Annotated in this window: 108 protein-coding genes and 3 pseudogenes (1 of these 111 cut by a window edge); 81 read left to right on the forward strand and 30 right to left on the reverse strand. The window is 54.4% G+C overall.

Annotation, left to right across the window (positions count from 1 at the left end):
- A pseudogene (locus NQ012_RS05630) lies at positions 1-481 on the reverse strand (site-specific integrase); the annotation flags it as partial.
- A gap of 271 nt (positions 482-752) precedes the next feature.
- On the reverse strand, positions 753-1211 hold the full coding sequence (locus tag NQ012_RS05635; RefSeq protein ID WP_257066644.1) for a c-type cytochrome: 459 nt from the start codon (positions 1209-1211) through the stop codon (positions 753-755).
- A 225-nt stretch (positions 1212-1436) separates the two neighbouring features.
- Between NQ012_RS05635 and NQ012_RS05640 the strand changes: the two genes are divergently transcribed.
- Positions 1437-2267, forward strand: coding sequence for an SDR family oxidoreductase (locus tag NQ012_RS05640; protein WP_257066645.1), 831 nt, complete (start codon positions 1437-1439; stop codon positions 2265-2267).
- Positions 2268-2350: 83 nt separating this feature from the next.
- Here NQ012_RS05640 and NQ012_RS05645 read toward each other — a convergent pair whose 3' ends face one another.
- Both NQ012_RS05645 and bioH read right to left on the reverse strand, forming a co-directional pair.
- Entirely contained in the window at positions 2351-2782 is a 432-nt protein-coding gene (locus NQ012_RS05645) for an META domain-containing protein (protein WP_257066646.1), read from the reverse strand.
- A 327-nt stretch (positions 2783-3109) separates the two neighbouring features.
- Positions 3110-3853, reverse strand: a complete 744-nt coding sequence (gene bioH / locus NQ012_RS05650) for a pimeloyl-ACP methyl ester esterase BioH (RefSeq protein ID WP_257066647.1) — start codon at positions 3851-3853, stop codon at positions 3110-3112.
- On the opposite strand from bioH, the gene NQ012_RS05655 reads away from it, so the two are divergent.
- The 31 genes from NQ012_RS05655 to NQ012_RS05805 all read left to right on the forward strand — a co-directional run bounded on the left by NQ012_RS05655 (position 3852) and on the right by NQ012_RS05805 (position 33222).
- Positions 3852-4565, forward strand: a complete 714-nt coding sequence (locus tag NQ012_RS05655) for a ComF family protein (protein ID WP_257066648.1) — start codon at positions 3852-3854, stop codon at positions 4563-4565. The two genes, bioH and NQ012_RS05655, sit on opposite strands and share 2 nt — an antisense overlap.
- 64 nt (positions 4566-4629) lie before the next feature.
- Positions 4630-5094 carry a tRNA (uridine(34)/cytosine(34)/5-carboxymethylaminomethyluridine(34)-2'-O)-methyltransferase TrmL gene (gene trmL / locus NQ012_RS05660; RefSeq protein ID WP_085367182.1) on the forward strand — a complete coding sequence of 155 codons (465 nt, stop codon included), beginning with the start codon at positions 4630-4632 and terminating at the stop codon, positions 5092-5094.
- A gap of 104 nt (positions 5095-5198) precedes the next feature.
- Positions 5199-5915 carry a septal ring lytic transglycosylase RlpA family protein gene (locus NQ012_RS05665; protein WP_373566638.1) on the forward strand — a complete coding sequence of 239 codons (717 nt, stop codon included), beginning with the start codon at positions 5199-5201 and terminating at the stop codon, positions 5913-5915.
- A gap of 116 nt (positions 5916-6031) precedes the next feature.
- Complete coding sequence (ruvA, locus tag NQ012_RS05670; protein ID WP_257066649.1) at positions 6032-6616, forward strand: Holliday junction branch migration protein RuvA; 585 nt, start codon at positions 6032-6034, stop codon at positions 6614-6616.
- An 84-nt stretch (positions 6617-6700) separates the two neighbouring features.
- Complete coding sequence (locus tag NQ012_RS05675; protein WP_257066650.1) at positions 6701-8542, forward strand: ABC transporter ATP-binding protein; 1842 nt, start codon at positions 6701-6703, stop codon at positions 8540-8542.
- A 613-nt stretch (positions 8543-9155) separates the two neighbouring features.
- Positions 9156-9524 carry an NADH-quinone oxidoreductase subunit A gene (gene ndhC, locus NQ012_RS05680; protein ID WP_085365815.1) on the forward strand — a complete coding sequence of 123 codons (369 nt, stop codon included), beginning with the start codon at positions 9156-9158 and terminating at the stop codon, positions 9522-9524.
- Positions 9515-9994, forward strand: coding sequence for a NuoB/complex I 20 kDa subunit family protein (locus NQ012_RS05685; RefSeq protein WP_085365816.1), 480 nt, complete (start codon positions 9515-9517; stop codon positions 9992-9994). Before ndhC ends, NQ012_RS05685 begins: the two co-directional genes overlap by 10 nt.
- 9 nt (positions 9995-10003) lie before the next feature.
- A complete protein-coding gene (locus NQ012_RS05690; RefSeq protein WP_257066651.1) occupies positions 10004-10594 on the forward strand; it encodes an NADH-quinone oxidoreductase subunit C in 591 nt (196 codons plus the stop codon).
- The gene (gene nuoD / locus NQ012_RS05695; RefSeq protein WP_257066652.1) at positions 10587-11843 is read left to right on the forward strand and encodes an NADH dehydrogenase (quinone) subunit D; all 1257 of its coding nucleotides are present in this window, start codon (positions 10587-10589) and stop codon (positions 11841-11843) included. Before NQ012_RS05690 ends, nuoD begins: the two co-directional genes overlap by 8 nt.
- A 96-nt stretch (positions 11844-11939) precedes the next feature.
- Positions 11940-12704: an SDR family NAD(P)-dependent oxidoreductase gene (locus NQ012_RS05700; protein ID WP_257066653.1), complete on the forward strand. Its 765-nt coding sequence runs from the start codon at positions 11940-11942 to the stop codon at positions 12702-12704.
- A gap of 166 nt (positions 12705-12870) precedes the next feature.
- On the forward strand, positions 12871-13344 hold the full coding sequence (gene nuoE / locus NQ012_RS05705; RefSeq protein WP_257066654.1) for an NADH-quinone oxidoreductase subunit NuoE: 474 nt from the start codon (positions 12871-12873) through the stop codon (positions 13342-13344).
- Between the two features lie 214 nt (positions 13345-13558).
- Positions 13559-13780 carry a VOC family protein gene (locus tag NQ012_RS05710; protein WP_257066655.1) on the forward strand — a complete coding sequence of 74 codons (222 nt, stop codon included), beginning with the start codon at positions 13559-13561 and terminating at the stop codon, positions 13778-13780.
- Positions 13781-14076: 296 nt separating this feature from the next.
- The gene (locus NQ012_RS05715) at positions 14077-14427 is read left to right on the forward strand and encodes a DUF1801 domain-containing protein (RefSeq protein ID WP_085365821.1); all 351 of its coding nucleotides are present in this window, start codon (positions 14077-14079) and stop codon (positions 14425-14427) included.
- A 76-nt stretch (positions 14428-14503) separates the two neighbouring features.
- Positions 14504-14899: a GFA family protein gene (locus NQ012_RS05720; RefSeq protein WP_257066656.1), complete on the forward strand. Its 396-nt coding sequence runs from the start codon at positions 14504-14506 to the stop codon at positions 14897-14899.
- A gap of 237 nt (positions 14900-15136) precedes the next feature.
- Positions 15137-16432, forward strand: a complete 1296-nt coding sequence (gene nuoF, locus NQ012_RS05725; protein WP_257066657.1) for an NADH-quinone oxidoreductase subunit NuoF — start codon at positions 15137-15139, stop codon at positions 16430-16432.
- 95 nt (positions 16433-16527) lie between these two features.
- The gene (locus NQ012_RS05730; RefSeq protein WP_257066658.1) at positions 16528-17544 is read left to right on the forward strand and encodes a PD-(D/E)XK nuclease family protein; all 1017 of its coding nucleotides are present in this window, start codon (positions 16528-16530) and stop codon (positions 17542-17544) included.
- Between the two features lie 217 nt (positions 17545-17761).
- Positions 17762-20020 (forward strand): NADH-quinone oxidoreductase subunit NuoG, encoded by a 2259-nt coding sequence (nuoG, locus tag NQ012_RS05735; RefSeq protein WP_257066659.1) that lies wholly within the window; start codon positions 17762-17764, stop codon positions 20018-20020.
- Positions 20021-20022: 2 nt separating this feature from the next.
- Complete coding sequence (gene nuoH, locus NQ012_RS05740) at positions 20023-21099, forward strand: NADH-quinone oxidoreductase subunit NuoH (protein WP_085365826.1); 1077 nt, start codon at positions 20023-20025, stop codon at positions 21097-21099.
- 66 nt (positions 21100-21165) lie between these two features.
- Positions 21166-21645 (forward strand): NADH-quinone oxidoreductase subunit NuoI, encoded by a 480-nt coding sequence (gene nuoI / locus NQ012_RS05745; RefSeq protein WP_085365827.1) that lies wholly within the window; start codon positions 21166-21168, stop codon positions 21643-21645.
- A 79-nt stretch (positions 21646-21724) separates the two neighbouring features.
- A complete protein-coding gene (locus NQ012_RS05750) occupies positions 21725-22069 on the forward strand; it encodes a VOC family protein (protein ID WP_257066660.1) in 345 nt (114 codons plus the stop codon).
- Positions 22070-22148: 79 nt separating this feature from the next.
- Positions 22149-22805, forward strand: coding sequence for an NADH-quinone oxidoreductase subunit J (locus tag NQ012_RS05755; protein WP_085365829.1), 657 nt, complete (start codon positions 22149-22151; stop codon positions 22803-22805).
- Positions 22802-23107, forward strand: coding sequence for an NADH-quinone oxidoreductase subunit NuoK (nuoK, locus tag NQ012_RS05760; protein WP_085365830.1), 306 nt, complete (start codon positions 22802-22804; stop codon positions 23105-23107). Before NQ012_RS05755 ends, nuoK begins: the two co-directional genes overlap by 4 nt.
- 52 nt (positions 23108-23159) lie before the next feature.
- Positions 23160-23705, forward strand: a complete 546-nt coding sequence (gene fic / locus NQ012_RS05765) for a protein adenylyltransferase Fic (RefSeq protein ID WP_257066661.1) — start codon at positions 23160-23162, stop codon at positions 23703-23705.
- 93 nt (positions 23706-23798) lie between these two features.
- Positions 23799-25829 carry an NADH-quinone oxidoreductase subunit L gene (nuoL, locus tag NQ012_RS05770; protein ID WP_257066662.1) on the forward strand — a complete coding sequence of 677 codons (2031 nt, stop codon included), beginning with the start codon at positions 23799-23801 and terminating at the stop codon, positions 25827-25829.
- A gap of 25 nt (positions 25830-25854) precedes the next feature.
- Positions 25855-27060 carry an AAA family ATPase gene (locus tag NQ012_RS05775; protein ID WP_257066663.1) on the forward strand — a complete coding sequence of 402 codons (1206 nt, stop codon included), beginning with the start codon at positions 25855-25857 and terminating at the stop codon, positions 27058-27060.
- Entirely contained in the window at positions 27060-27518 is a 459-nt protein-coding gene (locus NQ012_RS05780; RefSeq protein ID WP_257066664.1) for a type II toxin-antitoxin system VapC family toxin, read from the forward strand. The genes NQ012_RS05775 and NQ012_RS05780 overlap by 1 nt, the downstream gene beginning before the upstream one ends.
- A gap of 60 nt (positions 27519-27578) precedes the next feature.
- Complete coding sequence (locus NQ012_RS05785; protein ID WP_257066665.1) at positions 27579-29078, forward strand: NADH-quinone oxidoreductase subunit M; 1500 nt, start codon at positions 27579-27581, stop codon at positions 29076-29078.
- Between the two features lie 9 nt (positions 29079-29087).
- Positions 29088-30530 carry an NADH-quinone oxidoreductase subunit NuoN gene (nuoN, locus tag NQ012_RS05790; RefSeq protein WP_257066666.1) on the forward strand — a complete coding sequence of 481 codons (1443 nt, stop codon included), beginning with the start codon at positions 29088-29090 and terminating at the stop codon, positions 30528-30530.
- Between the two features lie 377 nt (positions 30531-30907).
- A complete protein-coding gene (locus tag NQ012_RS05795) occupies positions 30908-31207 on the forward strand; it encodes a DUF2818 family protein (RefSeq protein WP_257066667.1) in 300 nt (99 codons plus the stop codon).
- Positions 31208-31423: 216 nt separating this feature from the next.
- A complete protein-coding gene (gene proB / locus NQ012_RS05800) occupies positions 31424-32548 on the forward strand; it encodes a glutamate 5-kinase (protein ID WP_257066668.1) in 1125 nt (374 codons plus the stop codon).
- 245 nt (positions 32549-32793) lie between these two features.
- The gene (locus tag NQ012_RS05805) at positions 32794-33222 is read left to right on the forward strand and encodes a hypothetical protein (protein ID WP_257066669.1); all 429 of its coding nucleotides are present in this window, start codon (positions 32794-32796) and stop codon (positions 33220-33222) included.
- 48 nt (positions 33223-33270) lie between these two features.
- Here the strand turns inward: NQ012_RS05805 and udk are convergent, their stop codons facing one another.
- Complete coding sequence (gene udk / locus NQ012_RS05810; RefSeq protein ID WP_257066670.1) at positions 33271-33900, reverse strand: uridine kinase; 630 nt, start codon at positions 33898-33900, stop codon at positions 33271-33273.
- Between the two features lie 137 nt (positions 33901-34037).
- Between udk and NQ012_RS05815 the strand changes: the two genes are divergently transcribed.
- From NQ012_RS05815 to leuS, 13 genes are all read left to right on the forward strand, one after another.
- Positions 34038-34898: a ParB/RepB/Spo0J family partition protein gene (locus NQ012_RS05815; RefSeq protein ID WP_257066671.1), complete on the forward strand. Its 861-nt coding sequence runs from the start codon at positions 34038-34040 to the stop codon at positions 34896-34898.
- Positions 34899-35195: 297 nt separating this feature from the next.
- Positions 35196-35549 carry an ATP synthase subunit I gene (locus tag NQ012_RS05820; protein ID WP_257066672.1) on the forward strand — a complete coding sequence of 118 codons (354 nt, stop codon included), beginning with the start codon at positions 35196-35198 and terminating at the stop codon, positions 35547-35549.
- On the forward strand, positions 35539-36405 hold the full coding sequence (atpB, locus tag NQ012_RS05825) for a F0F1 ATP synthase subunit A (RefSeq protein ID WP_257066673.1): 867 nt from the start codon (positions 35539-35541) through the stop codon (positions 36403-36405). Before NQ012_RS05820 ends, atpB begins: the two co-directional genes overlap by 11 nt.
- An 86-nt stretch (positions 36406-36491) precedes the next feature.
- Entirely contained in the window at positions 36492-36725 is a 234-nt protein-coding gene (atpE, locus tag NQ012_RS05830) for a F0F1 ATP synthase subunit C (protein ID WP_004284425.1), read from the forward strand.
- Between the two features lie 74 nt (positions 36726-36799).
- Positions 36800-37270: a F0F1 ATP synthase subunit B gene (locus NQ012_RS05835; protein WP_257066674.1), complete on the forward strand. Its 471-nt coding sequence runs from the start codon at positions 36800-36802 to the stop codon at positions 37268-37270.
- Between the two features lie 4 nt (positions 37271-37274).
- On the forward strand, positions 37275-37808 hold the full coding sequence (locus tag NQ012_RS05840) for a F0F1 ATP synthase subunit delta (RefSeq protein WP_085365846.1): 534 nt from the start codon (positions 37275-37277) through the stop codon (positions 37806-37808).
- 10 nt (positions 37809-37818) lie between these two features.
- Complete coding sequence (atpA, locus tag NQ012_RS05845; protein ID WP_257066675.1) at positions 37819-39363, forward strand: F0F1 ATP synthase subunit alpha; 1545 nt, start codon at positions 37819-37821, stop codon at positions 39361-39363.
- A gap of 32 nt (positions 39364-39395) precedes the next feature.
- Positions 39396-40271, forward strand: coding sequence for a F0F1 ATP synthase subunit gamma (atpG, locus tag NQ012_RS05850; protein ID WP_085365848.1), 876 nt, complete (start codon positions 39396-39398; stop codon positions 40269-40271).
- A gap of 36 nt (positions 40272-40307) precedes the next feature.
- Entirely contained in the window at positions 40308-41705 is a 1398-nt protein-coding gene (gene atpD, locus NQ012_RS05855; RefSeq protein WP_257066676.1) for a F0F1 ATP synthase subunit beta, read from the forward strand.
- 10 nt (positions 41706-41715) lie between these two features.
- Positions 41716-42141: a F0F1 ATP synthase subunit epsilon gene (locus NQ012_RS05860; RefSeq protein ID WP_257066677.1), complete on the forward strand. Its 426-nt coding sequence runs from the start codon at positions 41716-41718 to the stop codon at positions 42139-42141.
- Between the two features lie 144 nt (positions 42142-42285).
- Entirely contained in the window at positions 42286-43416 is a 1131-nt protein-coding gene (gene dnaJ, locus NQ012_RS05865; RefSeq protein ID WP_257066678.1) for a molecular chaperone DnaJ, read from the forward strand.
- A 134-nt stretch (positions 43417-43550) separates the two neighbouring features.
- The gene (locus NQ012_RS05870) at positions 43551-44039 is read left to right on the forward strand and encodes a dihydrofolate reductase (protein ID WP_257066679.1); all 489 of its coding nucleotides are present in this window, start codon (positions 43551-43553) and stop codon (positions 44037-44039) included.
- Positions 44040-44288: 249 nt separating this feature from the next.
- Entirely contained in the window at positions 44289-46919 is a 2631-nt protein-coding gene (gene leuS / locus NQ012_RS05875; RefSeq protein ID WP_257066680.1) for a leucine--tRNA ligase, read from the forward strand.
- A 213-nt stretch (positions 46920-47132) separates the two neighbouring features.
- On the opposite strand, the gene gluQRS is transcribed toward leuS, so the two are convergent.
- Together gluQRS and dxs are read right to left on the reverse strand one after the other, a co-directional pair.
- Entirely contained in the window at positions 47133-48050 is a 918-nt protein-coding gene (gene gluQRS, locus NQ012_RS05880) for a tRNA glutamyl-Q(34) synthetase GluQRS (RefSeq protein WP_257066681.1), read from the reverse strand.
- Positions 48051-48331: 281 nt separating this feature from the next.
- On the reverse strand, positions 48332-50233 hold the full coding sequence (dxs, locus tag NQ012_RS05885; RefSeq protein ID WP_257066682.1) for a 1-deoxy-D-xylulose-5-phosphate synthase: 1902 nt from the start codon (positions 50231-50233) through the stop codon (positions 48332-48334).
- 210 nt (positions 50234-50443) lie between these two features.
- Here dxs and NQ012_RS05890 point away from each other — a divergent pair, with 210 nt between their 5' ends.
- Complete coding sequence (locus NQ012_RS05890; protein ID WP_257066683.1) at positions 50444-50962, forward strand: MliC family protein; 519 nt, start codon at positions 50444-50446, stop codon at positions 50960-50962.
- Positions 50963-51091: 129 nt separating this feature from the next.
- Here NQ012_RS05890 and rpmE read toward each other — a convergent pair whose 3' ends face one another.
- The gene (gene rpmE / locus NQ012_RS05895; RefSeq protein ID WP_085365870.1) at positions 51092-51307 is read right to left on the reverse strand and encodes a 50S ribosomal protein L31; all 216 of its coding nucleotides are present in this window, start codon (positions 51305-51307) and stop codon (positions 51092-51094) included.
- Positions 51308-51483: 176 nt separating this feature from the next.
- Between rpmE and prmA the strand changes: the two genes are divergently transcribed.
- Positions 51484-52371 carry a 50S ribosomal protein L11 methyltransferase gene (gene prmA / locus NQ012_RS05900; RefSeq protein ID WP_257066684.1) on the forward strand — a complete coding sequence of 296 codons (888 nt, stop codon included), beginning with the start codon at positions 51484-51486 and terminating at the stop codon, positions 52369-52371.
- Between the two features lie 235 nt (positions 52372-52606).
- On the forward strand, positions 52607-54019 hold the full coding sequence (locus NQ012_RS05905; protein ID WP_257066685.1) for a tetratricopeptide repeat protein: 1413 nt from the start codon (positions 52607-52609) through the stop codon (positions 54017-54019).
- Positions 54020-54135: 116 nt separating this feature from the next.
- Here the strand turns inward: NQ012_RS05905 and nfsA are convergent, their stop codons facing one another.
- Together nfsA and wrbA are read right to left on the reverse strand one after the other, a co-directional pair.
- Complete coding sequence (nfsA, locus tag NQ012_RS05910; protein ID WP_257066686.1) at positions 54136-54867, reverse strand: oxygen-insensitive NADPH nitroreductase; 732 nt, start codon at positions 54865-54867, stop codon at positions 54136-54138.
- Positions 54868-54902: 35 nt separating this feature from the next.
- Positions 54903-55508, reverse strand: a complete 606-nt coding sequence (gene wrbA / locus NQ012_RS05915) for an NAD(P)H:quinone oxidoreductase (protein WP_257066687.1) — start codon at positions 55506-55508, stop codon at positions 54903-54905.
- Between the two features lie 101 nt (positions 55509-55609).
- Here wrbA and NQ012_RS05920 point away from each other — a divergent pair, with 101 nt between their 5' ends.
- The gene (locus NQ012_RS05920) at positions 55610-56836 is read left to right on the forward strand and encodes a YihY family inner membrane protein (protein ID WP_257066689.1); all 1227 of its coding nucleotides are present in this window, start codon (positions 55610-55612) and stop codon (positions 56834-56836) included.
- Positions 56837-57071: 235 nt separating this feature from the next.
- Entirely contained in the window at positions 57072-58934 is a 1863-nt protein-coding gene (locus tag NQ012_RS05925) for a ribonuclease catalytic domain-containing protein (protein WP_257066690.1), read from the forward strand.
- A gap of 74 nt (positions 58935-59008) precedes the next feature.
- On the opposite strand, the gene NQ012_RS05930 is transcribed toward NQ012_RS05925, so the two are convergent.
- Both NQ012_RS05930 and bioB read right to left on the reverse strand, forming a co-directional pair.
- Positions 59009-59677 carry an NYN domain-containing protein gene (locus NQ012_RS05930; protein ID WP_257066691.1) on the reverse strand — a complete coding sequence of 223 codons (669 nt, stop codon included), beginning with the start codon at positions 59675-59677 and terminating at the stop codon, positions 59009-59011.
- Between the two features lie 183 nt (positions 59678-59860).
- Positions 59861-60868 carry a biotin synthase BioB gene (bioB, locus tag NQ012_RS05935; protein ID WP_257066692.1) on the reverse strand — a complete coding sequence of 336 codons (1008 nt, stop codon included), beginning with the start codon at positions 60866-60868 and terminating at the stop codon, positions 59861-59863.
- 354 nt (positions 60869-61222) lie between these two features.
- Here bioB and NQ012_RS05940 point away from each other — a divergent pair, with 354 nt between their 5' ends.
- From NQ012_RS05940 to NQ012_RS05960, 5 genes and pseudogenes are all read left to right on the forward strand, one after another.
- The gene (locus NQ012_RS05940; RefSeq protein ID WP_257066693.1) at positions 61223-61459 is read left to right on the forward strand and encodes a hypothetical protein; all 237 of its coding nucleotides are present in this window, start codon (positions 61223-61225) and stop codon (positions 61457-61459) included.
- A gap of 17 nt (positions 61460-61476) precedes the next feature.
- Positions 61477-61857 (forward strand): DUF4298 domain-containing protein, encoded by a 381-nt coding sequence (locus NQ012_RS05945; RefSeq protein WP_257066694.1) that lies wholly within the window; start codon positions 61477-61479, stop codon positions 61855-61857.
- A gap of 69 nt (positions 61858-61926) precedes the next feature.
- On the forward strand, positions 61927-62448 hold the full coding sequence (locus tag NQ012_RS05950; RefSeq protein WP_257066695.1) for a GNAT family N-acetyltransferase: 522 nt from the start codon (positions 61927-61929) through the stop codon (positions 62446-62448).
- Between the two features lie 65 nt (positions 62449-62513).
- Positions 62514-62987 carry a hypothetical protein gene (locus NQ012_RS05955; protein WP_257066696.1) on the forward strand — a complete coding sequence of 158 codons (474 nt, stop codon included), beginning with the start codon at positions 62514-62516 and terminating at the stop codon, positions 62985-62987.
- Positions 62988-63095: 108 nt separating this feature from the next.
- Positions 63096-64506 (forward strand): annotated as a pseudogene (locus tag NQ012_RS05960) (ATP-binding cassette domain-containing protein); the annotation flags it as partial.
- A 339-nt stretch (positions 64507-64845) separates the two neighbouring features.
- Here the strand turns inward: NQ012_RS05960 and NQ012_RS05965 are convergent.
- The 3 genes and pseudogenes from NQ012_RS05965 to NQ012_RS13140 all read right to left on the reverse strand — a co-directional run bounded on the left by NQ012_RS05965 (position 64846) and on the right by NQ012_RS13140 (position 66100).
- A complete protein-coding gene (locus NQ012_RS05965) occupies positions 64846-65391 on the reverse strand; it encodes a DedA family protein (protein ID WP_257066697.1) in 546 nt (181 codons plus the stop codon).
- A gap of 5 nt (positions 65392-65396) precedes the next feature.
- Positions 65397-65915 (reverse strand): annotated as a pseudogene (locus tag NQ012_RS05970) (glycosyltransferase family 2 protein); the annotation flags it as partial.
- Positions 65804-66100 (reverse strand): glycosyltransferase family A protein, encoded by a 297-nt coding sequence (locus NQ012_RS13140; protein ID WP_373566639.1) that lies wholly within the window; start codon positions 66098-66100, stop codon positions 65804-65806. The gene NQ012_RS13140 and the pseudogene NQ012_RS05970, both read right to left, overlap by 112 nt.
- Positions 66101-66435: 335 nt before the next feature.
- On the opposite strand from NQ012_RS13140, the gene NQ012_RS05975 reads away from it, so the two are divergent.
- The gene (locus tag NQ012_RS05975; protein WP_257066698.1) at positions 66436-66609 is read left to right on the forward strand and encodes a hypothetical protein; all 174 of its coding nucleotides are present in this window, start codon (positions 66436-66438) and stop codon (positions 66607-66609) included.
- A gap of 374 nt (positions 66610-66983) precedes the next feature.
- The gene (locus NQ012_RS05980) at positions 66984-67850 is read left to right on the forward strand and encodes a mechanosensitive ion channel family protein (RefSeq protein ID WP_257066736.1); all 867 of its coding nucleotides are present in this window, start codon (positions 66984-66986) and stop codon (positions 67848-67850) included.
- 312 nt (positions 67851-68162) lie between these two features.
- On the opposite strand, the gene NQ012_RS05985 is transcribed toward NQ012_RS05980, so the two are convergent.
- Both NQ012_RS05985 and NQ012_RS05990 read right to left on the reverse strand, forming a co-directional pair.
- Positions 68163-69587, reverse strand: a complete 1425-nt coding sequence (locus NQ012_RS05985) for an alanine/glycine:cation symporter family protein (protein ID WP_257066699.1) — start codon at positions 69585-69587, stop codon at positions 68163-68165.
- A 272-nt stretch (positions 69588-69859) separates the two neighbouring features.
- Entirely contained in the window at positions 69860-70408 is a 549-nt protein-coding gene (locus NQ012_RS05990) for a gamma carbonic anhydrase family protein (protein WP_257066700.1), read from the reverse strand.
- 250 nt (positions 70409-70658) lie between these two features.
- Here NQ012_RS05990 and NQ012_RS05995 point away from each other — a divergent pair, with 250 nt between their 5' ends.
- The 14 genes from NQ012_RS05995 (at position 70659) to lpxA (ending at position 84509) form a co-directional block, all read left to right on the forward strand.
- Positions 70659-70859 carry a hypothetical protein gene (locus NQ012_RS05995; protein ID WP_257066701.1) on the forward strand — a complete coding sequence of 67 codons (201 nt, stop codon included), beginning with the start codon at positions 70659-70661 and terminating at the stop codon, positions 70857-70859.
- Between the two features lie 206 nt (positions 70860-71065).
- Positions 71066-71791: a 30S ribosomal protein S2 gene (rpsB, locus tag NQ012_RS06000; RefSeq protein ID WP_257066702.1), complete on the forward strand. Its 726-nt coding sequence runs from the start codon at positions 71066-71068 to the stop codon at positions 71789-71791.
- Positions 71792-71925: 134 nt separating this feature from the next.
- The gene (gene tsf, locus NQ012_RS06005; protein ID WP_257066703.1) at positions 71926-72780 is read left to right on the forward strand and encodes a translation elongation factor Ts; all 855 of its coding nucleotides are present in this window, start codon (positions 71926-71928) and stop codon (positions 72778-72780) included.
- Positions 72781-72982: 202 nt separating this feature from the next.
- Entirely contained in the window at positions 72983-73702 is a 720-nt protein-coding gene (gene pyrH / locus NQ012_RS06010; protein WP_054600429.1) for a UMP kinase, read from the forward strand.
- A gap of 234 nt (positions 73703-73936) precedes the next feature.
- A complete protein-coding gene (frr, locus tag NQ012_RS06015) occupies positions 73937-74494 on the forward strand; it encodes a ribosome recycling factor (RefSeq protein ID WP_085365453.1) in 558 nt (185 codons plus the stop codon).
- A 92-nt stretch (positions 74495-74586) separates the two neighbouring features.
- Complete coding sequence (locus tag NQ012_RS06020; protein WP_257066704.1) at positions 74587-75336, forward strand: isoprenyl transferase; 750 nt, start codon at positions 74587-74589, stop codon at positions 75334-75336.
- Positions 75336-76133 carry a phosphatidate cytidylyltransferase gene (locus NQ012_RS06025; protein WP_257066705.1) on the forward strand — a complete coding sequence of 266 codons (798 nt, stop codon included), beginning with the start codon at positions 75336-75338 and terminating at the stop codon, positions 76131-76133. The genes NQ012_RS06020 and NQ012_RS06025 overlap by 1 nt, the downstream gene beginning before the upstream one ends.
- Positions 76134-76264: 131 nt before the next feature.
- The gene (gene ispC / locus NQ012_RS06030; protein WP_257066706.1) at positions 76265-77452 is read left to right on the forward strand and encodes a 1-deoxy-D-xylulose-5-phosphate reductoisomerase; all 1188 of its coding nucleotides are present in this window, start codon (positions 76265-76267) and stop codon (positions 77450-77452) included.
- A 184-nt stretch (positions 77453-77636) separates the two neighbouring features.
- Positions 77637-78980 (forward strand): RIP metalloprotease RseP, encoded by a 1344-nt coding sequence (rseP, locus tag NQ012_RS06035; RefSeq protein ID WP_257066707.1) that lies wholly within the window; start codon positions 77637-77639, stop codon positions 78978-78980.
- A 4-nt stretch (positions 78981-78984) separates the two neighbouring features.
- On the forward strand, positions 78985-81384 hold the full coding sequence (gene bamA / locus NQ012_RS06040; protein ID WP_257066708.1) for an outer membrane protein assembly factor BamA: 2400 nt from the start codon (positions 78985-78987) through the stop codon (positions 81382-81384).
- Positions 81385-81458: 74 nt separating this feature from the next.
- Positions 81459-81968, forward strand: a complete 510-nt coding sequence (locus tag NQ012_RS06045; protein ID WP_257066709.1) for an OmpH family outer membrane protein — start codon at positions 81459-81461, stop codon at positions 81966-81968.
- Between the two features lie 183 nt (positions 81969-82151).
- A complete protein-coding gene (gene lpxD / locus NQ012_RS06050; protein ID WP_257066710.1) occupies positions 82152-83207 on the forward strand; it encodes a UDP-3-O-(3-hydroxymyristoyl)glucosamine N-acyltransferase in 1056 nt (351 codons plus the stop codon).
- 2 nt (positions 83208-83209) lie between these two features.
- Positions 83210-83665, forward strand: coding sequence for a 3-hydroxyacyl-ACP dehydratase FabZ (gene fabZ / locus NQ012_RS06055; protein WP_257066711.1), 456 nt, complete (start codon positions 83210-83212; stop codon positions 83663-83665).
- Between the two features lie 67 nt (positions 83666-83732).
- A complete protein-coding gene (gene lpxA / locus NQ012_RS06060; protein WP_257066712.1) occupies positions 83733-84509 on the forward strand; it encodes an acyl-ACP--UDP-N-acetylglucosamine O-acyltransferase in 777 nt (258 codons plus the stop codon).
- A 245-nt stretch (positions 84510-84754) separates the two neighbouring features.
- Here lpxA and NQ012_RS06065 read toward each other — a convergent pair whose 3' ends face one another.
- On the reverse strand, positions 84755-86236 hold the full coding sequence (locus tag NQ012_RS06065) for an aldehyde dehydrogenase family protein (protein ID WP_257066713.1): 1482 nt from the start codon (positions 86234-86236) through the stop codon (positions 84755-84757).
- Between the two features lie 292 nt (positions 86237-86528).
- Positions 86529-87518, reverse strand: coding sequence for an extracellular solute-binding protein (locus NQ012_RS06070; protein ID WP_373566642.1), 990 nt, complete (start codon positions 87516-87518; stop codon positions 86529-86531).
- 187 nt (positions 87519-87705) lie between these two features.
- On the opposite strand from NQ012_RS06070, the gene NQ012_RS06075 reads away from it, so the two are divergent.
- From NQ012_RS06075 to waaA, 3 genes are all read left to right on the forward strand, one after another.
- Positions 87706-89319, forward strand: coding sequence for an ABC transporter permease (locus NQ012_RS06075; RefSeq protein WP_257066715.1), 1614 nt, complete (start codon positions 87706-87708; stop codon positions 89317-89319).
- Positions 89316-90353, forward strand: coding sequence for an ABC transporter ATP-binding protein (locus tag NQ012_RS06080; RefSeq protein WP_257066716.1), 1038 nt, complete (start codon positions 89316-89318; stop codon positions 90351-90353). Before NQ012_RS06075 ends, NQ012_RS06080 begins: the two co-directional genes overlap by 4 nt.
- Before the next feature lie 361 nt (positions 90354-90714).
- Positions 90715-91983, forward strand: a complete 1269-nt coding sequence (gene waaA / locus NQ012_RS06085) for a lipid IV(A) 3-deoxy-D-manno-octulosonic acid transferase (RefSeq protein ID WP_257066717.1) — start codon at positions 90715-90717, stop codon at positions 91981-91983.
- 73 nt (positions 91984-92056) lie between these two features.
- Here waaA and NQ012_RS06090 read toward each other — a convergent pair whose 3' ends face one another.
- Positions 92057-95956: a translocation/assembly module TamB domain-containing protein gene (locus tag NQ012_RS06090; RefSeq protein ID WP_257066718.1), complete on the reverse strand. Its 3900-nt coding sequence runs from the start codon at positions 95954-95956 to the stop codon at positions 92057-92059.
- A gap of 103 nt (positions 95957-96059) precedes the next feature.
- Positions 96060-97886 carry an autotransporter assembly complex protein TamA gene (locus NQ012_RS06095; RefSeq protein ID WP_373566640.1) on the reverse strand — a complete coding sequence of 609 codons (1827 nt, stop codon included), beginning with the start codon at positions 97884-97886 and terminating at the stop codon, positions 96060-96062.
- Between the two features lie 337 nt (positions 97887-98223).
- Between NQ012_RS06095 and sstT the strand changes: the two genes are divergently transcribed.
- Both sstT and NQ012_RS06105 read left to right on the forward strand, forming a co-directional pair.
- The gene (gene sstT, locus NQ012_RS06100) at positions 98224-99450 is read left to right on the forward strand and encodes a serine/threonine transporter SstT (protein WP_257066719.1); all 1227 of its coding nucleotides are present in this window, start codon (positions 98224-98226) and stop codon (positions 99448-99450) included.
- Between the two features lie 300 nt (positions 99451-99750).
- Positions 99751-100119: a hypothetical protein gene (locus NQ012_RS06105; RefSeq protein WP_257066720.1), complete on the forward strand. Its 369-nt coding sequence runs from the start codon at positions 99751-99753 to the stop codon at positions 100117-100119.
- A 101-nt stretch (positions 100120-100220) separates the two neighbouring features.
- Here the strand turns inward: NQ012_RS06105 and NQ012_RS06110 are convergent, their stop codons facing one another.
- Positions 100221-100772, reverse strand: a complete 552-nt coding sequence (locus NQ012_RS06110) for a porin family protein (protein ID WP_257066721.1) — start codon at positions 100770-100772, stop codon at positions 100221-100223.
- A 449-nt stretch (positions 100773-101221) separates the two neighbouring features.
- On the opposite strand from NQ012_RS06110, the gene NQ012_RS06115 reads away from it, so the two are divergent.
- Complete coding sequence (locus NQ012_RS06115) at positions 101222-101551, forward strand: hypothetical protein (protein ID WP_257066722.1); 330 nt, start codon at positions 101222-101224, stop codon at positions 101549-101551.
- Positions 101552-101986: 435 nt separating this feature from the next.
- Here NQ012_RS06115 and NQ012_RS06120 read toward each other — a convergent pair whose 3' ends face one another.
- Positions 101987-102718, reverse strand: coding sequence for a dienelactone hydrolase family protein (locus NQ012_RS06120; protein ID WP_257066723.1), 732 nt, complete (start codon positions 102716-102718; stop codon positions 101987-101989).
- Positions 102719-102894: 176 nt separating this feature from the next.
- Positions 102895-103104, reverse strand: a complete 210-nt coding sequence (locus NQ012_RS06125; protein WP_257066724.1) for a glycine zipper 2TM domain-containing protein — start codon at positions 103102-103104, stop codon at positions 102895-102897.
- A 159-nt stretch (positions 103105-103263) separates the two neighbouring features.
- Here NQ012_RS06125 and NQ012_RS06130 point away from each other — a divergent pair, with 159 nt between their 5' ends.
- Both NQ012_RS06130 and metG read left to right on the forward strand, forming a co-directional pair.
- Positions 103264-103710: a CopD family copper resistance protein gene (locus NQ012_RS06130; RefSeq protein WP_257066725.1), complete on the forward strand. Its 447-nt coding sequence runs from the start codon at positions 103264-103266 to the stop codon at positions 103708-103710.
- A 195-nt stretch (positions 103711-103905) separates the two neighbouring features.
- Entirely contained in the window at positions 103906-105984 is a 2079-nt protein-coding gene (gene metG, locus NQ012_RS06135; RefSeq protein ID WP_257066726.1) for a methionine--tRNA ligase, read from the forward strand.
- Between the two features lie 505 nt (positions 105985-106489).
- On the opposite strand, the gene NQ012_RS06140 is transcribed toward metG, so the two are convergent.
- The 5 genes from NQ012_RS06140 to NQ012_RS06160 form a co-directional block, all read right to left on the reverse strand.
- Positions 106490-108262: a DUF262 domain-containing protein gene (locus NQ012_RS06140; RefSeq protein ID WP_257066727.1), complete on the reverse strand. Its 1773-nt coding sequence runs from the start codon at positions 108260-108262 to the stop codon at positions 106490-106492.
- Positions 108263-108521: 259 nt separating this feature from the next.
- Complete coding sequence (gene rnhB, locus NQ012_RS06145; RefSeq protein ID WP_257066728.1) at positions 108522-109112, reverse strand: ribonuclease HII; 591 nt, start codon at positions 109110-109112, stop codon at positions 108522-108524.
- A gap of 11 nt (positions 109113-109123) precedes the next feature.
- Positions 109124-110329, reverse strand: coding sequence for a lipid-A-disaccharide synthase (gene lpxB, locus NQ012_RS06150; RefSeq protein WP_257066729.1), 1206 nt, complete (start codon positions 110327-110329; stop codon positions 109124-109126).
- A gap of 247 nt (positions 110330-110576) precedes the next feature.
- The gene (locus NQ012_RS06155; RefSeq protein ID WP_257066730.1) at positions 110577-111368 is read right to left on the reverse strand and encodes a class I SAM-dependent methyltransferase; all 792 of its coding nucleotides are present in this window, start codon (positions 111366-111368) and stop codon (positions 110577-110579) included.
- Positions 111369-111514: 146 nt separating this feature from the next.
- Positions 111515-112120: a YdcF family protein gene (locus tag NQ012_RS06160; protein ID WP_257066731.1), complete on the reverse strand. Its 606-nt coding sequence runs from the start codon at positions 112118-112120 to the stop codon at positions 111515-111517.
- Positions 112121-112487: 367 nt separating this feature from the next.
- Between NQ012_RS06160 and pncC the strand changes: the two genes are divergently transcribed.
- Entirely contained in the window at positions 112488-112961 is a 474-nt protein-coding gene (gene pncC / locus NQ012_RS06165; RefSeq protein WP_257066732.1) for a nicotinamide-nucleotide amidase, read from the forward strand.
- Positions 112962-113497: 536 nt separating this feature from the next.
- Here pncC and NQ012_RS13145 read toward each other — a convergent pair.
- On the reverse strand, positions 113498-113680 hold the full coding sequence (locus NQ012_RS13145) for an IS3 family transposase (RefSeq protein WP_373566641.1): 183 nt from the start codon (positions 113678-113680) through the stop codon (positions 113498-113500).
- 173 nt (positions 113681-113853) lie between these two features.
- On the opposite strand from NQ012_RS13145, the gene NQ012_RS06170 reads away from it, so the two are divergent.
- Positions 113854-114580: the 5' end (the start) of a ShlB/FhaC/HecB family hemolysin secretion/activation protein gene (locus NQ012_RS06170; RefSeq protein ID WP_257066733.1), read on the forward strand. The gene runs 1031 nt beyond the window's last position; the window shows 727 of its 1758 coding nt (coding positions 1-727); the start codon lies at positions 113854-113856; its stop codon lies beyond the right edge, outside the window.

Consider the following 114580-nt stretch of genomic DNA (forward strand, 5'->3'; position numbering starts at 1 on the left):
TCTGCGTCAGCCAGCGGATACGCCGTTTGGCTTCGCGGTATAACGTGATTTTCGGCACGTTATCCAACCATTGCCACTCTTTTGCAGCTTTGTTCAATATGGCCCGAATCAACGCAAGATAACGGTTCTTGGTGCTGTCGGAGCAATTAAAGCCGCCAACGGTATCCATGATGAAGTCGCGACTCATATCATTCAGCAAAACTTCTCTGAAATGAGGAAGGCCGCGCAACCGGCTGATGTCGTCTTTGATACTTTTCTTTTTGCCTCCTTGCTCTTTAATCCATCGGACGGCTGCTTTCTCCCACAGCCGGTCGGGCTTCCGCTCCAAGTGTTGCTGCTGCCATAGCTCGTAAGCTAGTTTGTCATGCAGCTTTTGGGCTTCTTCCCTGATTTTGGTGCCGGCAGATTGTCTAATTCTGCGACCACCTGCCGTTGTGATGTCAACGTACCATATGCCATTGTTCCGTTTGTAAATCGGCATTTTTCTTCACTCCTGCTTTTGAGCGAAGTCTGCAACTGTGCATTTTCTTGTTCGGACAAGAATGCGTCAAGGGCAGACTGGGTTATACAGTATTTCCGCCCCGGTTTTGAGGCGTTCAGACGGCCCGAACAGATTTTATAAAGGCTTCAATTTATGTACCGTCATACTCGGGCTTGATCCGAGTATCTGCTATTTCTTTCAAAAACAATAAAATGCTCAGGATAGACCCGAGCATGGTGAAAAATAAACAAACAAAGCAAATGCTTGAAAATCACTTCGGCCGGCGGAAGGTGTCGTGGCAGGATTTGCAGCTCGCGCCCACTTTGTCATAAGCGGTTTTGATGGCATCGAGCTTGCCGGTTTGCGCCTGCGCGTTCAATTCGGCCACGGCGGCGTAGAATTTTTCTTGTTCGGCTTTAAAGGCATCGGGTTTTTCCCACGTTACCGGCAGCGTGTCGCCGTCGCCCTGTTCGTCTTTCTGAAAATATTCAAACGGTTTTTTGCTCTCTTCGGCAAACGTGGCGGCGGCGGCTTTGAATTTCTCAACGTCGTAAGCTTCGTCGCCTTTCACCATTTTGCCCATGCTGCTGAAATTGGGCATCATCGTTTTGAAAGCGGTGGTGCGCGCTTCGGATATCGGCCCTTTGGCCGCATCGGCGGGCGCACCGCCGCAGGCAGAGAGGGCAAATGCGGCGGCGGCCGCCCAAGCCGCAGTCAGTTTGGTTTTCATGCTGGTGTTTCCTTATGCTATAGTGGATTCAATTACTTCGGTACAAGGCAGCAAGCCGCAGACAGTACAAATAGTACGGCAAGGCGCAGCAACGCCGTAACGGAGTAAGTGGATTCACTATACTATGGTTGTTATGGTTCCGTTATCATACCCGAAACCGCGCGGCGGCGGGTGTTCCGCAAGCGGCGTGCATCAAACCGTTTGCATTTTATTGAGGAGAAGGATATGACGATTTTAATCACCGGCGCATCGGCCGGTTTCGGTGAAGCCATGTGCCGCAGCTTTGTGGCAGCGGGGTATAAAGTTATCGGTGCCGCGCGTCGGCTGCACAAGCTGGAAGCCTTGCAGGCAGAGTTGGGCGAAAATTTCCACCCGTTGGAAATGGATATGACCCGCACCGAATCGATCTATCATGCTTTGCAGAGCCTGCCGGAAAACTTCGCCGAAATCGACTGCCTGATCAACAACGCCGGTTTGGCGCTCGGCCTCGACGGGGCCGACAAAGCCGATTTCAACGATTGGGAAACCATGATCCAAACCAATATCATCGGTTTGAGCTATTTAACCCGCCAAGTGCTGCCGCAGATGGTGGCGCGCAAAAGCGGCTATATCATCAACCTCGGCTCGATTGCGGGCACTTATCCCTACCCGGGCGGCAATGTGTATGGCGCCACCAAAGCCTATGTGCGCCAGTTCAGCCTCAACCTGCGCGCCGATTTGGCGGGCACGGGCGTGCGCGTGAGCAACATCGAGCCGGGTTTGTGCGGCGATACCGAATTTTCCAACGTGCGTTTTAAGGGCGACGGCGAACGCGCGGCCAAGCTGTATGAAAACGTGCAGTTTATCCGCCCGCAGGATATCGCCGACACGGCTTTGTGGCTCTACCAGCGCCCCGCACATATGAATGTGAACAGCATCGAAATCATGCCGGTGGCGCAGAGCTTCGGCGCACTGCCCGTACACCGCGAAGCCCCGCCGCCCGCCGCGCAGCCGGACGACGGCTTTGAGAAACAAAGTATGTCGCTGTTTCAAAAAATCAAATCGTGGTTTAAATAATAGCGTTCAAAATGTTTTAAGGCCGTCTGAAACCGCATTGCGCTTGTTTTCAGACGGCCTGAGGTTTTTGCCGGAAGCCGATATTATTTAGCCGCCGCCCGTTTGCCGCGAATCACCATACGGCCTTGTTCGTCCAGCATTTCCAAACTGCCGCCGCTCAAACGGTATGTGCGCACCTGCGGCAGCGCGCGGCTTAACTGCTGCTCGGTTTCCATATCGGGGCAGGCTTTCAGGGTGGAGGCAACGGCGCTGAATTTCAGGGTTTTGTTCTTCACCGTGCTTTCATAGCCGCCGAACAGCCGGTTGCAGTTGGTGGAGACGCCGAATTGCAGTTTGTCGTCGTTGAAAGTAATCACCGTTTCCGGCGCAATTTTGCCCGCGCCTGCCGCTTCGGTGATTTGCCACGAGCCGGACAAGGGTTTCTCTAACCCGGCCGGAACGGGCACGGGCAGCGCAACCGGTACCACGCAGGCGCCGAGCAGCAAAGGGGCGAGTAAAACGGCATAGATTTTCATAAAAATTCCTTGTTTCAAATATAAAAAGCGTTGCGTGGAGGTTTTGTAAGTTATGCCGGTATTTTAAAGAGACCTTTGCAAAAATACCTTGAAGCCGTCTGAAATGCTTAGATTCCGTCATTCCCGCCTGCGCGGGAATCCAGCCTTAAAACTATCAAGTATTTTATTTCAATAACTTATAAAAAATGACTGGATTCCCGCCTGAGCGGGAATGACGATGGTTGAATATTTCAGACGGCCTAAACGAATTTTGCAAAGGTCTCGGCCTGCAATACGCTTGATCGACCGTGTTTGATATTACCGGCTGACGAATTGGTAACACAGTTGCTAATGCGTTTCGACGAAATCCGCCAACAGCCGAGCAAATTCACCGGCTTGAGTGAGAAACGGCGCGTGGGCGGCTTTTTCTATAATATGCAGCTCGCTTTGCGGCAGATGGCGGTGCAGGTATTCGCCCATACGGGGCGGGGTGATGGAATCTTTGGCGCCGAAAATCAGCAGGGCGGGGGCATGGATGTGCGGCAGAAAGGCGCGGGCGTCGGCACCGGCAACGGCATCGAGCGCGGCCTGCATGGCGGCGGGCGCGCCGTGTTTCACGATATCGGGCAGCACTTTTTCTAAAACCGGGTGTTGGTCTTTTGCATACAAAAATTGCAACTGGAGAAACTGTTTCATATATCTGTGATAATCTTGCTCAAACAAAACAATCATTTTCGCCAGCGCGGGGTTGCTCAAACCTTCGGGGTAGTCGGGCGCGGCCTGAAAGCGGGCGAAGCTGGCGGTCAGGCACAGTGCGCGCACTTTTTCAGGGTGGCGGTGTGCGAGATAAAGCGCCACCAGCCCGCCGAGCGACCAGCCGACCAAATAGGCGGGTTCGCTGATTTGTCCGGCGAAAGCGTCGGCTGCGGCGGCCACGTCGAAACCGCCGTCAAACGGCGCATCGCCGTGGCCGGGCAGGTTGAGGGCGCGAATATGCCAGTTTGCAGGCAGGCGCGGGGTTAAATCGTCGAAAATATGGCGGTTGGCCGCCCAGCCGTGTATCAGATAAACGTTTTTCGGGGAATGCGTCATGAATGTGCTTTCGTGGTGGCGGAAATGCCGGGGCAAAAAAGATTGCCTATTATGCCACGGCCCGGCGGTTTCAGACGGCCTGTGTGCAGGCTGTGCGGCCGATTTGTCGGCACTTTGCACCGATGCCGCCGCTGCCTGCCCGTGTTGCGGCCGCACGAGCTCCGGCGGCACGGTGTGCGGGCGCTGCCAGCAAACGCCGCCGCCGTTCGAGCGGTTGTGGGCTTCGGCATATTATGAAGCGCCCGTCAGCAATATGCTGTATGCTTTCAAGCACCGTGCCGACAGAAGTATGTTGCGGCCGTTGTGCGCCGTGATGCTGAACCACCCGCCGCCGTGGCTGGAAAGCGAGAGTGCCGACTGCGTGTTGGCCATGCCGCTGAGCAAGCGGCGGCGGCTGTTCCGCGGCTTCAATCAAAGCGACGGCTTGGCCGAAGCGGTGGGAAAACGCTACGGTTTGCCCGTGCTGCCGCACACGGCGGTTTTCAGACGGCATCATGCGCCGCAAAGCACGCTGAAACAGCACGAACGGCGCAAAAACGTAAGAAATGCTTTTGTATTAAATAATCAACGTGTTAAGAATCGTAAGATATTATTGGTTGACGATGTTACTACAACCGGCGCAACGTTTGAAGAATTGGCGCGAATGCTAAAACAGGCGGGCGCTTCAGCGGTTTTTTGCTGGGCGCTTGCACATACCCAATTGAAAAAATAACGAAATTTTTTTGACGCGCGCCGCCGCTTGCGGCATAGTGCGCAACTTGAGGCAAACAATCCATATGTTTACCGTAGTTTTATACCAGCCCGAAATTCCCCCCAACACGGGCAACATCATCCGCCTTTGCGCCAACACCGGAGCCGACCTGCACTTGGTGAAACCGCTTGGTTTCCCGCTGGATTCGAGCAAAATGAAGCGGGCAGGGCTGGATTACCACGAATTTGCCAAACTGGCCGTGCATGAAAACTTTGCAGACTGCCTGAAAGCCTTGGCGGGCCGGCGCATTTTCGCGCTCACCACCAAAGGCAGCACCCGCCCCGACGAGGCGGCGTTTCAGGAAGGAGATGTGTTTCTGTTCGGCCCCGAAACCCGCGGCCTGCCTGCGGAAATTTTGGCAAGCCTGCCGGCGGAGCAGAAACTGCGCCTGCCCATGCTGCCCGGCAGCAGAAGCATGAACCTTTCCAACACCGTTGCCGTGATGCTGTTTGAAGCGTGGCGGCAAAACGGTTATGCAGGCGGTGTTTAACCGTTCCATCAATATAAATTATTGTGTTTGTGTGAGTTTATATCGATGAAATGGTTCCGGCCGTCTGAAAAGTATTTTTATTCACTCAAGAACTGGAACCTGTTTTGACACAAGCCAAACGAAATTTCTTTACCGCCGCCTTCGCCGCCCTTGCGCTGGCCTTTGCCGCCGCGTCCGCCCAGGCCGACGCCGTAGTGAAAGCCGAAAAACTCAGCCCTTCGGCCAACCTGAGCTACAAAGTGGCCGGCAAGCGCTACAACCCTTTGAAAAAAGTTTCATCGTTCAGCCAAACCGGCAATGCTTCATGGTATGGCAGCCAATTCCACGGCCGCAAAACCGCCAGCGGCGAGCGCTACAATATGCACGCGATGACCGCTGCCCACAAAACCCTGCCGATTCCCAGCTATGCCCGCGTAACCAATTTGTCTAACGGCAAAAGCGTGGTGGTGCGCATCAACGACCGCGGTCCCTTCCACGGCAGCCGCGTGATGGACGTGTCGAAAGCCGCCGCTGCCAAGCTCGGCTTTATCAACAAAGGCACGGCCAAAGTGCGCGTCGAGCAAATCGTGCCGGGCAGCGAGCCTGTCGAGAGCCTGGCCCAAAACGAAGCCCGCAATATTTATGTGAACCTGAAAAGTTTCGACACCAAGGCCGAGGCGCAGCAATATCTGAAACGCACGGGCAATCACTTGAAGTCGTCCGATATCGACCAAAAAGTGTCTGTGGTGAAGCAAGACGGCAATTATGTGGTGAGAATGGGTCCGTTCCAACGTCAGGAACACGCCGATACGGTAAAAGGCCGTGTGCTGACTGCCATTTGATTAAAACCGTTCGGTTTGTTTCAGACGGCCTGCCTGTGCAGGCCGTTTTGTTTTGGGCGGGGAATGTGATGAAGGGTTATAATGCAGGCCGTCTGAAAAAATAACGAAAGAATGCCATGATTAGCAGGCTTAGCGGCAAACTGCTTGAAAAAGCCCCGCCGCAGATCGTGATTGATGTGAACGGTGTGGGGTATGAGGTGGACGTGTCGATGCAAACTTTTTACCTGCTGCCGCCGTTGGGCGAGGCTGTTCAGCTTTATACGCAGCTGGTGGTGCGCGAAGACGCGCATCTGCTGTTCGGCTTCGCCACCGCCGCCGAGCGTGCCACCTTCCGCCAGTTGGTGAAGGTGAGCGGTATCGGTGCCAAAACCGCGCTGGGCATTTTATCGGCCATGAACGCCGACGAATTGGCGCAGGCGGTGGCGCAGGAAGATGTGAAACGTCTCTCGTCCGCCCCGGGCATCGGCAAAAAAACCGCCGAGCGCATGGTGTTGGAGCTGCGCGGCAAACTGGTGCCGGAAAACACCGCTTCCGGCCTGTTTACGCCTGCCGCCGCCGCAGACGAAACCGACGATATCGTCAGCACGCTGCTGGCGCTGGGCTATAACGAACGCGAAGCCAAAGCGGCGGTAAAAGGCATTCCCGCCGGCACCGACGTGGGCGAGGGCGTGCGTTTGGCCTTAAAGAATTTGTTGAAATAAAAACGTTTCAGACGGCCTGCAAGCGTTTTGCAATAAATGAGGCCGTCTGAAATGCTTTGCAGCCGAAAATCAGAGTAAACCGATATGATCAACCGAATTTTCAACTGGTTTGAATCGCGCATCGAGCCGTATCCCGACGATGCCTCGAAAACGCCCGAAAAAGGGCTGTTCCGCTTTATTTGGAGCAATCTCGACGGCATGCGCGGCTGGATTGTGGCGCTGGCCGTGTTTACCGCCGGCATCGGCATCATGGAGGCGCTGGTGTTCCAGTTTATGGGCAAAATCGTCGATTGGCTGGGGCATTACACGCCCGCAACGCTGCTGGCCGAAAAAGGCTGGGCGCTCGCCGCCATGCTGGCGATGATGCTGTTTGCGGTATTGTGGCAGTTTGCCGCCTCGAATTTACGTCTGCAAACCCTGCAAGGCGTGTTCCCCATGCGCCTGCGCTGGAATTTCCACCGCCTGATGCTGGGGCAGAGCCTGGGGTTTTATCAAGACGAATTCGCCGGCCGCGTATCGGCCAAAGTGATGCAGACCGCACTGGCGGTGCGCGATGTGGTGATGACCATTGCCGATATGGTGGTGTATGTGGTGGTGTATTTCATTACCTCGGGCGTGATTCTGGTGGCGTTGGATTCTTGGCTGCTGTTGCCGTTTGTCGGTTGGATGATAGGTTTCGGCGCGGTGATGGCGCTGCTGATTCCTAAGCTTGGCAAAACCGCCCAGCGGCAGGCCGATGCCCGCAGCCTGATGACCGGCCGCATTACCGATGCCTATTCCAACATCACCACCGTCAAGCTGTTTTCCCACGGCGCGCGCGAAGCCCGCTATGCCAAGCAGTCGATGCAGGAATTTATGGTTACCGTGCACGCGCAGATGCGGCTGGCGACCTTGCTGCACACATGCAGTTTTTTCGTGAACACCTCGCTTACCGTTTCCACCACCGCCCTAGGAATTTGGCTGTGGCACAACGGCCAGGTAGGCGTGGGCGCGGTGGCCACCGCCACCGCCATGGCGCTGCGCGTGAACGGCCTGTCGCAATACATCATGTGGGAGTCGGCGCGCCTGTTTGAAAACATCGGCACGGTCAACGACGGCATGGTAACGCTGTCGAAACCGCACACCATCGTCGATAAACCCCAGGCGCTGCCGCTCAAGGTGGAAAAGGGCGACATCCGCTTCGAGCACATCGATTTTTCCTACGAAACCGGCAAACCGCTACTCAACGGCTTCAACCTTCACATCAAGCCCGGCGAAAAAGTCGGCCTGATCGGACGCAGCGGCGCGGGCAAATCCACCATCGTCAACCTGCTGCTGCGCTTTTACGAACCGCAGAGCGGCAAAATCCTGGTCGACGGCCAAAACATCAACGACGTTACCCAAGAAAGCCTGCGTGCCCAAATCGGCCTGGTTACGCAGGACACCAGCCTGCTGCACCGCTCGGTGCGCGACAACATTGTTTACGGCCGCCCCGACGCTACCGAAGAAGACATGATGAACGCCGCCGAACGCGCCGAAGCCGCAGGATTTATCCCCGATTTATACGACGCAAAAGGCCGCCGCGGCTACGATGCCCATGTGGGTGAGCGCGGCGTAAAACTTTCAGGCGGCCAGCGCCAGCGCATCGCCATCGCCCGCGTGATGCTGAAAGACGCGCCGATTCTGCTGCTCGACGAAGCCACCAGCGCGCTGGATTCCGAAGTGGAAGCCGCTATTCAGGAAAGCCTCGATAAAATGATGGCCGACAAAACCGTGATTGCCATCGCCCACCGTCTTTCCACCATCGCCGCGATGGACAGGCTGATTGTGCTCGACAAAGGCCGCATCGTTGAAGAAGGCAGCCATACCGAATTGCTGGAGAAAAACGGCCTGTATGCCAAACTGTGGGCGCACCAGAGCGGCGGTTTTTTAAACAGCGAAGCCTGACGGCGCGGCACAAGCAGGCTATGACCTTTGCAAAACTACCTTGAGGCCGTCTGAAATGCTTAAATTCCGTCATTCCCGCGTAGGCGGGAATCCAGCTTTCAAGCAATCAAATATTTTATTTCAATAACTTATAAAAAGCGATTGGATTCCCGCCTACGCGGGAATGACGATAATCAGATGTTTCAGACGGCCTAAATGAATTTTGCAAAGGTCTCAGGCTGTCTGAAATATTCAACCGTCGTTATTAGCTTCGCCAGTCCGCTGCGCTATCCCGCCTACGCGGAAATGACGAGATACAAACCTTTTCAGGGTTTGATTGGTTTTTTTGCAAAGATTTCGGCCGTCTGAAAACCGCTGTGGCATAAAATGTAGCCCAATGTAATATTTAAATATAAAGAATAAATTGCCGAGAGAAAATTCATTAATTATCTATATCAACAAAACAATGTTTTTGTAGAAATATTAATTAATGAGAATCGTTATCTAAAAATGATTGAAATTATTGGTTTTTTCTAGCATTTTTTTAGCAGGCTAACTTTAAAACGTGTCTTAAATTGGATACAATCATCGGATATTTACCGGTATTTTATGTTAACGAAACCAGGTGTAGCTCATGTTGGCAAACTACTTCCCCGTATTGGTGTTCATTCTTGTCGGCCTGATAGCAGGCATCGTATTCTTGGCGTTGGGCAACCTGCTCGGCCCCAAGCGCCACTATGCCGAGAAAGACGCGCCGTTCGAGTGCGGCTTCGAAGCCTTTGAAAACGCGCGCATGAAGTTCGACGTGCGTTATTATCTGGTGGCGATTCTGTTTATTCTGTTTGATTTGGAAGTGGCGTTTATGATTCCGTGGGCGGTGGTATTCAAAGACCTGACCGCCGCGCACGGGCAATATGCTTTCTGGTCGATGTTCGTGTTTATCGTGGTGCTCACGGTAGGCTTTATCTACGAATGGAAAAAAGGTGCGCTGGAATGGGAATAGATGGCGTTTTGAAAAAAGGTTTCGTAACCACCAGCGCAGACACTGTGCTCAACTATATGCGTACCGGCTCGTTGTGGCCGGTAACGTTCGGTTTGGCCTGTTGCGCGGTTGAAATGATGCAGGCCGGTGCTGCCCGCTACGATTTGGACCGCTTCGGCATTATTTTCCGCCCGTCGCCGCGCCAGTCGGATCTGATGATTGTGGCCGGCACGCTGTGCAACAAAATGGCACCTGCGCTGCGCCGCGTGTACGACCAGATGGCCGAGCCGCGCTGGGTACTTTCGATGGGTTCGTGCGCCAACGGCGGCGGCTATTACCATTATTCTTATTCGGTGGTGCGCGGTTGCGACCGCATCGTGCCGGTAGACGTTTATGTTCCCGGCTGCCCGCCCACCGCCGAAGCCCTGATTTACGGTTTGATTCAGCTTCAGCAGAAAATCAAACGCACTTCAACGATTGCACGGGATTAGGAGGGCGAGATGGCTGATGTGAAAACCCTGCATGAAACCGTTACCCGCGTGTTGGGCGGCAAAGCAAGCAAAGTGATTCTCGCATTGGGCGAAATCACTGTCGAATGCCTGCCTGAAAACTATTTGGAAATCATGACCACCCTGCGCGATCATGCCGATTTGCATTTCGAATCTTTAGTTGATTTGTGCGGCGTGGATTACAGCACCTATAAAAACGAACCGTGGGAAGGCAAGCGCTTTGCCGTGGTGAGCCAACTGGTTTCCGTGAAAAACAACCAGCGCATCCGTGTGCGCGTGTGGTGTCAGGACGACGATTTCCCTGTGGTAGATTCCGTAACCGAAATTTACAACAGTGCCGATTGGTACGAACGCGAAGCCTTCGATCTCTATGGCATCCTGTTCAACAACCACCCCGACCTGCGCCGCATCCTCACCGATTACGGCTTTGTCGGCCATCCTTTCCGCAAAGATTTCCCGATTTCCGGCTATGTCGAAATGCGTTACGACGAAGCCGAAAAACGCGTCATCTACCAACCCGTAACCATCGAGCCGCGCGAAATCACCCCGCGCATCGTCCGCGAGGAGAATTACGGTGGCTAACAAACTAAGAAACTACACCATCAACTTCGGCCCGCAGCACCCCGCCGCCCACGGCGTATTGCGCATGATTCTGGAATTGGACGGCGAAACCATCGTCCGCGCCGATCCGCATATCGGCCTCTTGCACCGCGGCACCGAAAAACTGGCCGAAACCCGCACTTATCTGCAAGCCCTGCCTTATATGGACCGCTTGGACTACGTTTCCATGATGGTGAACGAGCAGGCTTATTGCTTAGCGGTGGAAAAACTAACCGGCATCGAAGTACCCATCCGCGCCCAATATATCCGCGTGATGTTCGCCGAAGTTACCCGCATTCTGAACCACCTGATGGGCATCGGTTCGCACGCGCTCGATATCGGCGCGATGACCGTGTTCCTGTATGCCTTCCGTGAGCGCGAAGAGCTGATGGATTTATACGAAGCCGTATCCGGCGCCCGTATGCACGCGGCTTATTTCCGCCCCGGCGGCGTGTACCGCGATTTGCCCGACTTTATGCCCAAATACGAATCGAGCAAATTCCGCAACGCCAAAGTGCTGAAAAAACTGAACGAATCGCGCGAAGGCACCATGCTCGACTTTATCGAAGCCTTTACCGAACGCTTCCCCGGCTGTGTGGACGAATACGAAAGTCTGCTCACCGATAACCGCATCTGGAAACAGCGTACCGTCGGCATCGGCGTGGTTTCCCCCGAGCGCGCCCTGCAAAAAGGCTTTACCGGCGTGATGCTGCGCGGCTCCGGCGTGGAGTGGGATATCCGCAAAAAAGCCCCTTATGACGCTTATGCCAACGTAGATTTCGATATCCCCGTCGGCGTGAACGGCGACTGCTACGACCGCTATCTGTGCCGTATCAACGAAATGCGCGAATCCAACCGTATCATCAAACAATGCGTGCAATGGCTCAAAGCCAACCCCGGCCCCGTGATTGTCGACAACCACAAAGTCGCCCCGCCCAAACGCACCGAAATGAAAATGGGCATGGAAGACCTGATCCACCATTTCAAACTGTTTACCGAAGGCATGCACGTGCCCGAAGGCGAAACCTATACCGCCGTCGAACACCCCAAAGGCGAGTTCGGCATCTATATGATTTCAGACGGCGCCAACAAACCCTACCGCCTGAAAATCCGCGCCCCCGGCTTCGCCCACCTGCAAGGCATGGACGAAATGGCGCGCGGCCACATGCTCGCCGACGTGGTGGCCATCATCGGCACGCAGGATATTGTGTTTGGCGAAGTGGACAGATAGGCAGCCTGAAAAAAACGTAGGCCGGGCATTCATGCCCGACAAAAGCAGCTTGGCAAAACAAAACTGCTTTTTTAACCTTGTTATAAGGAGACTCTTATGACTTTGCGCAACAAAAACGCCGTCATCACAGGCGGTAGCGATGGCATCGGGCTTGGAATTACGCAAGCCTTTGCTGAACGCGGTGCAAACATCGTTTTAATCGGACGCAGCGCGGACAAACTCGCCCAAGCGCGACAGGTTTTGACGCAATACCCTGTATCATTGATTGAAGCCGATTTGTCCGACATGGCACAGCTCCGAAAAGCCGCCGAGCAAGTCATTGCCTTGTTGGGACGGATTGATACGCTGGTTAATAATGCAGGCTTGGGGCGGTTCGTACCGTTTGTCGACACGGACGAAGCCTTGTTTGATTCACACTTCAACTTGAACGTCAAAGCCCCATACTTTCTGACCCAAGTTCTGTTGCCGCAGCTTGTTGCAGCCAAAGGCAGCGTGATTAACATCTCGTCCTACTTCGCGCAGCGTATGCTGTCCGACCGCGCTAGTACCGCCTATTCCGCCACTAAGGGCGCGTTAAATTCACTGACCAAATCGCTGGCATTTGAGCTGGGTGCGCAAGGAGTGCGCGTGAATGCCATTGCACCGGGTAGCGTAGAGACGCCACAACTGCGACACAATCTGTCCGTTATGCCTACTGAAAAACAGCAGGTATTTCGCGATATGGTAAAACGCATCTATCCCATGCAACACATCGGTAGCCCTGCTGACATCGGTCAAGCGGCTGTATTTTTGGCAAGCGACGACGCGAAATGGATAACGGGTGCGATATTGAATGTGGACGGTGGATTGACGACTAATTAGCACATAGCTCGGGTCTAGACCCAACAAAAGCACAAAGCAGCCAGCACTTTTTCAGGCAGCCCCGTTTCGGAGATGAACATCGGTTGCTCAGACCAAAGATTCTGACCGATGCCGTCTGAAACCGCCGACCGATTATTTATTGAATAAAAAACAAGGATTGCAAACCATGTTATCCCCACAATCCCTGCAACAGATAGACACCGAGTTAGCCAAATACCCCGCCGACCAGCGCCGTTCCGCCATTATGGGCGCATTGCGCATCGCCCAAACCGAAAAAGGCTGGCTCAGCGCCGAAACCATCGAATATGTGGCCGATTATGTCGGCATCGCCCCCGCCGCCGCTTATGAAATCGCCACTTTCTACAATATGTACGACCTCGCGCCGGTGGGCAAATACAAACTCACCGTCTGCACCAACCTGCCGTGCGCCCTGCGCGGCGGCGTGAATGCAGCCGATTATCTGAAACAGAAACTCGGCATCGGCTTCGGCGAAACCACTTCAGACGGCCTCTATACGCTGGTGGAAGGCGAGTGCATGGGTGCCTGTGGTGATGCGCCGGTGGTGCTGGTGAACAACCATAAAATGTGCAGTTTCATGACCGAAGAGGCGATTGAAGCGAAACTGGCGGAGTTGAGATAAAGGCCGTCTGAAAAACGCGTAGGTCGGGCATTGATGCCCGACGATAATGGTTCAGGATATTTTGTCGGGCATCAATGCCCGACCTACAAGCTCCACTGTCCATTCAGGACAAACACCATGATTACCTTCAACATATATGGCCGGTTGAAACATCGCCGAGAGAATGAGTGAAGCATTTAATAAAAAGTATACTAAAGTATACTAAGGAGTAACCATGAATCAAAAAGTAAAAAATCCACTGAACATAAACAAATTAGCACCTGTTTTTGCGGTGGAAAATGTACAGAAAACCGCCGAATTTTATACCAAACATTTAGGTTTTCAGTTGGCTTTTGCCGTTCCTAATCACGATGCAGTGGAGGAAACCTTTGAAAATGGCAAAGAATATCGTTATGCGATGCTGAAATCTGGGAAATTAGAGATCGCATTTCAGTGATTAGATACTTTTCAAAACGACATTCATTTTGCTAAAAATCAACCCATTGGGGCTTCGGTCTCTTTTTACATGGATGTTGATAATATCGAAGATTTATACAATCGGTTAAAGTCTGAAAATTTGGAAATTACCGAACTGAAAACAGCTTGGTATGGAGTTCTCGAATTTTACCTAAAAGACCTAAACGGATACATCTTGGGATTTGCCCAACCGGCTTAAAATCGATCCAATGAATTTAGTTTATTGGTTAAATTTTAAGAACAGTTAACTTATGCAGAACTCATTAGGAGGAGACAATGAACCAAAAAGTAAAAAATCTGCTGGATGACTGGCAAATTGGTAATCCCTCCTTGTATGAAATTGCCAATAGTGTGCGCACGAGAATATTGCAACTAGCAGGTACAGTAGACGAAGAAGTGAAATATGGCGGTATTCTGTTTGCCGCACCTGAACCGTTTTGCGGCATTTTTGTTTATAAGCAACATGTATCTGTGGAATTTAGTCATGGCGCCGAGATAGTAGACCCACACGGTTTATTAGAAGGAAAAGGCAAAGGCCGTCGCCATTTGAAATTACATACGCTTGAAGATGTAGAAAATAAGCATTTAACGGATTACTTACGATTGGCGCAAAAAGCAGCAGAATAAAATGCCAGCGAGAGTAGGTTGGGTTGAAAACCCAACACAAATCCAGGCCGTCTGAAAACAAAGAAAGGAAGCAGCAATGGAAGCAAAATGCCTGTGCGGTGCCGTATCGCTGAAAGTTGAAGCCGAGCGCAAACTGCATGCCTGTCATTGCGGCAAATGCCGCACTTGGGGCGGCGGTGCGGGCTTTACCCTAACGGCCAAAACACCCGCAATCAGCGGCGGCGAGCACATCGGCCGTTACCGTTCGTCCGAATGGGCGGAACGCTGTTTCTGCAAGCAATGCGGTACACACCTGTTTGTGCAGGTGGGCGACGATTATTACATCAGCGCCGGATTGTTTGCCGACAATGCCGGTTTCGAGCTGGAAAGCCAAATTTTTATCGATTGCAAGGCACCTTATTACGAGTTGGCCAACGATACGCCCAAACTGACCGAAAGCGAATTTTTGGCGATGGTAGGTGGGCAAGAGTAGGTTGGGTTGAAACCCCAACACAAATGCAGGCCGTCTGAAATGTTGGGTTCAACAACCCAACTGCTTAGAAATAACACAAACAAGAAATAGCAAGGCCGTCTGAAAACAACAGTAGGTCCGGGCATTGATGCCCGACGAATGGTTAGAGATATTTTGCCAGGCATCAATGCCCGGCCTACGAAACCGAACAAAACCGAAATATAGATTGAAGCAAAAGTTAACCGACAGGGCACACAAATGGCTATTTACCAATCAGGCATCATTTTTGACCGAGTGGACACCCAAAACCCGAACTGCTGGACGCTGGAAGAATACGTGAAGCGCGGCGGCTATCAGGCCTTGCGCAAAATCCTCAGCGAAAAAATCTCGCAAGACGACGTAATTGCCGAAGTGAAAACGTCCGGCTTGCGCGGCCGCGGCGGCGCAGGCTTCCCCACCGGCCTGAAGTGGAGCTTTATGCCCCGTTCGTTCCCCGGCGCCAAATACGTTGTCTGCAACACCGACGAAGGCGAACCCGGCACATTCAAAGACCGCGACATCATCAACTTCAACCCGCACGCCCTGATCGAAGGCATGATTATCGCCGGCTACGCCATGGGCGCCGAAGCAGGTTACAACTATATCCACGGCGAAATCTTCGAAGGCTACCAACGCTTTGAAGCCGCGCTGGCCGAAGCGCGCCAAGCCGGCTATCTGGGCAAAAACATCATGGGCTTGGGCTTCGATTTCGAGCTGTTCGCCGCCCACGGCTACGGTGCCTACATCTGCGGCGAAGAAACCGCGCTGTTGGAAAGCTTGGAAGGCAAAAAAGGCCAGCCGCGCTTCAAACCGCCGTTCCCCGCTTCATACGGCCTCTACGGCAAACCCACCACCATCAACAACACCGAAACCTTCGCCTCCGTGCCGTTTATCATCCGCGACGGCGGCAAAACCTTTGCCGAACAAGGCATCGAAAACGCCGGCGGCACCAAACTGTTTTCCATTTCCGGCCACGTTAACCGCCCCGGCAACTACGAAGTGCCGCTGGGTACGCCGTTTGCCAAGCTGCTGGAAATGGCCGGCGGCATGAAAGACGGCAAAAAACTCAAAGCCGTGATTCCCGGCGGCTCGTCCGCCCCCGTGCTGCCCGCCGACATCATGATGAGCCTGAATATGGATTACGATTCCATCGCCAAAGCCGGCTCCATGCTCGGCTCCGGCGCGGTCATCGTGATGGACGAAGACGTGTGCATGGTGAAAGCGCTGGAACGCTTAAGCTATTTCTACCACGAAGAATCCTGCGGCCAATGCACCCCCTGCCGCGAAGGCACCGGCTGGCTCTACCGCATCGTGCACCGCATCGCCAGCGGCAAAGGCAAACCCGAAGATTTGGAACTGCTCGACTCCATCGGCAACAACATGGCCGGCCGCACGATTTGCGCTTTGGCGGACGCCGCCGTGTTCCCTGTGCGCAGTTTTACCAAACACTTCCGCCATGAGTTTGAGCACTATATCGAGCATGGCAAGCCGGCTAAAGAGCATAAGTGGTGCTGATGGTTCAGACGGCTTTGGGGTCGAATAGGCCGTCTGAAAAAGATAATAAATTAATTAAGATAAAATAATAATTTGCATCACAAGGACATTTAACGGTGGAAAGAAATAAGCCCAATATTTTTAATATTGCCACTAAAGAGCTTAGCCAAGACGCTTTTATTACTTGGTTGTTATTATTTGGTGATGAAGCGTGGGAAGAAGATTATCCTGAGCTTAATCAGTGTAGCTGTGAGTTTATTACTGCATTATTGCGCAAACATCATCCTGATTTTGACGGCATCATTACTTCCGTTGAAGCGAAACGGCAGCATGAGGGTATTGATATTTGGGTATTAGTTAATCAACATTACCGTTTGATTATTGAAGATAAAACCAATACAGCGCAACACAATAACCAGTTGAGACGCTACCGTGAAATTGCGGAAAAAGATTGCCTTAAGCATAACTATGCCAATCCGGTATGTATTTATCTGAAAACAGGCAATCAAAGTGCAGGCAGTTTGGAATATGTCAAACGAGATGGTTTCCATACATTTTTACGGCAAGACTTTTTAAAAATTTTAGAAAAATACCAACAGATTGAAAACGATATTTTTCAAGATTTTTTAGTACGTTTGCGTATGCTCGAAGGTAAAAATCAAGCATTTAAAGACAAAGAAATCGGTAAATGGAATAAGTATGATTGGCAAGGTTTTTTTGGTTTTTTAGAAAAAGAACAACTTAATGAAAACGAAAAAATTTTAAAAAGATGGGGTTATGCAGCCAATGCCGCAGGCGGATTATTGTGGGGGATTTTGGCAGAGCATCATTCGGTTTATTTTCAGATTGAAAGCAAAGATGCAAAATTGTGTTTCAAAATAAAAGATACAAACCAACAATCTAGCAAGGCTAAATCATATTTTAAATATTTATCGGAGAAAGCTCGAGAAAGTAATTTTTCTCTTCACAAGCCAAAAAGATTCGGCTCAGGTAAAACCATGACGGCTGCTGTTATTGCTTGCGAAGATTGGCTTGGAAATAAAGAAGATAAGTTAAATCCTGAAGATGTGGTGTTGAGGTTAAAGAAGGTTATTGCCTTTTTTGAACAAACTGCCCAACAATTCAGCGAGTAGCAAGAGTAGGTTGGGTTGAAAACCCAACGCAAGCAGGGCCGTCTGAAAAGTTGGGTTTAACCACCCAACCTACAACCCAACCTACAATAAGAATGAAGCAACGGAAACGATGCAGTAAACATCGGGCTACCTGAAAGTAACAAAATGCCTGTCTGAAAACTTTTTTCAGACGGCCTTAAGCAAAAACCTTTAAAAATCCGTAACTAGGAAACACACCATGTTACAAATCGAAATCGACGGTAAACAGATTGCAGTCAAGCAGGGCGCGACTGTGATGGAAGCGGCGCACGAATTGGGCACCTATATTCCGCACTTCTGCTACCACAAAAAATTGTCTATCGCCGCCAACTGCCGCATGTGTTTGGTGGAAGTGGAAAAAGCCCCCAAACCGCTGCCTGCCTGCGCCACGCCGGTAACCGACGGCATGGTGGTGCACACCCATTCGGCCAAGGCCAAACAGGCGCAGGCCGGCGTGATGGAGTTTCTGCTGATCAACCACCCGCTCGACTGCCCGATTTGCGACCAGGGCGGCGAATGCCAGTTGCAGGATTTGGCCGTGGGTTACGGCAATTCCGCCAGCCGCTACACCGAAGAGAAACGCTCGGTGGCCGGCAAAGATATGGGGCCGCTGGTTTCCGCCGCAGAAATGAGCCGCTGCATCCACTGCACCCGCTGCGTGCGTTTTACCGAAGAAATCGCCGGTATGCAGGAAATCGCCATGGCCAACCGCGGCGAGTTTTCCGAAATCATGCCGTTTATCGGCAAAGCGGTGGAAACCGAATTGTCGGGCAACGTGATTGATTTGTGCCCCGTCGGCGCGCTTACCAGCAAACCGTTCCGTTATGATGCGCGCTCGTGGGAGTTGAGCCGCCGCAAATCGATTTCCGCCCATGACGCGCTGGGCAGCAACCTGATCGTGCAAACCAAAGACCACACCGTGCGCCGCGTGCTACCGCTGGAAAACGAAGCCATCAACGAATGCTGGATTGCCGACCGCGACCGTTTCGCCTACGAGGGACTGTATCACGAAAGCCGTCTGAAAACGCCGAAAATCAAACACGGCGGCGAATGGCACGAAGTAGATTGGCAAACCGCGCTGGAATATGTGAAGAAAACGCTGGAGTGCATCGCCAAAGAAGACGGCCAAGACCAAATCGGCATCTGGGCCAACCCGGCGAACACCGTGGAAGAGCTGTATCTGGCGAAAAAACTGGCTGACGGCTTGGGCATCAAGCATTTCGACACCCGCCTGATGCAGCAGGACAACCGCCTTGCCGGCAGCCTGCAAGGCGCACAATGGCTGGGCCAGAGCATCGAAGATTTGGGTAATGCCGACGCCGTATTGGTGGTGGGCGCCAACCTGCGCAAAGAACAGCCGCTGCTAACCGCCCGTCTGCGCCGCGCCGCCAAGTCTTATATGGCCTTGAGCGTGATTGCCAGCAGCAGGGAAGAGCTGCATATGCCGCTGTTCGCGCACGAAGTATTGCACCCCAACGATTGGGCGGATTTCTTGAGCAAACTGGCGCAAGACACGCAAAGCGCCGTTTCAGACGGCCTCAAGCAGGCTGAAAAAGCCGCCGTGATATTGGGCGCGGAAGTGCAGAACCATCCCGACTACGCCGCGATTTACGCCGCCGCGCAACAACTGGCTGCCGCCACCGGCGCCGTGTTGGGCATCCTGCCACAGGCTGCCAACAGTGTGGGTGCAGATGTGTTGGGCGTGAACGGCGGCCAAACCGTGCAGGAAATGCTGGCACAGCCGAAAAAAGCCGTGCTGCTCTTGAACGTGGAGCCGGAAATCGACGTGGCGGGCGGCGCCAAAGCCGTGGCCGCGCTGAAACAGGCGCAAAGCGTGATGGCGTTTACCCCGTTTGAAAGCGAAACCTTGCGCGAAGTGTGCGACGTGATGCTGCCGGTTGCGCCGTTTACCGAAACTTCGGGCAGCTTTATCAATATGGAAGGCCGCCTGCAATCGTTCCACGGCGTGGTGAAAGGCTTGGCCGACAGCCGCCCCTTGTGGAAAGTATTGCGCGTGTTGGGCAATGTGTTCGGCTTGGACGGTTTTGAATACGACAGCAGCGAACAGGTGCTGAAAGAAGCCGTTGGGCAAGAAGGCCTGTCTGAAAAATTAAACAACCAAAGCACTTGGCAGGGCGCAAGCGTTCAGACGGCCTCCGGGCTGGTGCGCGTGGGCGGCGTCGGCATTTACCACACCGATGCGCTGGTGCGCCGTTCGGCACCGCTGCAAGCCACCAGCCATGCGCAAACCCCCGCCGCCCGTGTGCATCCGAACACGCTGGCTAAGCTCGGCCTGCAAGACGGCGAGCGTGCGCAGGCCGTGCAAGGCGGTGCGCGCGTTGACGTGAGCGTGGCGGCCGATGCGCACCTGCCCGAAAACGTGGTGTATCTGCCGCTGCATACCGCAAATGCCGCGCTGGGTGCGTTAATGAACCGCATTGAATTGGAAAGGGCATAATCATGCAAGAGTGGTTCCAAGCCTTGTTTGCCACGCAGCTCGGAATGGGCGCGCTGGGCAACGATGTCGGCCTGGTGGTGTCGATTATCGTAAAAATCGTGATTATCCTGATTCCGCTGATTCTCACCGTGGCCTACCTCACTTATTTCGAGCGCAAGGTAATCGGCTATATGCAGCTGCGCGTCGGCCCCAACGTAACCGGCCCGTTCGGCCTGATCCAGCCGTTTGCCGACGTGTTCAAACTGCTGTTTAAAGAAGTAACCCGCCCCAAGCTGTCGAACAAAGCCCTGTTCTATATCGGCCCGATGATGTCGCTTGCCCCTGCGTTTGCTGCGTGGGCGGTGATTCCGTTCAGCAGCGAATGGTGGCTCACCAACGTTAACGCCGGCCTGCTGTTTATTCTGATGATTACTTCGCTGTCGGTGTATGGTGTGATTATCGCCGGTTGGGCATCCAACTCGAAATATTCGTTTTTGGGTGCGATGCGTTCTTCGGCCCAAACCATTTCCTACGAAATCGCCATGGGTGCGGCTTTGGTGGGCGTGGTGATGGTGTCGGGCAGCCTGAACTTTATCGATATCGTAGAAGGGCAGAGCAAGGGCATTGCCGGCGGTTCGATTTTTTCTTGGAACTGGCTGCCGCTGTTTCCGCTGTTTATCGTTTACCTGATTTCCGCCGTGGCCGAAACCAACCGCGCCCCGTTCGACGTGGCCGAGGGCGAATCGGAAATCGTGGCCGGTTTCCACGTGGAATATTCCGGCTTCGCGTTTGCGCTCTTCTTTTTGGCGGAATATATTTTCATGATTCTGATTGCCGCGCTCACTTCGCTGATGTTTTTGGGCGGCTGGCTCTCGCCTTTTCCGCAAAGCTGGGGTTTTATCGGCACGCCGGGCGCATTCTGGATGTTTGTGAAAATGGCCTTTATTCTTTACGGCTATTTGTGGATACGCGCCACTTTCCCGCGCTACCGCTACGACCAAATCATGCGTTTGGGCTGGAAGGTGTTGATTCCCATCGGCTTTATCGGCATCGTGGTGCTCGGCTTGTGGATGATTTCGCCGCTGAGTTTGTGGAAGTAACAGGCCGTCTGAAACCCCGAACAAACAGTTAATAAACACAAACCCCTATCCAAAAGGGTAATCGATATGGCAAACCTAGTAAAAACCTTTCTGCTCGGCGAATTGGTAAAAGGCATGGGCGTAACGCTCAAAAACTTCTTCGCCCGCAAAGAAACGATTATGTTCCCCGAAGAGAAAACGCCGCAGTCGGTGCGTTTCCGCGGACTGCACGCGCAGCGTCGCTATCCCAACGGCGAAGAACGCTGCATCGCCTGCAAACTGTGCGAAGCGGTTTGCCCGGCGATGGCCATCAATATCGAATCGGAGCAGCGCGAAGACGGTACCCGCCGCACCACCCGCTACGACATCGACTTGACCAAGTGCATTTTCTGCGGCTTCTGCGAAGAAGCCTGCCCGGTGGACGCGATTGTGGAAACCCATATTCTCGAATACCACGGCGAAAAACGCGGCGATCTGTATTATACCAAACCCATGCTGCTGGCCATCGGCGATAAATACGAAAACGAAATCGCCAAACGCAAAGCGGCCGACGCGCCTTACCGATAAGGCCGTCTGAAAAATTGATGGGGTAGGCCGGACAATCTGTTCCACGGATTTTCTGCCCACGCGAAGAGGATTAATTGCGATGAAACTGTTTAAAACCGCCGGTTTGGTTTCCGTTGTCGGCGTATCCGATTTCCAAACCGCTTTGGCGTGGTACGGCAAATGGCTGGGCAAACCCGACGAAATGCCTGCGGAAAATATAGCCGAATGGCTGATTGCCGAATATGCTTGGCTGCAATTGGACGGCAGCAAAACCCCGGGTTCGGATGCCGTTGTGATTACCGTAGAAAATGTCGCCTCCTGCCGTGATGCCCTGATTGCGGCGGGAATCGAAGCAGGTGAAATAACCGATTGGGAAGTTGTGCTGACCTGCGATTTGAACGACCCCGACGGCAACAGGATTTCGCTGGCGCAGATTGTTGCATAAAGCCTTGTTTCAGACGGCATCAAGGCCGTTTGAAAGCTCCGGATAAAGATTAAAAAACCAACCGAGAAAGAGCAATTTTATGACCTTCTCCCTGATTATGTTTTACGTTTTGGCTGCCATGATACTCTTCGGCGCGCTGAAAACCGTAACCGTAAAAAACCCTGTGCATGCGGCGCTGTATCTGGTGCTCACTTTCTGCGTGAGCGCGCTGATGTGGATGCTGATGCAGGCCGAATTCTTGGGCATCACGCTGGTGTTGGTGTATGTGGGCGCGGTGATGGTGCTGTTCCTGTTTGTGGTGATGATGCTGAACATCGACATCGAAGAAATGCGCGCGGGCTTTTGGCGTCATGCGCCGGTAGCCGGTTTGGTGGGTGTGTTGATGTCGGTGGCGCTGATTCTGATTTTGGTGAATCCGAAAACCAATCTGGCCGCGTTCGGTGCGATGAAAGAGATTCCCGCCGATTACAGCAACGTGCGCGATTTGGGCAACCAGCTCTACACCACCTACCTGCTGCCGTTCGAGTTGGCGGGCGTGCTGCTGGTGTTGGGCATGGTGGCGGCGATTGCGCTGGTGCACCGCAAAACGTTTAACCCTAAAGCCATCAATCCTGCCGATCAGGTGAAAGTCAATGCCAAAGAAGGCCGTTTGCGTATGGTGAAAATGGAAGCCGTCAGGCCGTCTGAAACGGCAGGCGAAACGGATTCGGACGGCAAAGAGGAGGGCAAAGCATGATTACCTTAACGCATTATTTGGTTTTGGCCGCGCTTCTGTTCGGCATCAGCGCCATGGGCATTTTTATGAACCGCAAAAACGTGCTGATTCTGCTGATGTCAATCGAATTGATGCTGCTGGCGGTAAACTTCAACTTTATTGCGTTTTCGCAATATTTGGGCGACACGGCAGGGCAGATTTTCGTGTTTTTCATCTTAACCGTGGCCGCCGCAGAATCCGCCATCGGCTTGGCGATTATGGTGTTGGTGTTCCGCAACCGCAATACGATTAACGTGGCCGATTTGGATACCTTGAAAGGCTGACGGGCAGGGCAACCTAAACCAAGGCCGTCTGAAAACCCAAGCGGGATGAGAGATGAAATCCATCGACGAGCAAAGCCTGCAAAATACTTACCGCCTGTTTGAAAGCGGCGATATAAACCGAATTGAAGCCGGCACAACGGCAGGCTTGCAGCAGATTCACCGTTATCTCTTCGGCGGGCTGTATGAATTTGCCGGAGAAATCAGGGAAAACGATATTTCAAAAGGCGGTTTCCGTTTTGTCAACGTCCTTTACCTGAAAGAAGCGTTGGCCAAAATCGAGCAGATGCCGGAGCGGAATTTTGAAGAAATCATCGCCAAATATGTTGAAATGAACATTGCCCACCCGTTTTTGGAAGGCAACGGCAGAAGCACCCGCATTTGGCTGGATTTGGTGTTGAAGAAAAACCTGAAAAAAGTAGTGGATTGGCAAAACGTTGATAAAACCCTTTATTTGCAGGCGATGGAGCGCAGCCCCGTCAACGATTTGGAATTGCGCTTTTTATTGCAGAACAACCTGACCGATGATGTGGACAACCGCGAGATGATATTTAAAGGCATCGAGCAGTCGTATTATTATGAAGGGTATGAAAAGAGCTGAAAGGCCGTCTGAAAACAACCTGCAAATTGAAAACACAAGATTTAAAACAAACCGATTGAACCCTTAACCCCACCAAGCAGATAAGGTTAAAAAATGACTGATATGACTTTATATCTCGCCATCGCGTTGGCTCCCCTGGCAGGCTGCCTGCTGGCGGGCCTGTTCGGCAAGCAGATCGGCCGCGCGGGCGCGCACACGGTTACCATTTTGGGTGTGGCCGTTTCCACCGTGTTGTCGGCCTATGTGCTGTGGGGCTTTATCGACGGCTCGCGCGCCAAGTTCGACGAAAACGTTTATACCTGGCTTACCATGGGCGGCTTGGATTTCTCGGTCGGCTTTCTGGTTGACAGCCTAACCGCCATGATGATGGTGGTGGTAACGTTTGTGTCGCTGATGGTGCATATCTACACCATCGGCTATATGCACGATGAAAAAGTGGGCTACCAACGCTTCTTCAGCTATATCTCGCTGTTTACCTTCTCCATGCTGATGCTGGTGATGAGCAATAACTTCGTCCAGCTCTTCTTCGGTTGGGAAGCGGTGGGTTTGGTGTCTTACCTGCTTATCGGTTTCTATTTCAAACGCGAAAGTGCGATTTTCGCCAACTTAAAAGCCTTTTTGGTGAACCGTGTGGGCGATTTCGGTTTTATTTTGGGAATCGGTTTGATTTTGGCCTATTTCGGCGGCAGCCTGCGCTATGCAGATGTGTTCGCTTATCTGCCAAACGTACAAAACGCCACCATCAGCCTGTTCCCCGGTGTGGAATGGAGCCTGATTACCGTTACCTGCCTGTTGTTGTTTGTGGGCGCGATGGGTAAATCGGCACAGTTTCCGCTGCACGTTTGGCTGCCCGACTCTATGGAAGGCCCGACGCCGATTTCGGCTCTGATTCACGCGGCCACCATGGTAACCGCCGGCTTGTTTATGGTGTCGCGCATGTCGCCGATTTACGAGCTTTCCACCACCGCCTTGAGCGTGATTATGGTGGTGGGCGCGATTACCGCACTGTTTATGGGCTTTTTGGGCACCATTCAAAACGACATCAAACGCGTGGTGGCTTATTCCACCCTGTCGCAATTGGGCTATATGACCGTGGCTTTGGGCGTGTCGGCCTATTCGATTGCGATGTTCCATGTGATGACCCACGCCTTCTTCAAAGCCCTGCTGTTCTTGGCTGCGGGTAGCGCCATTATCGGTATGCACCACGATCAGGATATGCGCCATATGGGCAACCTGAAAAAATACATGCCGATTACTTGGCTGACCATGCTGCTTGGCAACTTGGCACTGATCGGCACGCCATTCTTCTCCGGTTTCTATTCCAAAGATTCCATTATCGAAGCCGTGCATTTCAGCGATTTGCCCGGCAGCGGTTTCGCCTATTTCGCCGTACTTGCCAGCGTGTTTGTTACCGCTTTCTATGCCTTCCGCCAATATTTCATGGTGTTCCACGGCAAAGAAAAATGGCGTGAATTGCCCGAACATCACGATGATCATCATGACGATGGACATCATCACGGTTTGGGCAAAAACGACAACCCGCACGAAAGCCCATGGGTGGTTACCCTGCCGCTGGTTTTGCTGGCCATTCCGTCGGTGGTTATCGGATATATCGCCATCGAACCCATGCTCTACGGCGATTTCTTTAAAGATGTGATTTATGTGAACCACGAAGCCCATCCCGTGATGGCGAAAATGGCCGAAGCCTTCCACGGCCCGCTGGCCATGGTTTCCCACAGCCTGCACACGCCCGTGCTCTATCTCGCCATCGCAGGCGTGGTAACGGCATGGCTGCTGTATGTGAAAGCTCCGAACCTGCCGGCCAAGATTGCCGCCGCCTCCAAGCCGGTTTACACCCTGCTCGACAACAAATACTACTTAGACGTGATTTACTTCAACGTATTTGCCAAAGGCAGCCGCGCATTGGGCAATTTCTTCTGGAAAGTGGGCGATACCGCCATTATCGACAACGGTATCGTCAACGGCTCGGCCAAAGCCGTCGGCGCGCTGGCCGCCCAAGTGCGCAAAATGCAAACCGGCTTTATCTACACCTACGCCGCCGCCATGGTGTTTGGTGTGCTGGTGCTGATTGTGGCGTTTTTCTGGGGGCTTTGGTTTCAATAAGGCCGTTTGAAAAAAAGGATTGTAAATGGCAAAAGAGATTTTTGATGGAATTGTCCGCTTTGAACAGGTAAAGGGTGTCGGTACCATGCAGGTTGATTTTCTGCCTAATCAGCGTGTTTATACGCTGATCGGGGAAAATGGTGTGGGAAAGACCAAGTGGTTGGAATGTTTGTTTACCTTTCTACTGTTAACTAGCCGGGTTGTCCGAGAAGTTCCTTCGTGGGTGCATCTAAATGCATTGCCGTTTAAAAAAATAATTTCACCAATAGGTGAGGAGAGTTTTACTTCTTCGGATGTAGAGGAGATGCCAGCAGATTTACCTTCTAACAGCATCGACATACCTCCAGATGCTTTGAATTTTCAATGGGAACATGACCGATTTTCTAAGTTTCAGCACAATTGGCCTATTGTTTATTTAGCTGCCCAAAATCGTGGCAATTTAAGGCATGTAGGCGACACCATAGAGTTGATGGGAAATTTCCAACAGCGATCAAAGCAATATTTCGGGCAGTTGTTTTCAGTTCTTTACCATAGAGCAGATGATATTAAATCTCTTAATATGGATACCAACATCGAAGAATGGATTATCCAACGCGCTCAGTCTGCAAACCCGTATCAGGTGAAAGAAGACAACCGTAAAATAGAAATTGATACCTTATTAGATTTGCTGAACCGTATCGACAAACGTATTGATAAAGATTTTTTGGAAATTTCAGGCAGCAACCGCGTATTTATCAAGGTGGAAGGCAAGAAGACAGAGTTATCTGACTTATCCAGCGGGTTTACCTCGATTTTGAAAATCATCCAATCGATTATTGCAGGATATAGCTACTTCACCAATGAAGTACAAATAGCAAATGTGCGGGGTGTGGTGCTGATTGATGAAATCGAAAGTCATCTACATAACGAATGGCAGGTTAAAATTGTTCCGTTGCTGAAAAAACTTTTTCCAAACACCACGTTTTTTATTACCACACATTCGTCTTTGATTATCAGCCAGTTGGAACAGGGGGAAGCCTACCGTTTGCAGCGCAGCAAGGAAGATGGTGTGGTATACGGCAAAGTGATTGATTATCCGAGCCAAGCGTCTTTCGTCGATTTGCTGAACGAAGCTTTTGGTGTGGATTTAAACAGCTTGAAAATTCAGCGGGCAAAAGAGCGCAGCCAAAAAGAGGCCAAACTGGCTTTGTTGGATTTAGTACAACGAGAATTGGGTCAACAGGGGGAATAATGTCGGATTATTTATTGGATACCAATTATCTGATTTATTTGGCAGATGCCGATTCCGATAAAGCCAAACGCCGTGAAATTTTGCAGGATTTTGCCGATAAGTTGGGGCAAGAGGAAAGTCGCTTCTTTTTAACACCGTTAATTCGCTACGAAGTATTACGCGGCGTAGGTTGGGAAGATAACGTAAAGCTGCAAGCATTATCCGATGTTTTGACACAATTCGAGTCTTTAGATATTACTCAGGGTGTAGCTGATTTGGCAGGGGAGTTATACAGGTTTGATAAATTTGAAGCCGAACGGACACAATCCGGTAAAAATCTAGAAAAGCGTAAATTCGATATGTTTCATTTTGCTATTGCAAAAGTGAGTCATTTAGAGATTTTATCGAAAGACAGCGACTTGGCAAGAATCGAAGCGTTACATACGCAGATGCAGGCAGAAAAGGCTAATGCCGTCTGAAACCTGCACCACATAAAAACACACAACAACTTTTGATTTACAAAACCACAGGAAAAAACCATGTTTTCCAACCACCTACTCAGCTTGGCAATATGGGTGCCGATTATCGCCGGCGTGCTGGTTCTGGCCACAGGCTCGGACCGCCGTGCGCCGTTGGCACGCATTCTTGCCTTTATCGGTTCGCTGGCGGGATTTTTGGTCACGCTGCCGCTGTTTACCCGTTTCGACCGTTTGAACGGCGGCTATCAGTTTGCCGAATTCCACCAGTGGATTCCCGCGCTGAATATCAATTACGCGCTGGGTGTGGACGGTATTTCGGTGCTGTTCGTCATTCTGAACGCCTTTATCACGCTGATGGTGGTGCTGGCGGGTTGGGAAGTGATTCAGAAACGCCCCGCGCAGTATATGGCGGCCTTTTTGATTATGTCCGGCCTGATTAACGGTGCGTTTGCCGCGCAGGATGCGATTCTGTTTTATGTGTTCTTCGAAGGTATGCTGATTCCGCTCTACCTGATTATCGGTATGTGGGGCGGCCCGCGCCGCGTGTATGCTTCGGTGAAGCTGTTTCTCTACACCCTGCTCGGTTCGCTGCTGATGCTGGTGGGTTTGGTTTATCTGTCTTACCAGGCCGGCGGCAGCTTTTCGATTGTGGATTTCCAAAACCTGAAGCAGATTCCGCTGGGTGTGCAGCAGTTGCTGTTTATCGCGTTTTTCCTGTCTTTCGCGGTGAAAGTGCCGATGTGGCCGGTGCACACCTGGCTGCCCGATGCCCACGTTGAAGCGCCGACGGGCGGTTCTATGGTGTTGGCGGCGATTACGCTGAAAGTGGGTGCCTACGGTTTCCTGCGTTTTATCCTGCCGATTCTGCCCGACGCGTCGCGCTATTTCGCGCCCGCAATTGTGGTGCTGAGCCTGATTGCGGTGATTTATATCGGCATGGTGGCGTTGGTGCAGACCGATATGAAAAAGCTAGTGGCTTATTCTTCTATCAGCCACATGGGTTTCGTTACTTTGGGTATGTTCCTGTTTGTTGACGGCCATCTGAACGACTGGGCGTTGAAAGGTGCGGTTATCCAGATGATTTCGCACGGTTTTGTTTCTGCCGCGATGTTTATGTGCATCGGCGTGATGTACGACCGCCTGCACAGCCGCAATATCGCCGATTACGGCGGCGTGGTAAACGTGATGCCGAAATTCGCCGCTTTTATGATGCTGTTCGGCATGGCCAATGCCGGTTTGCCCGCCACTTCGGGTTTTGTGGGCGAATTTATGGTGATTATGGGCGCGGTGGAAGTGAATTTCTGGGTGGGCGCACTAGCCGCGCTGACGCTGATTTACGGTGCTTCTTATACCTTGTGGATGTATAAGCGCGTGATTTTCGGTGAAATCACCAACCCCGAAGTGAAAGAAATGAAAGACATCAACTGCCGCGAGTTCGCTGTTTTGGCAGTTTTGGCGGTGGCGGTGTTGGGCATGGGCCTGTATCCCGTAGCGTTTATCGAAATCATCCACCAGGCTGCCAACGATTTGATCAGCCAAGTGGCGCAAAGCAAGATTTGAGGTGTGTGAATGAACTGGACCGATTTGAATTTAATCCCCGCCATGCCTGAAATCGTGTTGGCGTCGGCATTATTTATCGTGTTGCTGGCGGATTTGTGGGTGAAAGACGAAAACCGCTTCATCACCCATATCCTGAGCTTGCTTTCTTTGGCGGCGGTGGCGGTTACGCAATGGCTGGTGTGGACACCCGACAGTGTGTACACGTTCGGCGGCATGTATATTGCCGACGGTATGTCGCGCCTGTCGAAAATGGTGATGTATGCCGGCTTGTTTGCCTTGTTTGTGTACAGCAAGCCGTATAACCAGGCGCGCAACATTTTTAAAGGCGAGTTTTACACCTTGTCGCTGTTTGCCCTCATCGGCATGAGCGTGATGGTGAGCGCGGGGCATTTCCTAACCGCCTATATCGGTTTGGAGCTGTTGTCGCTTTCGCTTTATGCCATGATTGCCCTGCGCCGCGATTCGGCCAAAGCCGCCGAGGCCGCGCTGAAATATTTCGTGTTGGGCGCGCTCGCTTCGGGCTTGCTGCTGTACGGCATTTCCATGGTTTATGGCGCCACCGGTTCGCTGGAGTTCGCCACCGTGCTGGCAACGGCCTACGACGGCCAAGCGCAGGAATGGCTGCTGAAGCTCGGCGTGGTGTTTATCGTGGTGGCGGTGGCGTTCAAGCTGGGTGCGGTGCCGTTCCATATGTGGGTGCCCGATGTGTATCAGGGTGCGCCCACTTCGGTGGCCGCTTTTGTGGGCAGCGTGCCGAAAATCGCCGCCGTGGTGTTTGCTTTCCGCATTTTGGTAACGGGTTTGGGTACGGTTCAGCACGATTGGACGCAGATGCTGGCGATTCTCGCCGTGGCCTCGCTGTTGGTCAGCAATCTGGCGGCGATTATGCAAACCAATATCAAGCGTATGTTTGCCTATTCCACCATTTCCCATATGGGCTTTATCCTGCTGGCGTTTATGGCGGGTGCGCTGGGCTTTACCGCCGGTTTGTATTACGCCATCGCTTATGTGGTGATGGGCTTGGTGGGCTTCGGCGTGTTGATGCTGTTGTCTAACGAAGCCGTGGAATGCGAAGAAGTCAACGATTTGGCCGGTTTGAACCAGCGCAATGCCTGGTATGCCTTTCTGATGCTGCTGGCAATGTTTTCAATGGCCGGTATTCCGCCGCTGATGGGTTTTTATGCCAAGTTTGCCGTGATTAAGGCGTTGTTGTCGCAAGGTTATATCTGGCTGTCGGTGTTTGCCGTGGTGATGAGCCTGATTGGCGCGTTCTACTACCTGCGCGTGGTGAAAGTGATGTATTTCGACCCCGCTGCCAACGAGCAGCCCGTCGGCAGCAATGCGGCGGCGAAAGTGTTTTTATCGGTTAACGCCGCGCTGCTGCTGGTTTGGGGCGTGATGCCGCAAAGCGTGATGGACTGGTGTTTGAAAGCGCTGGAGAACACCCTGTAAGCCTTGCAGGCTTATGCAAACCGAACGGCAACCCCACGGGCGTTGCCGTTTTTGTTAATATGGCGGCCGTGCCGAAAATTTTTCAGACGGCTTTAAGGGCGGCAGGATATTGTCGGATTCCGCGCTGCCTTTTAGGGAGTGTAGTCAGAAGGCTTGCGAAGCGGTTTTTTGAGGGAAAATTCGCAGATGCAAGGCAAAAAGTGCAGCAAGATTGGACATCTTGCGAGCATTTTAGCTTCGCAAGTCCGCTACGCTACCTAACGCCGCAGATGCGGATTTTGACCAAAAATACCGCCGTAACGCTTTCTGACTACACTCCCTAATCAAAACCAAAGAATGAAGGCTTCGGGCCGTCTGAATCAACACAAGGTTTCCGTATGACCGCATCCATGTATATTTTATTGCTGCTGGCATTTATTTTCGCCAACACCCCGTTTCTTACCCCGCGCCTGCTGGGTATTTTCCCGCTCAAGCACAAGCATTTCGGCCATCACTTGTTCGAGCTGTTTGTCGGTTTCGGCATTACCGCCGGCTTGGCGCGTTTGCTCGAATCGCGGGCGGGCAGCGTACATCCGCAGGATTGGGAATTTTATGCCGTGGTTGTGTGCCTGTATCTTATTTTTGCCTTTCCCGCTTTTGTGTGGCGGTATTTCTGGCAGGGCCGCAACCGCGAATAACCGCAACTTTATAGTGAATAAAATTACTCCGCTACGGCGTTGCTGCGCCTTAGCTTAAAGAGAACAATTTTGTAAGCCGCTGAAGCGGCAACAGAATCGGTTTCGTACTAGTGTACTGTCTGCGGCTTGCTGCCTTGTATCGAAGTAATTTTATCCGTTATGCTTTTCAGACGGCCTGAAAAGAGGCCGTCTGAAAACACCGCTGAAAGAACCATTATGGAAATCGAAAACTTATCCCGGGCAGAGTTGATTGTAGTGAAAGTCGGCTCCAGCCTGGTTACCGCCGAAGGACGCGGCATAGACCAAGCCGCACTCAACTTGTGGGCCGCACAGATTGTGGCGCTGAAGCAAAACGGTGTGAATGTGGTGTTTGTGTCCAGCGGTGCCATTGCCGAAGGCATCAAACGCTTGGGTTGGCCGAAGCGGCCCAAAGCGCTCAACGAGCTGCAAGCGGCGGCGGCGGTGGGGCAGATGGGCATTGCACAGGCATATGAAGCTGCGTTCCGCCCGCATAACGTACACACCGCGCAGATTCTGCTCACACACGAAGATTTGAGCAACCGCACCCGTTATCTCAACGCCCGCAGCACCCTGCTGACGCTGCTCGAAAAAGGCATCGTGCCGATTATCAATGAAAACGACACCGTTACTACCGATGAAATCAAACTCGGCGATAACGACACTTTAGGCGCACTGGTTACCAATCTGGTTGATGCCGACGCCCTGATTATCCTCACCGACCAGCAAGGCCTGTATGACAGCGACCCGCGCAAAAACCCGCAGGCGCAGTTTATCAGCCGCATCGCCGCCGGGCATCCCGATTTGGAAAACATGGCGGGCGGCGCGGGCAGCGGCGTTGGTACCGGCGGTATGTACACCAAAGTGCTGGCTGCCAAACGCGCAGCTTTGAGCGGGGCGGCCACCGTGGTGGCATCGGGCCGCGAACCGGACGTATTGCTGCGCCTGCATCGCGGCGAAAGCATAGGCACGCTGTTTACCAGCGGCCACAGCCGCGTTGCCGCCCGCAAGCAATGGCTGCTCGGCCATATACAGATGGTGGGCAGCCTGGTGGTGGACGAGGGGGCGGAAAAAGCGCTTACCGCACACCACCGCAGCCTGCTGCCCGTGGGCTGCGTGCGGGTGAACGGCCATTTCCACCGGGGCGAGCTGGTGGCGGTGTTGAACACCGAGGGCAGGGAAATCGCCCGCGGTTTGGTCAATTACAGCAGCGGCGAAATCGGTAAAATTTTAAAAACGCCGTCTGAACAAATCGCCGCCAAGCTCGGCTATATCAACGAAGAAGAGTTGATACACCGCGACAATATGGCGCTGCACCGCTGAAAGCGGCGGCATAGGCAGGCCGGGGCTTTTACAAAAATACCTTAGGGTCAATTGTCAACAGACCCTAAGGCCGTCTGAAAGTATGACAAGGCTGTTACTAAGCAAGTGGTTTGACTATAGCTGCGAAAAGCTGCAAACCGCAGCAGAGAAAAAGAAGTTTTGAGAAGTAAAAATAAGTTTACCGGCTATGAAAAATTCAGACGGCCTTAATATAGGCTGCGCGTGAACAAATTCGGAAAGCAAACATGATTTCCCTGACCACATTAATCATAGCAGGCGTATTGTTGGCCGCTGCGCTGATTGCCTCTGTGTTGGTGCCGAACCCGGTTACCTGGCTGGTAACGCTGGTGTTGGGCGGCCTGTTTTTCTTTATATTGCTGCCGAAATACCAAGGCGAGCAGCAGGCCGTGAAAAGCGGGGCGGAGATTCAGGCCGCCGTGCAGGAAGTGCGGCAGTGGAGCCGTAAAACGGGCGACGGCGATTATATCGATCAATATGAAATCATCGCCGTTGCACCGAACCCGCACAACGGCAAAATCCAAACGTTCGTCAGCCCGCCGATGGCGCAAAACCCCAAGCCTTATTTGGGCGGCAGCGTTAAGGTGAAGGTGGATTGGTCAAACCCCAAAGCCTATGTGATGGATTTGTCGTTTCTGCCGTTCAAGGTGCATTGACACATTGACAACAAAGCAGGGCAGGGCTTCAGGCCGTCTGAAAAATCATCAAAGCTGCTCTTGCAGCACCGCCTCGATTTTGGCAATCAACACGTCCACCGCCACATTGTTCTGTTCGTCGCAGGGGATAATCATGTGTGCGTAGCGTTTGGTGGGCTCGACAAACTGGTTGTGCATGGGGCGGACTTGGCCGGTATATTGCGCCACCACCGATTCCACCGAGCGCCCGCGTTCTTGAATATCACGCAGCATTCTGCGGATAAAGCGCAAATCGGCATCGGTATCGACAAACAGCTTGATGTCCATCAGATTGCGGATTTTTTCATCATATAAGGCCAAAATCCCTTCCAAAATAATCACGTCCACCGGCTCTTGGCGGATGGTTTCCGCCGCACGCAGATAGGTTTTGTAGTTATGCTGCGGCAATTCCACCGCTTTGCGTTGCAAAAGCTGTGTCAGGTGTGCGTGAAGCAGGTCGTTGTCGTAGGCGCAGGGGTGGTCGTAGTTTTGCCGCTGCCGCTCTTCAAACGAAAGGTGCGGCTGGTCAACATAGTAATCATCCTGCTCGATAATCGTGATCGAACGGCCGCTGAAACGGCGGTATATCGCTTGCGATACGGTGGTTTTGCCGGAGCCGGAACCGCCGGCTACGCCGATAATCACAGGTTTTTTCATCATTAACTGTTCCGAAAGAAAATGAGCGGTATTATATCAAGAAAAACAGTGCAGTCCGAAGGTAGGGCAGATGCCTCTGCCTGTGCGCCCGAACGCAATATCCGATACAATTAAGGCCGTCTGAAAAAAGGAACCACCACATGGCAAAACCCAAAGGCGGCTTAGGCCGCGGCTTAGATTCACTGATTTCCAACAATATCGACGACGGCGGTAACGACCGTCTCACCACGGTTGCCGTGTCCGACATACAGCCCGGCCGCTACCAGCCGCGCGTGCAGATGGACGACGAAGCCCTGCACGAGTTGGCCGAATCCATTAAAGCCCAAGGCGTTATCCAACCCGTTATCGTGCGCGAACGCGGCTTGTCGCAATACGAGCTGATTGCCGGCGAGCGCCGCTGGCGCGCCAGCCAACTGGCCGGATTAACCGAGATCCCCGTGGTGGTCAAAAGCATCAGCGACGAAGCCGCCTTGGCGATGGGTCTGATTGAAAACCTGCAACGCGAAAACCTCAACCCCATCGAAGAAGCGCGCGGCTTGAAACGCTTGGCCGACGAATTCAGCTTAACGCACGAAACCATCGCTAAAGCCGTGGGCAAAAGCCGCAGCGCCATTTCCAACAGCCTGCGCCTTTTGGGCTTGCCCGAACCGGTGCAGGATATGCTGTATCAGCGCCGTTTGGAAATGGGCCACGCCCGCGCCCTGTTAACCCTGCCGGTGGTCGACCAACTACTGTTGGCTCAAAAAGCCGTAAAAAACGGGTGGTCGGTGCGCGAGGTCGAACGCCGCAGCCAGTTGATGCATCAAGGCAAAAAGGCGGAAACCATCAAAAAAATCAACCCCGATATCCGCCGTTTGAACGATGCCATTACCGACAAACTGGGCGTGAATGCCGAAGTGCAGACCCGGAACCAGAAAAAAGGCAAAATCGTTTTGTATTTCGATACCCCCGAAACGCTGGAAAACCTGTTGCAGCAACTCGGGGTAGAATATGATGCTTGAACCGCTGTAGTTGCCCGATGAGGCCGTCTGAATTTTCAGACGGCCTTTGTTTTGATATAAACAACTTATAAAAGCCGGGAAAAAAAGCAGATTATGCACAAATAAGCAGAGATTCCGCTGTTTAATTTTTAATATAATGTAGTATCATGTAGTGGCCTTGCGGCGGCATACCGAACAGCGCGGAAATAAAACAAAACCGAGTCAGATATTTGATTCACAAAGGTTAACAATTGTCTTGACGCTTAAACACATCTTGATTATAGTAGCCCCGCTTAATCTGCCTTCGGCTTACGTTATATGAATAAGATTGTGTATGCGCAATTCGCGGCATTGGCGGTAACGGCTGCGTTGTGCGCCCTTGTAGGCGGCAGTAGCGGTTTTTGGTCTGCATTGGCAGGCGGATTGAGTTACTTGCTGCCCTCGGCAGCTGCGGTATTACTTCTAAAAATTTTCAGGCCATACCCGCAATGGGCGGGAAAGATATTTCTGCTGGGAGAAGGTTTAAAAGTAATGCTGGCTTTGGTGTTGATGCTGGTCGTTTTCGCAATCTGGCATGAAACGCTGAAATTCCTGCCCTTTATCGCAGGGTTGTTTGTAGTCAGCCATCTGGTTTTTTTAGCATTGTTGAGAGTTAGAGACTATGGCAGGTGAATCGATGACTGCTGCCGACTACATCAAGCACCACTTACAGAGCTTGACGAGTCTGCAGGATGTAACCCAAGGGCAAGGCCTGAAAAATATCGCCGATTTTTCATTTATCAACCTGGATGCAATCTTTTTTGCCGTGGTTTTAGGTGTGATCGGCAGCTTCTTTCTGTGGCGCGGCGCCAAAAAAGCAACCGCCGGCGTTCCCGGGCGTTTTCAGGCGGCCGTAGAAATACTTTTCGAATTCGTGGACGATATGTGTAAAAGCATCGTACACAACGAGCAATCGCGCAAATTCGTAGCCCCGCTGGGCTTAACGCTGTTTGTGTGGATTTTCCTGATGAACGCAATGGACTTGCTGCCGGTAGATTTGCTGCCTTTGGGTTGGCAGATGGCAACCGGTGAGCACCACGCCCTATTGCGTGTCGTGCCTACCGCAGATTTGAACACCACTTTGGCTCTGGCCATCGGTGTGTTGCTGATTTGCCTTTACTACAATATCAAAATTAAAGGTTTCGGCGGCTGGATACACGAAATGTTCACCGCACCTTTCGGTCCTTGGCTGGCTCCTGCCAACTTTATCCTGAATATCGTAGAATTTCTGTCTAAAACCGTATCGCACGGTATGCGGTTGTTCGGCAATATGTATGCCGGCGAGCTGGTATTCCTGCTGATTGCCTTGTTGGGCGGTGCTTGGGCGGTGTCCGGCAGTATCGGTGTGATGGATCCGGTTATGTTCGTCTTCCATATCCTTGCAGGTATGGTGTGGGCTATTTTCCATATTTTGGTTATTACCCTTCAGGCATTTATCTTCATGGCTTTGGCTTTCGTGTATATCGGCCAGGCGCATGACGCACACTAAATTTAATTTAATGATGTTTGCCGTTTTTAAGTAAGTAGTTTTTCCAACGTAGTTTTAACCTTTGTTTTTTATTAAGGAGTTTTAAAATGGGTTTGATTGCTATCGCATGTGGTCTGATTGTTGCTTTGGGCGCTTTGGGTGCATCCATCGGCATCGCCATGGTAGGTTCTAAATATTTGGAATCTTCTGCACGCCAACCTGAGCTGATTGGCCCGCTGCAAACCAAACTGTTCCTGATTGCCGGTTTGATTGATGCCGCATTCCTGATCGGTGTGGCCATTGCCCTGCTGTTTGCCTTCGTTAACCCGTTTGCAGGCTAATCCTAACGGCAAGCTGCTTTCATGCAGATGAAACACCGTTTGTTTGATTAACCCTAATACGAAGGTTAAGTAAAGTGAATATCAATGCAACCTTATTTGCGCAGTTAATCGTCTTTTTCGGTCTGGTATGGTTTACCATGAAATTTGTGTGGCCGCCGATTGCAAAAGCGTTAGACGAGCGCGCCGACAAAATCGCCGAAGGTTTGGCAGCGGCCGAACGCGGTAAGAGCGATTTTGAACAGGCAGAAAAGAAAGTTGCAGAACTCTTGGCCGATGGGCGTAATCAGGTTGCCGAAATGGTAGCCAACGCCGAAAAACGTGCAGCCAAAATCGTAGAAGAAGCCAAAGAGCAGGCTTCGCACGAAGCTGCCCGTATTACAGCACAGGCCAAAGCCGATGTGGAACAGGAAACCAACCGCGCCCGTGAAGCTTTGCGTGAACAGGTTGCCGCATTGGCCATTAAAGGTGCCGAATCTATTTTGCGTAGCGAAGTCAATGCCGACAAGCATGCGCAAATACTCAGCGCCCTGAAACAGGAGCTGTAATCTTATGGCTGAGTTCGCAACGATTGCCAGACCCTATGCGAAAGCATTGTTTGGTTTGGCTCAAGAGAAAAACCAAATAGAGTCTTGGTTGGGCGGACTGAAAGAGCTGGCGTCTGTTGTGCAGCAGGAAAAAGTTGCGGCGTTTATCGAACAGCCCGAAAAAAGCGCTTCAGAGAAAGTTGAAGCACTGGCCGGTTTGGTAGGCTTAAGCAACCCTAATCTGAAAAATTTTGTATCGGTGCTGGCCGAGCAAAAACGCTTACAGATTCTCCCTGAAGTTTATGCACAATTTCAAGACTTAACCTTGGCACTGAATCACACCAAACGGGCCGTCATTTACAGCGCTTATCCGCTGAGCGATGCCCAGTTGAAAGATTTGACCGCCGACTTGCAAAAACGTTTCGGCACCAATTTGGAAGCAGTTACCAAAGTGGATCCCGAACTAATCGGCGGAGTTAAAGTGGAAATCGGTGACCAAGTACTGGATTTGTCGTTGCAAGGTAAATTAAACGCCTTGTATACGGCTATGACAAATTAGGAGAGTTTTCATGCAGCTTAATCCTGCTGAAATTAGCGATTTGATTAAAGCCAAAATCGAAAATCTGTCGGTAAACGCAGAGATCCGCACCCGCGGTACCGTTATTTCCGTAACCGACGGTATTGTTCGTATTCACGGCTTGTCAGACGTTATGCAAGGTGAAATGCTTGAGTTCCCCGGCAACACTTTCGGCCTGGCAATGAACCTGGAGCGCGACTCCGTCGGTGCCGTGGTGTTGGGTGAATACGAGCATATTAAAGAAGGCGATGAAGTTAAATGTACCGGCCGTATTTTGGAAGTGCCCATCGGTCGAGAACTGGTAGGCCGTGTTGTGAATGCGCTGGGTCAACCCATCGACGGTAAAGGCCCGATTAACACGACTTTAACCGCCCCGATTGAGAAAATTGCACCGGGCGTGATTGCACGCCAATCGGTAGACCAACCCATGCAAACCGGTTTGAAATCTATCGATTCAATGGTACCTATCGGCCGTGGTCAGCGTGAGCTGATTATTGGCGACCGCCAAACCGGCAAAACAGCCGTTGCATTGGATGCCATTGTTAACCAAAAAGGTACCGGTGTTATTTGTATTTATGTTGCTGTCGGTCAAAAAGCATCTTCTATTGCCAACGTAGTACGCAAATTGGAAGAGCATGGCGCAATGGAGCACACAATTGTTGTTGCCGCAACTGCATCTGAAGCTGCCGCTCTGCAATTTATTGCACCGTATGCCGGCTGCACGATGGGCGAGTTCTTCCGCGATCGCGGCGAAGATGCACTGATTGTGTACGACGATTTGTCTAAGCAGGCCGTTGCTTATCGTCAGATTTCCCTGCTGTTGCGCCGCCCTCCCGGCCGCGAAGCCTACCCCGGCGATGTGTTCTACCTGCATAGCCGTTTGTTGGAGCGTGCAGCACGTATCAACGCGGATGAGGTTGAGCGTCTGACCAATGGTGAAGTAAAAGGCAAAACCGGTTCGTTGACTGCACTGCCGATTATCGAAACCCAGGCGGGCGACGTATCTGCATTCGTGCCGACCAACGTTATTTCCATCACAGACGGCCAGATTTTCTTGGAAACTGATTTGTTTAACTCAGGCATCCGTCCTGCGATCAACGCCGGTATTTCCGTATCGCGCGTAGGCGGTGCGGCGCAGACCAAAGTGATTAAGAAATTGGGCGGCGGTATCCGTTTGGCATTGGCTCAGTATCGCGAATTGGCGGCATTCTCGCAGTTTGCTTCCGATTTGGATGAGGCAACCCGCAAACAGCTGCAACACGGTGAAGTGGTTACTGAATTAATGAAACAAAAACAATTCAGCACGCTTAACACTGCTGAAATGGCTTTGACTCTGTGGGCGATTAACAACGGCTCATATTCGGATGTTCCTGTTCCCAAAGCATTGGCTTTCGAAGCAGACTTCCTGAGCTATGTGAGAACCCAGCATCCCGCCGTTTTAGATGCCATTAATGCTTCAGGCGCAATGTCTGATGAAAATGAGCAAGTGCTGGCTCAGGCGATGAAATCCTTTAAATCTTCTTACAGCTACGCGTAAGCATTCTAAAAGAAAGATGAAAGGAGTCTGAAATGGCAGTAGGAAAAGAGATTCTCACCAAAATCCGCAGTGTTCAAAATACCCAAAAGATCACTAAAGCGATGCAGATGGTGTCAACCTCTAAAATGCGGAAGACTCAAGAACGGATGCGCTTGGCGCGTCCGTACGCTGAAAAAGTGCGTTTGGTGATGAGCCATTTGGCGCAAACTCATGCGGATCACGGCATCAGGTTCTTGGAGCCCCATAAAGAAGTAAAACGGGCGGGTTTCATTCTGATTACCACCGATAAAGGTTTGTGTGGCGGTTTGAACGCCAACGTTTTGAAGAAGTTTTTGGCGCAAGTTCAAGAGTACCAACAGCAGGGCATCGAAGTGGATGTGGTTTGCTTGGGCAGTAAAGGTTTGGCGGCTTGCCAGCGTATCGGTTTGAATGTGATTGCCAGTGTAACCAATTTGGGGGATACGCCCCGTATGGAAAAACTGCTGGGTGCGTTAACCGAGATTTTCCAGCGCTACGGCAAAAAGCAGCTTGATGCAGTTCATTTGGTGTATTCAGGTTTCGTGAATACCATGCGCCAAGAACCACGCATCGAGACTTTGTTGCCCATCGGCCAAAACACAATCGAAAGTGTCAGCGAAAGCAGCGATTTTAACTGGGATTACCGTTACGAACCCAGCCCGGTTGCTGTTTTGGAGTATTTGGTTCGCCGCTATTTGGAGTCTGTGGTTTATCAAGCGTTGAGCGACAATATGGCATCAGAACAAGCTGCGCGTATGGTGGCAATGAAAGCCGCCACCGATAACGCCGGTAATGCCATTAAAGAGTTGCGCTTGGTGTATAACAAATCGCGCCAAGCTGCGATTACCACAGAGTTGTCAGAAATTGTTGCAGGCGCTGCGGCCGTTTAAGGCTGTGGTGTCGCGCATTTAAAATAGGATACGATAATGAGCCAAGGCAAAATCGTACAAATTATCGGTGCGGTAGTCGATGTGGAATTTCCCCGCGAAGCTATCCCGCACGTTTACGATGCCCTTAAATTGGTCGATGCCGATTTGACTTTGGAAGTTCAGCAACTTCTGGGCGACGGTGTGGTACGTACCATTGCAATGGGCAGTTCAGACGGCCTCAAACGCGGTATGGCCGTAACCAATACCGGCTCGCCGATTACCGTGCCCGTGGGCAAAGCCACATTGGGCCGTATTATGGACGTGCTCGGCAATCCGGTTGACGAAGCAGGCCCTGTGGGTGCGGTTGAAAAACGCGCCATTCACCAAGAAGCCCCTAAATTCGACGAGCTTTCAAGCGCGACCGAATTGCTTGAAACCGGCATCAAAGTGATCGACTTGCTGTGTCCGTTTGCCAAAGGCGGTAAAGTAGGTCTGTTCGGCGGTGCGGGTGTGGGTAAAACCGTAAATATGATGGAATTGATCAATAACATCGCCAAAGCGCACAGCGGTTTGTCTGTGTTTGCCGGCGTAGGTGAGCGTACCCGCGAAGGTAACGACTTCTACCATGAGATGAAAGATTCCAACGTATTGGATAAAGTGGCTATGGTTTACGGCCAGATGAACGAACCTCCGGGCAACCGCTTGCGCGTAGCCCTGACCGGTTTGACCATGGCCGAATTCTTCCGCGACGAGAAAGACGAAAACGGCAAAGGCCGCGACGTATTGTTCTTCGTGGACAACATTTACCGTTACACTTTGGCCGGTACCGAAGTATCAGCGCTGTTGGGCCGTATGCCTTCGGCGGTGGGTTACCAACCGACGTTGGCTGAAGAAATGGGCCGTTTGCAAGAGCGTATTACTTCTACGCAAACCGGTTCGATTACTTCCATCCAAGCCGTATATGTACCTGCCGACGACTTGACCGACCCGTCTCCGGCAACCACTTTCGCCCACTTGGATGCAACCGTGGTATTGAGCCGCGATATTGCTTCTTTGGGTATTTACCCTGCGGTAGATCCGCTGGACTCTACTTCTCGCCAACTTGACCCGATGGTTTTGGGTCAGGAGCACTATGATGTGGCCCGCGGCGTACAGTCAACCTTGCAAAAATACAAAGAATTGCGCGACATCATCGCCATTCTGGGCATGGACGAGTTGTCTGACGAAGACAAGCTGACTGTGATGCGCGCACGTAAAATCCAGCGCTTCCTGTCGCAGCCCTTCCACGTAGCCGAAGTATTCACCGGTTCTCCGGGCAAATATGTTTCTCTGCGTGACACCATTGCCGGCTTTAAGGCTATTTTGAGCGGTGAATACGACCACTTGCCCGAGCAGGCTTTCTATATGGTTGGCGGTATCGAAGAAGCCGTAGAGAAAGCGAAAGGCTTAAACTAAGGAGGTCGGCATGAATATCATGCAAGTTGAAGTGGTAAGTAACGAGGAGCATATCTTTTCAGGCGAGGCCAGTTTTGTTGTGGTGCCGACCCTGACAGGTGAACTTGGTATTTATCCGCGACATGAGCCGATTATGAGTTTGGTCCGCCCCGGTGCTTTGCGTTTGACCGTGCCGGGGGAGTCTGAGGAATTGCTGGTAGCTGTTTCAGGCGGCCTGTTGGAAGTACAGCCCGACAAGCTGACCGTATTGGCCGACGTGGCCGTGCGCAGCGAAGAGATGGATCAGGCGCGTGCCGAAGAGGCGAAAAAAGCCGCCGAGGCGCGTATTTCCCAAGCTCAGGATGATGAATCGCTGGCCAAGGCACAAGCAGCATTGGCCGCCGCGATTGCACAACTCAAAACATTGGATTACCTCCGTTCGCAAAAAAACAAATAAGGATTTGCCTGCAAATCCGGCAAAGCACAGCTTCAGGCTGTGCTTTTTATTTGCCCATTGCCGAAATATCGGCCACTCTCTTGAGTTTCGATTTTCTGCCCTTATTTTAAAAGCCAATTTTCATACCATTACCGAATATTTATCATGAGCAATAAAGATTTTTATGAAATTTTGGGCGTAGCCCGCAGCGCAAGCGACGACGAAATTAAAAAAGCCTACCGTAAACTTGCTATGAAATATCACCCCGACCGCAATCAGGGCGATACGGAGGCGGAAGAAAAATTCAAAGAAGTGCAGAAAGCCTATGATATTTTGTCGGACAAGCAAAAACGGGCGTCTTATGACCAATTCGGCCATGCCGGAGTCGATCCGAACATGGGTGGCGGCGGCTTCGGTGGTTTCGGCGGCTTTGGAGGCGCGCAAGGTTTTGACTTCGGGGATATTTTCAGCCAGATGTTCGGAGGCGGTGCCGGTGGCGGCCGCCAACAGAACTACCAAGGTGCCGATTTGCAATATGCGGTAGAAATCACGTTGGAAGAAGCGGCCAAAGGCATTAAAAAGCGCATTACCATTCCGACTTATGAAGAATGCGATGTGTGCCACGGCAGCGGAGCGAAGCCCGGTACATCGGCCAGCACCTGTTCCACCTGCCACGGCAGCGGCACCATTCATGTTCGCCAGGCCATTTTTCAAATGCAGCAAACTTGCCCCACCTGCCACGGCACGGGCAAAGAAATCAAAGATCCGTGTGTGAAATGCCGCGGCGAGGGCCGGGTGAAAACCAGCAAAACCGTTGAAGTGAATATTCCGGCGGGCATCGACAACGGCCAGCGCATCCGCCTGAGCGGGGAGGGCGAGCCGGGTATGCACGGCGCGCCGAGCGGTGATTTGTATGTTGTGGTGCACGTTAAAGAACACAAAACATTCGAGCGCAACGATTTGGATCTGCATTGCGAAATGCCGATCAGCTTTGCCATTGCCGCACTGGGCGGCGAGGTGGAGGTGCCGACGCTCGACGGCAAGGTGAAGCTGAGTATTCCCAAAGAAACCCAAACCGGCCGCCGGATGCGCGTAAAAGGCAAAGGCATCAAATCGTTGCGTTCCAGCGCGGTGGGGGATTTGTATTGCCACGTGGTGGTGGAAACGCCGGTTAACTTAACCGAGCGCCAGAAAGAATTGTTGGAAGAGTTTGAAAAAATCTCTACCGGCATGGAGCGTTCGCAAACTCCCCGTCAGAAATCGTTTTTCGATAAAGTCCGCGACATTTTCGATTGATGCGGGTATGGGCGCAGTATGATTTCAGACGGCCTGAAAAACCTAAAGGCCGTCTGAAACTTTATCGAGAGCAGGTGAGCAGGATTGTTGTTTGTTGGCCGCTTGCCGCAAACCGTTGAATATGAAAGCAGCGTATGCAAAAAATCACTCTAATTGCCGCTTGTGCAGAAAACGGCTGCATCGGCATCAATAACACCATGCCGTGGCATTTGCCTGAAGATTTTGCTTTTTTCCGAGCCTATACCATCGGCAAGCCTGTGATTATGGGCCGTAAAACATGGGAATCGCTGCCGAAAAAGCCGCTGCCGGGCCGCCGCAATATCGTGGTCAGCCGTCGGGCGGATTATCCGGCAGAGGGGGCGGAAGTTATGCCTGATTTGCCGGCCGCGCTGGCGGCTTGTGCCGGAGATGCCGAAATCATCATTATGGGCGGGGCACAGATTTACACCGAAGCACTGCCGACTGCTACCGATTTGCGGATTACCGAAGTCGGGTTGAATGTGGAAGGCGATGCTTTTTTTCCCAAAATCGACCGCAGCCGGTGGCGGGAAACAAGCTGTGAAGCACATACGGCGGCAAACGGCACGGGCTATGCGTTTGTGCATTACGAGCGTTTGCGATAATTTGGTTTTTGCACACAAAGGCCGTCTGAAAAAAGCCCCGTCCGGTTTTCAGACGGCCTTCATACATTTCCGCAAAGTTTCACAGCCAAGCTGTTATAATTCCGCCTTATCTTTATGGTGAATTCAATTACTTCGGCACAAGGCCGCAAGCCGCAGACAGTACAGGTAGTACGGCAAGGCGCAGCAACGCCGTAACGGAGTAAGTGGATTCACTATATTCTCTTCAAACGCAACATCAAAGCCATCATCATGCAAGAACACTACCAACCGTCTGCCGTCGAGCCGGCGGCGCAAGCCAAGTGGGCCGAAGCCCGTATTTTCAACGTGGCCGAAGACACTTCCAAACCCAAATACTACTGCCTCTCCATGTTCCCCTATCCCAGCGGCAAGCTGCACATGGGGCACGTGCGCAACTACACCATCGGCGACGTGCGCAGCCGCTTCAAACTGTTAAACGGTTTCAACGTGTTGCAGCCCATGGGCTGGGACGCCTTCGGTATGCCCGCCGAAAACGCCGCCATCGACCGCAAAGTCGCCCCCGCCAAATGGACGTATGAAAACATCGCCTATATGCGCAACCAGCTCAAGAGCCTCGGTTTCGCCATCGACTGGGAACGCGAATTCGCCACCTGCACCCCCGAATACTACCGCTGGGAGCAATTGTTCTTCACCAAGCTGTTCCAAAAAGGCGTGATTTACCGCAAAAACGGCACGGTCAACTGGGATCCGGTCGACCAAACCGTATTGGCCAACGAGCAAGTGATTGACGGGCGCGGCTGGCGTTCCGGCGCGTTGGTGGAAAAGCGCGAAATCCCGATGTATTACTTCAAAATTACCGATTACGCCGAGCAACTCCTGAACGATTTGGAAGGTTTGGACTGGCCGGAGCAGGTAAAAACCATGCAGCGCAACTGGATCGGCAAATCGCGCGGTATGCAGGTGCGCTTTGCCGTGGCCGACGACAGCAAAGCCGGTTTGAGCGGTGATTATGCCGAGTTTTTGCAGGTGTACACCACCCGCCCCGACACGCTGATGGGCGCCACTTATGTAGCCGTGGCCGCCGAGCACCCGCTGGCCGCAGCAGCTGCGGAAAACAGCCCCGAACTGCAAGCCTTTATCGCCGAATGCAAGGCCGGCAGCGTGGCCGAAGCCGATATGGCGACGATGGAGAAAAAAGGCATGCCCACCGGCCGTTATGTGGTGAACCCGCTCAACGGCGGGCGTTTGGAAGTGTGGGTGGCCAACTATGTACTGTGGGGTTACGGAGACGGCGCGGTGATGGCCGTGCCCGCGCACGACGAGCGCGATTTCGAGTTTGCTAACAAATACGGCCTGCCGGTTAAACAGGTAATCGAGCAAGACGGCCAAAGCTTCGATTCGCGCGAATGGCAGGAATGGTACGGCAGCAAAGAAAACACCCGCTTGGTGAACAGCGGCGAATTCGACGGGCTGGACTTTCAGACGGCCTTCGACAAAATCGGCGCAAAACTGCAAAGCCTGAAAGCAGGCGAGCCGAAAACACAATACCGCCTGCGCGACTGGGGCGTATCGCGCCAACGATACTGGGGCTGCCCGATTCCGATTATCCACTGCGAAAGCTGCGGCGACGTGCCCGTGCCCGAACAGGATTTGCCCGTGGTACTGCCCGAAAACGTCGTGCCCGACGGCTCCGGCTCGCCGCTGGCGAAAATGCCCGAGTTTTACCAAACCGTCTGCCCCTGCTGCGGCAAACCCGCCAAGCGCGAAACCGACACCATGGATACCTTTATGGAATCGAGCTGGTATCAGTTCCGCTATATGTCGCCCAAATTTTCAGACGGCATGGTGGCGCCCGAAGCGCAGGCCTACTGGCAGCAGGCCGACCAATACATCGGCGGCATCGAACACGCCATTCTGCACCTGCTGTACGCCCGCTTCTTCACCAAGCTGATGCACGAAGAAGGCATTGTGAACGTGAAAGAGCCGTTCCAAAGCCTGCTCACGCAGGGCATGGTGTTGCAGGCCACCTATTACCGCGAGCCGGAAGGCGGCAAAAAACAATGGTTCAACCCCGCCGAAGTGGACGTGCAAACCGACGAAAAAGGCCGCCCCGTGGCCGCCGTTTTGCGCGCCGACGGCCTGCCCGTTACCATCGGCGGCGTGGAAAAAATGTCGAAATCGAAAAACAACGGCGTCGATCCGCAGCAAATCATCGATGCCTACGGCGCCGACACCGCCCGCCTGTTTATGATGTTCGCCAGCCCGCCCGAACAATCGCTCGAATGGAGCGACGCCGGCGTGGAAGGCGCGCACCGCTTCCTGCGCCGCCTGTGGCGCACCGTTTATGAGTTTAAAAACAGCGGCGGCACAACCGCGGCGTTCGGCGGCAGCCAAGACGCGTTGGGCAAAGAGCTGAAAGACCTGCGCCACAAGCTGCACAGCACCATCGCCAAAGTGAGCGACGACTACGACCGCCGCCAGCAGTTCAACACCGCCATCGCCGCCGTGATGGAACTGCTCAACCAATTCGATAAAACCGACACCTCGGGCGAACAAGGCCGTGCCGTGGCGCAGGAAGTGCTCGAAGCCGCCGTGCGCCTGCTGTGGCCGATTGTGCCGCACATCTGCGAAGCCCTGTGGAGCGAACTGAAGCCGTCTGAAACCTTATGGGCGGCAGGCTGGCCCGCAGTTGACGAAGCCGCGCTGGTCAAATCGGAAATCGAAATCATGGTGCAGGTGAACGGCAAGCTGCGCGGCAAAATCACCGTTGCCGCCGATGCGTCGAAGGGCGATATCGAAGCCGCTGCGCTGGCCACCGAAGGCGCGGTGAAGTTTATGGAAGGCAAAGCGGCGAAAAAAATCATCGTCGTGCCCGGCCGTTTGGTGAACATCGTGGTTTGACGTTGGCGCTTTTCCAACATGGCAAAGGCCGTCTGAAAGATTGTTTTCAGACGGCCTTTGGTTTTGATGCGGTAAACAGACAAGCCGCTATGGCCAACCAACTTCAGAAAAAGTATATGCGTCATACTCGGGCTTGAATCGAGTATCTTGAGTTCCAGAAATTTGGGATGCCCGGGTCAAGCCCGGGTACGGCGGAGCTGTTGCTTAAGCGGTTTAACTATACCCCTCTTCCGTACACACCGCCGCCTTGCCCACTTTCGCCATATCCCAATGTTTCACCGCCCAAGCCAATAATTCGGACGGCCTGTCGGTTTCGGGGGCGGGGGGCAGGTTCAGATAGCCCATCACCTGCCGCAGCAGGGGTACACGCTGCGTGGGGTCGAGCGCGGGAGCCAGGGTTTGTTTCGACCATTTCTGGCCGTGGCGGTTAACCAAGAGCGGCAGATGGGCGTAGTGCGGGGTGGCGAACCCCAGACAGCGTTGCAGCCAAATCTGGCGCGGGGTGGAAACCAGCAAATCCTGCCCGCGCACAACGTGGGTGATGCCTTGTTCGGCATCGTCGGCCACCACGGCCAGTTGATAGGCCCAGAAGCCGTCGGCGCGCAGCAGCACAAAGTCGCCGATGTCGCGGGCGAGGTTTTGGGCGTAGCGGCCGACCACGGCGTCGTTGAAGCCTATGGTTTCGTCGGCCACGCGCAGCCGCCAGGCCGGCTGTTTCGCCAAATCTTGTTCAGACGGCCTGTAATCCGCCCGGCCGCATTTGCCGTTATACACAAAGCCGTCGGCGCCCATGATGGCGGCGGCCTGCCATTCTTTGCGGCTGCAATAGCAGGGATACACCAGCCCCGCCGCTTTCAGACGGCCTAAGGCTTCGCGGTAAAGCGCGTGGCGGCGGCTTTGGTACACGACTTCGCCGTCCCACTCGAAACCGAAGGCTTCGAGCGTGCGCAGGATATGGCTTGCCGCGCCGGCCATTTCGCGCGGCGGGTCGAGGTCTTCCATACGCACCAGCCAGCGGCCGCCGTGTGCTTTGGCGTCGGCGTAAGAAGCCACGGCGGTGAGCAGCGAGCCGATGTGCAGCAGGCCGGTGGGGCTGGGGGCGAAACGCCCGATGTAGGCGGGGGTGTGCATGGCGGGTTGAGGGATGGGAGGGTTACGGACAGGGATTGTTGGGAAAGTCAAAAAAATATCATAAAAAAGCGAATGATGTTGGGCAGGTGTTTTCAGACGGCCTGAAGCTGTTATTAAGTTGTTGAGGCCGTCTGAAACATCCAATTATCGCCATTAGCTTTGCAAGTCCGCTGCGGGAGAATGACGGTGTTAGGCCTTTCAGATAGTTTTGAAAAGGTTTCGGCCTGAGATGAACACTTGCGTTATACCCGGGCTTGGCCCGGGTATAACGGAAAATCAAATTATTCCGCCAACCCGAAACGGCTGCGGATGCGTTCGGCCAACGCCGCCGCGCTCAGGCCCAAATCGTCGAGCAGTTGCTGCGGGTCGCCGTGTTCGGTAACGGTGTCGGCCACGCCCAACAGCAGCACGGGTTTGCAGATATTGTGTTTGGCCAGCACTTCCAGCACCGCGCTGCCCGCACCTCCCTGTTCGGCGTTTTCTTCGGCGGTAACCAGATAATCGTGGGTTTGCGCCAGCCGCACAATCAGTTCTTCGTCTATCGGCTTCACAAAACGCATATCGGCCACGGTGGCGTCCAGCGTTTCGGCGGCGGCCAGAGCTGGCTGCACCATGCTGCCGAAAGCGAAAACGGCGGTGCGGCTGCCTTCGCGTTTCACCACGCCTTTACCCACGGGCACGGTTTCGAGGCCGTCTGAAACGGCGGCGCCGCAGCCCGAACCGCGCGGATAGCGAACGGCCGAGGGCGCGTCTAACCGATAGCAGGTGGAAAGCAGCAGGCGGCATTCGTTTTCGTCGCTGGGGGCGGCCACCACCATGTTGGGAATACAGCGCAGAAAGCTCAAATCATACAGGCCGGCATGGGTGGGGCCGTCGGCGCCGACGATGCCGGCACGGTCGATGGCAAACAAAACGGGCAGGTTTTGCAGGGCGACGTCGTGGATAAGTTGGTCGTAGGCGCGTTGCAGAAAGGTGGAATAAATCGCCACCACGGGCTTGGCGCCTTCGCAGGCCAAGCCGCCGGCAAAGGTTACGGCGTGCTGCTCGGCGATGCCTACGTCGAAATAGCGGTCGGGGAATTTCTGTTCGTATTCCACCAGCCCGCTGCCTTCGCGCATGGCGGGTGTGATGGCGATCAGGCGCGGGTCGGCGGCGGCCTGGTCGCACAGCCAGCGGCCGAAAATCTGCGTGTAGGTGGGTTTGGCGGCGGGTTTGGGCGGGAATTTTTCGGCTTCTTTGCCGCTTTCCTGCGCCAAAGTGGAAACGGCGTGGTATTTCACGGGGTCGTTTTCGGCGAGTTTGTAGCCCTGGCCTTTTTTGGTGATCACGTGCAGGATTTGCGGGCCTTTTTTGCCGCGCAGCTCTTTCAAAACGTGAACCAGCTGTTCGACATCGTGGCCGTCGACGGGGCCGGTGTAGTGGAAACCGAAGTTTTCAAACAGCGACAGCGACTGCTTGGCGTGTTCGGCTTCGCCTGCGATGGCTTTGATTTTGTGCTCGACTTTTTGGGCGATTTCGAGCGCGCCGGGCAGTTTGTCGAGCACTTTGGTCGATTGCGCCTTGATGGTGGAGAGCAGGCCGTGCATATCGCGCACCACGTTGCGCGCCAGATATTTGGGCAGCGCGCCGACATTGGGCGAAATCGACATTTCGTTGTCGTTCAGAATCACCAACAGGTCGATATCCATATCGCCCGCGCAGTTCAGGGCTTCGAAGGCTTGGCCGGCGGTCATTGCGCCGTCGCCGATTACCGCCACGCTGCGGCTGGTTTTTCCAGCCAGTTTGTCGGCCACCGCCATGCCCAGCGCCGCACCGATAGAGGTGGAAGAGTGCCCCACGCCGAAAGCGTCGTATGCCGATTCGCCGCGTTTGGGAAAGCCCGCCAGCCCGCCGTATTTGCGCATGGTGTCCATGCGGTTTTTGCGGCCGGTGAGGATTTTGTGCGGATAGCTTTGGTGGCCCACGTCCCACACCAGATGGTCTTCGGGAGTGTGGTACACATAATGCAGCGCCACGGTCAGCTCCACCGCGCCGAGGTTGCTGGCGAAATGGCCGCCGGTTTTGCCTACCGATTCCAACAGAAAAGCGCGCAGTTCGGCGGCCAGTTGCGGCAACTGCTTGGTGTCGAGCCGGCGTAAATCCTGCGGCAGGTCGATGGTGTCGAGTAATGGGGTTTGGCTCATGGCGTGGCCTTTGTTTATTTATCTGAAACGGCGTGTAATGGGCGATTATAGCAAGAGATTGTGGAAACCGCCGCGCAGATTTGGCCGGCCGCACCATCTTTTCAGACGGCCTTATCCTGCCCGGCATGAAAAATAATTGCGCCGGCCGGGGTGAAAATTCCGACGGTTTCTTTTACACTAGCGGCTGTTGGTATTTTTTGGAACATTACCATGAAATTTCGCACATTATCTTTAACGGTTGCGGCATTGCTGGCATTGTCTGCCTGTAAGCCCGAAGAAGCCGCGCAGGCTCCCGGGGCTTCGGCGGCGAGTGCCGCGCCCGCGCCTGCGTCCGCACCGGCACAAGCGCCGGCGGCCGAAACGGCATCGGCACCCGCCGATATTCCCTTGGGCGGCAATTTGGGCACGGCCAAAGACGCGGCTTGGCAGTCTTACCAATGCGACGAGGGCAAAACGCTGGATGCGCGCTATTACCGCGAAACCGACGAACCCACCGCCGAAGTGCGCGTTGACGGCCAAACGCTGACGCTGCCCTACAGCGGGGAATACAGCAACGAAGATCTGACCGCATTCGGCAACGGCACTTACACCTGGACCATCGGCAACCAGTATCAAAGCGATTTTTATAAAGAAGACAACGGTTTTCTGGTGCGCCACGAGCAGCAGAAAGTGGACGGCGAAACGCTGCCGGTGGATTCGATTGTGATGAAAAACTGCCTGCCCGCGTAGTTAAAAACAAGCGGCAAATGCAAGCGTAAGGCCGTCTGAAACTTTCAGACGGCCTGTTTGTTTTGTTACGCCGGAACAAACGAAAAAAGACTGCATATGCAGTCTTTTTTATGCCAAAACATCCGCCAATTAACGTTTGAACATATTGCCGAATTTTTGGTTGAATTTGTCCACGCGGCCGGTGGTGTCAACGATTTTTTGCTGGCCGGTGTAGAACGGATGGCATTGCGAGCAAACCTCGATGTTGAAGCTCTCTTTAGCCATGGTGGATTTGGTAACGAATTTGTTGCCGCAAGAGCAAGTTACGTTAACTTCGTGGTAATCGGGGTGGATACCTTGTTTCATTTCATTTCCTTTCGGTGAGCGGGCATAGGGGTTGTGCCTATGCTTCAAAGACAAGCTGCGCAGTATTGCCGTTTGCCGCCGTTTTGTCAAGCCTATGTTGCGGCTTGCGGTTTAATTTACAACAGTTTTTTGCTAAAATCGCGCCACGCCGACACACGCAAAGAAAGCAACCCCACATGGCCTACCAACAAATCACCATCGCCGTTAACGACCACACCGCCGAGCGCCTTGCCGATGCGTTAATGGCGCACGGCGCACTTTCCGCCGCCATTGAAGACGCCTATGCAGGCACCGCCAACGAGCAGGCCATTTTCGGCGAGCCGGGTATGCCTGCCGAACAAATCTGGCAGCAGAGTAAAGTAATCGCCCTGTTCGACGAACACACCGATGCCGCGCCGGTTGTGGCCGCGGCGGCCGACGACTGCAACATCGCCGTGCCCGACTACGACACCGAATACCTGCCCGAGCAGGATTGGGTGCGGCTCACGCAGGCACAGTTCGAGCCGATTCAGATTTCGGAACGTTTGTGGATTACCCCCTCGTGGCACGAAGCGCCGGGCGGACGCGCCGTCAACCTGCAACTCGACCCCGGCCTTGCGTTCGGCACCGGCAGCCACCCCACCACCCGCCTGTGCCTGCAATGGCTTGACCGCCATCTGCAAGGCGGCGAAGCCGTGCTGGATTACGGCTGCGGCTCCGGCATTCTCGCCATCGCCGCCCTGAAATTGGGCGCAGGCAGCGCCGTCGGCGTGGATATCGACGAGCAGGCCATCCGGGCCAGCAACGATAATGCTGCCCAAAATGATGCCCACGCACACTTTTACCTGCCCGACGCCCTGCCGGAAGGGCAGTTTGATGTAGTAGTGGCCAATATCCTCGCCAACCCCCTGCGCCTGCTCGGCGGCCTCTTGGCCGACCGCACCAAGCAGGGCGGCCGCATCGTGCTTTCGGGTATTCTCGACGAACAGATTGAAGAAATGAGCGGCATTTACAGCGAATGGTTCGATTTGTCTCCCGCGCAAACCGACGAAGGCTGGGCGTGTTTGAGCGGCGTGAAGCGCTGATTATGGTGTTTGAGGTAAAAGGCCGTCTGAACGTTCAGACGGCCTTTTATCCTGCTGCCCGTCTGCCGGCCCGAACAATAGGTTACTATAACGCGTTAAGCGGGCGGCGAAATCCTGCAAAAAGCCTGCCTGCCGCCATCCCGCCGGCCGTATGCCGCGCGGCGTGTTCCGATGCGCCGAACTGCCGCCGCTTTTGCGATACAATGTTTCCGTCCCCAATCTGCTACGCACGAAAATGACCCAAGCCACTCCCGAATCACTGTTCCAGCAAGGGCACGAGCTGCTGCTGAAAAACCCGAACGACTGCGCCGCCGCCGTGCCCCTGCTGTTTGAGGCCGCCCAAGCCGGGCATATCGAGGCCGCGTTCCAACTGGCCGGCTGCCTGCTCAACGGTGCGGGTGCGCGCCCCAATTACAGCGCCGCCCGCCATTGGCTGGCGGTGGCGGCGGAGGGCGGCCACCCCTATGCCCGTTATAACCTGCTGCAACTGCGCGCCGCCGACGGCGAGCGTTTCGAGCAGCAGATAGGCGCCTACACCGAGCTGGCCGAAAGCGGCGTGTTGCACGCCCAGCTGCGGCTGCTCGAATATTGTGCCGACCAAAAAGACCCGCAGGCCGTGCATTGGGCCGAACTGGCGGCAGCACAGGGCAGCGGCGATGCGCAATTTTATCTCGCCAAATATTACCAGCAGGCACCCGAGCCGGATTTGGCACGGGCGCACGAACTGTTTACGCAGGCGGCCGCGCAAGGCGTTGTGGCCGCCCACTGGCTGCTCGGCAACCAATACCGCTACGGCCAGTATGTCGAAAAAAACCTGCAAAAAGCCATTGAACATTTCACCCCCGCCGCCGAGCAGGGTTTCAGCCCCGCGCAGGCCGCATTGGGCGAGGTGTTGTTCGAGCAGAACAACGGCGAATCCGTAGGCTGGCTCGAAAAAGCCGCCACACAAGGCGATTCCGATGCCCAAGCCACGCTGGCCGAGGCTTATCTGACCGGCAGATTTGTGGAGCGCGACCACCAACAGGCCCGCAAACACGCTTCGGCGGCCGCCCGCCGCAACCACCCCAAAGCCCTGCGCCTGCTCGGCGATATTTTCCGCTACGGTTTGGGTGTCGAAGCCGATACCGACACCGCCCGCCGCCAATACCAGCGCGCCGCAGAATTGGGCGATATGGCGGCACACAAAAAACTGCTTGCCGATACCGCGCTCACCCATAAAGAAGATTATGAAGAGGCCAAACAGGCGGCGCTGATGTTTCAAAAAGCCGATCAGGATTACCAGGCCGCGTTTGCCTGCCATTACGGCTTGGGGCGCGATCAGGATTATTTCTTGGCGCGCAAACTCTATCTTCAGGCCGCCGAGCTGCACCACCGCAAGGCGCAAACCAACCTCGGTATGATGTATTACAACGGTCAGGGCGTGGAGGCCGACCCCGATCAGGCGGCTTATTGGTTCGAACAGGCCGCCAATCAGGGCGATCCGATGGCGCAATACAATTTGGCTTGTTTGTATTACCACGGCTTGGGTGCACCGCAAAGCACCGCCACCGCCTGCACCTGGCTGCAAAACGCCATCGACAGCGGCCACGAACATGCCGACCAGCTGCGGCAGCTGCTGCAACAGTGGCAGCGGGAAATTCCGCGATAACACAGGTTAAGCAAGTCGTTTAATTATGATACGCTGCAAACACTATGGAGGCCGTCTGAAAACTTTCAGACGGCCTCCATGTTTTGCCGTTTAACGGTTGATGCAGTACATCGGATTCAGCGTTTCGCCAAGCCTTTGCGCTGCAAAAACGGCAGGATGTCGGGGCGTACTTCGTGGCAGAGCGTGTTGCGCACCTGTTTGGTAAAGTTCAAATCCAGATTGCTGCGGCGCTGGTAGTAGTCGGCCACGGTAGCGTCGTATTCCGCATAGAGCGCGTCGTCGAGCGGGGCGTAGCCGTTTTCGGACACCACGCAGGCGGCGGGCAGGCGCGGGCGCATAATCGGGTCTTGGGCGGGGTGGCCCAAGCACATGCCGAACAGCGGCACCACGTTTTCGGGCAGCGCCAAAATGCGGTCGGTGGCGTTGATGTCGTCGCGCAGGCAGCCGATAAACACGCCGCCCAAACCGAGTGATTCGGCGGTGAGCAGTACGTTTTGCGCAGCGATACCGGCATCAATTGCGCCCATCAGCGTCATTTCCGTCCAGTCGGTTTGCGCGTCGGGGGCGATTTTTTTGTGTTTGGCCAAGTCGATGCAGAACACCAGAAATTCGGCGCAGGTTTCGATATAGTGCTGGTTGGCGCCCACAGCGCGCAGCTGTTTACGCTTTTCGGCATCGGTTACGCGCACGATGTGCACGAGCTGCATAAAGCTCGATGTGGATGCGGCCTGTCCGGCGGCAAGCACGGCTTGAAACATTTCGGGGGCAATCGGCTCGCCGGTGAATTTGCGGATGGAGCGGTGGTTCAGGGCGGTTTCCAGCGCGGGTTTGCTTGGTAATACGGTCATGCGGGTTTCTCCTGCTGTGTGGTTATAAGATGTTTTCAGACGGCCAGTTTGACGGCCAGCTCGGCCAAACGTTTGCCTTGTGCGAATGCGATTTGCTGCTCTTCGCTGCTTAATTCGGGCTTGCCTTCCGCTCCGGCCACGTGCGATGCGCCGTAGGGCGTGCCGCCGCTGCGGGTTTGGTTGAGGGCGGCTTCGCTAAACGGCACGCCGCTGATAATCATGCCGTGGTGCAGCAGGGGCAGCATCATGGTGAGCAGGGTGGATTCCTGCCCGCCGTGCTGGCTGGCGGTGCTGGTGAACACGGTGGCGGGCTTGCCGATCAGTTCGCCGCCCAGCCATTGCGCAACGGTGCCGTCGATAAAGTATTTCATGGCGGCGGCCATGTTGCCGAAACGGGTGGGGCTGCCCAAGGCAAGGGCGGCGCAGGTTTTGAGGTCTTCGGCGCTGCAATAGGGCGCGCCTTCGGTGGGAATGTCGGCTTCGACCGCTTCGCACACGGCAGATACTTTCGGCACGGTGCGCAGCACGGCTTCACAGCCGGCCACGCTTTCGACGCCGCGCGCGATTTGGCGGGCAAGGTTTTGCGTGGCGCCGTGTTGGGAATAGTATAAAACAAGTATTTTCAAAGAGTTTTGGCTCATTGCGGCTTTCCGTTACAATTGGGTATGTTTTCAGACGGCCTATTATGGTGCAGGCCGTCTGAAAACGTTAAATCGGTGAATCAATAAGAAAGTGGAAGAATATGCCTGATTTATCTTGGTGGCAAGCCGTGCGCGCTTCGCGTTTGGGCGGGTTTGCGTGGTTTGTGTACCGCCGTTTTATGGAAATCCGCGTGCCGCAGGTGTCGGCCAGCCTCACGTTTACCACGCTTTTGGCGCTGGTGCCGGTGTTAACGGTAACGTTGGTGGTGGTGTCGGCTTTTCCTGTGTTCGACGAGCTTTCCGCTTCTTTCGTGCAGTTTGTCAACCAAACCATCGTGCCGCAGGGTGCGGACACTTTGTTTGAATATATCGATGCGTTTAAAGAGAAAGCCAGCGGGCTGACGGCCATCGGCATCATTATGCTGGGTGTTACTTCGCTGATGCTGATCCAAACCATCGACCAAACGTTCAACCGAATCTGGCGCGTAGGCACGCAGCGGCCGCTGATGATGCAGTTTCTGGTGTATTGGGCGCTGCTCACGTTCGGCCCGCTGGCGTTGGGCGTGGGTTTGTCGCTGTGGTCGTCGCTGCTCAAATACAGCCCGTTCGGCGAAAATTATCCGCTGTTGGCGGCGGCGGTGCGCATCAGTGCGTCGATCTTGTTCAGCACGCTGCTGTTGTGGCTGCTCTACCGGCTGGTGCCCAACCGCTTCGTGCCCGCCCGCCATGCGTTGCTCGGGGCGGCGGTAACGGCGGTTTTGCTCGAAGCCGCGCGCTACGGTTTTGCCTGGTATATCGGCACGTTTCAAGGCTACACGCTGATTTACGGCGCGTTTGCGGCGGTGCCGTTTTTTCTGCTGTGGCTTAATTTGCTGTGGATGCTGGTGCTCTCCGGCGCGGTGCTCACCGCTTCGCTTTCCTACTGGCAGGGCGAGGCGTTCCGGCGCGGTTTCGATGCGCGCGGGCGGTTTGACGATGTGTTGAAAATTTTGCTGCTGCTCAACGAAGCCCAGCAAACCGGCGGCGCGCTCAGGGTGCAGGATTTCCGCCCGCACATCAATATGGGCTACGACGAATTGGGCGAACTGCTCGAAAAACTCGCCCGCCACGGTTATGTGTATTTGGGCAAACAGGGCTGGGTGCTGAAAACCAATGCCGAATCTATCGGGCTGAACGATTTGTTCAGGCTGTTTGTTTACCGCCCCGTCGGCCAAAGCAGCGACGGTGTCGACGGTGCCGTTGCCGAGATTATGTCGCCGTGTTTGAGCGCGCTCAACATCACGTTGGCGGAATTCGATATCCACACGCGGCGGGAGAAGGAAAACTGAGCCGTTAACAACCGCCCGGGCGCTTTGCAAAATCCGCTCAGGCCGTCTGAAATACCCAACTGCCGTCATACTCGGGCCAAGCCCGAGTATGACGGAACGGGTGCTAAGCAAGTAGTTTAACCGCAGGCCGTCTGAAAGGTGGCGGGCTGCTGCCGAAGCGGCGCAAACCTTTCAGACGGCCTTTGCGAATCCTGTTAAAATCACGCGCTTTTCCGACTGCGCTTTTAGCTTTTATATGAATATTTTTTACGAAGAATCCGGCCAATTCAAAGTGGCCGCCGTGGTGCAGAAAAACGACGCCACCTACCAGGCCGATACCCAGCACGGCAAACGCACCAAAGTGAAAGCGGCCAACGTGTTCGTCGAATTCGACACCCCGATGGGCGCATTTCTCGCCCAAGCCCAAGCCGAAGCCGCCGAAATCGACACCGACCTGTTGTGGGAAGTGTGCGGCGAAGAAGAATTCAGCGCCGAAGCCATCGCCGAAGAATACTTCGGCCACGCGCCCGCCAAAACCGAGCTGGCGGCCACACTGATTGCGCTTTATGCCGCGCCGATGTATTTCTATAAAAAAGCCAAAGGCATTTTCAAGGCCGCCCCCGAAGAAACGCTCAAACAGGCGCTGGCGGCGGTGGAGCGCAAAAAACAGCAGGACGCGCAAATCGAAGCCTGGTCGGAAGCGCTCAAACAGGGCGAGATGCCGTCTGAAATCGCCGCCGACCTGAAAACCATCCTGCACGCGCCCGACAAACAGGCGCCCACCTACAAAGCCTTCACCAAAGCCGCCGACGCGCTCAAGCTCGCCCCGCTGGCGCTCGCCATGCAAACCGGCGGTGTCGCCTCGATTCCGCAATACCTGCGCGACGGTTTCGAAGTCAAACATTTTCCCAAAGGCACGGCTTTCGCCGATATGCCCGTGCCCGCGCTGCCCGCGCTGCCGCAGGCCGCCGTGCAGGCGTTTTCCATCGACGACGAAGACACCACCGAAGTGGACGACGCCTTGAGCGTTACCGACTTGGGCAACGGCGCCAAACGCGTGGGCATCCACATCGCCGCGCCCGCACTGGCCGTCGCCTCGGGCAGCGCCATCGAAAAAACCATTATGGAGCGCCTGAGCACGGTGTATTTTCCCGGCGGCAAAATCACCATGCTGCCCGACAACTGGATTGCTGCCTTCAGCCTCGATGCCGGCGGCCACCGCCCCGCCGTGAGCATTTATTTCGATGTTGACGCCGATTTCAACATCAGCGCGCCCGTGCACAAAATCGAAGCCGTTTATATCGCCGAAAACCTGCGCATCCAAGCCATCGAGCCGCACTTCAACGCCGAAACCGGCCTCGATGCCGAAGGGCAGGCCATGTTCAACCACCATCAGGATTTAATCTGGCTGCACCGCTTCGCCACAGCCCGCCAAAAAGCGCGCGGCAAATACGAGCCGGACCGCGCCCCGCAATACGATTACGGCATCGGGCTGAACGAAGACGGCAGCGTGGCCGTTTCCCGCCGCGAGCGCGGCTCGCCCATCGACACGCTGGTGAGCGAAATGATGATACTCGCCAACAGCACATGGGCGCAGATGCTCGATGAAAACGGCCTGCCCGGCCTTTTCCGCGTGCAGCCCGGCAACAGCAAAGTGCGCATGAGCACCCAATCCGAACCGCACAGCGGCATGGGCGTGCAGCACTACGGCTGGTTCACCTCGCCGCTGCGCCGCGCCGCCGACTATATCAACCAAAAGCAGCTGCTCAGCCTGATAAACAGTGAAGCCGAGCCGCTGTTTCACAGCAACGACACCGCCCTGTTCGCCGCCCTGCGCGATTTCGACGCGGCCTACACCGCCTATGCCGATTTCCAGCGCAAAATGGAGAGTTACTGGAGCTTGGTGTATATCCGCCAGCAGGCCTTGAAAGAGCTGAAGGCCACGCTGCTGAAAGAAGATCTGGTGCGCATCGACGGCCTGCCGCTGGCCGTGCGCGCCACGGGCATTCCGTTCGACGCGCTGCCCAAATCGCAGCTGCTGTTGGCGGTGGCCGAAGTGGATGCCGACAAGCAGTTTATCGCTTTGAATTATTTGAAGATGCTGCCGCCTGCGGCGTAAGCGTTGCAGGTTTTAAGCGTGAAGAGAGGCCGTCTGAAAATGTTTCAGACGGCCTCTTGTAGAATTAAAGCTGTTTATTTTTTGCGGGGATATGTACTTCGCAAACCATCAATGTGTTCAAATAAATCTTCGGGAATATTTTGCCACATTGGGTCTAAAATAAAATCAATTCCTTCCCGCCGCGCTAATTTTGCGGCAGGCACAAAATCAGAATCACCTGAAACCAATACGATACGGTCAGCCTGTTTTTTGAGCGTTATTGATGCAATATCCAAGGCAATGCGCATATCAACACCTTTTTGCTTAACATCAATCATAACGTCTTTTTCTGTTATTTCGTGCCGATCTATCCGGCCTTTGAGCAGATTATCCATTACATCGGTTTTCAACCGCCAACGGGTCAGTTGGTCTGATAATTTACCCAAGCGTAGTGCAAGTTTTCGCTGTTTGATTAATTCTTTATGGAGTTCGTTTCTGAAAACAGCTTCATCTGATTTGGAAAAATCAATCAACTTTTTAGAAATGGGGTTGTGCATTTTCTTTTGCAGGGGAGCACAATCGTAAAAGAAAATCCTATAAAGGCTGTCATGCTGCTTGGTGCCGTTTATTTTTTGTGATAAGTGAAGTAGTGATAAGCGGAAAGCGAGAGATGCAATACGTTTGGCATCATAAGCATTGTGTTTCTCGAAATAGCGGATACGTTTGATAAAAAAAGCGCCGTCAATTAAAACAGCCGTTCTCATATTTCATTCCTTCAAATACAAAGAAAAAGCCCAAAGGTTCGGCGCTTTCGGGATAAGATTGAAAGGCTTACTGCTAAGGGCGTTATTGGAGTGAAATTATAGATTCAATATCTTTTTAAGGCAAATTTAAATTTAGATACTTATTCAATTCAGCTTAAATATCCAACACATACAATTTCAACATTACATTTCACTGCAATATTGCAGCGGGTGCAAGTCCAGCTTTTCCATCAGCAGGCGGTCGCCGTCGGTTTCGGGGTTGTCGGTGGTTAAGAGTTTGTCGCCGTAGAAAATCGAATTGGCGCCGGCGAGAAAGCACATCGCCTGCATGGCTTCTGGCATGGCGGTGCGGCCTGCCGAAAGGCGCACATAGCTTTGCGGCATGGTGATGCGCGCCACGGCGATGGTGCGCACGAATTCCGTCCAATCCAAATCTTCGGCGTCGGCCAGCGGCGTGCCTTCCACTTTCACCAGTTGGTTGATGGGCACGCTCTCGGGCTGCGGGTCGAGGTTGGCGAGGCTGGCAATCAGGCCGGCGCGCTGGGGGCGGGTTTCGTTCATGCCGACGATGCCGCCGCAACACACTTTCAAACCCGCACCGCGCACTTTGCCCAGCGTGTCCATGCGGTCTTCGTGCGCTCGGGTGTGGATGATGTCGTTGTAGCGTTCGGGGTCGGTGTCGAGGTTGTGGTTGTAGTAGTCCAGCCCGGCGTTTTTCAAATCTTCGGCCATGCCTTCTTCGAGCATGCCGAACGTGCCGCAGGTTTCCAGCCCCAAACCTTTCACGGCTTTGATGATTTCGGAAACGGTTTCCACGTCTTTCGGTTTCGGCCCGCGCCAGGCCGCGCCCATGCAGAAGCGGCTGGCGCCGCGCGCTTTGGCGGTGCGGGCGATTTTGAGGATTTCTTCCACGTCCATCATTTGCGATTTTTCGAGGCCGGTGTTGTGGTGCGCCGACTGCGGGCAGTATTCGCAGTCTTCGGGGCAGCCGCCGGTTTTGATGGAAAGCAGGGTGGAAAGCTGGATTTCGCGGGGGTTGAAGTGGGCGCGGTGGACTTCGGCGGCTTTGTAAACGAGGTCGAGAAACGGCATTTCAAACAGCTCTTCAACCTGGCATTTGCGCCAATATTGGGCGGTTTGGTGCGGTTTGCGCTCGCTTTGGCGGCGCAGGGCGACGGGGGCGACGGTCATGATAGTGGCCTTCTGTTTCGGTTTCGCAGCGGCACAATGACGCTGACGTGCTCAAGCTGCAAGCGCAATGTTTGCAGCGGCTTCTGTTGTGTATAGGCCGTCTGAAAAACCCGGGGCTTTTCAGACGGCTCCAACAACGCGGCTTAGTGTAACGGGATTGGGGAGGCTGTTCAATAAAAAGGATAGGCCGGAATTTGCATTCCCGATTTTTCTGGCCTATATTTTTATATTAACAGATGAAGCAAGGCATTATATTGTTTCCGGTTTCCGCCCCGCCGAAAAAAGCAGTATTACCGCTTCGGGCGGTGGAGCCGCCGCAGTAACCCCTGCTGTTTTGTTGCAAAGGAAAGCATCATGAACAAAACCAAACTGATCGCCGCCCTGCTGGCCGCCGCCCTGATTCTGCCCGCCGCGCACAGCCAGGCGGTGCAGGCAAACAAACGCTCGGTTATCGAACGCATCAACGACAAACTCGAAAAAAGCCGCCGCGTGCGCGAAAGCAAAAAACGTCAGCGCGAGCTGGAAAAACGCCAGAAACAACAGGCTGAAAAAGAGCGCGCGGAAAAGCCCGCCGGCACACCCAAACCCTGATGCGGAGCAATAAATATATGAACACCCTGCCCGATGCCGCCGCCGCACAGGCACGCATTAACGAAATCCAGCAGCTTTACCGCGAATGGACCGAGCTTCTGCCCAAGCTTGAAGCCGCCCGGCAAGACTGGCGGCGCGGCGAAGCCATTATGCGGCAGTTGGAAAAATTTTATTTTGAAGGCGAATACGCCCGCTACCACCAAGCCATCGAAAACGGGCTAAACATCGATTTGCGCACGGCCGGCGAATACAGTGTGATGGGCGAAGACACCTTATGGAACGCCGGTGCCGAGCAACAGGCCCTGGCCTGGCAATGGCTGCGCGCAGCCGTGGCGGTGTTGGACAGAGGCGGCGAAGAGGGCGCGGCAAACGGCGCAGGCGTTTCAGACGGCCTTTAACACGCGGCCCGAAAGCTTTGTAAAATACCTTAAGGCCGTCTGAAAACACACACCGTTTTGGAAACAACTATGCAACCGTACACCATCCGCCCCGCCGTGCAGGCCGACCTGCCCACTATCGTTGCCATTTACAACAGCACCATCGCCGGCCGCCAAGCCACCGCCGATTTGCAGCCCGTCAGCACACAGAGCCGCCAAGCCTGGTTCGACGCACATGGCGGCAACCGCCCGCTATATGTAGTGGAGAGCACCGCCGGGCAAGTGCTGGCCTGGGGCAGCTTCAGCGACTACTACCCGCGCCACGCCTACCGCATCAGCGCCGAAATCAGCATTTATGTACACCAAGACGCACGCGGCAGCGGCTTGGGGCGGCGGCTCGCCGAATATATGTGTGCGCAGGCACCTGCCTTGGGCATCCGCAACATCATCGCCGTGATTTTCGCCCACAACACCCCCAGCATCCGCCTGTTTTCCGCGCTGGGTTTTAGCGAGTGGGGGCGGCTGCCGCAGGTGTGCGATATGGAAACCTTTGTTGCCGATATTGTGATTTTGGGCAGACAGACTAAGGAAAACTCACAAACAGCCTTGTAGTTTGCCGCCCAGCATATCCAGCATTTTAGGAATCGGAACCTATAGAACAGAATGAGTTCTCAACGATGGAGTGGAAATTAAACCGAATGCCGCTTTACGTTATCGTCTTCACCGCTGTTTTTAGCCTGCTTGCCGCCAGCATGCTGTCGGCGGCGGCATATTTCTTGGCAGATGGTCTGCTCCGCTGGCTGTTTGCCGCCGCAGCGCTCAGCATATTACTGCTCGAATGGGCAGTCATGCGCCAACAGCTGCGATTGTGGCACTACACCCGCACCCATCAGGAATATGTACGCTTGGATGACGAAGGTTTCCACTATCATGTTTACCCTTATGGCGAAGGCAGTTTGAAATATGAGTGGCTGCGTAACCTTTCAGAGGATTCCGTACGTTTTCCCCATCTGCTGATCGAATACCGCCACCCTGAGCAAACCTCCATTCTGTTGCAGGTTTTGGAGCTGCCGATTCGTACCACAATAGCGACACAAGTGAGGCGGGAAATCATCAAACGCTGCCACCCCGGACAGTTGTACCCCTTATAGACCGTGCCCCACCGACAGAGCGAGGCCTTTGCAAAATACCCAAAGGACGATAGATCAAGCCCCCACCCTTACGGGCTACCTGAAAGCCTCCAGTGCTTTTAACACACTATGAATCACACCCGCCCCGCCGTTTCCCTGCAAACTGTTACCCACCGCTACGGCAAAACCCTTGCGCTTGACGATGTGTCGCTCGTCATTCCGCGCGGCGTTACCGTGGGTTTGATCGGGCCGGACGGCGTGGGCAAATCGACGCTGCTGTCGCTGGTTGCCGGCGTGCGAGTGATTCAGGCGGGCGAAGTGCGGGTGTTGGGCGGCGATATGGCCGACAAACAAACGCGGCAGGCATTATCGCACCGCATCGCCTATATGCCGCAGGGCTTGGGCAAAAACCTGTATCCCACTTTAAGCGTGTATGAAAACATCGATTTTCACGCGCGGCTGTTCGGGCTGGGGGCGACCCAGCGCAAGGCGCGGATTGCGCCTCGAGCTGCACGCCAAGCTCTACCAAATGGGTGCGGCGGGCACGCAGGCGGTGGCCGATGCGCTGGAAGCGTTCGATTTGGAAAACGTGGCCGATACCAAGCCCGCCTCGCTGCCCTTGGGCATCCGCCAGCGCCTGCAATTGGCCGCCGCCTGCCTGCACCACCCCGAAGTGCTGATTCTCGACGAGCCGACTTCCGGCGTCGACCCCGCTGCCCGCGATATGTTTTGGCGCATGCTCTTGAAGCTGTCGCGGCAGGACAAAATCACCATTTTCGTGTCCACCCACTTTATGAACGAAGCCGAACGCTGCGACCGCATTTCCTTTATGCACAAAGGCCGCGTGTTGGCCGTGGGCACGCCGGCCGAACTGGTGGCGCAATATCGCGCACCGAATCTGGAAGAAGCGTTTGTGCAGTATTTGGTGGAAGACGAAGCGCGGGAAGCGGCGGCATATTCAGACGGCCTGTCTGAAAATAACAGGCCGTCTGAAACACCTGCCGCACCAACTGCGCAACAACAACCGTTGTCCCCGCACAAGCGGGAACCCGTGGCGGACACAACGGCAACGTCTGCCGCCGACACTGTTCCCTCCCCTGCGGGGGAGGGCCGGGGAGAGGGCAAAACGGCGGAAACCGCGGCCAATGTTGCCGAAGATCAGAGCGGCCCTCTCACGTGGGAGAGGAAACAGGTTGCAAGTGTTTCAGACGGCCTGTCTGAAGCAAACAGGCCGTCTGAAAACCCGAACAGTCAAGAAACAAAACACCAAACCGATACGCTGGCCTATTGGTTCGCCACGGTGTGGACATTCGCCGCGCGCGAAGCCAAAGAGCTGCTGCGCGACAAAATCCGCCTGTTTTTCGCGGTGATGGGGCCGGTGATTATGCTCGCTTCGGTGGGCTGGAGCATTTCCTACGATGTGGACGACCTCACATTCGCCCTGCTCGACCGCGACCAAAGCGTCGAAAGCCGCCGTTTGGCCGAATATTTCCGCGGTTCGTCCTATTTTACCGAAGTGCCGCCGGTGCATTCGGCCGCCACCGGCGTGAGCAACGATGTGAAAAATGCCGCTGTCGGCGTGATCGATGCCGACCGCTCGCCGCTTTCCCGCCAAATTACCGCCGCGCTGCTGCCGCCGCATTTCCAAACGCCGGTAGCGGTAAGCCGCGAAGAGGTAGATGCGCTGATGGATAAGGGCAAGTTGGTGTTTGTAATTGAGTTTCCGCCGAATTTCCAGCGCGATGTCGAACAGGGGCGCGAACCGCAGGTGCAGCTCTCACCGATGCCACCACCATCGCACAGGCCGGTTTGGGGCAATCCTATATCGGGCAGATTTTCCAAAACGAGTTAATCGAATTTCTCGGACAAAGAGTAAATTTCAAGATTGCGGCAGAAGCCCTTTGAGAAACAGCCAAATTTCATCCCAGTAATTTATTCCGTGGGCAAGTAAATAGCCGATAAGCAGAAACTGAAGCGTGCCGAACACCACGCCAAGCGTGCTGGCAACCAACACTGTGTTGAACGGCACCCGCATCGAACCTGCCAGCAGGGGCATGAGCTTGGCGGCAGGCCCCGTCAGACGGGCAGTCAGGATGGCCGCACCGCCTTTTTTGAGCATAATCAGCCTGGCTCTGTGGTAGTGGAGGCGGCGTTTTCTGCCTTTGCCTACAAAGCGGCGGATAATGGTTTCGCCGTAACGGGTGCCGACGGCGTAGCTGATCAGGTCGCCGGAAAGTGCGCCCAGCCAGATTAGGGGAATAACCGTCCAGTCGTGGGTAACAGCGAAAGCGTAGCCGCCTGCGACAAAGAAAATTTCACCCAACACAAACAGGCTGGTACCGATGAATGCGTCGCCAAATGCGCCTGCAAACAGAATTGCAGGCAGCCAGGCGGAATGGATAAAAGGGGTAAGCCAGTTAGGCATGCGGTTTATCTATCGTAATGACCGAACGGATATTCGATTTCGTTGTTACGCAACTCACCGCGGAAAAGTCGGAGGATATTGGCTTTCAGATAAACCCCGCCCATTTTGAAAATACCTTCTTTGTCCAAGCGGCGGGTGTTGAATTCAAAGAAAACGGGCAGCATGCGGAATCTGAAGCTGCCGGCGGCACGATTGACATAGTCGCAGTCTTCGCAAAGGTGAATGTCGGTATCGAAACCGCCGATAAAGCGGTGGATGGTTTTGGTAGAGAAAATACAGGCACCCGTGCAGGTGGGGAAGCTGTATTGCGTTGCCAGCATGCCCCAGTCGAACAGCCTTACGCCGATGCGGTTCAACAGTTTCGGCTCGGTACAGGTCATTCTGCCGGCCGATATCAATAAGCGTTTTTTATTCAGCAGAGCGAGGGATTTTTCAAGGAAATCCGGCGAAATGCGCACATCGGCATCCAAAAACACGATGCGCTCGTATTTAGCCTGTTCCGCCCCCGTATTCCTTCCCAAACTGGCGCCGCGCCCCCCATCACCACCGTACGCAAATCAAGCCTGTCTTTATAGCTCTCGGCAATAGCCACCGTATCGTCGCCGCTGCAACTGTCGGCCACCACAACTTCGAAATTGCGGTAACGCTGCGCCACTAAGTCATTGAGTAAATTACCTATATTTTTCTCTTCATTGAGGGTGATGATCACAACGCTAAAAGGTGTCTGCGGTGAAAAAGGGAAAGATGATTCATGGTTGTATCCTGATAAATAATAGCGGCTGTATTAAAGCAGTGAAACATCAACAAGATATTATATTAAAAGAAAATAAAATAGTTTACTTATTTTATTTTCTCTTCAGCTAAGGGCGGCATATCCCACCGTTTTCCCTTACATCATTCATACTGGCGGAAAAATTTTATCTCTGCCGCACCGTTGCAAAGATTTGATCGACTGTCTCACGCCGGTAAAACCGGTGATCAAAATGCAGTTCAACCCCAACGGCAGCGACGTGTGGCCGCTGGCGATTATGGAAATGGACAAATATGATTACCATGATTACGCTGGTGTTGCTGGGCACGGCGGTGTTTATGTTTTCCATCGCCTCGCTGGCGGTGATGCTGGCCACCCTCGCCCCCACCATGCCGCAATACAGCCAGAGACCTTTGCAAAAAATAGCCGGATATGACTCTCTTCATATCCGGCTGCTTCGTATCTAAATTTCCGATTAAAAAACATTAAATCCCTGCCTATTTCCCCTCTAAAATCCCCTATTTCAAGGGGCTTGCCGCCTTTTCAGGCAGCAACAGGCACACCAAGCCTGTTCGCCGCCTTCAACAGGTTCGAGACCTTTGCAAAATTCGTTTAGGCCGTTTGAAATATTCAACCATCGTCATTCCCGCGCAGGCGGGAATCCAGTCGTTTTTTCATAAGTTATTGAAATAAAATACTTGATGATTTTAGGGCTGAATTCCCGCCTGCGCGGGAATGACGAGACACAAACCTTTTCAGGGTTGAATTGGTTTTTTTGCAAAGGTCTCGGCCTTATAATAAAGGCCGTCTGAAAGCATAAATTATGGAAAACCAAACAACTATGTGGGAAACACTCAACCAATATATTCAAAACGGCCCCGTGAAAGCGGAAGTGCTCGAATCCGCCATCATGATTATCGGCATACTGCTCCTGCGCGGCGTGATTCTTCAGGCGCATTTCCGCAGCCACCCCGCAATGGAAATCGAAGACAAACGCCGTTGGGTGGTAAGCAGCCGCAACGTTACGCTGATTATGGTGGTGTTCGGGCTGGCGATTATCTGGGCGGCGCAAATCCAAACGCTGGCGCTGTCGATGTTTGCCGTGGCCGCCGCGATTGTGCTGGCCACCAAAGAGCTGATTATGTGCCTGTCGGGCAGCCTGCTGCGGGCTTCGACCAAACAATATTCGGTGGGCGACTACATCGAAGTGAACGGCCTGCGCGGGCGGGTGGTCGATATCAACCTGCTCAACACGCTGATGATGCAGATCGGCCCCAACCCGCTGGTGGGGCAGTTGAGCGGCAAAACCGTGTCGTTTCCCAACAGCCTGCTGCTGTCGCATTCGGTGCAGCGCGACAACGTGCTCGATATTTATGTGATTCACACGTTTGAAATCCCTGTGCCGATTCATTTGGATTCCGACGCCATCGTGCCCGTGCTCGGCAAATTGCTCGAACGCCTGTGCGCCCCCTATATCAAGGTTATCGAACGGCATTTGGAGGCGGTGCAGACGCAAAAGCTGTTTATCACGCCCGCCGCCGAGCCGCGCATCACCCGCGTGCCGCACGACGACAGGGTTTACAACATCGTGGTGCGCTTCGCCTCGCCGGTGCAGCGGCGGCTGGAAATCCAGCAGTCGGTGCTGGACGAGTTTATCCGCGTGCAATACCGTTTGCTGAACCATATCGGCGGCGATGGCGGAAATTGAAAACCAGGGCCTGTGCAAAACATTTTGAGGCCGAGACCTTTGCAGAATTTATTTAGGCCGTCTGAAACATCTGATTATCGTCATTCCCGCGCAGGCGGGAATCCAGTCGTTTTTTTGTAAGCTATTGAAATAAAATACTTGATGGTTTAAAGGCTGGATTCCCGCCTGCGCGGGAATGACGGTATTTAAGCATTTCAGACGGCCTTAAGGTATTTTGCAAAGGTCTCAGGCCGTCTGAAATGCTTGGATTCTGCCGTGCCCGCTTAAAAAAACCGCCCGAAACGGGCGGTTTTTTCACAAGCAGAGGCTGGTTTACCAAATATCCGATTTGATGCGGCGTTTCAAGCCGGGGTGTTCGGAGAGTTTGAATTCCGGGTCTTTGCCCATTTTCAGCTTGGCCGAATAGTCTTTCAGCAGCAGGAACACCAGCGGGCTGAGCGCCAGAATCGCAATCAGGTTGATTAAGGCCATCGTGCCCATAGTCAGGTCGGCCATATCCCACACCAGCGGCACGCTGTTTACCGCGCCGAAATACACCATACCCAGCACCGCCATGCGGAACACCGCCAACAGCAGCCAGTGGTTGTTGAGGTATTGGATGTTTGATTCGGCATAAGCGTAGTTACCGATAATGGTTGAAAAGGCAAACAAAAACAGCACGATAGCTAAGAAATCCGCACCCCATGCGCCCACATGGTAAACCAGCGCCGCTTGGGTGAGCTGCACGCCGGTGAGCGTGGAGCCGCTGGCATGAACGTTGGAGAGCAGCAGGATAAACGCGGTGCACGAACACACGATTAATGTGTCGATAAACACGCCCAACATCTGAATCATACCTTGCGACACGGGGTGCTTCACATCGGCCGCCGCCGCCGCATTCGGCGCAGAACCCTGGCCTGCCTCGTTGGAATACAGGCCGCGCTTGATGCCGTTCATCATCGCCGCAGAAATCATCGAGCCGAGCAGGCCGCCGCCGGCCGCTTTAAAATCGAACGCGGTGCTGAAAATCAGGCCGAACACGCGCGGCACTTCGCTGATATTCACCGCCATCACATACAGCGCCATCAACAGATAAAAGCCTGCCATAATCGGCACCATCGACTCTGCCACGTGCGCCACGCGGCGGATGCCGCCGAAAATAATCGGCGCGGTCAGAATCACCAAGCCCACGCCCACGGCGTGTTTGTTCCAGCCCCAGGCAACTTCGGCCGCCGCCACAATCGAATTGGCCTGCACCGCTTCATAAACCAAACCGAAACAGAAAATCAGGCTTAAGGCAAACAGCACGCCCAACCATTTCTGCCCCATGCCCTGTGCAATGTAATACGCGGGGCCGCCGCGGAAATGGCCGTTTTTATGGTCGCGGATTTTAAACAGCTGCGCCAGCGAAGATTCGGCAAAGGCCGAACTCATGCCGATCAGCGCCGTTACCCACATCCAAAACACCGCGCCGGGGCCGCCCAGCGAAATCGCAATCGCCACACCGGCGATATTGCCCACACCCACGCGGCTGGCGAGGCCGGTAACGAAAGCCTGAAACGGCGTGATGCCGTGCGGGTCGTCGCCCGCTTTGCGGCCGCCCAGCATTTCTTTAATGCTGCGCCCGAACAGGCGGAATTGGACGAAGCCGGTGGCCAGCGTAAAAAACAGGCCGGTGCCGACCAGCAGGAAAATCAATCCTTCCCACAAAGGGCCGCTGATGGCGTTAACCAAATCATGAAGCGATTGTGTATTCATAAAAGCTCTTCTTTCTTTTGATGTTTTTATCAAACGGCAACAGGCCGTCTGAAAACAGGGCGCATTCTAATATAGCCTTTACGAAAATAGCGAAATTTTTACGCAGGATTTTGATTAATCTATTGAAAATGAAAAACTTATACAGATAGGCTTGGCAGGAAAACAGACCCGGAGTTGAAAATACCGGTTTTTTGCCATACTCGAGCCAAGCCCGGGTATGGCGCCGGCCGGGTATTTCAGACGGCCCGAACAAAAGCAAATCCTGAAACCCGTTATTCCGCCGGATTCAGCGTTTTCTTATGGTTGGCCGACACCCGCATATAATGCTCGGCCGAATACACTAAAAACGCCTTCTCTTCATCGGTGAGCGCGCGCACCTGTTTCACCGGCGAGCCCACATAAAGATAGCCGCTTTCGAGCCGCTTGCGCGGCGGAACCAGGCTGCCCGCGCCTATCATCACATCGTCTTCGATTACCACGTCGTCAAGAATAATCGTGCCCATACCCACCAGCACGCGGTTGCCGATAATGCAGCCGTGCAGCATCACTTTATGGCCGATGGTTACGTCTTCGCCGATAACCAGCGGCGAACCTTCGGGCTTGGCCGGGGTTTTGTGCGAAACGTGCAGCATACTCAAATCCTGCACATTGCTGCGCGCACCGATGGTGATGCTGTTCACATCGCCGCGCAACACCGCAAACGGCCATACCGACACGCTCCCGGCCAGCGACACTTCGCCGATAACGGCGGCGGCCGGGTCGATATAGCAGCTTTCGTCGATTTGCGGATAATGCTCCAAATAAGGGCGGACGTTGGTCATGGTGTTCTCCTCAAAGTGGTGTGTATAAGCCGTTCAAAATAAAAAAGCGACAAGGCGGGACAGCACCGTATCATTTTATTTTGAATGATGATAAAAAACCGTTTCAGGCGGCCTCTATGCTTTGGTGTACAATCAAGCGCCTTCCGCATTGTATCGCCAAATCGTGCAAAAGCCGGCATAACCCGCTGGCGGGGCGGTTGCACCAGGCCGTCTGAAACCCGCAAAACTCCGACTCCAAGGAACCAACCCCATGTGGCACATCATCGCCATCGGCTATTTATTCGTTACCGTGCTGTTCGCCGCCGCCCAGCCCGGTATCGCGCGCGCCCTGATTTATCTGCTGTTTTGGTCGGTGCAGCCGAGCCTGTTTGCATTTTGGGTGGTGAAAACGCGGCGGCGCAACAAATTGATGAAAATGCAGGAAGATAAGGCGGAAGATAGAGCGGATTAACAAACCGGCCCGATGGCAGCTTGAATTTAATCCGCCATCAAGAAAACCCCTTTTCAGACGGCCTCCAATCCTATATAATCCGCCAGTTTTCATTCGTGAAAACTTTTATTATTTTTTAACAACGCCCGCACTTTACGCGAAAGGGTGCCGCCGCAAGGCCGGTTCTATGCGTGAAAGTGTATGCCTTAACCCTTTAAAGGAAAATCATGTCTCAAGTTACCATGCGCCAGATGCTCGAAGCCGGCGTTCACTTCGGCCACCAAACCCGTTACTGGAACCCGAAAATGGAGCAATACATTTTCGGCGCGCGCAACAAAATCCACATCGTTAACCTGGAAAAAACCCTGCCGCTGTTCCAAGAGGCCCAAGAAGCCGTGCGCCGTCTGGTTGCAAACAAAGGCACCGTGCTGTTTGTAGGTACCAAGCGACAAGCCCGCGAAATCGTGCGCGAAGAAGCCACCCGCGCCGGAATGCCTTTCGTTGACCACCGTTGGTTGGGCGGCATGCTCACCAACTACAAAACCGTGAAGCAGTCCATCAAACGCCTCGAAGAAAAAGCCGCGGCTTTGGAAAACGCTGCCGAGAGCGGTTACAGCAAAAAAGAAATCCTCGAAATGCAGCGCGACGTTGAAAAACTGGAGCGTTCTTTGGGCGGCATCAAAAACATGAAAGGTCTGCCCGACGCCATTTTCGTGATTGACACCGGCTACCAAAAAGGCACGCTGGTAGAAGCCGAAAAACTGGGCATCCCCGTGATTGCCGTGGTGGACACCAACAACAGCCCCGACGGCGTGAAATACGTTATCCCCGGTAACGACGATTCTGCCAAAGCCATCCGCTTATACTGCCGCGGCATCGCCGACGCCGTTTTGGAAGGCAAAAACCAAGCCTTGCAGGAAACCGTAGCAGCCGCCCAAGCCGCTGCCGAATAAGGCGTTGAAACAAGGGGCGGTATGCCCCTTTTTCTAAAACAGGCCGTCTGAAAACCAAGCAAACTTTTCAGACGGCCCCAAGATTCCCAAACGCGGCCTGATTGCCGCGCCCTCAAAATTCTAGGAGATTCAAAATGGCAGAAATTACTGCAAAAATGGTTGCCGACCTGCGCGCCGCCACCGGTTTAGGCATGATGGAATGCAAAAAAGCGCTGGTTGAAGCCGAAGGCAACATGGAAAAAGCCGAAGAAATCCTGCGCATCAAATCCGGCGCCAAAGCCGGCAAACTGGCAGGCCGCACCGCTGCCGAAGGCGTGTTGGCTTTCGCCATCGAAGGCAATACCGGCGCGCTGGTGGAAGTGAACTGCGAAACCGACTTCGTTGCCAAAGACGCCGGCTTCGTGGCTTTCGCCAATTCCGTAGCCCAAACCGCCGCCGCCAAAAAACCGGCCACCGTTGAAGAGCTGAGCGCACTGGTGGAAGAAGAGCGCAAAGCCATCATCGCCAAACTGGGCGAAAATATGTCCGTGCGCCGTTTCGAAGTTATCGAAACCCCCAACAGCCTCACCGCCTATATCCACGGCGCGCTGGCTACCGAAGGCGTTTTGGTTGAATACAAAGGTTCCGAAGACATCGCCCGCAAAGTAGGCATGCACATCGTTGCCGCCAAACCGCAATGCGTGAGTGAAGCCGAAGTAGATGCCGAAACCGTTGAAAAAGAACGCCACATCTACACCCAGCAAGCTATCGAATCCGGCAAACCCGCCGACATCGCCGCCAAAATGGTTGAAGGCCGCATCAAAAAATTCCTGGCCGAAATCACCCTCAACGGCCAAGCATTCGTGATGAATCCCGACCAAACCGTTGCCCAGTTCCTGAAAGAGAACGGCACCGAAGTCGTGCGTTTCGTGCGTTATAAAGTGGGCGACGGCATCGAGAAAAAAGAAGTCGATTACGCAGCCGAAGTAGCCGCCGCTGCCAAGGTGTAAACCGCCGCGTAACAAAAAAGCACTCGGATTCATGCAGAATCGGGGTGCTTTTTTTTGAAAGCAGTTTTACACAACACTTTGAAAACCAATAAGAACACAATACAATCACATTGTTTTCGGAAAACGTTGCCGCCGAATATCGAAAAGGCCGTCTGAAACCGTTCGGACGGCCTCCCCAAACCCGAAGAAAGCAAGGTATCCCATGACACAGCAAACCAAATACAAGCGCGTTTTATTGAAACTTTCCGGCGAAGCCCTGATGGGCAAAGACGCCTTCGGCATCAACCGCGACACCATCATGCAGATTGTCGGCCAAGTGAAAGAAGTGGTCGATATGGGCGTACAGGTGGCCGTGGTTATCGGCGGCGGCAACATCTTCCGCGGCGTGGCCACCCAGGCGCAGGGCATGGACCGCGCCACCGCCGACTACATGGGCATGATGGCCACCGTGATGAACGCGCTGGCCCTGAAAGACGCCTTCGAATCGCTCGGCATCAAAGCCCGCGTGCAATCTGCCCTTTCCATGCAGCAAATCGCCGAAACCTATGCCCGTCCCAAAGCCATCCAATATCTCGAAGAGGGCAAAGTGGTGATCTTCGCCGCCGGCACCGGCAACCCCTTTTTCACCACCGACACCGCCGCCTCACTGCGCGGCGCCGAGATGAACTGCGACATCATGCTTAAAGCCACCAATGTCGACGGCGTGTACACCGCCGACCCGAAAAAAGACCCCTCCGCCACCCGTTACCAAACCATCACCTTCGACGAAGCCATCAACAAAAACCTGCGCGTGATGGACGCCACCGCCTTCGCTCTCTGCCGCGAACAGAAGCTGAACATCGTCGTGTTCGGCATCGCCAAAGACGGTGCCCTCAAGCGCGTGATTGCCGGCGAAGACGAAGGCACGCTGGTGCATTGCTAAGCGGGTGCATTATCAAAAGGCCGTCTGAAAAACATTTTCAGACGGCCTTCTAACAGCCCGAAAGCCTGGTTAAAGCCCAAATACAAACTGCACCAAACCGCCCGGCAAACTTGTCGGAAACGGCCAAGCGCGGTACTATGGCTTGTTATTCTCGGATAAAGGCCGCCCCGGCTGCGGCTTTCAGACGGCCTTTGTGATTATCTGATTGATTTTATTAGTTTTGGAAGTGTAACAATGATTAACGACATTCAAAAAACCGCCGATGCCAAAATGCAGCGTTCGCTTGAAGTTTTGCGCGAAAACCTGGCCAAAGTGCGCACCGGCCGCGCCCATACCGGCCTGCTCGACCAAGTGGAAGTGGAATACTACGGCAGCCCCGTGCCGGTGAGTCAGGTGGCCAACGTTACCCTGCTTGATGCGCGCACCATCGGCGTGAAAGTGTATGAGAGCAATATGGCCGCCGCAGTGGAAAAAGCCATCCGCGATTCCAATCTGGGCCTGAACCCCGCCGCCATGGGCGACGTTATCCGCGTGCCCATGCCCATGCTGACCGAAGAGCGCCGCAAAGACCTGATCAAAGTGGTGCGCGGCGAAGCAGAAGAAGGCCGTGTGGCCATCCGCAATGTGCGCCGCGATGCCAACAACGATTTCAAACGTTTGCTGAAAGACAAAGAAATTTCCGAAGACGATGCCCGCCGCGGTGAAGAGCAGATTCAGAAGCTCACCGACAAATATATCGCCGAAGTCGATAAAATGCTGGCGGTTAAAGAAGAAGACTTGATGGCGATTTAACGCCCGAAGGCCGTCTGAAAGCCTCGGGCCGACACCCTGCGGCGGTTTTCAGACGGCCTTTCCCGCCCCGTTCTTCTGCAAGGAATGCACACATGAACAGCAGCACGCAAACCATTTTGGCGCACACCCGTATCCCGCGCCATATCGCCGTGATTATGGACGGCAACGGCCGCTGGGCGAAAAAGCGCTTCCTGCCCCGCGTGATGGGGCACAAGCGCGGCCTTGATGCGCTTGAAAACATGGTCAAGCGCTGCGCCGAACTGGGCGTGCAATACCTTACCGTGTTTGCATTTTCCACCGAAAACTGGCGCCGCCCCGAAGAGGAAGTATCGTTTTTGATGGGGCTGTTTTTGCAGGCGCTGCAAAAACAGGTGCAGCGCCTGCATGAAAACAATATGCGCGTGAAAGTGATCGGCAACCGCAGCCGCTTCAGCGAACCGATACAGCAGGGCATCGCTGCCGCCGAGGCGTTAACCGCAGGCAACACCGGACTCACCGTTACCGTGGCGGCTGATTACGGCGGCCGGTGGGACATTCTGCAGGCGGTTAACCGGCTGATAGAAGAGGGCGCCGCCGAAGTAACCGAAGAAGCGCTGGCCAAACACCTGATGCTCTCCGAAGCGCCCGAGCCGGATTTGTTTATCCGCACCGGCGGCGAAACCCGCATCAGCAATTTCCTGCTGTGGCAGATGGCTTACGCCGAACTGTATTTTACCGACACCCTGTGGCCTGACTTCGACGATGCCGCGCTGGATACCGCCATACGCTCTTTCCAAACCCGCGAAAGGCGCTTCGGCCGCACCAGCGAGCAGCTTCCCGCCGAACAGCAACGGAGCGAATGATGCTGAAACAACGTGTTATCACGGCTTTGATTTTGCTGCCCTTAATGTTGGGCATGCTGTTTTGGGCTTCAGACGGCCTGTGGGCGGCTTTTAGCGGCCTGATTGCCCTGTTGGCGCTGTGGGAATACGCCCGCATGAGCGGCATGGAAAAAACGCAAAATCACCACTATCTTGCCGCCACCGCCGTGTTCGGCATCACCGCCTATGCCGGCGGCTGGCAGCTTCCCGCGGTTTCGTGGCTGGCGGTGCTGGCGTTTTGGCTGCTGCTGATGCCTTTGTGGCTGTATAAGAAATGGCCGCTCAAAGCCGATTGGAAAGCCTACGCCACCGGCCTGATGTTGATGCTGCCTTTCTGGTTTGCACTGGTTTCGTTGCGCCCGGGTGCGGAATCGGCCGTATCGCTGCTGGCAATCATGGGCTTGGTGTGGGTGGCCGACATTGCCGCCTATTTCTGCGGCAAAGCCTTCGGCAAACACAAACTCGCCCCTGCCATCAGCCCGGGTAAAAGCTGGGAAGGTGCGCTCGGCGGCGCATTGTGCGTGGCCGTTTATATGATTTGGGTGAACAGCGCGGGCTGGCTGGCTTTCGACGTTTCATGGTTCGGCGCCGTGCTCACCGGCTGGGTGCTGACCGCCGTGAGCATAGGCGGCGACCTGCTCGAGAGCTGGTTCAAACGTTCGGCGGGCATCAAAGACAGCAGCAACCTTCTGCCCGGCCACGGCGGCGTGTTCGACCGTGTGGACAGCCTGATTGCCGTGTTGAGCGTGTATGCGGCCATGATGGCTTTGTTCGGCTGAATAAACAGAAGCTGAAACAGCGTTGACCCGCCCTTACCTCGGCTTTTGTTAATCCGCTATATATAGGCCGTCTGAAACCAAACGCGGGCCGCATCGTGTTTTCAGACGGCCTGAATCAAAAGAACCAAACCATGACACAACAAGTCTTAACTATTTTGGGCAGCACCGGCAGCATAGGCGAAAGCACGCTCGACGTGGTGTCGCGCCACCCCGAAAAATTCCATATTTTCGCGCTGGCCGGGCACAAACAGGTGCAGAAGCTGGCCGCGCAGTGCGAACGATTCAACCCGCAGTTTGCCGTGGTGGCCGATGCCGAACACGCCGCCGCGCTGGAGCAGTTGCTGGAATCCGCCCGCTGCCGCACCGAAGTGCTCTACGGCGCGCAAGCCCTGATTGACGTGGCCAGTGCGGGCGAGGTTGGCGGCGTGATGGCGGCCATTGTGGGTGCAGCCGGGCTGCCTTCCGCGCTGGCGGCCGCTGCCGCAGGCAAAACCGTTTATCTGGCCAATAAAGAAACGCTGGTGGTGTCGGGGGCGCTGTTTATGGAAACCGCCCGAGCAAGCGGCGCGAAAATTTTGCCGGTGGACAGCGAACACAACGCCATTTACCAAGTGTTGCCGCAGGATTATTCAGGCCGTCTGAACGCGCACGGCATCGAGTCGATTATCCTCACCGCTTCGGGTGGGCCGTTTCTCGATACAGATTTGGCCGCATTCGACCGCATCACGCCCGCGCAGGCGGTCAAACACCCCAATTGGGCGATGGGGCAGAAAATTTCGGTGGATTCCGCCACCATGATGAACAAGGGTTTGGAGCTTATCGAAGCGCACTGGCTGTTTAACTGCCCGCCCGAAAAGCTCGAAGTGGTGGTGCACCCGCAAAGCGTTATCCACAGCATGGTGCGCTACCGCGACGGCTCGGTGCTGGCGCAGATGGGCAACCCTGATATGCGCACGCCGATTGCTTATTGCCTGGGCTTGCCCGAACGCATCGAATCGGGCGTGGGCGCGCTGGATTTCGGTGCCTTGTCGGCCTTAACCTTCCGCAAACCCGATTTCGCACGCTTTCCCTGCCTGAAACTGGCTTACGACGCCATGCACGCGGGCGGCGGCGCACCATGCGTGTTGAACGCTGCCAACGAAGAAGCCGTGGCCGCCTTTCTGGCAGGCAAAATCCGCTTTACCGACATCGCCCGCGTGGTGTCGCACTGTTTGGAACAAGGTTTTTCAGACGGCCTCAACGATGTCGGAAGCCTGCTGGCGCAAGATGCGCAAACACGCGCGCAAGCACAAAACGGTATTGCTGCGTTGGCGCGGTAGAGAGGTCGTCTGACAGCCATCGGCGGCGGCCGATGTTTAAAGTTCTGTAACCATTGTGCAAACCCGCTTGTAATAAGCCGTACAGACTGCTGTAAAATCAAAATCTTTTCAGACGGCCCGATAAAACGGCAGGCCGTCTGAAAACACTGTTTCAAACGAAAGAAAACAAAACTTTGGGGAACCCATGTTAACTACCGTTGCGGCCTTTACCGTCGCCATCTTGATTTTGGTCAGCCTGCACGAATTCGGCCACTATATCGTGGCGCGCTGGTGCGGCGTGAAGGTGCTGCGCTTTTCGGTGGGCTTCGGCAAGCCGTTTCTGAAGAAAAAGCGCGGCGACACCGAATGGTGTTTGGCGCCGATACCGCTGGGCGGCTATGTGAAAATGGTCGATACCCGTGAAGGCAACGTGGCCGAAGCCGACCTGCCTTACGCTTTCGACAAACAGCACCCCGCCAAGCGCATCGCCATCGTGGCGGCCGGCCCGCTCACCAATCTGGTGCTGGCCGTGTTGTTGTTCGGGCTGAGCTTTTCGATGGGCATTACCGAGCTGCGCCCGTATGTGGGCACGGTGGAGCCGGCCAGCATCGCCGCCCGCGCAGGCTTTGTGCCCGGCGACAAAATCGTGTCGGTTAACGGCGTGGCCGTAAACGACTGGTCCGCCGCCCGTAACGAAATCGTGCTTAATCTCGAATCGGCTAAGGTAAACGTGGCCGTAGAAACCCAAAGCGGCCAAAACGCCGTGCGCACCATCGACATTGCCGGCACACCGGATGCCGAGCAGGTGATCAAACAGCAGGGCCACATCGGCCTGTTGCCGTTTAAAATCACCAATACGTTGGGCGAAGTGCTGCCGGGCAGCCCCGCCGCCGCCGCCGGGTTGAAAAAAGGCGATACGCTGCTGGCCGCCGACGGCAGGCAGCTGCATTATTGGTCGGACTGGTCGGCGCTATTCCGCCAAAGCCCCGGTAAAAGCCTGACCATACAATACCTGCGTGACGGCCAAACCTTAGAAACCCGTTTGCGCCCTGATTCGGAAGAGTTGCCCGACCGCACTTTGATCGGCAGGGCGGGCGTTGCCCCGCAGAGCGATCAGGCGTGGATGGAGAAAATCCGCCACGAATACACCCCCACCGTGCCGCAAGCGTTTGAGATGGGCTGGCAGAAAACCGTGGATTATTCGGTGATGATGGTGAAATTTTTCGGTAAGCTGTTGACCGGACAGGCATCTTTGAGCCATATTTCCGGCCCGATAACCATTGCCGACGTGGCGGGCAAAACCGCTTCATACGGCCTGCAAAGCTATGTGGAATTTCTCGCGCTGGTCAGTATCAGCTTAGGAATCATGAATTTATTGCCCATTCCGGTTTTGGACGGCGGGCATTTGGTGTATTATGCCGCCGAATGGATACGCGGAAAACCGCTGAGCGAGCGCATCCAGGCCATCGGCCTGCGCTTCGGCCTTGCCGTCATGCTGATGCTGATGATGGTGGCCTTCTTTAACGATATAACCCGTTTGTTTGGATAATGTTATGAAATTGAAACAGATTGCTGCAACCTTGATGTTAATCGGCCTCTCGCCGCTGGCTATGGCCGACTTTACCATTCAGGATATCCGCGTAGAAGGCCTCCAACGCACCGAGCCGAGCACGGTGTTCAACTATCTGCCGGTGAAAATCGGCGACACGTTCACCGATGCCAAGAGCGAAGAAATCATCAAAAACCTGTATGCCACAGGCTTTTTCGACGATGTGCGCGTAGAAACACTGGGTAACCAGGTGCTGCTCACCGTGGTGGAGCGGCCGACCATCAGCAGCGTCAACATCACCGGCGCGAAAATGCTGCAAAACGAAGCCATCAAGAAAAACTTCGATGCTTTCGGCCTGATGCAGTCGCAGCCGTTCAACCAAGCCAAACTCAACGAAGCACTGGCCGGTTTGAAGCAGGAATACATCACCCGCGGCAAGCAGTCGGTGCAGATCACCCCCACCGTTACCAAGCTGGCGCGTAACCGTGTGGCCATCGACGTGAAAATCGACGAAGGCGCCACCACCAAAATCGCCGACATCGAATTTGAAGGCAACGAACAATATTCCGACCGCAAACTGCGCCGCCAGATGTCGCTGAGCGAAACCGGCGCGCTGAGCTGGCTCACCCGCAACAACCGTTTCAACGAGCAGAAATTTGCTCAGGATATGGAAAAAGTAACCGACTTCTACCAAAACAACGGTTACTTCGAAGCCCGCGTACTCGATACCTATATCCAAACCAACGAAGACAAAACCCGCCAAACCATTCATGTGAAAGTGCATGAAGGCCCGCGCTACCGCTGGGGCAAAGTGCAGATCGAAGGCGACACCCGCGAAGTGCCGAAAGAAGATCTGTATAAAATGCTGAAGATGAAAGAAGGCAAACGTTACGAGCGTCAGAAAATGGTCGACAGCCTGCAAGCCATGCAAACGGCCATGGGCAGCGCCGGTTATGCCTTCAGCGAAATCAACGTGCAGCCCGTGCCCAATCCCGAAACCGGTGTGGTGGATTTCGTGCTCACGGTTGATCCCGGCCGCAAAATTTATGTAAACGAAATCAATATTTCCGGCAACAACAAAACCCGCGACGAAGTGGTGCGCCGCGAACTGCGCCAAATGGAAGCCGCACCTTACGATGTTTCCAAGTTGCAGCGTTCCAAAGAGCGTGTGGAATTGTTGGGCTATTTCGATGATGTGCAGTTTGAAGCCAAACCCGTAGAAGGCACGCCCGACCAGGTGGATTTGGATATGTCGGTTAAAGAACGTTCCACCGGCTCGCTTGATTTGAGCGCAGGCTGGGTGCAGGGTACCGGTTTGGTAATGTCGATGGGCGTGGCGCAGGACAACCTGTTCGGTACGGGCAAATCCGCTTCCGCGCGTATTTCGCGCAGTAAAACCACTAAAAACGCTTCATTATCGTTTACGGAGCCTTACTTCACACCCGACGGTGTGAGCTTGGGCTACGATATCTACGGCAAGGAATATGATCCGCGCAAATCTTCTTCCAGTTCGCAGCAATATAAAACCACCACATTGGGTACAGGTATCCGTATGGGGGTGCCGGTAACCGAGTACGACCGCGTGAATTTCGGGTTGGGTGCGGAGCATATGACCGTACGCACCTTTGACGGTGCGCCTAAACGCTACCGGGACTTCATCAATGAGCACGGGGAAGGTACCGACGGTATCGGTAAGTTTAAAGGATGGGTTTATAAAGGTTCTATCGGCTGGGGCCGCAATAAAACCGACAATGCTTTGTGGCCGACCCGCGGTTATTTAACCAACGTCAACGGTGAAATCGGCCTGCCAGGCAGCAAACTGCAATATTACACGTTAACCCACAACCAAACTTGGTTCTTCCCGCTCAGCAAAGACTTTACGCTGATGCTCGGCGGCGAAGTGGGCTACGGCAACGGTTACGGCAAAACCAAAGAAATGCCGTTCTTTGAAAACTTCTACGGCGGCGGTTTGGGTTCGGTGCGCGGCTTTGAAAGCGGCACGCTCGGCCCGAAAGTGTATGACCGCTACGGCGACGTAATCAGCTACGGCGGCAACAAAAAAGCCAACGTCAGCGCCGAACTGCTGTTCCCGATGCCCGGTATCAAAGATTCCCGCACCGTGCGCTTGAGCCTGTTTGCCGACGCGGGCAGCGTGTGGGACGGCAAAACCTATAACGACGGCAGCAGCGATACCCATTACACCAGCGGCGCCACTCAAAATGTTTATGGTGTTGGAGCCACCCACAAATCCACCTTTAAAGAAGAGTTGCGTTATTCCGCCGGTGCGGCGGTAACCTGGCTGTCGCCCTTGGGGCCGATGAAATTCAGCTATGCTTATCCGATTAAGAAAAAGCAGGGTGATGAAATCCAACGCTTCCAGTTCCAACTGGGCACCACGTTCTAAAACGTGAAGGCATCTTGCCCGTTTGGCGCAAGATGCCGCCTTTTCAGCTTAGGGGATAAGCAGAAGGACTTTATATGAACCGGACATCACATTGGGCGCGTTGGTGCGCCGCTGCCGTATTGGGCCTGTGCCTGATGGGCGATGCCGCCGCCGAGGGCGTGCAGAAAATCGGCTTTATCAATGCCGAGCGGCTGTATCAGGAATCGAGACAGGCGCAGGGTATTCAGAAAACGTTGGAAAAAGAATTCAGCGGCAAACATAAAGCGTTGCAAAAAATCCAACAGGAAGGCGCGGATTTGGAGAAAAAACTTGCTTCGGGCAAACTTACCGAAGCCGAGCGCGAAACCACCGTGCGCCAGCTCGGCGAGCTGGTGCAGAAATTCCGTCTGCAACAAGAAAAACTGGCCGAAGAATACAACTTGCGCCGCAACGAAGAGTTTGCCGCTTTGCAGCAAAACGCCAACCGCGTGATTATCGATTTGGCCAAAAAAGAAGGTTACGACCTGATTTTGAAAGACGTAATCTATGTGAACAGCAAATACGATATTACCGACCGCGTTATCAAAGCCATGAACGCCCGTTAACGTTTTCAGACGGCCTGTCTTCCACAACGCTGCCTGATGTGCTTAAGGCGCGATATCTGTTACCCGCATAAACAGGCCGCGTGCCTGCCCGAAAGGGCGTAAACGCACAACGCAGCAAGAGGCCGTCTGAAAACAGTTTCGCCGGGATTCCGGCCTTCTTAACCGCAAAGGCACTCCCTTTAAATGGACACCGTTTCTTATACCTTGTCGCAAATTACCGCCGAATTGGGCGGGGAATGGCGCGGCAGCGACGTTTCGATCAGCGCGGTAAAACCGCTGGCGGATGCGTCTGCCGCGCACATCAGTTTTCTGGCCAACCCCAAATATAAAGCCGACGTTACCGCAAGCGCGGCGGGCGCGGTGATCGTGTCGCCCAAAACAGCCGATGAGTTTGCCGGCCGCAACCTGATTGTGGCGCAAGACCCTTATCTTTATTTTGCCAAAGTGGCGCGGTTGTTTTCGCCGGTTGAAAAAGCCAGCGGCCTCATCCACCCGACCGCCGTTATCGAAGAAAGCGCCACCGTTCCCGCCGGATGCGAAATCGGCGCACACGCCTATATCGGCGCCGATACCGTGCTCGGCGCAGGCTGCCGCATTCTGGCCGGAGCGGTGGTCGAACACAACTGCAAACTGGGCGACGAAGTCGTTATCCACCCCAACGCCGTGGTTTATCACGGCTGCACGCTGGGCCACCGCGTGGAAATCCATTCCGGCGCGGTTATCGGTGCCGACGGCTTCGGCTTGGCGTTTGCGGGTGATTCGTGGTTTAAGATTCCGCAAACCGGCGGCGTGACGCTGGGCGACGACGTGGAAATCGGCTCCAACAGCAATATCGACCGCGGCGCGATGAGCGACACGGTGGTGGGCAACGGCACCAAAATCGACAACCAAGTGCAAATCGGCCACAACTGCAAAATCGGTTCGCACACCGTGATTGCCGCCAAAACCGGTATTTCCGGCAGCGTAACCGTCGGCAGCTACTGCATTATCGGCGGCGGCGTCGGCACGGTGGGCCACATCGAAATCGCCGACAAAACCACCATCGGCGGCGGCAGCAGCATCACCCACAGCATCAAAGAAAGCGGCCAGTACATTGCCGGCCCGTATCCGATGCAAACCCATAAAGAATGGGCGCGCAACGCCGTCCATATCCGCCACCTGAGCGAAATGAACCAACGCATCAAGCAGCTTGAAAAAGCCTTACCGTTATTGCAATCCGCAGAAAATAATAAGGAATAACCATGGAAATCAATCTCCCCATCGAAGCCAAAGACATCCACAAACTGATTCCCCACCGCTATCCGTTTCTGATGCTCGACCGCATCACCGCGTTCGAGAGCATGAAAAGCCTCACTGCGATTAAAAACGTTACCATGAACGAGCCGCAGTTTCAGGGGCACTTCCCCGACCTGCCCGTGATGCCCGGCGTGCTGATTATCGAAGCGATGGCGCAGGCCTGCGGCACGCTGGCGATTCTGAGCGAAGGCAGCCGCAAAGACGACGAATTCTTCTTCTTCGCCGGCATCGACGACGCCCGTTTCAAACGCCAAGTGATTCCGGGCGACCAGCTCGTGTTTGAAGTGGAGCTGATTACCAACAAACGCGGCATCGGCAAATTCAACGCCGTGGCCAAAGTTGAAGGACAGGTTGCCGTTGAAGCCGTGATTATGTGCGCCAAACGCGTAGTCGATAAGTAACTCCGCAGAGGCCGTCTGAAACCCGGCAAATGGTTTTCAGACGGCCTGCCAACAAAGGAAAGCCTCAATGAGCTTAATCCACCCCACCGCCGTCATCGATCCCAAGGCCGAGTTGGATTCCAGCGTTAAAGTCGGCGCCTACACCATTATCGGTGCGAATGTGCAGATCGGCGCAGGCACCGAGATCGGGCCGCACGCCGTAATCGAAGGCCACACCACCATCGGCGAAAACAACAAAATCTTCCAGTTTGCCAGCCTCGGCGCCCAGCCGCAGGATAAAAAATGGCGCGGCGAACCCACCCGCCTGATTATCGGCCACGGCAACACCATCCGCGAATTCACCACCTTCAACACCGGTACCGTTACCGGCATCGGCGAAACCCGCGTCGGCGACGACAACTGGATTATGGCCTATGTGCATCTGGCGCATGACTGCGTAATCGGCAGCCACACCATCTTCGCCAACAACGCCTCGCTGGCCGGGCACGTTACCATCGGCGATTATGTGGTGTTGGGCGGCTACACGCTGGTGTTCCAGTTCTGCCAAATCGGCGATTACGCCATGACCGCCTTCGCCGCCGGCGTGCATAAAGATGTGCCGCCCTATGTGATGGCTTCGGGTTACCGCGCCGAGCCGGCCGGCCTCAACAGCGAAGGCATGCGCCGCAACGGTTTTTCGCCCGAACAAATCGCCCGCGTGAAAGACGTGTATAAAATCCTCTACCGCCAAGGCTTGGGTTTGGAGGAAGCCAAGGCCGAAGTGTTGAAAATGGCCGAAACCGCCCCCGAGCTGGCGGTGTTTAAAAACTTTTTCGACACCTCTTCGCGCGGGATTATCCGCTGACAAAAGAGGGGATAAAGGCTTCAGGCCGTCTGAAAATATTGTTCAGACGGCCTTTGCTGTTTCCGCTGGTCAAAAGCGGCATGAGACCTTTGCAAAACTCATTGAGGCCGTCTGAAATGTTAGATTTCGTCATTATCGGGCTTGACCCGATAATCCAGCATTTGCATTAGAGCTGAAAAATGCCGTCTGAAAACGGTTTCAGACGGCATGGTTTCAGACATGCGCTTCAGGCATGAAGGTTAGGTTTAATACATACCTTCGCGCTCTTCGCGGGTGCTGATATAGATGTTTTTCACCTGGGTATAGGCTGCCAGCATCATTTTGTGGGTTTCGCGGCCGATGCCGGAGGTTTTATAGCCGCCGAACGGTGCGCCTGCGGGCAGACGGTTGTAGCAGTTTACCCAAACGCGGCCGGTTTCCAGTGCACGCGATACGCGCAGGCAGCGGTTGATGTCTTTGCTCCAAACCGCGCCGCCCAAGCCGTATTCGGATTCGTTGGCCATTTTCACCACTTCTTCCTCGGTTTTGAACTTGATTACGGTGGCCACCGGGCCGAAGATTTCTTCTTGCGACACGCGTGCATCGTTGCTGTCGGCGGCAATCAGCGTGGGTTCGACAAACTCGCCTTTGGCCAAATCGCCTTCCACTTTCTTGCCGCCGGTGATGATGCGGCAGCCTTCCTGTTCGCCGATTTTCACATAGCTCAGAATGGTTTCCACTTGGTTGGCGTTAACCTGCGCACCCATTTGGGTGTCGTCTTCCCACGGCAGGCCGACTTTCACTTTTTTAAATTCTTCGGCAAGGGCGGCAACGAATTTATCGTAAATGCCTTCCTGCACGAAAATACGCGAACCGGCGCAGCACACTTGGCCTTGGTTGAACAAAATGCCTTTTTGCGCGCCTTCGAGAGCTTTGTCGAAAGGCATGTCGTCGAAGAAGATGTTGGCCGATTTGCCGCCCAATTCGAGTGTGGCGGGAATCAGCATTTCGGCGGCGGCGATGCCGATGCGGCGGCCCACGGCGGTGGAGCCGGTGAACGCCAGTTTGTTGAAGCCTTTATGGTGCAGCATATATTCGCCCGATTTCGAGCCTTTGCCGGTGATGATGTTCAGCACGCCTTTGGGCAGCAGATGGTTCACTTTTTGGGCAAACGAGAGCAGGCTCAGCGAAGTGCTCGAAGAGGGGTGGATAACGATGGTGCAGCCTGCCGCCAGCGCGGGGGCGATTTTCCAGGCGGCCATCAGGAAGGGGAAGTTCCACGGGATAATCTGGCCGACCACGCCGATAGGCTCGCGCAACACGATAGACAAATCTTCTTCGTCGAGCTGGTTGCAGGTGCCTTCTTCGCCGCGGATCACGCTGGCGAAATAGCGGAAGTGGTCGGAAGCCAGCGGAATGTCGGCGGCGCGTGTTTCGCGGATGGGTTTGCCGTTATCCAGCGTTTCTTGCAGGGCGAACAGTTCGGCGTTTTCGTCGATAACGTCGGCGATTTTGTTGAGAAGGGCGGCACGTTCGGCGGCGGTGGTTTTGCGCCAGGTTTTGAACGCTTCCTGTGCGGCGGCCACGGCGGCGTCAACGTCTTCGTTGCTGGCGTCGATAAACTTGGCCAAAGCCTCGCCGTTGGCGGGGTTATATGAAACGATGGTTTCGCCTTTGCTGCCTTTGGTCCACTCGCCGTTAATCAGCAGGCCGTATTCTTGGTCAAACACGTTCAGGTTTTTTGCCATAATATTTCTCCTAAGTTTTGAGGGTAAGTCCGGGGTGTGTTGGCATCCGACACTCTGAATAGTGGATTAAATCCACTATCAGGCTCAAGGCTCAGAATAGTAGCTTTCGTTGCCGGATTCAAGCGCTTCGGCGGGTAAACATTTTGCAACAATTTTTTATAAGTTATTAATATTAAACGATTTATTATAAATACCGGCAGTGTGGGCAAAAGGTAAAACCGAGTAAAAGGCCGTCTGAAAATATTTTCAGACGGCCTTTATCCGGCGGTTAAAACGCTTGGGAAAACCGGCGTTATTTGTAACCGGCCTGCTTCATCAGCATCACGGCTTTTTTCTGGTTGCTGCCGGCCACCGACACGTTAATCACGTCTTGCTTGAATTTGCCCCACTTGGCCACTTTCGGGTCGGGGTTCACTTTCGGGTTGGCGGGGTATTCGTGGTTCAGGTCGGCAAACAGGTTTTGCGCTTCGCTGCCGCTCAACCATTCGATGAATTTCTGCGCTTGGGCGGCTTTTTTGGTGTGTTTGGTAACGCCTGCGCCCGAAACGTTAACGTGGGTGCCTTTGCCTTGCTGGTCGGCGAAGAAGATGCCGATGGGCAGGTTGGGTTTCTTATCCATCAGGCGGCCGTAGTAATAGGTGTTGGCGATGCCCACGTCGCAGCGGCCCGAGCCGATGGCTTCCAAAAGGGCGGTGTCATCGGGGAAAGGTTGCGTAGCGAGGTTGGCCACCCAGCCTTTAACGGTTTGCATGGTTTTGGCTTGGCCTTGGTTGGCCAGCATGGTGCCTACCAAAGATTGGTTATACACATTGTTTGAGGTGCGCAAACACAGGCGGCCTTTCCATTTGGGGTCGGCCAGCGCGGCGTAGGTGGAAAGCTCGGCCGGTTTGACTTTGGCGGTGTTGTAGAAAATGGTGCGGGCGCGCACCGACAGGCCGAACCATTGGTTTTTCGGGTCGCGCAGGTGGGCGGGGATATTGCCTTTGAGCGTGGCCGACTGAATCGGGCGCAGCAAGCCCATTTGGGTAGCCTGCCACAGGTTGCCGCCGTCAACGGTGATCAGCACGTCGGCGGGGCTGTTGCTGCCCTCGGCCTTGAGTTTTTCCATCAGGGGGCCGGCTTTGTCGTTAACCAGCTTCACGGTTACGCCGGTTTTCTTCTGATAGGCTTCGACCACGGGGCGCAACAGGTTGTCGGCGCGCGAAGAATATACCACCAGCTCTTCGGCAAACGCCGGTGCGGCGGCAAACAGCGCCACAGAAACAGCAAGTACCTTTTTCATCATGATTTCTCTTCCTTTATAATAACTTATGAAACAAACAGGGGTTGAAGCGGTTATTCTAAACAACATCACCCGCTAAAACAATATAAATTATCATTTACGATGTAGCAGGATGTATCTGGTTTGCATTCTGAAGCCGCAAAACCGATAATACGCGCTGTTTTCTCTTGAGGCCGTCTGAAACCTTATGAACACGCCCGCATTCAAACTGCTGCTGCCGCGCCTGTGGCTGGCGGCCTCTGTCGTGCTGATTCTGATTCCGCTTGCGGTGATTGTGGCGGCATTGGGAGAGTTCGATGCCGAAATCTGGACGTTTCTGCTCGACTACCAACTGCCCGAACTGCTGAAAAACACGCTGTTGCTGGTGGTGGGCGTGGGCGCGGGCACGGCGGTGCTGGGCACCACGGCGGCGTGGTTGACGGCGATGTATGATTTCCCCCTGCGGCGTTTCTTTTTTTGGGCGCTGATGCTGCCGTTGGCGGTACCGGCCTATGTGCTGGCGTTTACCCAAATCGGCCTGTTTGATTACGGCGGCCCGCTGAACAATTGGGTGCGTGCGCATTACGGTATCGAGCAGTTTTTTCCTGAAATCCGCAACGGTTTCGGGTTGGCGGCGGTGATGAGCCTCACGTTTTATCCTTATGTTTACCTGCTCGCGCGCAATGCGTTTTCGAGCATGGGGCAGCGGGCGCTGGAAGCGGGCGCATCGCTGGGATTGTCGCCCGCGCGTGCGTTTTTCAGGCTGGCTTTGCCGATGGCGCGGCCGTGGATTGCGGGAGGCGTGATTTTGGCGCTGATGGAAGTGCTGGCCGATTTCGGCACGGTGTCGGTGTTCGGTTACGACACCTTTACCACCGCGATTTATCAGGCTTGGTTTGATTTTTATTCGCTCGAAACCGCCAAACAGCTGGCGGCTTTGCTGATTACGCTGGTGTTCGTGCTGTTGGCGCTGGAACAGCTCAGCCGCGGCAACCGCCGTTTCAACCAGTCGGGCAAAGCACAGCAGCACCGCCGCAAGCCGCTTTCAGACGGCCTCAAATGGCTGGCGGCGCTCTATTGCAGCCTGATTCTGTTTTTTGCCTTTTTGCTGCCGCTGGTGCAGCTCGGTTTTTGGGCATACGAAACGCGCAACAGCGGTTTCAATACCGTTTTGTGGCTGAACGCGTGGCATTCGTTTGCCGCCAGCCTGGCCGCGGCCCTGCTGGTGGCGGCGGCGGCGCTGCTGCTGGCGCTGGCCAAACGCGCCGATAAAAGCCGTTTTGCCGCCGTGGCCGCACGCATCGCCACGCTGGGCTACGGCATTCCCGGCACGGTGCTGGCGGTGGGCGTATTTGTGCCGGTGGCGTGGCTGGATAATGTGTTGATTGCACATTTAAACCTGCCGGAGGGCACCACCGCTGTTTTCAAAGGCACGCTTTTGGTGATGCTGGCGGCGTATTTAATCCGTTTTCTGGCGGTGGGCTATGCCGCCGTCGAAGCCGGGCTGGAGCGCATCAGCCCCGCGCAGGCCGAGGCGGCGCGTTCGCTCGGCTGCACCGGCGGCAGCCTGCTGCGGCGCATTTATCTGCCGCTTTTAAAAGGCGCGCTGGGCACGGCGGTGCTGATGGCGTTTGTGGACATGATGAAAGAAATGCCGATTACGCTGATGACGCGCCCGCACGATTGGGACACGCTGGCCGTGCGTGTGTATATGTTCACCATCGAAGGGCAGTATGCCAATGCCGCGCTGCCCGCCTTATTGATCGTGTTAACCGGTTTAGTGCCCGTGATTCTGTTTTCGCGCACGGAGAAGCATTCATGATTTTAGACGTTTCCAAACTCACGCTCGCTTTCGGCGGCAAACCCGTGTTGCAGGATTTCGGTTTCCGGCTCGAAGAAGGCGAAATCGCCTGCCTGCTCGGCCACTCGGGCTGCGGCAAAACCACCGCCCTGCGCGCCGTGGCCGGTTTCGAGCAGCCAAGCGGCGGCAGCATCGCCCTCAAAGGGAAAACCCTTTCAGACGGCCGCACGTTCGTGCCGCCGCATTTGCGCCGCATCGGCATGGTGTTTCAAGATTACGCCCTGTTCCCCCATTTAACCGTGGCGCAAAACATCGCTTTCGGCCTCGGCCGCCACAGCGCCGCCGAACGCAGCAAACGTGTGGACGGCCTGCTCGAATTAATCGGCCTGCCCGAATACGGCGAACATTATCCACACCAGCTCTCCGGCGGCCAGCAGCAGCGCATCGCCCTTGCCCGCGCGCTCGCCCCCAAACCCGAACTGGTGCTGCTCGATGAGCCGTTTTCCAATCTCGATGCCGATTTGCGCGCCCGCCTATCGAAAGAAGTGCGCCGCCTGCTCAAACACGAACAAACCAGCGCGGTTCTGGTTACGCACGACCAACAGGAAGCTTTCGCCATGGCCGACAAAATCGGCATCATGCATGAAGGCCGTCTGAAACAGTGGGACACGCCCTACAACCTCTACCACCGCCCCGCCGACGCCTACGCCGCCCGCTTTATCGGCACCGGCGTGATGCTGCGCGGAGCCGTGCAGGGCGACCGCTGCGTCAGGCTGGCCACCGGCGAATTCTGCGGCACCGTGCCGCTCGCCTGCCGCAGTTGCGGCGAAGTGGAAGTGTTAATCCGCCCCGACGACATCGTGCACGACGATGAGAGCGCCGTTACCGCCGAAGTGCTCGACAAAGACTTCAAAGGCAGCTATTTCATCTACACGCTCAAACTCGACAGCGGCGAAACTGTTTACGCCCACGTTGCCGGCCACCACGACCACCCCGTCGGCAGCCGCATCGGCATCCGCATGGAAATCGAAGATTTGATTGCGTTTCCGGCGTAAACAGCACCATAGTGATGAATTAGGCCGTCTGAAAGCTTTCAGACGGCCTGAAACCTTTGCAAAATATGTTTTTAATCCTGAATTTATTTATGTTTCGTCATACTCGGGCTTGACCCGAGTATCTGTTATTTCTTTTGAAAAAAAGATGTTCGGATTTGCCCAATCATCTCATTGTTTTCAATTGTTTCCAATAAAGCGGGATACTCGGGTCAAGCCCGAGTATGACGGAATTGGGTGTTTCAGACGGCCTGAGCGGATTTTGCAAAAGGCTCAAACTTCGGCCTGAAACCTTTGCATCACCGCACTTATCCGCCCCGTGCAAATCCGCTACAATAAGCCCACGTTTTCCTGCGGAATATTCATGAACACAACACGTTGGTTTTACACGCAGCTTTGGCACATCGCGCCGTTTTTCATCCGCCGCTACCTGAAAAAACGCGGCGCCAAAGCCCCCGCCTATCTCGAGCATTGGGGCGAGCGTTTCGGCAGCGCGCAGAAAAATCCCGTGCAGCAACCGGTTTGGGTGCATGCCGTGTCGGTGGGCGAAACCCGCGCCGCCGGGCCGCTGATCCGCGAGTTGCGCAGCTATTTTCCCGATGCGCCGCTGCTGCTTACCCAAATGACCCCCACCGGCCGTGCCGCCGCCGAAGCGCTTTACCCCGACGCACAATGCCGTTACCTGCCCTACGACAAGCCCGAATGGGTGCGCCGGTTTTTGCAGGAACACCGCCCGCGCTTCGGCATTCTGATGGAAACCGAAATCTGGCCCAATTTGATGCACGGCTGCGCCGAAGAAAACGTGCCGCTGTTTCTCGCCAACGCGAGGCTGTCGGAAAAATCGCAAAACGGCTATTTGAAAGTGCGCCGTTTGGTCGAGCCGGCCATGCAGACCCTGCGCGGCTGCTACGCGCAAACCGCCGCCGATGCCGAACGGCTGCATTTGATCGGCGCATCCAACGTGCACGTTTGCGGCAACACCAAATACGACATCACCCCAACCGACGATATGCACGAATTGGCGGCAACCTTCCGCAGCCGTATCGGCAACCGGGCGGTAACTGTGTGCGCCAGCACGCGCGAGCACAAGGGCGTGGACGAAGCCGAACTGCTGTTGCAGGCGTGGCGCGCCTATCACGGCGATGCCCTGCTGGTTATCGTGCCGCGCCACCCCGAACGTTTTCAGACGGCCTACGATACGGCGGTACGCTTGGGTTTTAAAACGCAAAAGCGCAGCGATAACGAAGCAATCGCCGCCAACACGCGCGTGTGGATAGGCGACAGCATGGGCGAAATGATGGCTTATTATCTGACCGCCGACGTGGCGTTTGTGGGTGGCAGCCTGGTTGATACCGGCTGCCAGAATCTGATCGAACCCGTGGCCTGCGGCGTGCCGACCCTGTTCGGCCCTTCCACCTACAATTTCGCCGCCGCCGCACGGGGCGCGGTGGAAGCGGGTGCGGCCAAGCAGGTGTTCAGTGCGCAAGAATGGCAATACACCGCCGCACAATGGCTGGCCGATGCGGAAACGCGCAGCCGCTACGCCGCCTGCGCCGAAGCGTTTGTGGGCAAACACCGCGGTGCCAGCCGCAGAATGGCCGAGCGGATAGCGGAGGCGGTGCAGGAGGTGTAACCCGCCGTGGTATTAAATAATCAGGCCGTCTGAAACGTTTTCAGACGGCCTGTTCGGTTTAACGGGCTGCTGTTTAATCGAAGCGGATGCTGTATTTCACCTCGCCGCCCCACGATACGTTGCCGACGCGGGCCACGGCCTGCACGGCGCGGGAGAGTTGGTAAACGAGTTTGACCGACTGCTCGGCGCTGCCCACGCCGTATTCGTAGCCCATATACAGGCTGTTGGTGAGCTGCTTGCCCACGGTGAGCACCTGTTCGGCGGGGTTCAGCTCGCCCGTTTGGGCGTTGCGGCTGCGTTTGCTGGTGAAGCCGAAGTCGTCCACCAAACCGAGTTTGTCGTTGACGCGGCCGGCCAAAAACGCGCCCGCTGCGGCGGAAAGGGCGGCTTCGTCGCCGTCGCTGCCGCTGCTGGCGCGGTTGAGAATCAGCCACGAGAGTTTGTCTTTTTCGCTCATGGCTTCGTCGGCCACCAGCGAAATGCGCGGGTTGTTGAGGCTGCCCAGCACTTCCACGCCCGCGCCCACGGGTGAGAGGCGGCGCTCGGCGCGGATGTTGAGGTTGGGGTCGGAGAGCGGGCCGACAAACGAGATGTGGCCTTTGGTGATGTCGAGGTCTTGGCCGTAGGCTTTATAGCGGCCTTTCACCACGGTTACGGTGCCCACGCCCTGCACGGTTTCGCCGGGCTTGGCGGTCAGCCTGAGCTGGCCGCCGAGGGTAACGTCCAACCCCTCGCCGCTGAAGCGCAGGTTGTTGTTGAGGTCGAGCACCAAATCCATGCTGATGGGGGTGGGGGCGACGGGAGCTTTTTCGGGCTGGCCCAACACCACCACGTCGTCGTCGAGCGTGGGCATAGACGATTTTTGGAAGCCGAAGTGGCCCGCATCGGCTTTGAGTGTGCCGGTGAGGGTAACGCCGCTGGTTTCGGTGTAGAGCATTTTGGCGTTGCCGCTGAGGGTGAGGCGGCGGTTGGGTTTGTCGAGCGCGTTGTATTTGTTGAACGCCAAATCCACGTTAACGTTCGGTTCGGCGTTGTTCAGGCCCACCGTGCCTTTGAGTTCGACCGTGCCGCCGCGGTGGAAGCGCAGGTTGTCGATAATCCACGTTTGGCCCTGAATGCGCGAACGCAGGATGCCGTTGTCGAGTATCAGCCCCAAGTCTTGGTTGCGGTAGTAGAGGTCGTTGCCGTTGAGCGTGCCGTTGAACTGCGGCTGGCCGACGCGGCCGCCGATGGTGGCCACGCCGAGCAGGTTGCCGCGCAGGCTTTGGCCCACGGGCAGGAAGTTGCGGAAGGTTTCGAGATTGGGTGCGCTGATGCTGATTTTGCCGTTGATGGGGGCGAGTTTGATGTCGTTGCCGAATTGTTGGCTGATAATCAGGTTGCCGTCGAGTTTGCCGTAGCCGGTTACGCCGTCGAGCGTGCTGTCGATGCGGCCGTTTTGGAAGCGGGTGTTAAGCGACAGCGTGCCCAAGCCGAGCATTTGTTTGCGGTAGGGCAGTTCCACATCGCCGCTTTGGCGGCGGATGTTGAGGTAGCCGCGGGCGTTTTGGCTGTATGACAAGTCCCAGTCGCCGGCCAGCACGAGGTTGTGCCGTACGGGCGGGGTGTAGAAATTGTGCAGTTGCGCGATTTCGAGGTTGTTGGCGCTGCCTTTGGTGGTGATGCCGTTTTTCTTGTCCCACACGAAGTTTTCGAGGTTGAGGCTGCCGCCCATCGCGCTCCAGCGGGCGGCGGTCATGGCTACGCGCTCGGCGCCGGCTTCGAGGTTGATGCGGTTTTGCAGTTTGAGGTTGAAGGCGCCGCTGATGTCGAGCACGCTGAGCGTGCCTTTCCATTGCTGTTTGTCGTCCAGCCCGCCGTTGGCGTCGATTTCGAGTTTGTAGGGCTTGCCGTCGAGCGCCAGGCTGCCGCCGCCGTGGATGCGGTGGTTGCGGCCGGTGCCGTTGACGAACAGGTTGACGGCGTCGATAACGGTGGGCTGGCTGCCGCCTACGCTGATGCGGTTGCCTTTGAGTTCGATGTTTAAGGGGCGGGTGTAGTCGGGCGAGCCTTTGAGTTTGAAGTCGAGCGAGTCGGCTTGTGCCACGCCGGTGATACGCAGCTTGCGCGCCTGGCCGGCCAGGTCGGCTTCAAGCTGTTTGGGTTCGCCGGCGATGTAGCCTTTGGCGGTTAGGAGGCCGCCTATGCCGAAGCCGAAGCGACCCAGATCGGGGGCGTTGATGTCGATATTGAGGCGGTCGCTTTTTTTGCCGAAGCTGCCGTTGGTTTTGATGCTGTTGCTGCCCAAAAGCATATCGGTTACGGCGCGGGCGAGGTGCCCGTTTTCATAAAGCACGTCGGCGCTGCCGCGCAGGGCCACGCCGGAGAGGGTGCTGGAGCCGAACTGTATTTTGCCGCCGTATTTTTGGTTGGTGATTTCGCCGTTGAGGGTGGCGGTGCCGTTAACGTTGCCTTCGGGAAACTGTTTGTTGAGTTTGGCGGGATTGAAGTTTTTGCTGGTAACGGCCAGTTGCAGGGCTTGGTTTTTAAACAGCTCCAGCGAGCCTTCGGCGTTGATTTCGCCGCCGTTGCCGGGGCGGATGCGGGCGCGTTTGAACAAAAGGGTTTGCTGGCCGTTTTCCGCATCGGTTTGCATTTGGACCAGGCCGTCTGAAAGGGCGTTGCCGGTGTTTAAATCCCAACCGGTTTCAAGATTGCGGAAGGCCCCGCCCAAGGTGATGGTGCCGTCGAGGCTGCCGTCGAGTTTCTGCTGTACGGCATCGGCGGCGCTGATGTTGCGCAGGGCGGCGGCCAGCGCGAGCTGCTGTTTGGCGGTGTCGATGTTGCCGGCAAGGTTTACGGTGCCTTTCTGCATCAGCTTCGCGGAGGTGTCTTGGATTTTAATCAGGCCGTTTTCGTTGACGGTGAAGTTGCCGATCAGTTCGCGCACGGGTATGCCGCCCGCGTCGGCGGCTGCGGCGCCGTGGTTGGCCAGGTCGATGGAGCCATCGAGCGCGAGGCCTTTCTCAAACGAGGGCACGACGGTGGCGTCGAATTCGAGCAGGGATTTGGGCAGGGTGGATAAAAACGCCTGCGGGTTGATGTTGAAGCCTTTCACCTGCACCAGTTTGATTTTGTCGTTGAGTTTGGCGGCAAACGGGTGCAGCACCGATTCGGCGTGCAGGCGCACGTTGTCGCCGTCGATGCGGATGTCGGTTTCCATGTCGCGCAGGCTGCCCCACAGGCGGGTTTGGGCGTCGATAGCCTGTCCGTCGAGTTCGCCTTGGCCGTAAATGGCGGCGTTAAGGGCAAACGGGCTTTTTACGCCGAGGGTGGCGCTGCCCGATGCGGTGTTCCACGGGGTTTGCAGGTCGGCCAGTTTCAGGCTGTGCAGTTGGTGGTTGTAAACATACGATGCGCTCAAATGGTTGAGGTAAACGGTTTGGCGGTCGGCGCGCGAGCCTACGCTGATTTTGCCGGTTTCGAGTTTGTCGAGCGCCACTTCAACGGGCAGGCTCACGCTTTCGGGCAGGCCGGATGCCGGTTTTTTTTCAGACGGCGGCACGGGTTTGGTAACGATTTGAATGTCGCCCGCAATCAGGTGTTTGATGTGCAGTTTGCTTTGCGTGAGTTCGCGCGGGTTCCAGTCGAAAGAAAAGCGGGTGATGCCGATATCGGCGCCTTCGGTTTCCACGCGCCAGCCGTCGCCGTGAAAGCCTTTCCACAACGTGCCTTGCAGGGTTTTCGAGCTGATGTTTACGCCGAACCACGAGGGGATTTTATACAGGCCGTAACGCAGCCCCGATTCGGTGGCGGCCAGCCATGCGGCTGCGCCGGCCACTGCGGCAACCAGCAGCAGCAAACCCAGCAGAAACGCCCAAAGCATCCGCCGCCACAGGCTTTTTTCAGGCTTGTTTTCAGACGGCCCGTTATTCTGGTCGGGTGCGGCCGCTGCTTCGGGCGGTGTGATGGTTGCGTCGGGTTGTCGGTTCATATCGTATTGGCCTGTTTGCATCTTTTTATTTATCAGGCCGTCTGAAAAAACGTTTCCGTGTCCGGCGGAGGGTTTTCAGACGGCCTGAAGCGTAACGGTGCGGTTAGAAGCGCGTGCCCAAGCTGATGTGCCAGCGCAGTTTTTTATCGTGGTGTCCGTAGGCGATGTCGAACGAGAAGGGTGCCACGGGGCTGAACCAGCGCACGCCCACGCCCGTACCGTGTTTCAGCGACATCTGTTTGAAGTTGAGTGCGGCATCGCCCATATCGTGGAACACGGCGGCGGAAAAGCTCTTGTTGATCGGGTATTGGTATTCGAAGCTCGCTACCGCCAGCGCGCGCTCGGGCAGCACCGAATCATTGGGGCCGGCCAGGCCGATGCTGTCGAGTTCGTAGCCGCGGATAGAAGTGGCGCCGCCGGTGCGGAATTGCAGGGTGGAGGGGACTTCTTTATTCTCGCGCGCATACACATAACCGATTTGGCCGCGTGCGATAAAGGTGCCGATTTTTTTGTTTTCGGGCGTGAAATAATAGCCCGCGCTGGCTTTCGCCCGCGCGATGGCGGTGGAAGAGAGCAGCGAGCCTATGGTGGCGCCAACTTTGCCGTCGAGGTAATAGCCGTTTTCGGGGCGCAGGGTGGTTTCGATTTCCTGCCGCTTCCACGAGGCGGTGAGCATGGTGGCGTGGCTGCGGCCCAAATCGTAATTGGTGTCGGGCACGCGGCGGCTTTCGGTGAGAAATTCGATGCCGATGCGCGATTCGATGTTGTTGCGGTCGCGCACGCGCCAAATGCCGCTGCCCAAGGCGTGTTTTTCGAGATTTTGGGTGGTGGAGCGGGTATAGGATACGTTGCTGGTGAAATAGTGGCCGTTGTTTTTGCGCGGCTGGCTGATACCGGCCGCCAGCGTGGTTTCGTATTTGTCGGTGTCCACCACCAGCGAGCCGATGTAGCCGCGGTTGAAGAGGTTGTAGTAGTCGTAGCCGAGGCGGCCGCCGGGGCCGTATTCCGAATCATAGCGCACGCCCGCTTCGAATTTGTGCCGCTTCATTTCTTCCACCGACACCACCACCGGCACGCGGTCGCCCTGCATATTGTCGAAATCGGCCTGCACCGATGCGCCCGAGTAGTGGCCGTCCTGCTCCAACGCCTGTTGGTAGTCGAGCAGTTGGTCCAAATCATAGGGCGAACCGGGCTGGAACTGCGCCATGCCGCGCACCACGCTTTCGGGGTAGCGTTTGGTGCCGCTGATGTGGATGTCGCCGAAGTAAACGGGCTGGTTGCTTTCTACCAGCACGTTCAAATCGGCGGTGTTGGTGTCGGGGTTAACGGTGGCCTGGGTTTGCGAGAGTTTGGCCAGCGGGTATTTTTTGCGTGTAACCGCCGAGAGCACCGAGGTTTTGCTGCTGCTCCACTGGCTTTGGTCGAAATAGCCGCCCACGGGCAGCGACCAGTTTTCCATGGCGCTTTTATAATACTGCGCCAAATCGGGGTCTTGCATCACGTCGCCCACGATGGCCACGCCCACGTTGTCGATTTTGGTGCGCGGGCCGGGCGTAACGTCGACCACATAACCGTAGCCCGAGGGCGACACCGTTACCCTGCCATTGAAATAGCCTTTGGTTTTGAGCATGGTTTGCACGTCGCCGGGTGCTTCTTCGGCCAAAAAGCCCATCTGCTCGCTGTCGAGTTCTTCTTCCTGCTGCTGGGTGATCAGCGGCAGGTATTCTTCGAGCATGGCTTTCACTTCTTTGTCGTCGGTGCGGATTTCCACCGGATATTTCACCGGCAGTTTTTCACCATCCGCCTCGGCGGTTTTTTTCTCGGTTTTTTGAATCCGCACATAATCTTCGGGCGCAGGGTCGGCCGCAAACGCCCGCATGCAGGCGAGCGACAGAGTGGAAAGCAGCAGGGAGGCGGTGTGTTTTTTCATAAGGTTTGCGCAGGTTGGAAAACGGGCCTGTAATCTGGTGGCAATTTTAGCATTGTTTCGACTGTTGTCGGCAGGGGTTGCCTGCCGGATAACCCTGAAAATTGAATTGATTACCGTGTTGACTGTTTGCAGCGGGCAAAGCAGTCCGGTTTGGCTTTTCGTTTTGTTTCGGCTGTAAAAGCATCCGTTTTAATGGTGTGTATTTCAAAATTTGGAAATTTTATTTCAAAATAAGCCTATTTATGGATTTTTGTGCTGTATTTTAGCAAGCATAGTTTGGGAAAGGGGTTTTATTTTAGAATATTAGCCTTTCTTAACGTTTATAAAAGGACGAATCATGGCAAGCGGAAACCCCGTGATAGATGCCGTCAACCGCATCAGCCTGGTGCAGCAGATTGCGGTAGGGCTGGTTTTGGGTATGGTGCTGGCGTGGCTGTCGCCCTCGGCAGGCTTGGCGGCCGGCCTGTTGGGCAGTTTGTTTGTGGGCGCGCTCAAAGCGGTGGCGCCGGTGCTGGTGTTTGTGCTGGTAACGGCGGCCGTTGCGCAGCACCAGAAGGGCAGCGAAGCGCATATCAAGCCGATTGTTCTGCTTTATGCTATCGGCACGTTTTCGGCTTCATTTTTTGCTGTGGTTGCCGGCTTTGTGTTTCCCACCGAAATCGCGCTGGTTAACGCCGGAACTGTGGATACCACGCCGCCTTCGGGCATTGTGGAAGTGATGAAAACCCTGTTGATGAATCTGGTGTCCAACCCCGTGGGCGCGATTGCCAACGCCAACTATATCGGCATTTTGGCTTGGGCGATTGTGCTCGGTTTCGCGCTGCGCAATGCGTCGGAAAACACCCGCATCATGGTGGCGGATTTCGCCGAGGCGGTGTCGAAAGTGGTGAAATGGGTGATCCGTTTCGCGCCTTTGGGTATTTTCGGTTTGGTGTCGGCCACTATTGCCGAAACGGGTTTCGATGCGTTGGTCGGCTATGCACGCCTGTTGGCGGTGCTGCTCGGCTGTATGCTGTTTATCGCGCTGGTGGTCAACCCGATTATCGTGTGGACGCAAATCCGCCGCAATCCTTACCCGTTGGTGTTTACCTGCCTGCGCGAAAGCGGCGTTACCGCGTTTTTCACCCGTTCTTCCGCCGCCAATATTCCCGTGAACATGGCGTTAGCTAAAAAGCTCGGCCTGCATGAAGACACTTATTCGATTTCGATTCCGCTGGGCGCAACGGTGAATATGGCGGGTGCGGCGATTACGATTACCGTGCTGTCGATGGCTGCCGCGCACACGCAGGGTATTCAAATCGACTTTGCCACCGCGCTGCTGCTGAGCCTGGTGGCTACGGTGAGTGCGGCCGGCGCGTCGGGTGTGGCGGGCGGCTCACTGCTGCTGATTCCGCTGGCGTGCAGTCTGTTCGGCATTTCCAACGATGTGGCCATGCAGGTGGTGGCGGTAGGCTTTATTATCGGCGTGGTGCAGGATTCGGCCGAAACCGCGCTCAATTCTTCCACCGACGTGCTGTTCACCGCTGCGGCGGATTACGGCAGACAGCGCAAAGCAGGGGCATAAGCGCGTTGCAGATTTTTTAAACGAACGGAAAGGCCGTCTGAAATCTTTCAGACGGCCTTTTTTTATGAATGTACCCGAAACGGTGTTTGCGTAAAGCATCATGCGGCTTGCGGCCGGTTTTGCAAAAATCAGTAAGCAGAATGAATACAAACACGGCGGCAGGTAAAAAGAAGTTTAAAGGCTTGAGGGCAGGCTGGGCGTGGATTACGATGGCGGCCGCTTGTGTGGCTTGCCGTTCTGCTTTGGATGTGCCGGCATGCCAAACCGCTTTTTTAACTGACCGTTTTTAAGGAATGCCCGATGAACAACACCAAAACCTTGATTATAACCGGCCTGATGGCTTTATTTTCCGCCAGCGCGATGGCGGCACCGATACCGGGTGAAATTTTCAAACCGCGCGGCGCGGAAGTGGTGAAGGCAGACCGTCAAGGCGACGGTGAATTCGAAGCCGAATTCCGCCTGCACGACCGTGACACCAGTGTGAAGCATTTGGCCGGACAAGTGCGCGCCCACGCACAGCGCCACGGTTTTAAAGTGGTCGAGTCGGAAGTGAAACGCGATGACGCCGATTTGAAATTCAAACGCAGAAACCAAGAGCTGGATGTTTCTATCGAACGCAAGGATCACGGTGTAATCGAATACAAAGCCGATTTGGATTCAAACCGCTAATCGGATTGGCAATAAAGGCCGTCTGAAATCTTTCAGACGGCCTTCTTCTTGCTTTGATGAGTTTGCTGAAAAGGAAGGGTTAAAGGGGTTAAAACATCGGTTTAGAACCGGTAGCCTACAGTGGCCATATAGCTGTTATTGGTAGCTTTGTCGCTGCCGCGCTTGAAGCGGGTTTGCTCCCACTCGCCACCCACTTCTACATTGGGCGTTACCGTATATTTCAGGCCGGCACCGTAGCCCACGCCATTCATTCTGCGATCATGGCCATTAATACCTTCAAATTTGCCGTAGTGATAGCCCACTTTACCATAGAACATCGCATTTTCTGTAAAACGGTAACCTTGCAGGTAAGAAGCTGATGCATCAAATTTTTGTGTCACCTTGCCGGCTGCATTTTTTCCTACAGTGACATGGATTGGTTTTGCAGCTACTTCAATGCCACCAATCCAGTTAGCACCATATTCGACATTATAATTACCACGTATGGCAATATCGAATTTATTTTTCTCTTTTAAGTTACTGTTTTTTAAATCAGTTTTGCTAATCCCTGCGCCGATTTCCACCGAGGGGCCGGTAAATGTGTTGGACAGCGGCTGGGCAGAAACCATAGCGGCAGAACCCAAAGCCAAAACAGTCAATAACGCTTTTTTCATTGTTTATACTCCTATCGGGATAAAATTACGGCGGCACAACCGCGCCTTCCGTAAATATAGTATTGCGCCGACCGCGCCCGGCCTCAAGCGGTAAAAGGGCAGAATTACACGATTTCGCCACCGCTTAACGTTTGTAATTTAATAACTTTTGTGATTATATAAAGGCAGAAACTATCTCCCGTGTTTTATGTTGAGTAAATATTTTCCGCCAAGGCGCTGAAACCGCTGCAAAAAAATATACCATTGGCATGGAGCTTGCTGCCGCCGCTTTTCCGTGCGCGCAGGCCGTCTGAAAAAACAGCGCCAACCGCCTGCAACAGGGTTTACACTTGCCAGTGTGGTTTTTTGCCGCCAATATGCGTATCTTTTACACAAAACAAGCCGGCCGGGGCATATATAAACCAAACCGCCGCCGGCCGTTAACCGATTCAGCCGACAAAGGAAACACCATGAAAAAACTAACCGTTCTCGCTTTTTTACTTGCCGTTCCGTTCGCACAGGCCGATGCCGTTTCCGACGAACTGTTGAGCGCGCAGGCTGCCTACCGCGCCGCCCTGAAAACGCAGCACAGCAGCGGCAGCCGCATTGCTTCGCTGCAATCGGGCATTGCCGGCGCCCAGTCGCGCATTAAGCAGGCCGAAGCCGACATCGCCAAAATGCAGGGCGAGTTGCAGGAAGAAACCGCCAAAAAAGCGCAGGCCGACAGCGCACTCGAAGCGGCAAGCCGCCGTTTGGACGCTGCCTGGCAAGCCTCGCGCGATGCGCGCGCCAAACAATAAGCCGGAATTTAAGCCGCATTCAAAACCAAAAATTTCAGGCAGAGGCCTTTGCAAAATTCCAGTCTGCATCTTAAAACCTCTGCGTCATGCCCGGGCTTGGCACGAGCATCTTTTTGTTTCAAAATAAGTAACAGATATCCAGGGCCAGCCCGGGTATGGCGAGGTAAAAAACGTTTTTAAGAGTGCGCCGGCTTCTTGCAAAACACTCAGGCCGTCTGAAAAATTTCCTGCACGGCGCAGGGTTTTCAGACGGCCTGAGTGTTTTGCAAAATCTAATATGACAGTTAAACCACTTGTTTGGTAAGTGTTACACCATACCCGGATTAAGCCCGGGTATGGCGGCTATACTTTTTCTGAAGTTGGCCGGCTATATAAATAACTGCCACGGTAAGTCGCCAAGTTTCCGGCCCGATGCCGGAAAGCGGGGCAGCTCGATTACAGGGTGCGCTCCAGCAGGTTCAGCATATTCTGCCATGCCACTTCGGCATCGGCTTCGTTATAGGCCAAATCCACGCCGTTTTTTTCACCGTTGCGGGTGGCCTGCGGATTGGTGAAACCGTGTTTGGCATAAGGAAACACATCGATATGGTAGCGCGCTTTGGCGTTATCCATTTCTTTGCGGAAGGCTTCCACCGCGTCCATCGTTACCATCGTATCCAAACCGGCGTGTTCGACCAGCAGTTCGCCTTTGATAAAACCTTCGCGGGCAGGCTCGGGCGTGGCGAGAATGCCGTGGAAGCTGGTTACGGCTTTCAAATCGTCGCCCCGGCGCGCCATATCGAGCACCACGCGGCCGCCGAAGCAGAAACCGATGGCGCCGATGCGGTTGCCGTCCACTTCGGGCTGTGCGGCCAGCGCTTTCAAGCCCAAACGGGTGCGCTCGGTCAGCACGGCGGGGTCGGCGAGGGCTTCGGTCATCCAAGCGTTGGCTTGGGCGGCATCGTCGGTGAGGCGGGCGCCGCCGTATAAATCCATCGCCAGCGCGGCATAGCCCTGTTCGGCCAAGCGTTCGGCAGCGCGTTTGGCGTGCTCGCTCAAACCCCACCATTCAGGGGCCACCAATATGCCCGACAGACTGCCGACGGCGTGTTCGGGCAGGCACAGGTAACTTTGCAGGGTGAGGCCGCCGGCGGTGGTGTATTCCACGGTGCGGGTGGTAATCGGCATATCAGGCTCCTTTGTGTTGGGGTTTCAGACGGCCCCAAGCTTAAATGATGCGGCACGGGCGTTCAAGGGCTGATGCGGGACAAAATGCGCTTGAGTGATTTAATTGTTTTAAAATCAAAGCATAAAGGCCGTCTGAAACATTTTCAGACGGCCTCTTGTTAAGGCAAACGGCCGGATTAGCGGCGGTTTATCTGACTGCCGATTACGCCGCCCAAGGCTGCGCCGCCGAGGGTGGAACCGGTGTCGCCGCCGATCAGATTGCCGGCTACGCCGCCGATAACGGCGCCGGTGGCGGTGTTGCGTTGGGTACGGCTCATGCTTTCGCAGGCGGTGAGCGAACCGGCAACGGCCAGCAGGGCGATGGCTTTAACGATGGTTGATTTCATGGTGTCCTCCTTAAAAAAGGTGTTATATTGCGGGAAAGCCCCGTAAAAGGGCGGGATTCCCTGTTAAGAGCGTTCGCAGTATGGCATAGGCTGCGGGTAACGGCGTATCGGCAGGGGTAAAGAGTTTTAAAACTGAGCAAGAGTTTGAAATTATATTTTATGAGCGTTTATTCTGTTGCACATATCATACATTTGTTCTGCGCCATTGTTTTTGTGGGCGGCGTTTTCTTTGAAACTTTGGTTTTGTCGGCCATACACAGCAAGGATGTGCCGAGGGAAGCGCGGAAATCGGTAGAAAAAGCCATTATGCGGCGCGCCGTGCGGGTGATGCCGTGGGTGGTGGGCGGTGTGTTTTTGTCGGGGCTGACGATGGCGCACCGCTATGCCGCCGCTTTTGCCGCACCGTTTGCCGCGCCGTTCAACACCCAGTTGTGTTTGAAGGTGTTGCTGGCGTTCGGGGTGTTGGCGCACTTTCTGATTGCCGTTACCAAAATGCGGCGCGGCACGCTCACGGCGGCGTGGTCGAAATATATCCATTTGGCGGTGTTTTGCCAGATGGTGATGATTGTGCTGCTGGCGAAAACCATGTTTTATGTGGCTTGGTAGGCGGGTGGTGTAAGGTGGAAAGGCCGTCTGAAAACAGCGGCGCGGGCAGTTCGATGATTTCGATTTGCGGGTGGCCGGCGGTGATGCGGCGATAGTATTCGAGGCCGTCTGAAAAACTTTTCAGACGGCCTTTTGCACAGTTTATACGCTATAATCCCACACTTTGATAAATTCCCGTTTTTTCAAGCACAAACCATGACCCAACGCAAAATCCTCGTTACCTCCGCCCTGCCGTATGCCAACGGCAGCATCCACTTAGGCCACATGGTCGAACACATCCAAACCGACATCTGGGTGCGCTTTCAAAAACTGCGCGGCCACCAATGCCACTACTGCTGCGCCGACGACACCCACGGCACCCCCATCATGCTGGCGGCCGAAAAACAAAACCTCACCCCCGAAGAGCTGATTGAAAAAGTGCACGCCGAGCATCTGGCCGACTTCACCGGCTTTTATATCGGCTACGACAATTATTACTCCACCCACTCGCCTGAAAACAAACAGCTTTCCGAGCAAATCTATCTTGCCCTCAAAGCGAACGGCAAAATCGAAAGCCGCACCATCGAGCAGCTGTTCGACCCCGAAAAACAAATGTTCCTACCCGACCGCTTCGTCAAAGGCGAATGCCCCAAATGCCACGCCAAAGACCAATACGGCGACAACTGCGAAGTGTGCGGCACCACCTATTCGCCCACCGAGCTGATTAACCCTTATTCCGCCGTATCCGGCGCCACGCCCGTATTAAAAGAATCCGAACACTTCTTCTTCAAACTCGGCGAATGCGCCGACTACCTGAAACAATGGACTTCGGGCAGCACCACACTTTCAGACGGCCGCGTACAGCAACACTTGCAGCCCGAAGCGCTCAACAAAATGAAAGAATGGCTGCACCCCGACGAAAACGGCGAAGGCGGCTTATCCGACTGGGATATTTCCCGCGACGCTCCCTATTTCGGCTTCGAAATCCCCGGCGCGCCCGGCAAATACTTCTATGTGTGGCTCGATGCGCCCGTCGGCTACATGGCCTCGTTCAAAAACCTGTGCAGCCGCATCGGCCTCGATTACGACGAATACTTCCAAGCCGGCAGCCAAACCGAGATGTACCACTTTATCGGCAAAGACATCCTCTATTTCCACGCCCTGTTCTGGCCCGCCATGCTCGAATTTTCCGGCCACCGCGCGCCCACCGGCGTGTTCGCCCACGGCTTTTTAACCGTTGACGGCCAAAAAATGTCCAAATCGCGCGGCACCTTCATCACCGCCCGCTCCTATCTCGACGGCGGCCTCAACCCCGAATGGATGCGCTACTACATCGCCGCCAAACTCAACAGCCGCATCGAAGACATCGATTTGAACCTGAACGACTTCATCGCCCGCGTCAACAGCGATTTGGTCGGCAAATACGTCAACATCGCCGCCCGCGCTGCCGGCTTTATCGCCAAACGCTTCGAAGGCCGTCTGAAAAACGTTGCCGGCAGCGAATTACTGGCCAAACTCGCCGCACAATCCGAAGCCATCGCCGCCGACTACGAAACCCGCGAATACGCCAAAGCCCTGCGCGAAATCATGGCGCTGGCCGACATCGTTAACGAATACGTTGATGCCAACAAACCGTGGGAGCTGGCCAAACAAGAAGGCCAAGACGAACGCCTGCACCAAGTGTGCAGCGAACTCATCAACGCCTTCGCCATGCTCACCGCCTACCTCGCGCCCGTGTTGCCCAAAGTGGCCGAAAACGCCGCCCGATTCCTCAACCTGCCTAAAATTACCTGGGCCAACACCCGCGAAACCCTAGGCGAACACACCATCAATAAATACGAACACCTGATGCAACGAGTGGAGCAAAAACAAGTGGACGACTTAATCGAAGCCAACAAACAAAGCATTCAGACGGCCTCTGCCGCACCGGCAGCCGAAACCAGCCAATACACGCCCGTCGCCGAACAGGCCAGTTTCGACGACTTTATGAAAATCGACATGCGCGTGGCCAAAGTGCTCAACTGCCAAGCCGTAGAAGGCAGCACCAAACTGTTGAAATTCGACCTCGACTTCGGCTTCGAACAGCGCGTGATTTTCTCCGGCATCGCCGCCAGCTACCCCAACCCCGCTGAACTCAACGGCCGCATGGTAATCGCCGTCGCCAACTTCGCCCCGCGTAAAATGGCCAAATTCGGCGTATCCGAAGGCATGATCCTGTCCGCTGCCACCGCCGACGGCAAACTGAAGCTCTTGGATGTGGACGCCGGCGCACAGCCGGGGGATAAGGTGGGCTAACACCTGCATTAGTGTGATAATGAAAAAAGGCCGTCTGAAAAACTTTCAGACGGCTTTCGCATCATATTCGGGCTTGAACCGAATATCTTATTGTTTCAAAAAACAGCCGGGTAGCTCGGATACTTGTATCCGACAAAACAGGGGTAAGGCCGCCTGAAACAGTAGGTTGGGTCAAAGACCCAACAAAAACTTCAAGCAAATTATCATGTTGGGTTTTCAACCCAACCTACGCTTGCTGTTTTTCAGTGGTGTAGCCGCGCATACGGGTGGTATGGGTTATGTGAGCTGCCGCGGATTGTTTTTTGTTTCAACATGTTTGATAAAAACATAGAGAAAAAGGACGTCTGAAATAAATTGTTTAGACAGGTCTTGAGAGTAATGGGTTGCTCCACCACAAACTAACGCGTGCGTGCCTTTGGGCACACACCCTACACCTGAAATCGGCAAGCATTGAATCGGCGGTAGGGTGTGTGGCGTAGCCACGCACGCGGTGGGGGTATGCAGGCTACGCTTGCTTAACAGACTCATAAAATTTATTTGCTAAATACTTAGATCTATTTGTAATATGACATTTAGTAAATTCAGAAGAGTGTGTGTTTAAAAAATCTCTCATAGTAGAGAATTGCGATTTCTCGTAAATATTGAATTTCTGTTTAATATCTTGAGCATCGCATTTCCCATTTAAATTGTTTTCCAAAATGCATAAATTGCCGATATTTAATGCCTCTGGAATGGCTGAGTCTTTACTTTCAGGAATAATATGCTCAATACTCGCGGTGTTGGCTACCATTAAGTTTTTTGAAAAAATACGTTCTAATTCATATATAGCATATTTTGTAACTTGATTATCATCCTTTTTCACCTTATCCCTATTTGAAAATTCTAACTTGGTGAATTTTTCAGTAAATTCTTGCTCTGATGGTAATATTTTTTTTAATTTTTCTATTAAGTCATCTATTATTTTTCTAGAGTCATTGACTGATTGAGAATCTGTCAGAGCGACCGCAAAGGCTGCATATTTAGATTCTAAGGTATTTGCTCTTTTTGAGCACAATGCACTATAAATAAAGTGAAATTTAGGTAAAAAGGTAATTATTTTTTTAAAATCTGAGATGTGTATCAATTTTTCTTCTTTCTTTCTAAAAATAGCTAAAAGTGCAACCCTACACTGTCTAATTTTAAAGTTATTTAAAGCAGTCAGTGAGTCAATAATAAATGTAGATTGTTTTTGATTTTTATAGTCATTAGTTAGATTTGGAGAGGATATTTTTTTGTATATTTCTGCATTAGTTATTAGTTGGTCTAAGAAGTTCTCATATTCTTCTTTGGATACGTTGTTTAGGAATTGATCATATAAATCTATATTATTCATTCTTTTATATTTTGATAGCCAAAAGTGGCGATAGAAGATAGAGAATTCAATTCGAACTCTTTCATTTAGATGTGATTTAATTCTTTTCCATTTGCCAATTGCATAATCTTTTGGCTGTACGGTTGTAACATATTTAAAAATTTCATTCTTTATTAAATCAATGGGTTCAAGTTTTTTTCCTTTTGAGTTTAATATTTCGAATATTAAATTAGCACTTTCTTTATCTGTTGTTGAGACGCAAACAACTTGGCTATTTAACAAAAAATCTCGAACTTGCTTTAACTTCGTTATATAGTTTTGATTGTGTAATTTATTATCTTTCCCTAGTAATAAATTTAAATTCATATCTATACTGCTAGATGATAAATATGAGCTGAAAAATTTAATAGCATCTAGGATGCGCTGAGTTTCTTCATCTGGAGCTTCTTTAATTTTTACAACGTCATCAATAGTAATATTTATATCTTGAACATTTTCTTTAAAAAAATCATCGGTAGTGTCATTCTGTAATAGGGTAATTTTTTCTCCGTCATCAGTAGTTTTAATGATATATTCCCAAATGAGTTCTGACAATTTTTCTTCTGAGCAGGATTTTAGGAGTTTTCCAATAGTAGATAATAAAATAGTGGCGGTAGTAATTCGCTGTTGTCCATCGATGATCTCTAAAGTACCATTTGATCCATTAATATTTCCTGCAACAAGAATAGTTCCAAAAAAGTAGTCGGATTTAGGGTTTTGCGTATCTGTTGTATTGTTTAATTTTGAGTTGGAAAGAAGATCTTCCAAAAATTCGCGAGTGTGCTCATTTTCCCAAGTATAATCTCTCTGGAAACGGGGAATTAATAATTGATTAAAATTGGTGCCTAATAAATCTCTAAAAGTTTTTGTAGTGAAATCAAAATTCATTTTATTTATCCTTGAATGTTATATTAAAAATATATACTATATTAAAAGGATTTTTGAAGATTGTTGGAAAATATTTTCCAAATACCTTTCTGTATAACTTCCCTTAATCTCTATTATTTCACATGGGGTTACCTAGAGCAATAATCTTATCCCCGCCATTGTCTCTCGACCACAATTTCGCAGCGTAAATTATGTTCAATAATCACAATCAAGTTGCCTTTCAGACGGCCTGAAACCTTTATTGCCCTTATCCAAGCACTCACCCAAACAACTTACCCTGCGCCAATACGGCTCTCACCGGCGCAAAATCGCGGCGGTGTTCGGGCAGGGCGCCGAATTCGGCGAGGGCGGCGAGGTGGGCGGCGGTGCCGTAGCCTTTGTGTTTGTCGAAGCCGTATTGCGGGTAACGCGCGGCTAGGGCATACATTTCAGCGTCGCGTGCGGTTTTGGCGAGCACGGAGGCGGCGGAGATTTCGATGATTTTGCTGTCGCCTTTCACCACGGCTTCGGCGGCAATGCCCAAGTTTTTCGGCACGCGGTTGCCGTCTATCAGCACTTTCTGCGGCGGCACGGCCAAGCTTTGCACGGCGCGGGTCATGGCGAGCAGGGTGGCGTGCAGGATATTGAGTTCGGCGATTTCCTGCACATCGGCGCTGGCCACGCTCCAGGCGACGGCCTGCGCTTTGATTTGTGCGGCCAATTCGTTGCGTTTTTTTTCGCTGAGTTTTTTGGAATCGGTGAGGCCGGGCAGGTTATGGCTGGGCGGCAGAATCACGGCGGCGGCAAATACGCTGCCCGCCAAGGGGCCGCGCCCGGCTTCGTCGACGCCGGCGGTGAGAACGGTGTTCATGCGGTTATCTTTCAGACGGCCTCGGGTGCGGCTTCGGGCACGGCGGCGGTAATGCCTGCTTCGGCCAGCACGGCGCCGGCGGCCAGCGCGTCGGTGTCTTTCTGCAAAAGCCGGTGGAGGTTGAGAAAATCCTGCTGCAAGGCGGCGACATCTTGCGGCGATTCATACCATTCGGCCACGGCGGCGGCCAGTTTGGCGGGGGTGGCGTCGTCTTGCAGCAGTTCGGGCACGGCGCCTTTGCCGAGCAGGATATTGGGCAGCCCCACATGGGGCACGTTGATTTTGCGTTTCACATAGGCGTAGGTGAGCGGCGAGATTTTATAGCTGATAACCATGGGCCGTTTGCACAGCGCCACTTCCAGCGTGGCGGTGCCGCTGGTAACCAGCACCACGTCGGCGGCGGTGCAGGCCAAATCGGCGTGCGCGCTCATCAGTTGAATGGGCAGGCCGATAAATTCGCCTTGGTGCAGAATCGAAATCAGGCGGCTGCGGGTGGCCACGGTGGCCACGGGCAGCAGGAAGCGGGCGGAGGGGTAGCGTTGCAGCAGCAGGCGGGCGGTGCGGAAGAATATCGGCGCCATATAGTCGATTTCGCTCACGCGGCTGCCGGGCATCAGGCAGAACACGGGTTTCCACGGTTCGATTTTCATGTGCCGGCGCGCGGCATCGCGGTCGGCATCGAGCGGCAGGGTTTGCGCCAGCGGGTGGCCGACAAACTCGGCCTGCCCGCCCGCTTCTTGATAAAGCTGCGGTTCCATCGGAAACAGGCACAGCACGCGGTTGACTTGTTCCACAATGGTGTTGACCCGTTCGCGCCGCCACGCCCACACCGAGGGGCTGACGTAGTGCACGGTGGGAATGCCTGCTTTTTTGAGTTTTTCAGCCACGCCGAGGTTGAAGTCGGGCGCGTCGATGCCCACGAACACGTCGGGGCGGATGCGTTTGAGGTCGCGCACCAGGCCGCGGCGGATTTTCAGGATTTCGGGCAGGCGCTTCACCACTTCGGCAAAGCCGCGCACGGCCAGTTTTTCTTGGTCGTAAAGGCTTTGGAAGCCCTTTGCCAGCATACGCGGCCCGCCGATGCCGACGAAATGCGCCTGCGGGCAGCACTGCTTGATGGCGGCCATCAGGTGCGCGCCGAGCAGGTCGCCGGAGGCTTCGCCGGCGCACAGGGCGATGGTGAGGGGGCGGTTGGCGGGCGGTTGGTGGGAAGTCATAAATAAAACAATGAAATATAGAGCAGGCGGTATTGTACCGAAATTTATCAAACCGCCGTGGGATTTTGCCCCAGCGGTAGGTCTGTATGATAAGAGAGAGACAGGCCGCCGAAAGTTTCAGACGGCCTTGAGATATTTTTGCAGGGTATCAGGCCGTCTGAAACTTTCGGCAGACAGGTTGAAAAAAGGCCATGCCGGAGTATGACGGAACGGTTATCAAACAAGTGGTTTTGCCATACCGCCGCCATCAGCGCGGTTTCGGGTAAAACAGAATCTCGCTTTCGCCTGCGGGCAGCTGCCGCTTTTTAATTGCGTGACCGTACACGGTTTCGAGGGTAGCGGTGAGGGTTCCGCCGTCGGCGAACATCCGATTGACGGCGGCACGGGCGGCGGCTTCGTCGCTGAAATCCAGCGAAGCCCACAGACCGAGGGTTTCCATATCCTGCCAAAAAGTTTCGGGGCGGCGGTAGGAAAGCTCGAGTTTGGCGGTGTCCATTACAGGGTCGTAAAAGCCGTGGTGGAACAGCATGTCGCCCAAATCGTGCATATCGAAAAACATCGGCGTGTTAACGGTGATGCCCGCTTCTTTCAGACGGCCTGTCAAACCGTTCAGGCTGTCGATGCCGAAATGGGTGAAAAACAGCAGGCCGTCGGGCTTCAACGCGCGCGCCCAGTTTTCAAAAACCGGCACGGGTTCGCGCGCGGTAATCAGCCCTAGATTGGACCACAACATATCGGCCGCCGCTTCGGGCAGCGGTTCGGTAAGGCTTTGGCAGTGTTGCGGCACGGTTTTGCCGGTGAGTTTCTGCCATAAACCGGTTTTGCGTGCATCGGCGGCCGCTTGCAGAAAATCGGCGCGCGGGTCGTATTCGGCAAACGCGGCTTTGGGGTAGCGTGCGGCGAGCAGGCGGCGGCTTTCGTCGGCATCGGCGCCCACCAGCACAATCTGCTGCGGAGTGTTGCGCACCAGTTGCAGGCGTTCGTCGGTATTGCGGGCGAGCAGGCGGTGGACGGCCCAGCGGTCGGATGTGTTCGTCATTTATTTGTTAGGTTCGGCAAAGATTTCAGGCCGTCTGAAAGCTTTTCAGACGGCCTGATCGAATCAATATAGGCCGGTGTTGAAAACCGTTATTTTACCCGAAACCCGAAGCAACCGGTTTGCCGATAAGTGCTTGGCGGTTCGGTTTATTCGGGTTTCACGGAGGCTTTCACCCAAGCCAGGCTTTCGCGCACGATTTTGCGCGAGTAATCCAGTGTTTTTTCATCGCAGTCGTCTATGCCCGAATAAATCTGTAGGTTTTTTTCATGGCCCCATTGCTTGTCGGCCAGCCAGCGCGCCCGTTTGAGGTGGTAGTCGGCACTGACGATGATGATGTTGCTGTTGTTGGTGAGCGGAATCGAGCTGAACAAAATGTTTTCGTAAGTGTTTTCCGATTTGCCTTCGGTGGCGATGCGCGATTCGGGCACGCCCAGCTCGATGGCGATGGCTTTCATATGGCGGGCTTCGTTGCTGCCGTCGCTGTCGGTGCCGCCGCTCACCACCAGTTTGGGCACTTTGCCCGCATGATAGAGGTCGGCGGCGGCGGCCACGCGCGAACGCAGGCAGGGGTTGGGGCGGCCGTTTTTGTTGACGGCGTTGCCCAACACCAACACGGCATCGGCGGGTTGGATTTCTTCGATGGTGATGCGGCGGGCGGATACCGCCGAAACATACACCCAAATCAGCAGCAGAAACCAGCACAAGGCCAGCGCCACAGGCAGATAGAGCAACATATAGCGTTTTTTGTTCATATTATTCAGATGGTTGTGTGGCAGGGTTTGGGATGTCGGAGTGCGCGCCGCGTGTGTTTTTTGCTGACGGCGGCAGGCTGGTACCCGGCAAGCCGCACTTTACCGCAAGTTACTGCGGTATAAAGGCAACAAACCAAAATCTATGTAAAAAATAATCTGAAAGCGCAATAAACGGGCAATAAAATTGCCGAACGGAATAAAATAAGGAATGCGCGGTTGATAAAACGGTTTAAAATATAGCCAAACAAAATAAAAACGCCACGGTGCCGGCCTGCCTTGAGTGCCGCCGCACGGCTTTTAAGTTTCTTTTTATTTCGTTTGGCTATACCATATGAATAAAATACAGTTCAATGAAAGTTATCCGCTCATGAACCCCACCTTATCCGCCTTAACCGCCCGCCTGAACGAGCGCGGGCAAACCGTAACCTGCGCCGAATCGTGCACCGGCGGCCTGCTGGCAGCCGAACTCACCCGCTTGCCGGGCAGCTCGGCATGGTTTCACACCGGCTTTATCACATACAGCAACGAAGCCAAGCAGCAGCTTTTGGGCGTGAAAAGCAACACGCTTGATTTTTACGGCGCGGTGAGCGAGGAAACCGTGCGCGAAATGGCACTCGGGGCACTGATTGCCGCCAAGGCCGACTATGCCTTGAGTATTTCCGGTATTGCCGGGCCGGAGGGCGGCAGCGAGGCCAAACCCGTCGGCACGGTGTGGTTCGGGCTGGCCACCAAGCAGCGCATTTGGGCGCAGCGCGCGTTTTTCGAGGGCGACCGCGACAGCATACGCGGGCAGGCCGTGCAGTTTGCGCTGGCGTTTTTGAAAAACAAAATGATAGGTTAGGCGTTGGGGCATAAGAATAAAAGGCCGAGACCTTTGCAAAATTCAACACCACCTGAAAAATCTGAATTCCGTCATTAGCTTCGCAAGTCCGCTGCGCTCCCGCGTAGGCGGGAATCCAGACACTTGGCATCCAAGTATTTGTTTAATCAATACTTCAATATTTCCATCTGGATTCCTGTCTACGCGGGGGCGCAGCGGACTTGCGAAGCTAATGACGGGATTTAAGCATTTCAGACGGCCTTAAGGTATTTTTGCAAAGGTCTCAGGTGTGGGAAAAGGTCGGGTTGATTACACTTTTTATGCCAAACGACTTTTGTTTTTTTGCTGGAATGATGGTTTCGTGATTTTTGAGCATTCTCAAGAACGATGCGGCTTCGCCGTGCCTTTCGGTATTCTTGACAACCCTCAAAAATCCCAAAATGGGTCTTCAAGCAAAAAGCGAAAAGTGTAAACAACGCTGGAATTTTCTACATCCTCTCAGGCCGTCTGAAAAAGTTTGAACTGCCCCCAACACTTGGACAAGTTAAGAATCTTTCTCAAATAGTCTGTTTAAGCCGGGTTCTGCAGCCGACAGGATTCGGCTTTTTTAAGTTTAAACTAATCCGTTCATGATTGTAGTAATGTATGTAATCATCTGTTACCGCTGCCAGCTCCGCCACCGACAGCGCACCTTCCTGATAGAAGCTTTCCGTTTTCAGTGTAGTGAAGAAACTCTCCATCGGCGCATTGTCCTATTCTGAATTTAAGCCACTGTATCAACCGCCGGTTTTTCCGACGCGCCGGTATCCGATTCCATTCGGTTGCTTTAAAATCCGCCCGTCATTTATATATGCTTTTGTTGTATGCAAATGGTTAAATTGGTTTGAATTAACCATTTGCATACAACTTCATCATGAGCCTGCGTTCCCCGTTCCGTTTATATTTTCCCGCCTTCTGCATCACTTCTGCCGTTGCCCCGGTGCTGGCCGACGATCTGCCGGCTGCCGTTATCGAGCAGCGCCAATCGGTGCAGGAAGCGCAGCGGCAGCAGCAGCTGCAGCAGCTTCAGCCGCAGCCCGATGTGCGTTTGGACGCCCCGCCGGTGCAGGCGGTGCAGGCATTGCCGCAAGGAGAAACGCCGTGTTTCGCCGTTAACCGCATCAGCCTTGAGGGTGACGAAGCCGGCCGTTTCGGGTTTGCATTGGCGCAGGCGTTGGAGCGGTCGGGTTTTGAAGCGGGCATGTGCTTGGGCGCGCAGGGCATCAACCATATCATGACGTTGGCGCAAAACGCCCTGATTGGGCGGGGCTACACCACCACCCGTATTTTGGCGGCGCCGCAGGATTTGAACGAAGGTGCGCTGGTGCTGACGGTGGTGCCGGGGCGTATCCGCGAAATCCGTGTCGATACGGCCGACGTGGTGCACACCCATGCCGATCGGATAGTGTCGTTTCAAAACGAATTTCCGGCAGCGGCGGGCGATATTCTGAATCTTCGCGATTTGGAGCAGGGTTTGGAAAACCTCAAGCGTATTCCCACGGCCGAGGCGGATATCCGCATTGTTCCGGCGGATAAGCCGTCTGAAAGCGATGTGGTAGTAGTGTGGCGGCAGCGGGAAGTGCCGTTTCGGGTGAGCGTGG

This window comes from Neisseria dentiae, from assembly GCF_024580525.1.
Lineage (GTDB): Bacteria > Pseudomonadota > Gammaproteobacteria > Burkholderiales > Neisseriaceae > Neisseria > Neisseria dentiae_A.

Excerpts from the sequence above, each read along its gene's own strand:
- NQ012_RS06155 (WP_257066730.1), bottom strand. The coding sequence starts at position 111,368 with ATGACGAACACATCCGACCGCTGGGCCGTCCACCGCCTGCTCGCCCGC.
- pyrH (WP_054600429.1), top strand. The coding sequence starts at position 72,983 with ATGACACAGCAAACCAAATACAAGCGCGTTTTATTGAAACTTTCCGGC.
- leuS (WP_257066680.1), top strand. The coding sequence starts at position 44,289 with ATGCAAGAACACTACCAACCGTCTGCCGTCGAGCCGGCGGCGCAAGCC.
- dxs (WP_257066682.1), bottom strand. The coding sequence starts at position 50,233 with ATGAGCCAAACCCCATTACTCGACACCATCGACCTGCCGCAGGATTTA.
- rpsB (WP_257066702.1), top strand. The coding sequence starts at position 71,066 with ATGTCTCAAGTTACCATGCGCCAGATGCTCGAAGCCGGCGTTCACTTC.
- NQ012_RS06025 (WP_257066705.1), top strand. The coding sequence starts at position 75,336 with ATGCTGAAACAACGTGTTATCACGGCTTTGATTTTGCTGCCCTTAATG.
- rnhB (WP_257066728.1), bottom strand. The coding sequence starts at position 109,112 with ATGAACACCGTTCTCACCGCCGGCGTCGACGAAGCCGGGCGCGGCCCC.
- NQ012_RS05870 (WP_257066679.1), top strand. The coding sequence starts at position 43,551 with ATGCAAAAAATCACTCTAATTGCCGCTTGTGCAGAAAACGGCTGCATC.
- NQ012_RS05655 (WP_257066648.1), top strand. The coding sequence starts at position 3,852 with ATGAATGTGCTTTCGTGGTGGCGGAAATGCCGGGGCAAAAAAGATTGC.
- NQ012_RS05985 (WP_257066699.1), bottom strand. The coding sequence starts at position 69,587 with ATGAATACACAATCGCTTCATGATTTGGTTAACGCCATCAGCGGCCCT.
- proB (WP_257066668.1), top strand. The coding sequence starts at position 31,424 with ATGGAAATCGAAAACTTATCCCGGGCAGAGTTGATTGTAGTGAAAGTC.
- rseP (WP_257066707.1), top strand. The coding sequence starts at position 77,637 with ATGTTAACTACCGTTGCGGCCTTTACCGTCGCCATCTTGATTTTGGTC.
- NQ012_RS06105 (WP_257066720.1), top strand. The coding sequence starts at position 99,751 with ATGAACAACACCAAAACCTTGATTATAACCGGCCTGATGGCTTTATTT.
- NQ012_RS06045 (WP_257066709.1), top strand. The coding sequence starts at position 81,459 with ATGAACCGGACATCACATTGGGCGCGTTGGTGCGCCGCTGCCGTATTG.
- nuoH (WP_085365826.1), top strand. The coding sequence starts at position 20,023 with ATGCAAGAGTGGTTCCAAGCCTTGTTTGCCACGCAGCTCGGAATGGGC.
- nuoK (WP_085365830.1), top strand. The coding sequence starts at position 22,802 with ATGATTACCTTAACGCATTATTTGGTTTTGGCCGCGCTTCTGTTCGGC.
- nuoG (WP_257066659.1), top strand. The coding sequence starts at position 17,762 with ATGTTACAAATCGAAATCGACGGTAAACAGATTGCAGTCAAGCAGGGC.
- waaA (WP_257066717.1), top strand. The coding sequence starts at position 90,715 with ATGAACACAACACGTTGGTTTTACACGCAGCTTTGGCACATCGCGCCG.
- NQ012_RS05975 (WP_257066698.1), top strand. The coding sequence starts at position 66,436 with ATGATTACCATGATTACGCTGGTGTTGCTGGGCACGGCGGTGTTTATG.
- NQ012_RS06095 (WP_373566640.1), bottom strand. The coding sequence starts at position 97,886 with ATGAAAAAACACACCGCCTCCCTGCTGCTTTCCACTCTGTCGCTCGCC.
- nuoN (WP_257066666.1), top strand. The coding sequence starts at position 29,088 with ATGAACTGGACCGATTTGAATTTAATCCCCGCCATGCCTGAAATCGTG.
- ruvA (WP_257066649.1), top strand. The coding sequence starts at position 6,032 with ATGATTAGCAGGCTTAGCGGCAAACTGCTTGAAAAAGCCCCGCCGCAG.
- NQ012_RS05860 (WP_257066677.1), top strand. The coding sequence starts at position 41,716 with ATGAATATCATGCAAGTTGAAGTGGTAAGTAACGAGGAGCATATCTTT.
- metG (WP_257066726.1), top strand. The coding sequence starts at position 103,906 with ATGACCCAACGCAAAATCCTCGTTACCTCCGCCCTGCCGTATGCCAAC.
- frr (WP_085365453.1), top strand. The coding sequence starts at position 73,937 with ATGATTAACGACATTCAAAAAACCGCCGATGCCAAAATGCAGCGTTCG.
- atpE (WP_004284425.1), top strand. The coding sequence starts at position 36,492 with ATGGGTTTGATTGCTATCGCATGTGGTCTGATTGTTGCTTTGGGCGCT.
- NQ012_RS06130 (WP_257066725.1), top strand. The coding sequence starts at position 103,264 with ATGAGCGTTTATTCTGTTGCACATATCATACATTTGTTCTGCGCCATT.
- NQ012_RS05710 (WP_257066655.1), top strand. The coding sequence starts at position 13,559 with ATGAATCAAAAAGTAAAAAATCCACTGAACATAAACAAATTAGCACCT.
- NQ012_RS05930 (WP_257066691.1), bottom strand. The coding sequence starts at position 59,677 with ATGAGAACGGCTGTTTTAATTGACGGCGCTTTTTTTATCAAACGTATC.
- NQ012_RS05925 (WP_257066690.1), top strand. The coding sequence starts at position 57,072 with ATGAATATTTTTTACGAAGAATCCGGCCAATTCAAAGTGGCCGCCGTG.
- NQ012_RS05940 (WP_257066693.1), top strand. The coding sequence starts at position 61,223 with ATGAACAAAACCAAACTGATCGCCGCCCTGCTGGCCGCCGCCCTGATT.
- NQ012_RS05690 (WP_257066651.1), top strand. The coding sequence starts at position 10,004 with ATGGCTGATGTGAAAACCCTGCATGAAACCGTTACCCGCGTGTTGGGC.
- nuoF (WP_257066657.1), top strand. The coding sequence starts at position 15,137 with ATGGCTATTTACCAATCAGGCATCATTTTTGACCGAGTGGACACCCAA.
- lpxA (WP_257066712.1), top strand. The coding sequence starts at position 83,733 with ATGAGCTTAATCCACCCCACCGCCGTCATCGATCCCAAGGCCGAGTTG.
- nfsA (WP_257066686.1), bottom strand. The coding sequence starts at position 54,867 with ATGACCGTATTACCAAGCAAACCCGCGCTGGAAACCGCCCTGAACCAC.
- NQ012_RS06115 (WP_257066722.1), top strand. The coding sequence starts at position 101,222 with ATGAAAAAACTAACCGTTCTCGCTTTTTTACTTGCCGTTCCGTTCGCA.
- NQ012_RS06090 (WP_257066718.1), bottom strand. The coding sequence starts at position 95,956 with ATGAACCGACAACCCGACGCAACCATCACACCGCCCGAAGCAGCGGCC.
- NQ012_RS05955 (WP_257066696.1), top strand. The coding sequence starts at position 62,514 with ATGGAGTGGAAATTAAACCGAATGCCGCTTTACGTTATCGTCTTCACC.
- NQ012_RS05820 (WP_257066672.1), top strand. The coding sequence starts at position 35,196 with ATGAATAAGATTGTGTATGCGCAATTCGCGGCATTGGCGGTAACGGCT.
- NQ012_RS05700 (WP_257066653.1), top strand. The coding sequence starts at position 11,940 with ATGACTTTGCGCAACAAAAACGCCGTCATCACAGGCGGTAGCGATGGC.
- nuoE (WP_257066654.1), top strand. The coding sequence starts at position 12,871 with ATGTTATCCCCACAATCCCTGCAACAGATAGACACCGAGTTAGCCAAA.
- NQ012_RS05645 (WP_257066646.1), bottom strand. The coding sequence starts at position 2,782 with ATGAAAATCTATGCCGTTTTACTCGCCCCTTTGCTGCTCGGCGCCTGC.
- trmL (WP_085367182.1), top strand. The coding sequence starts at position 4,630 with ATGTTTACCGTAGTTTTATACCAGCCCGAAATTCCCCCCAACACGGGC.
- sstT (WP_257066719.1), top strand. The coding sequence starts at position 98,224 with ATGGCAAGCGGAAACCCCGTGATAGATGCCGTCAACCGCATCAGCCTG.
- NQ012_RS06160 (WP_257066731.1), bottom strand. The coding sequence starts at position 112,120 with ATGAACAAAAAACGCTATATGTTGCTCTATCTGCCTGTGGCGCTGGCC.
- NQ012_RS05905 (WP_257066685.1), top strand. The coding sequence starts at position 52,607 with ATGACCCAAGCCACTCCCGAATCACTGTTCCAGCAAGGGCACGAGCTG.
- NQ012_RS06080 (WP_257066716.1), top strand. The coding sequence starts at position 89,316 with ATGATTTTAGACGTTTCCAAACTCACGCTCGCTTTCGGCGGCAAACCC.
- dnaJ (WP_257066678.1), top strand. The coding sequence starts at position 42,286 with ATGAGCAATAAAGATTTTTATGAAATTTTGGGCGTAGCCCGCAGCGCA.
- udk (WP_257066670.1), bottom strand. The coding sequence starts at position 33,900 with ATGATGAAAAAACCTGTGATTATCGGCGTAGCCGGCGGTTCCGGCTCC.
- atpG (WP_085365848.1), top strand. The coding sequence starts at position 39,396 with ATGGCAGTAGGAAAAGAGATTCTCACCAAAATCCGCAGTGTTCAAAAT.
- NQ012_RS05980 (WP_257066736.1), top strand. The coding sequence starts at position 66,984 with ATGTGGGAAACACTCAACCAATATATTCAAAACGGCCCCGTGAAAGCG.
- NQ012_RS05775 (WP_257066663.1), top strand. The coding sequence starts at position 25,855 with ATGGCAAAAGAGATTTTTGATGGAATTGTCCGCTTTGAACAGGTAAAG.
- prmA (WP_257066684.1), top strand. The coding sequence starts at position 51,484 with ATGGCCTACCAACAAATCACCATCGCCGTTAACGACCACACCGCCGAG.
- NQ012_RS06140 (WP_257066727.1), bottom strand. The coding sequence starts at position 108,262 with ATGAATTTTGATTTCACTACAAAAACTTTTAGAGATTTATTAGGCACC.
- nuoI (WP_085365827.1), top strand. The coding sequence starts at position 21,166 with ATGGCAAACCTAGTAAAAACCTTTCTGCTCGGCGAATTGGTAAAAGGC.
- pncC (WP_257066732.1), top strand. The coding sequence starts at position 112,488 with ATGAACCCCACCTTATCCGCCTTAACCGCCCGCCTGAACGAGCGCGGG.
- NQ012_RS05685 (WP_085365816.1), top strand. The coding sequence starts at position 9,515 with ATGGGAATAGATGGCGTTTTGAAAAAAGGTTTCGTAACCACCAGCGCA.
- NQ012_RS05720 (WP_257066656.1), top strand. The coding sequence starts at position 14,504 with ATGGAAGCAAAATGCCTGTGCGGTGCCGTATCGCTGAAAGTTGAAGCC.
- NQ012_RS05990 (WP_257066700.1), bottom strand. The coding sequence starts at position 70,408 with ATGACCAACGTCCGCCCTTATTTGGAGCATTATCCGCAAATCGACGAA.
- NQ012_RS05715 (WP_085365821.1), top strand. The coding sequence starts at position 14,077 with ATGAACCAAAAAGTAAAAAATCTGCTGGATGACTGGCAAATTGGTAAT.
- NQ012_RS05750 (WP_257066660.1), top strand. The coding sequence starts at position 21,725 with ATGAAACTGTTTAAAACCGCCGGTTTGGTTTCCGTTGTCGGCGTATCC.
- NQ012_RS06110 (WP_257066721.1), bottom strand. The coding sequence starts at position 100,772 with ATGAAAAAAGCGTTATTGACTGTTTTGGCTTTGGGTTCTGCCGCTATG.
- rpmE (WP_085365870.1), bottom strand. The coding sequence starts at position 51,307 with ATGAAACAAGGTATCCACCCCGATTACCACGAAGTTAACGTAACTTGC.
- NQ012_RS06120 (WP_257066723.1), bottom strand. The coding sequence starts at position 102,718 with ATGCCGATTACCACCCGCACCGTGGAATACACCACCGCCGGCGGCCTC.
- nuoL (WP_257066662.1), top strand. The coding sequence starts at position 23,799 with ATGACTGATATGACTTTATATCTCGCCATCGCGTTGGCTCCCCTGGCA.
- NQ012_RS06070 (WP_373566642.1), bottom strand. The coding sequence starts at position 87,518 with ATGAAAAAGGTACTTGCTGTTTCTGTGGCGCTGTTTGCCGCCGCACCG.
- atpB (WP_257066673.1), top strand. The coding sequence starts at position 35,539 with ATGGCAGGTGAATCGATGACTGCTGCCGACTACATCAAGCACCACTTA.
- NQ012_RS05920 (WP_257066689.1), top strand. The coding sequence starts at position 55,610 with ATGCCTGATTTATCTTGGTGGCAAGCCGTGCGCGCTTCGCGTTTGGGC.
- NQ012_RS06125 (WP_257066724.1), bottom strand. The coding sequence starts at position 103,104 with ATGAAATCAACCATCGTTAAAGCCATCGCCCTGCTGGCCGTTGCCGGT.
- ispC (WP_257066706.1), top strand. The coding sequence starts at position 76,265 with ATGACACAACAAGTCTTAACTATTTTGGGCAGCACCGGCAGCATAGGC.
- ndhC (WP_085365815.1), top strand. The coding sequence starts at position 9,156 with ATGTTGGCAAACTACTTCCCCGTATTGGTGTTCATTCTTGTCGGCCTG.
- NQ012_RS05815 (WP_257066671.1), top strand. The coding sequence starts at position 34,038 with ATGGCAAAACCCAAAGGCGGCTTAGGCCGCGGCTTAGATTCACTGATT.
- NQ012_RS05950 (WP_257066695.1), top strand. The coding sequence starts at position 61,927 with ATGCAACCGTACACCATCCGCCCCGCCGTGCAGGCCGACCTGCCCACT.
- atpA (WP_257066675.1), top strand. The coding sequence starts at position 37,819 with ATGCAGCTTAATCCTGCTGAAATTAGCGATTTGATTAAAGCCAAAATC.
- tsf (WP_257066703.1), top strand. The coding sequence starts at position 71,926 with ATGGCAGAAATTACTGCAAAAATGGTTGCCGACCTGCGCGCCGCCACC.
- NQ012_RS05675 (WP_257066650.1), top strand. The coding sequence starts at position 6,701 with ATGATCAACCGAATTTTCAACTGGTTTGAATCGCGCATCGAGCCGTAT.
- lpxB (WP_257066729.1), bottom strand. The coding sequence starts at position 110,329 with ATGACTTCCCACCAACCGCCCGCCAACCGCCCCCTCACCATCGCCCTG.
- NQ012_RS05805 (WP_257066669.1), top strand. The coding sequence starts at position 32,794 with ATGATTTCCCTGACCACATTAATCATAGCAGGCGTATTGTTGGCCGCT.
- NQ012_RS06075 (WP_257066715.1), top strand. The coding sequence starts at position 87,706 with ATGAACACGCCCGCATTCAAACTGCTGCTGCCGCGCCTGTGGCTGGCG.
- gluQRS (WP_257066681.1), bottom strand. The coding sequence starts at position 48,050 with ATGCACACCCCCGCCTACATCGGGCGTTTCGCCCCCAGCCCCACCGGC.
- NQ012_RS06020 (WP_257066704.1), top strand. The coding sequence starts at position 74,587 with ATGAACAGCAGCACGCAAACCATTTTGGCGCACACCCGTATCCCGCGC.
- NQ012_RS13145 (WP_373566641.1), bottom strand. The coding sequence starts at position 113,680 with ATGGAGAGTTTCTTCACTACACTGAAAACGGAAAGCTTCTATCAGGAA.
- NQ012_RS05795 (WP_257066667.1), top strand. The coding sequence starts at position 30,908 with ATGACCGCATCCATGTATATTTTATTGCTGCTGGCATTTATTTTCGCC.
- NQ012_RS05780 (WP_257066664.1), top strand. The coding sequence starts at position 27,060 with ATGTCGGATTATTTATTGGATACCAATTATCTGATTTATTTGGCAGAT.
- lpxD (WP_257066710.1), top strand. The coding sequence starts at position 82,152 with ATGGACACCGTTTCTTATACCTTGTCGCAAATTACCGCCGAATTGGGC.
- NQ012_RS05635 (WP_257066644.1), bottom strand. The coding sequence starts at position 1,211 with ATGAAAACCAAACTGACTGCGGCTTGGGCGGCCGCCGCCGCATTTGCC.
- bamA (WP_257066708.1), top strand. The coding sequence starts at position 78,985 with ATGAAATTGAAACAGATTGCTGCAACCTTGATGTTAATCGGCCTCTCG.
- NQ012_RS05785 (WP_257066665.1), top strand. The coding sequence starts at position 27,579 with ATGTTTTCCAACCACCTACTCAGCTTGGCAATATGGGTGCCGATTATC.
- fic (WP_257066661.1), top strand. The coding sequence starts at position 23,160 with ATGAAATCCATCGACGAGCAAAGCCTGCAAAATACTTACCGCCTGTTT.
- NQ012_RS05965 (WP_257066697.1), bottom strand. The coding sequence starts at position 65,391 with ATGCCTAACTGGCTTACCCCTTTTATCCATTCCGCCTGGCTGCCTGCA.
- bioB (WP_257066692.1), bottom strand. The coding sequence starts at position 60,868 with ATGACCGTCGCCCCCGTCGCCCTGCGCCGCCAAAGCGAGCGCAAACCG.
- NQ012_RS05890 (WP_257066683.1), top strand. The coding sequence starts at position 50,444 with ATGAAATTTCGCACATTATCTTTAACGGTTGCGGCATTGCTGGCATTG.
- NQ012_RS05640 (WP_257066645.1), top strand. The coding sequence starts at position 1,437 with ATGACGATTTTAATCACCGGCGCATCGGCCGGTTTCGGTGAAGCCATG.
- NQ012_RS05840 (WP_085365846.1), top strand. The coding sequence starts at position 37,275 with ATGGCTGAGTTCGCAACGATTGCCAGACCCTATGCGAAAGCATTGTTT.
- NQ012_RS05755 (WP_085365829.1), top strand. The coding sequence starts at position 22,149 with ATGACCTTCTCCCTGATTATGTTTTACGTTTTGGCTGCCATGATACTC.
- atpD (WP_257066676.1), top strand. The coding sequence starts at position 40,308 with ATGAGCCAAGGCAAAATCGTACAAATTATCGGTGCGGTAGTCGATGTG.
- fabZ (WP_257066711.1), top strand. The coding sequence starts at position 83,210 with ATGGAAATCAATCTCCCCATCGAAGCCAAAGACATCCACAAACTGATT.
- wrbA (WP_257066687.1), bottom strand. The coding sequence starts at position 55,508 with ATGAGCCAAAACTCTTTGAAAATACTTGTTTTATACTATTCCCAACAC.
- NQ012_RS06065 (WP_257066713.1), bottom strand. The coding sequence starts at position 86,236 with ATGGCAAAAAACCTGAACGTGTTTGACCAAGAATACGGCCTGCTGATT.
- NQ012_RS05995 (WP_257066701.1), top strand. The coding sequence starts at position 70,659 with ATGTGGCACATCATCGCCATCGGCTATTTATTCGTTACCGTGCTGTTC.
- NQ012_RS05945 (WP_257066694.1), top strand. The coding sequence starts at position 61,477 with ATGAACACCCTGCCCGATGCCGCCGCCGCACAGGCACGCATTAACGAA.
- bioH (WP_257066647.1), bottom strand. The coding sequence starts at position 3,853 with ATGACGCATTCCCCGAAAAACGTTTATCTGATACACGGCTGGGCGGCC.